Origin of the sequence: Enterococcus sp. DIV0755f, assembly GCF_051713725.1 — a bacterium.
Lineage (GTDB): Bacteria > Bacillota > Bacilli > Lactobacillales > Enterococcaceae > Enterococcus_D > Enterococcus_D casseliflavus.
The window spans coordinates 2636085-2751427 of sequence record NZ_JBIOQL010000001.1; the positions used below are offsets into that span (position 1 = coordinate 2636085).

Genomic DNA, 115343 nt, shown 5'->3' on the forward strand with positions numbered 1-115343 from the left:
TCGTTAGGAACGACTTTTTCTTGATCGATCAATGGATGACGTGCTTGCTTAAAAAAGACATGGTTGTCTTGATTGATCGCTGGTACGATTGCCTTCATCTCTTTTCCAAAACGAGCCTTGGCATTCATGAAATCCATGATCCCGATCACATACGCATTATGGAGAATCTCTCTTTGATATGGGGCTAACTCTGCTGACAATTCTGCTAGAATACGTGTAATTTCATCCCGTTCCGCAATTTGATGCTGGCGCAAACGGTTATTTTGTTCCACTACTTGTTTCGGTTCGATAAACAAGGTTTGACCAGAGGAACTTTGGTCGTGGACTACCCCGCCGAAAACACCTCGGTACTCTTGTTTGACTGGAATCACATAACGCTCATTTCGCATGGTTACGATCGTATCACTTAGATACTTTGCATTGCCACCTCGGACGATGCCATCCAATGTCTCGCGAATCGTCCGTTCTGCTCGTCGGATCGATTGGCGAATTCCACGTAGTGCTGGAGAGGCATCATCTGTGACTCGGCCATCCTCATCGATAGCTTCTTTCAAGCGTCGATTCAAGGTTGGCAAAGACACCAACTGTTCTTCCCAGTGATACAAGCGGGAAAATTCAATCTCGCTTTCAGACAAATCAGCAAAAAAGCGTTTCAATTCCTGCGTAGTTGATAAGACACGGGCAACTTGTGCCAACTCAATGCCGTTTAAATCGGCGCCAATTTCGATCCGTTTCATTTGGGGACGAATATTCTCAATCTTTGGTACAGGGATTCCGCCTCTTAAACGTTGGATCTTGATCGCGTCTTCTGTTTCTGCTAGCCAAGAGGAAATGACTTGCGCATCACTTGATGGCGCAAGCTTTGCTAAGGCTTCTTTTCCTTGGGCTGTTACAATATACTGACCGATTTGACTCTTTACTTGTTCAAATCCTAAAACATCAAGGATCTTAGTATTCATTCTTTTCTCACCTGCTTTGTTTTAACTTTTTGTTCCTAAGAAAAAGGCAGAATGGCTCTGCAACCATCTGCCTGCTTTTTACCCAATCACATCTGTGATCCACAATCGATAGAAGTAATCTGAGAGAATCGGCGACCGATCAACGATGAAATTCGCAGTTCCGCTCGTTTCAAACAGATTTTGAATCGTGGCAAACGGGATCATTGAGAGAATCATGAAAAACATGTACAAATTGATATACATCAAGATAACATTCAAAACACCCGCAACTGCCCAGTCATAACCACCTAAAAAACTTAGGCGTTTGTAACGCAAACTGTCTGCAAAAATCACCACTAGTTTTGTGATCAGCCATCCAGCAAAGAGCACCATCACAAAAGCGATGGCTGCATAATAGGCTTTGTCTAAATCTAAAGCCAGTTCCATATCGTAGTATTTTAACTTTGAGTCCGCCGTTACTGACATATAAGGAACATAGAGCTCAATTTTCTTCGCAATTTCTTGGTAATTTGCTACTGCAAAGAAAAAAGAGATCAAATAGCCCAAAACTGAGACCAATTGTAAACTGGTTCCGCGCCGTGCGCCGCCGTAAAAGGCTGCCAACAACAAAACCAAGACAAATAATCCAATCATTTAGGTATCCTTTCTACGCCGCACTACCCATGGGCTGTCTTTTCTTGAATTTTTCGTTTCCTTTGTTCATTTAAGATCTGTTGTGCTTCCACATGATTATGGATCTCCACATCACTGCGACCTGTCTCATCGAGAACTTTCCGTGCTTCGGATTCAATCGCTTCGATCCGCTTAATGCGATTCTCAAGCTCCGTTGCTTTAATGGCTTGTCCTCGCAGCTCGTCCACCTTTTTTTGTAGGACCAAAAGCTGTTCTTGTTTTTTCAGCTGGTCGGAAACAGCGTTGATCGCTAATAAGATCGACGCTTGTTCTTGATCGGTTTGTGGCGATAATTGCATGATCTCAAGCAGTTGGTCATTGACCAATCTTGTCACCATATCCATGTGTTCTTTGCTTTCGCGTCCAATAATCGTGTAACTTTGATTCGCGATAACTGCTTTATAACGTTTCTTTTGCTCCGTCATAGGAATATTTCCTCCCATTGCTTACATTCTGTTCTATTCTATCACTTATTGAACATGTGTCGCAAACTCTTAACTATTATACGTGATTTTCTTATGAATTTCCATGCCAATCGTTTGTTTGCTGATCGTCTTAGTAAAAAAGAATAAGAAGTATGGTAAAATCTTAAAGTATCCTTTTGTCTACCTAAAAAAAGACAAAAAATCAGGAGGAATCAAATGAGTACGATCGTTATCAAAGTACCAACTTCAACTATCCAAAAGATGCAGCAATTTTACCAACGAGATTTGCTAGCTAAGAAAGTTCCTTATACAGTGTTTGTCGCCAAAAAAGGGCCAACGACGATCACTGCTTATACGTCAGGAAAAGTCATGTTCCAAGGAGCGACTGCTGAAAAAGAAGCTTCCTTATGGGGCGATACGGCAAGTGCTGTACCAGATAAGAAAAAAGCGACTGTTTCATCCACTGCGTTGCCAGCAGGATTTAGCGAAAAAAGCGTCGTCGGCAGTGACGAGGTCGGTAATGGCAGTTATTTCGGTCCTTTGGTGGTCTGTGCCGTCTATGCAAAAAAAGAGCAATTACCACAGCTGAAAGCTTTAGGAGTCAAGGACTCAAAAATGCTGACAGATCCAGAGATCCGTAAGATGGCGCCGAAAATCAAAGAATTGGTTCCTTACCAATTGCTCACCGTCACGCCCAGCAAATACAACGAGATCCAACCAAAATACAACACAGTCCGAATGAAAGTTGCTTTGCATAATCAAGCCATTCGTTTGCTTTTGCAAAAGATTGCTCCTGAGACACCAGATGCCATTTTGATCGATCAGTTCACGAGCGAAAAAAATTATCGCACCTATTTAAAGTCGGAACAAGTAGCGGTCACTGAAAAGCTCTATTTTGCGACGAAAGGTGAACAATATCATTTAGCAGTAGCGGCAGCCTCTATTTTATGTCGTACAGTCTTTTTGGATGAATTAGATGCAGCCTCTAAAGAAGTCGGTTTGCGCTTGCCTTCTGGCGCCCACGCAGCTGCTGATCAAGTTGCAGCAAAATTACTGCAGCAAGGTGGCATAGCACTATTAGGCCAATATGCCAAACTGCATTTTGCGAATACCGAAAAAGCACAGAAACTTGCCAAGCTGTGAGTTCTCGTATTTTCAAAAAAACTGCCGCTACTTCTGAATAAAGGAAGCAGCGGCAGTTTTTGTCCTCAGTACCAGTTGAATGCTGGGAATCAAAGCCCTAAGCCAGCTGCTTCGATTCCCATCGTGATCAACCCAGCCAAATAATTTTCTGAAAACCGATCGGAAAAGTGTAATTTTGGCAAGACGCCATATTGAAACACTGCTGCCAGCTGCTTTTCCAAAAAGGAGCGCGACACGAGCGCCTGCCATTCAGAGGGCAAAAACAAAATGACTTGATGCGGGTCCGTCACTGCCACGATCGCTTGAAGAGTGGCAGTCACTTGTTCTGGGGTCGCCTCTGTTGCCAAAGGGTAAGAAGCCGTGTAGAGATGCGGCAAATGCTTGATTTCGCCACTTAAATGGTTGGCTCCTTTAAAGAGCTGTTGGTCGATGACCAGTCCCGCACCTGGCGGATAATTTTTCGGAAAATAAATGCCAGCCACGATTTTTTTCTCTTCTTTGAAATGAAATACCGCAGCATTCACGTCATTCTCAATAAGCGTTTTTACAGCGATCTCCTTTTCAATCAATTCCCCTAGCGCCATGTCCTTAAATGCTGGAGCATCCATGATCTTCAGTCTTCCAGCAATTTCCACACCAGGAATTCCCACGACTGCCAAGCTGATTTTCGGGTATTCCTGTTTTATCTGACGAATCACTTGCAAGAACTGCGGCAATCGGCCCTCTGCTGACTGCTCATGATGCAAAATGTTCCCGACGAGATCGACGACTGAAAAACGAATCACGATCTGCTGGTCTTCTTCGATAAACTGAATGATCAACAACAGTGTCCGTTGCGCATTGTACTGGTAAGCCGCAGCTTGACGTCCTCCCGTTCGTTGCGGTTGATCCGTCGTCAAAAGCAACTGCTTTTCAATCAATTCAGGAAGCAGCTTGTTGATCGTTACCACGCTTAATTGAGAGGCATCTGCCAGTTGGCGCTTGGTCATAGGCGCTTGCTGCTGTTTTAGCAAATCCAGCAATACTGCCTGATTATGTAATTTAATGGTCGTTGGCTGATAAGCTTTCATTTTTCTCCCCCTCAACGCTCCTATTTTAACAGATAAAAAGCTGGGAATATACCTTTATTAATTTTGTTAACAAAGGTATAATAGAAGCAACTTATTAAACAAAGTTTACTAAGTTCAAAAAAAAACGATCTATATTGCTTATTAAAGGAGTTGTCGATAATGAAAATTGAACACATCGCACTATATGTCAATGATTTGGAAAAAATGAGGACATTTTATGAAACCTACTTTCAGGCGGTCAGCAACACAAAATACCATAATCCGAAAACAGGCTTTCAGTCCTATTTTTTGACCTTTGATTCTGGAAGTCGGTTAGAATTAACGACCAAGAAATTTTTAAGCCCTCGTATCAGCGAAAGCTTAGGCTACACTCACCTTGCGATTGCAGTTGGTGATCAAGCTGACGTCGATCGATACGCTCAACGGTTTGTTGAAGATGGCTACCCTCTTTTAAATGGTCCTCGTACAACAGGCGATGGCTATTATGAAGCAGTTGTCCAAGACCCCGAAGGCAATTTGATTGAATTAACCACCGACGATTTACCGTCTTAGAAAGGATTTTGCAATGAAAGAAGACTTTGATTATCAAGCGATGTTGGCTGGTCAATTGTATCAAGCTGCTGGCATTCTCCCTGAGAATGGTTCAGCGGAGGGAAAAAAACGTGCCCAGGAAATCAACCACTTACCAGTCGATGACCGAGAACGAATCATCGCCAAAGAAAAAGCACTCTTTGGCAAATTTGGGCAGCATTGCTTTGTCCAACCACCCCTTTATGTTGATTATGGTCGCCATGTTGAGATTGGTGATCACTTTTATGCCAATATGGATTGCATTTTTTTAGATGTCAATAAGATTCTGATTGGTGATCATGTGATGGTGGGACCACGGGTCAGCTTCTATACCGCCGGTCATCCAATCGATTCTGTGGTCCGCAGTCAAGATTTGGAATTTGGCCTACCGATCACCGTCGAAGATTACGTTTGGATCGGGGGCAATAGTACGATTTTACCAGGTGTCACGATCGGCAAACATGCCATCGTCGCTGCTGGTTCCGTCGTCACAAAAGATGTGCCGCCGAATACGATCGTCGGTGGCAATCCAGCCCGTGTGATCCGTGAGATTCAGCCGGCTGACAAAGAACATTGGGAAACTGCCGCCCAGCTCTATCATCAAAAACGAGCAGACTGGCAGAAGCAGCAAAAATAACGAAACAAAAGGAGACGCCATGATTTTTACAGACTATCACGTCCATAGTGATTACAGCGATGATTCTTGGTATTTGATGGAAGATGTAGTCAAAGACGCCATTAAACTAGGCTTAGCAGAAATCTGCTTTACCGATCATGTGGATTATGGAGTCAAAGAAGACTGGCAAGCGACGGATACGTACCTCGTCGGGGCCAATAAAGTTGTAAAAAATGTCTACTACGACTTGTATTTTAACGAACTGGCACGCTTAAAAGAAACATACAGTGACCAAATCAAGCTAAAAACTGGGCTGGAATTTGGGATACAAATGCACACGATCCCACAATTTACCCGTCTTTATCATTCGCATCCCTTTGACTTCATTTTACTTTCCGTTCATCAGGTAGACGATCAAGAATTTTGGACTGGAGAATTTCAAAAAGGACGCAGCCAACAGGAATGCTACGAGCGCTATTATGATGAAATGTATCAACTAGTCACGACATATAAAGAGTATTCCGTCTTAGCCCATATGGATTTGATTCGTCGTTATTTAGATAAAGAGAAGGACGCTTTTGAACAAACGAAAGAACAAATCGCAGAGATCTTGAAAGTCGTGATCAAAAATGGCAAAGGCATTGAACTGAATACCTCTTCCCACCGTTACGGAATCAACGGGTATACGCCATCGATCGAGATCCTCAAGCTTTATCGTGACTTGGGGGGAAGCGTGATAACCATCGGCAGCGACAGTCATAAACCAGAGCACCTCGGGTTTCAAATCAAAGAGGGACAAGATCTTTTACGGTCATTAGGATTTACTAAGCTCTGTACGTTTGAACAGATGCAGCCGATTTTTCATCGTTTTGCTTAACCTGCACAAAAGCTCCGTCTTTTGCAAAAATCATCCCCTCGTCTTTCGTTATGAACCTAAGTATTTTAAACAAAAAAAAGAACGACCGCAGATTAAAGCGGTCGTTCTTTTTTTAGACATTAGTTCGTCCAAGCAGCAACTTCTTCTGGGTGATTGGCTACCCAATCTTTGGCTGCATCTTCGGCTGACGTTCCGTCATTGATTGCTAACATGACTTCTTCCATGTCTTCTTGTGTCCAGTTGAAACGATCAAGTACTTCGTAGACTTCTGGCATATCATCTGCTAATCCTTGGCGTACAACAGTGTTGATGCTTTCTGCTTCACCCATTGTTCCTTCTGGATCATCCAGATATTTCAGATCATATTTCGCAAACATCCAATGTGGAGACCAGCCAGTAATAACGATCTCATCTTGGTTCTTGATGGCTTGGCCTAATGCCACTGTCATCGCTCCTGAAGAAGAGGTAGCGACATTCCAATCGGAAAGGTTGTCATACGTTGCAACCGTATTTTCCGCTGCATTTACGACACCAGCGCCTGGTTCGATACCAGTGATGGTTTTTCCAGCTTCGTCAGAAAGGTCTGCGATGGAATCTACATCCATATAACTTGGTACAACGATCCCCAGTTTTGCCCCCTCTAAGTTAGGACCTAAGTTTTCAACTTGGTCTTGGTACTGTTCATACTGGGATTGATGCGTAGATGGCAGCCAAGCAGCAACCATCCCGTCAACTTCCCCTTTTGCCACCGATTCCCACATGATGGCATTATCCAAAGGCGTCGTATTGACTTCGTAGCCCATTTGCGACAAAACTTCTGCCACCACATGGGTAGATGCAACTTCCGTATCCCATTCGACATACGCCAAGTTCACCGTGCCTTTGCTGTCAGAAACATTTCCAAAGGCAAACGATGCGCCAATCAAAGCAACGACTGCCGCTGCAGCAATCCCGCCAAAAAGACGTTTTTGTTTGCGACTTGTCTTGCTGGCTGCTTTTTGATGTGCCGAACGATTCAAATTCTGGGTAAAGCGATCCATGATGATCGCCAAAATAACTAAGGATACCCCACTGACAAATCCGTTACCGACTTGTGCTCGTTGCAAGGCGGACAAGACGCCGCGCCCTAACCCAGGAGCACCGATCATTGACGCGATCACGACCATTGATAATGCCAGCATCGTGGTTTGGTTGACCCCAGCCAAAATAGTGCTTTTGGCTAGTGGCAATTCTAATTTGATCAGTTTTTGCCAGCCAGTCCCACCGAAGGAATCAGAGGCTTCCACCAATTCACGAGAAATTTGGCGAATCCCTAAGTTCGTCATCCGAACGGTTGGTGGTAGAGCAAAGATCACTGAGGCGAAGACCCCAGGAACCATCCCGATCCCAAAGAAAGCAACCGCAGGAATCAAATAAACGAAACCAGGCATCGTTTGCATAAAGTCTAAGATCGGCGTCACGATACTTTGCGCTTTTTCGCTTTTCGCCATTAAGATCCCTAGTGGAATCCCAATGATGATCGAAACCAAACTCGACAACAAGACCAACGTCACGGTGTTCATCAAGTCTGTCCATAACCCTTGGTTATAGATGAACAGCAACCCGACAAAAGTAAAAGCTGGCAAGCCGAATTTTTTGCGTGAAACGAAAAAGGCAGCAGCCGTCAATAAGACGATCATTAATAACGGTGGTACAAACAGTAATACATTTGTAATAGCGTCCATGATAAATTGTCCGAAAGACTGTAAGGCTGAAAACAATCCACTGAAAGTTCCTGTTAGCCAATCAGTAAAGTTTTCGACCCAATCAGCCACCGGAATCGTATGTTGTAAGAAATTATCCATTTGTCACTACCCCTTCCTCTGCTTGAGCGGCTGAATCAGTCTCAGCCAATGCTTCAATCACACTTCCGCGGATCACGACTCCGATCAAGCGATCGTTTTCTACCACGGCTAAAGGTGTAGGCGAATCATAGATCAAATTGAAGATATCCGTTACCAGCATATCTTTATCGATCTTTTTAACATTTTTATCAATAACTTCCTTCAAGGTCAGATTGTTTTTCCGTGCCTCACGAGCAGACTCGGCTGTCAGGCTTCCTTTTAGGTGACGACGTTTGTCGACGGCTAACAGCATGCTGACTTCTTCTTTCCGCATCCGGTTCAATGCTACGCTTGGTCCATCGATCTCGATGTTCGTCGTCAATGCTGGGACCATGATGTTTTGCGCAGTCAAGACTTTGGAACGATCGACATCTTCCACGAAATCACGCACGTATTGGTTGGCAGGATTCGTCAAAATATCTTCTCCTGTACCGATCTGCATGATCTGACCATCTTTCATTAAAGCGATCCGGTCACCGATCCGCAAGGCCTCGTTCAAATCATGGGTGATAAAGATAATCGTTTTTTGAACATTGGCTTGCAATTCTAAAAGTTCATCTTGCATTTCACGGCGAATCAGCGGATCTAATGCTGAAAAGGCCTCATCCATCAAGAGGATCTCTGGATCATTGGCTAACGCACGGGCAAGTCCCACACGCTGTTGCATCCCTCCAGACAGCTGGTCAGGGTATTGGTCTTTAAAAGAAAGCAATCCTGAGTTTTCTAACGCTTTTTCCGCTTTCGCTGTTCGTTCTTCTTTCGAGACCCCACGGACTTCTAGTCCGTATTCTGTGTTCTCTAAAATTGTCCGATGAGGGAAAAGGCCAAAGCTTTGGAAAACCATGTTGATTTTGTGACGGCGAACTTCTCGTAGTTCCTCTTTACTCATTTTGGCAACATCCACGCCATCTATGTAAATATCTCCGCCAGACGGCTCGATCAATCGATTTAATAGTCGAATCAATGTTGACTTCCCGCTTCCAGAAAGGCCCATGATGACGAAAATCTCGCCTTCGTTGACTTCAAAGTTCACATCATAGACCCCAACGGTGGCACCCGTTTTTTCTAAAATCTCGTTTTTGCTGCGTTGTTCTTTGACCATGGCAAGAGCTTGCTGCTTTTTCTTACCGAAGATTTTGGTTAAGTGTTCCACTTTAACTTTACTCAAATGATTAATACTCCTTTTTCTGAAAAATTTCACGAAAGTGACCATACTATCTTAACAAGATGTGGTCACTTTGTCAAAAAAAATTTCCCCATGCTTTTTCTTTTGCAAAAAAAGCATGGGAATCAGGAAAAAGAATTACGCTGAATGGTCCGTTGGATAGAAGAAATTGGTCATGCGCTGCAACGCCAATTCATTCCCGACAAAATAAATCGTATTGCCTGCACTGAATTTCGCATAAGGTCCCGGTGACAACAACAATTCTTCGGTTGTTTGGATCGCGATGATCGTCGCCCCTGTTGCCTGCCAAACATTCAATTCGTTGATACTTTTTTCCAAATGCTGCGCCTGTTCCGTCAGCTGAAGCTCAAAGGGCACAAACGGACTCATGTGGTGTACCTTTTTGGTTTGCTGCACTAGCGTGTTCAACAAGTCAGAAAAATTATCCAGCTCTTGCTGCTGCCGCTCCACACTGTCTAAAATATCTTGTCTAATTTCTTGGATCGACTGCACATCTTGGTATTGTTCCACAAAGGCCTGTGCTTTTTCCTTTGAAGCAATATAGGCGCCGCTGCCATGACGGACGTCCATGATTTCTAAATCAACTAATACATTGATCGCTTTGCGGGCTGTTTCAGGAGAGACATTGAAATTGCTGGCTAATGTTGAGCGTGCATGGATCTTTTGCCCAACTTGGTAGCGATTTTCAACGATTCGTTCCGCGATCGCTACGGCAATCTGCTGATAACGAGGCAAAGCGACCTTCTTTTTATCTTGAAACTTATTCGTCATGATGAACTTCCTTTACTTTTTTTTCATCATAACAAGAAACATTGTTGGTGGCAACTATTCACTGGTTCGCGAATTTTTGATCAAGCGGGCACGAATGATCGCTGTTTCTTGCTGTATCTGCTGCTGTATATCTTGCAGCAGTGTTTCATTTGTCTCATCAAGATCAATCAAAGTATAGGCAACTCCGGCTTTTCTCTCACTCGCCAAATTATCGATATCCACGCCTGCTTCAGAAATGATCCGCAATAATGGGGCAAAAGCACCAGGCTTGTCGTGATAAAACAGCGCTAAGCGATACGGTGCCAAAAAAGGCAACTCTGCATGGGGGAAATTGACCGATTCTTGAATCGTCCCAGCGCGTAAATAGGCATGCATGCGATCAAAAACTACGTGGTCCCCCTTTTCCAAGGCATTGGTAGTACTGCCGCCGATATGCGGATAACACAACACTTTCGGTTGTCCGATCAAGCCCGCACTAGGAAAATCAGTGATGTATTGTTTGAGCTGATTTTTGGCTAATGCTTCTAAGACGGCTGCTTCTTCCACGATTTCCCCGCGACCAAAATTCATCAACACTGCATTTTTTTTCATCTGCTGAATCGTTTGTCGATTCAGCATGCCTTTGGTCTCTTGACTTAAAGGGAGCAAGACCACCACAAAATCTGATTCGGTCAACAGCATTTGCAGGTCACTGACTTGCTCGTAATCGTGTGCTGCTTTCTTCGTTCGGGCATAGCCCAAAACCTCCATCCCTAGCTGATGACAGGCTTTTGCCACCCGTTCACCGATCTCTCCTAACCCTAAAATACCGATGGTTTTTCCAGCTAATTCTTCGCCAATCACTTCTTTTCGCCGTTCTTCAGCTACCTTCAACACCTCTTCTGCTTCAATTTGACCGGACGCTAGTTCTTCTTGTAAATCGGCTACCGTCTGGATCGCTTTGAATAAGGGGCGAACGCTGAGAAATAAATTGGATAGCACCAACTCTTTGACTGCATTGGCATTGACACCAGGACTATTGAAAACTACTGTGCCATTTTGAGTACACCGTGCCAAATCGATCGTATTGGTGCCTGTTCCTGAGCGAGCGATCACAGCTAATTCTGGAGTGATCAATTCGTTAGGAACCGTTGAACTGCGCACAAACAGCGCCTCTGGGGCCGCTTGATTTTTTAACGAGTATCCTTTTTTGATTGCTCGCTTAGCTATCGTTTCGGTCATCTTATCTAACTGATAAATCGTCTCCATAAAGCAGACCTCCTTTTGTCTTTAGTGCGTATTAGTCAAATAGTACAAAAAAGTGCGGTAAAATGATAGCAATACGCAAGAGAGGATGATTTCTATGCACCTATCGATCACAAATTTTCCAGATGAACAGCCGATCGTTGGCAAAGACTCGCAGCTTCAAGACACAACTTTAGGAGACTATGTCGAAATTGGCGAAGCCAATCACATTGATCATTCTTCCATCGGCAATTATACCTATACGGGGCAATATTGCTTTATTCAGAACAGCCAATTAGGACGTTTTATCAGTATCGCAGCTATGGTCCGCATCGGCCCTACCAATCATCCCTATGAACGCCCTAGTCAGCATCTTTTTGCCTATAATGGCGAAGGCTATGGATTTGCGCCAAAGGACGAGTCCTTCTTAGAAAAACGCAAAGCAAAAACGACCGTCATTGGCAATGATGTCTGGATCGGCCACGGTGCCGTGATCCAATCTGGTTTGACCGTCGGTGATGGTGCCGTGATCGCCTCAAACGCAGTCGTAACCAAAGATGTGCCGCCTTATGCGATCGTCGGCGGGGTTCCAGCAAAAGTGATCAAATACCGCTTTGATCCAGAAGCGATCACTGCTTTGCAAGAAATCGCTTGGTGGAATTGGAATCGTGCAGAATTAAAAGCACGCTATTTAGACTTTCGCCTCCCAATCAAAGATTTTGTAGCAAAATACACCCGTTGATTATGCACTTTTTCCGCTTAGTACGAGGAATGAATGATAACACATCACAGTCATTCATTCTTCGAAAGTCTTTGCCCGGATGATTTTTTAGAAATAAATAAAAAACACAAAATATCTATTGTATCGAGGAATTCCTGTGCTAAAATGGAGAAATCAAATGAAGTTTTTCACGAACTTTTAAAGGAGTGTTCTATTTGTCCATTTTAGACTATCGTCCATTGAATCTATACACCAATTATCGCGAAGCTGCTGAGACGTTTCCTGACACCCCCATCATCCATGATGAAGTGTTGCCAGCATTTCCTGAGCTTGGCTATCGTAGTACCTACCGTTCGAGCCATGAAATGATTTTAAAGCGTGCTTATCAACTTGCCTCACTTGGCGTGCAAGCAGGAGATAAAATCATTCTGTATAAATCTTCAAAATTCGATACGTATTTGTTAGCAACGGCTGCTTCTTACCTTGGTGCCGTTCCTGCTATGATCTCCTATCATTTTCCTGCTGAAACCATCGAAGTGTTTGTGGATCGCTTAGAAGATCCTTACATCTTATTTGATGAAGAAACCGAAGGCCGCGTCGCACAAGTGAAAAATAGCAGTACTGACAAACAGATCGCTGTTCGCCATTTGCTGCAGCAGCCAGCGGAACCAGTGGAACAAACTGAATTACCGGTGGATCAAATTTCCTATATGACCCATACTTCTGGAACGACGGGTATTCCAAAATTGATTTGTCATTCAGCAAACTCCATGGGCTGGCGGACAAAATGGCAAAAAACGATCTTCACCAAGATCGATCGCACCAAAGCTGACTCTGATTTAATTGCGTTCCATATTTCACCGGTGCACTCCCGCTTCAATATCGGTATCTCCTCCCTGATGGCGATGGGCTTCCCGATGATGCCATTAGCCAATGCCAACGGTGCTCATGTCGTAGGCATGTTAAAAGAATACCCACCGATCGCTTTGGAAACTCATCCAAACAATTTTGTCCAATGGAGCTTTGTGGCAAAAGAACAACCAGATGCTTTCGCCAATATTCGTTACTATCACTCAACCTTTGATGCCATCAACAATCAAACAATGGCGACTTTTTTAAATACTTCAGCAACAAAAGAAGCACTCTTTTTACAAGTCTATGGCCAAAGTGAATGCGGGCCAATGATCCTAAAAGCACATACCTTAGAAAGCATCGCTACCAACGATGCCCGTGATATGGGTGTCGGTCTGGAGGACTTAACGAGAGCACGGATCGCCGATGCCGAGGGCAACGAGCTGCCAGCCAATACCGATGGGCACATCCATTTCCTTTCAAAAGGACGCGCGTTGACCTATTATAAAGAAGATCAGCGTTTTGCTGACAATGTCTATGGCGCTTGGTGGGACAGTGGTGATTACGGCATGATGGATGATCAGGGACATCTTTACTTAAAAGACCGTCAAGTGGACTTGATCAAAAATATTGAAAGCAATCTTGCCTTGGAAGACCTTTTGCTGGATCATTTAGACTTCCTTGCCGAAGTCGTGATCGTTCGCGACAAAGAAAACTCACCGCAACCAATCATTGCTTTAGCACCAAATCGTCAAATGGATTGGGATGCTTGGTGGAAAATGGTGGAAGATCTCCCTCACCTCAATCAGCCAATTTTACGCGACTACGAAGATATCCCACGAACAGCAACCATGAAAGTCCAACGACTACAAATTGAAAAAGAATTCAAAAATGTAGAATAACGCAAAAGAAATGGCCAGCAGATTTCCCTGCTGGCCATTTCTTTTATTTTTACTGTTTTTTCTTTGCTGATGTTATTCTTTCGCTGATCGTTTTCTTGAGTAGATACATTCTTTAGGTTGCCCATACTGACTTAGCTTTGTTTCTGCTAGCGTGATGCCAAAGCCCTTTCCATCAGGTACCAGCAGCTTGCCTTCATGCAAAGTTGCAGGCTGTGTAATGACATCATCATAAAAGTAACGATCAGAAGCGGAAAGATCCCCAGGAAAATGGAAAATATCTTGACTCGCAAATTGCAAATTCATGGCTCGTCCCACACCAGACTCAAACATGCCGCCTAACCAAACGAGTAGTCCATGGGTTTGACATCGATCAAGGATTCGCAAGGCTTCGGTGATCCCACCGACACGGGGGATTTTCAGGTTGATCGCACGGCAGCTGTCCAGGGCTGCGACGGTATCGACGTCTTCTGCCGTTCGAATATCTTCATCCAAACATAGAGGCGTCTTCATCTGCCGCTGTAGCTGACTGTGCCCCACCAGATCTCGTACCTTAAGTGGTTGCTCGATCATCACCAAGCCTAAGTCATCAAGTGCCAAAATGCGTTCTGGCTCACTCTGATAGGCTCCGTTTGCATCTGCCATCAAAAGCAATTCTGGAAAGGCTTGTCGAATCGCTCGCAAGGGTACCAGATCTTGCCCAGGCTTGATTTTTAATTTGATTCGTTGATACCCTTGGGCGACATAATCGGCAACAAGAGCCACTAGTTTTTCGACAGAGTCTTGTATGCCAAGACTAACGCCAACAGCGACACTCGGTCGGGTTGCGGTATAAAGCTCTTTCACACTTTGATGCGTTTGCTTGCCATATAGATCCCAAATCGCTGTTTCCAAAGCCGATTTTGCCATGTAGTTTCCTTGGACCGTTTGAAACAGTTGACAAACTTCTTGCGGATGCTCGATCTCTTGGTCAATCAATAATGGGATCAGTGCTGTTTCAATCACTTGTCGAGCAGAAAAGAGGGTTTCTTCAATGTAATCTGGCTGCTCAAAAGCGACCAATTCACCGATGCCCATCGTTTTATCCTCTGTCGTCACCAAATAAAGATCAAAAGCTTTTTCTGTTAATTGTCCATAACTTGTCACAAAGGGTTGTTTGAGGGGCAAGCGACAGGCGATGCGTTCAATTTTTTCAATCTTCATTGCGTTCTCTCCTTGTCAATCAGCTGACTGTGGCCCCGATCCTTTTACAAACCATTGATCGATTTCATGACGAACCTGTGTCGGCTGTTCTAAATGGATACAATGTCCAGCATTAGCAACGACTTTGATGGTCATCTCTGGTTGCAGCTGCTTCATTTGGTGGGCGATTTTACGAAACTTTACATCTTTTTCCCCCGCTAAATAAAGAATTTCACAAGCTAGCTGCGGAAGTGCCGACCAACAGCTTGGCTGTTTGCCAGTACCACCGTAAACCAAGCTTACTGCCAAGCCAAATTTGTTTTGCTGCAAGCGTCCTTGCCGTACAGCAGCCTGCTGCGCTAAAGGTAGCTCCTTTTGACTAGCAAACAACGGCAGTTCTTGCCAGTAATCGACAAAATCGACCAAAGGCTCCCTTAGTAAGCGCAACGCTAAGCGACGATCGTGCCGCTGACGAGCGAGTCGTTCTGCTGGATCAGCTAACCCGGGTGAACCACTCTCAAGCAAAAGATGGGTCACTGCCGTTGGTTCCATGACCGCCCAGACAAGTGCGATTCGCGCCCCCATCGAGTAGCCATACAGGCCATAACGTTCAATCCCTAACTTCGCTAGAAGGTGTGCGAGATCCTCCACCAGTAAAGGAAGTTCATAACGCATGGGATGGACATAAATCGATGAGCGTCCATGTCCAATCAAATCGATTGCCAATACATTGTAAGAACCTTCCTCTGCAAAAACCGGTCGAAAGCTTTCCGAAGAACCCGTGAAGCCATGCAATGCCACAAGGGTTGGTAAGGATGATCGATACGGCTGCAGCCACTGATAAAAATAACTGACGCCATTTATCGTGTCCTTCATTGCTGCGCTCCTGCCTCGCTAAACTGCTGTTGGAGTGCTTGCCAAGTGTTGACCGGATCTTTTTGCTCACCCTTCACTTCGATTATTTGAAAGCGCGGCTGTTGACTTGTTTCCGCTAAAATCGTTTGAAACTCTAGCAAAGAGGTCGGTGTGTGCCAATCTGCCTCATATAAGGCCGCCACTTTTTGAAACTCAAGATCTAACGGAGTACCAAAGAGCGGGACAAAGTCGTTTGGTTCTAAGGTATTTTGTGACAGAAAGGAAAAGATCCCACCACCGTTATTATTCAGTAAAATGATCGTTACTGGCAATTGATACTGGCGCAGTAGTTGTAGGCCGTTCATATCATGGTACAACGCTAAATCACCAATCAACAAGTAGGTAGGCTTTTGACTGGCGGAAGCAATCCCAGCCACGGTCGAGACAAGGCCGTCGATCCCATTGACGCCCCGGTTTCCATACACGCGATAAGTGGAGGTAGTTTTGCTGCCGTAGCGATCAAAAAAACGGATCGCATTGCTGTTTGCCAAAAGAATTTGCGCTTCTTCAGGCAAACATTGTTGGAGCATGCGCACAGCGCTGCTCTCATCCCATTGTTGCAACTGGGGACTTGCAGCAATCACCTGATCTGCCCGCGCTTGAAGTGCTTGCCATTGTTGTTGCCACGCCGTATGTTTGACGATCGGCAACTGGGTGATGGCCGCCACGAAAGTGCTGATCGCTGCTTCGATCAAATAGTTTGCCCGATGCAGCTGGTCTTGCCACTGCCCTGATGGATCAACAAAGAGCCACGTCGTCGTATCGGCTGCTTTGTTCAACCATAATAGGACATTTTTGGTGACTGGTAAGCGACCAAAACGCACGACCACTTCTGGTTGGAAGGCAGAAGTCAATTGCGGGAAAACAAGATCGGCTTGACTGATAAATGTTCCTACTTTGGTACCGGCTGTCGCCAGATTGGTCAATGGATCGCCGACGATCGGCCAGCCTAATTTCTCCGAAAAAGCCAGCAACTGCTGCGCTTCTTCGATCGTAAGGCTTTCTCCAGCAATCAGAATACCTTTTTTCTCAAAGTAAGGGGCTAGCTGGGTGATCATCTCTGCTGACAGCTCTTGTTGTGGTGCCAGATAGCTCACGTCTTGCTGCATACTGCATTGGCGACTAAAGTCAGGCAACAGCGGCTCCCGTAATGGAAAGTTGATTTGGACAGGGCCTTTCGGCTGTTTTTGCGCTTCGATCGTGCAAGTTGCAGCTTGCCAAAAACTATAACGCAACAAAGCAGGATCGTTTTCTGGCACCGTCATCTCTACCATCTTTTTGACATGAGAGGCATACAAATTCTGTTGATCCATTGCCTGTGGCGCCCCAACGCCCCGCAGTTCTGGTGGGCGATCAGCCGTTAAGACGATCAGTGGCAAGTTGGTAGCTTCTGCTTCACAAACAGCTGGATAATAATTGGCTGCTGCAGTTCCAGAGGTACACAGTAAGATCGTCGGCTGGAGATCAACTTTGGACATCCCTAAAGCAAAAAAAGCAGCCGAACGTTCATCGACAGCCACCGTACAGGTGATCTCAGGATCACGATGCAATAGTAGCGCCAATGGCGTGGAGCGTGAACCGGGACTAATGACTGCTCGCTTCGCACCCGCTGCTTTTAGTCCTTGGATCGCCGCTAGTAAATAGTCTGTCATGACTGTCTGGTTATTCATCTCCTAAGATCCCTCTCCTCATCGGTTGAAATTTTAACCGTGTTTCTTGACGTTCGGATTCCGCATCTGAATCGGCAACGATCCCACAGCCCGCATACAGCATTGCTTGATTGCCGCTAAAGAATCCTGAGCGGATCGCCACAGCAAACTCGCCAATATCTTCTTGAATACCCAACCAACCGATCGGTCCACCGTACATCCCTCTGCTGGCTGGTTCATGGGTACGAATCCATGAGACGGCTGCTTCTTTCGGTTCTCCCCCCAATGCTGGGGTCGGGTGTAGTTTTTGTACGGCGGTCAGAAAGTTGACTCCTGCCTTTCTTTGCCCTGCTAAAGGAACAAACAAATGCTGAATGTCACGATTTTTGATCACGGAACGGGCTTCTGATTGAAAGCCGTCAGCTAACAAAGTGGCCAATGCCGTTTCTAAGCGATCGACAACTACTTGATGTTCATGGGTATTTTTTGCGTCCGCTAAGAGGGCTTGTGCCAGTGCCTCATCTTCTTCTTTGGTTTTGCCTCTTGGTGCGGAACCTGCGATACTTACCGTTTCAAACTGATCGACAGTCGCTTTTAGCAAGCGTTCTGGCGTCGCACCAGCAAAAACATGGCCCCCATGTTCGATGGCAAAAAGATAGGTATTCGGCTGCTGTTGCGCCAACCGTTGCAACACCGCAGCACTAATGATCGACTGCTTCGTTTCTACCTTCATTCGTCTTGCCAGAACCACTTTTTTCAACGGTGTTTCAGTTGAGCGAATGGCTGCCACTGTCTCTTCGACCGCTTGCAGCCATTGGGGCACATCTAGTTCCTCTTGTGCCTGAAAAGCAGGCGTTTCTGCTACAAGACTCTTGTCCGAATTGGCCTGCAACCAGCTTGCGACTTTTTCCTGTAAGGCAGCGACTTTTTGTTGTCGTTGTTCCTCGGAAGAAGCGGCTACTGTATAAACGACGCCACACTGATCTCCAGTTTTGCTGACCAGTATTTCTGGCAACGCAAAGAGACCAGCACCTAGCTCAGCCCAATCCTGACTGACTTCTGCCTGTTCATCAAAAGCAAAGCCGCCAACTAACTGCGCCTGAAAAGGTGCCTCTGGTTGATAGTGGGCTTGCTTTAAAAGAGAGCGGACTTCTGAAAAGTCTGCAAGTTTGGGTTGCGAAAAAGTGGCTAACCAACCCAACCCTACCATACTAGTCGTTTCATCAGGAGTACGCCAGAAATAGCGTTCCCCTCGATATTCTTGTGCCGCTGCATAAAGAGCCAGTAAGTCACACCTTTCTATAGGTTGATACTCACTCAAATAGGTTTTCCCGGCAGCGATCGCTGCCTCATAATTACTTGTTGATTTGCTGTTCAATGTAGTTCACTCTTTCTTCACTCAGCAATAGCCTTTTTATAACTTTACCGCTTGCTGTGCGCGGCATTTCTCGCACGTGATAAAAACGGCGCGGAAATTTATAGTGGGCGATCTGCCCTTCTAACGTATCCAATAAAGCTTGGAAGTGGATCGGTTGATTTAACGTTAAATAAGCCGCGACAGATTGTCCCCACTCCTCGTCTGGTTCCCCCACCACAGCTGCCTCTTTGACCGCTGGATGCTGCAACAAGGCTTGCTCCACTTCTGCGGGATAGATGTTTTCTCCACCAGATATGATCAGTTCGCTTGCACGACTGACTACATACAAAAAGCCCTCTTGATCAAGATAACCTAGATCTCCTGTGGCAAACCAGCCCTCTTGGTCCCACTGCTGTGGACTGCGATCGTTCAAGTAACGAGTCGTGATCGCCGGTCCTTGCAGTTGGATCTCTCCGATCGGCTGGGTATTTTCAGCAGTCTGGTGGTCTGCCATTTTCCCATCAGTCGCAATTCGTAAATGAACACCTTGCAGGGGAACCCCAGAGGCGCCGATTTTTTCAGAAGCTTTTTCTGGCGGCAATGCCACCACTTGTGAACAGGTTTCTGTCATCCCATAGGATTGAATCACAGAAAGCTGATTTTGCTGGCATTTTTCCAATACACTTTTGGCAATCGGACCGCCGCCTAGCAGGATATAACGCAACGAATCAAAGCCTTGTTGGGGCACCAAGGGCAGCAAATCTGTCAACATTTTTGCCACCAAAGAAACGATCGTCCCTTTCCCTGCTTCAAGGTCTTTTGCCATTTCTCCAACATCAAAGCGCTCATACAAACGAACACTCATCCCAAGTCGCAAGGACCGTAAGAGAATTGATAACCCACTGATATGATACAGCGGAACTGCACAAAGCCAACAATCCTCGCTAGTGATGGCTAAGTTTTTTTGAGTCGCTTCGGCACTTGCTAGATGATTCCCAAAGGTTTGAGGCACACCCTTGGGATTGCCAGTCGTACCAGAGGTATACATAATTGAAGCCACTTGCTCTGCTTGATAGATTGCTTCATTAGGAACAAACGAAGGAACAACAGAACCGATAAAAGCCTCCGCCTGTTTGATCGCTTGTCCAAAGGTCAAGCTGCGAACATCCGAAACCGCAGCCTGATCCGCCGTGATCACCCAGTCGCAGTGGGCATCTTGCAATTGGAAGGAGATTTCAGCGGCTGTCAATCGCGTATTCAGCAGCTGGACTTCGATCCCCAACTCCCATAACGCAAGGATCGTAAAGACCATTTCAGGGGAGTTATTGCTAAAAAGAGCTACCCGGTTTGGCTGATCAACGAATTGGGCTTGATAATAAGCAGCGTAAGCATAAACCTCTTTTTGCAAGGCAGCAAACGACCAGCTTTTTTCATGCCAATAAAAAGCTGGTCGTTCTGGATGAAGTTGTGCTTGCCTTTGCAGCCAACTCCCAGTCATTATGGGAATTTAGGGAATTGGTCGAAGTCTGGTTGACGTTTTTCTTTAAACGCGTCACGACCTTCTTTGGCTTCATCCATCGTGTAATACAATAAGGTCGCATCGCCAGCTAATTGCTGAATGCCAGCTAATCCGTCCGTATCGGCGTTCATTGATGCTTTGATCATGCGTAACGCCAACGGGCTCTTTTGCAGCATCGTTTCTGCCCATTCCATCGTTTCATCTTCTACTCGATCAAGAGGAACGACTGTATTGATCCAGTTCATCGCCAATGCTTCTTCGGCGGTATATTGTTTTGTCATGAACCAAACTTCCTTGGCTTTTTTATGACCGATCGTCCGTGCAAGATAGCCCGAACCATAGCCACCATCAAAACTACCGACATTTGGTCCTGTTTGACCAAATTTAGCGTTATCAGCGGCGATCGTTAAATCACAAACCAATTGTAAAACATTTCCGCCACCGATCGACCAGCCTTTGACCATGGCGATCACCGGTTTTGGTAACGTGCGAATCAAGCGCTGCAGATCCAATACATTTAAGCGAGGAACCTGATCTTCCCCAACATAGCCACCGTGACCACGGACTTTTTGGTCTCCGCCTGAACAAAAGGCTTTATCGCCGGCGCCTGTCAAGATAATCACGCCGATGCCTGGTTCATCGCGACTGATCGAAAATGCATCAATCATTTCAAACACCGTTTTTGGTGTAAACGCATTGTGGACTTCTGGGCGGTTAATCGTGATTTTCGCCACTTTTCCATGTTGTTCAAACAAAATTTCATCGTACTCTTTTAAGGTTTTCCATTCTCTCATTACTTGTTCCTCCTCAATTCACATAGCTCTATTATACACATATCTAGTCGCTTTTCGTTAGAAATTGCTTTGGTTAAGGGAATTTCTTAAGACTTCTCCCCCTGTTGCCGACTTTCTGAGATCTTCGGCTATTTCTACCAAAACTCGTGCTATAATCATGATAACTTTCTTAGAAAAAGGAGCAAAAAATGAATTTACTGGAAGCCTTAGAAATCGAAGTAGAAGCAGCAACAGCCGATTTTGTTCGTTTACGGATGCCGATCAAAGCGCAGCACAAACAGCCTTTTGGTCTCGTTCACGGTGGCATTAACGGTGTTTTGATCGAGACCGCCTGCAGCATCGGTGCCAATCAAGCTTTGGCTCAAGAAGAAGCCTTTGCCGCCGGCGTTGACCTGCAAGTCAACCATCTAGCCGCCGCCCAAGAAGGAACCCTGATTGTAGAAGCTAGTCCTGATCGTATCGGCGCTCGTATCCAAACTTGGCAAGCCACTATTTGGTTAGCTAGCGGGTTAAAAACTGCCGTTGGGCGCTGCACCTTAACGACTGTGCGCAAATAATCCTTTACGCTCCTGCATTGTGCTCACGGGAGCGTTTTTTGGTCTGTTTTGAAGAAAGAGGTCACCAGTCAACGCCTTATTAAAGATATTCTTTCATTATAAAGATATTGAGAATGTGAGCGCGGTTTTTTCGAAAGGTACGTTGTTTTTTTACAGAATAGGGGTCTTTCGTTATAATGTAGCTAAGAAAGCGAGGCTTATTATGAAAAATAACCGATTGATCCACTTTTTAGGCGGCAAAACAAGCTATTATGTCTTAGGACTGATTATCTTGTCGGCAGTTGCTGTCTTTTTGCTAAATCAGATTTCTTTTTTATTTACACCCTTTTCAGCCATTCTTACAGCTATTATCCCACCCTTTTTATTTGGGCTGATCCTATACTATCTGTTTAATCCGGTGGTCGATAAAATGGAAACGAAAAAAATTCCCCGCAGTGCTTCGATTGCTGGGATCTATCTGTTGATTCTTTTGTTGATCGTCTTTGCTGGTTTCCAGCTTTATCCGATTTTGGAGCAGCAAACCACCGATCTGATCAATAGCTTACCAAGTTTGGTCAGTGACTTTGAGAAAAACGCGACCGCCTTTTTAGAAAATACCCCATTTCAAGATGAGATGGCACAAATTACAGACACACTACAAAATATCACCAGTAATATCATGAGTTTTATTGGAGATTATTGGCAAACTGGTGCCGCTGGGCTCAGCAGTTTGTTTTCAACCATTTCGACCTTGTTCATTGCTTTGTTTACTGGACCGATCATTGCCTTTTTCTTATTGCGTAACCCAAACAAGTTTTATTTTTCGGTCCTCTCATTAGTGCCACCACGTTTTCGCAAAGACTTTAATGAAATCGTCAAGATCTCTGACTTACAAGTCGGTGCCTTTTTGAAAGGACAAATCATTTCATCCCTGATTTTAGGGGCGATCTATTGGGTCGTTTTCCTCTTGATCGACCTAGAGTATGCCAGTATTCTGGCGATCGCCGCTGGTCTGCTTTGCATCATCCCCTATATTGGACCTTTTATCGTCTTTTTCCCGGGGCTTTTCATTGCCGCACAAGACTCCACCGGGATGTTGGTTAAGTTTTTGATTGCTTGGTTTGCTGTACAGCTGCTTCATGGCGATTTAGTCGTGCCCCGTGTGATGGGTGACCGATTGAAAATCCATCCTATTACGATTCTGGTTGTTTTATTGGTGATGGGTGATTTGATGGGGATCGTTGGGGTGATTTTCGGAATCCCGATTTATTGTCTGCTAAAAGTTCTTGTCGTTTACGTGTTCCGCAAATTCAAGCAGCGCTACAACCGCTATTACGGTCAAGACGGCAAATACTTCCACAGTGCCTTCACTAGCAAAGATTACCTAGGTGACGAAGACAAAGACACCAAGAAAAAAGCCTAAAAAACTGCCGCGAATCGTTGGTTCGCGGCAGTTTTTTTCTATTTTATTTCATCTCATGTTCCAAAAAGAAATGATAGAGCGCCCCTAATAAATTGGCGTCATTTTGAAATTTGCAGGCTTGGATTTCCGGCTTCGTCAAGGTCTGCTGCAAAATCGGTAAACTAGCCAGCAGTTGCTGATACTGACGGTCGATTTCTTCCACCACGATCGCTTGGGCACTGATGCCACCACCAATCACGAAGCGCTCTAAGTCAATCACGGCTTGAACATTGAGTATGACACACGCGATTTCTCGGCAATACGCTGTAAACAGTGCCCAGACCTGTGGCTCTTTTTGATTGATAGCGTCAAAAACTGCTTCACCATCCGCAAGATCAGCTAAGCCTAGCAGTTGGGCGCTGCGACGGATCATGGCGACCGCTGAACCGCTAAAACCTGCCAATTGCTGCAGGGTCAATCCCTGATTATTTGGTTGCTCAGCGTTTTCTGGAGCATCGCTTCTCTTAGTGGCATTTAGTAGAAAACTTAATTCCCCTGCTTGAAAATGTGCACCTTGGATCAGTTTTCCTTCAACGATCACACCACCACCCAAACCAGTACCTAAGGTTATGGCAGCCCCATTTTGAATCCCTTTAAGGTTTCCTAGCCACCATTCAGCTAATGCGGCTGCCTTGCCATCGTTGGTCACAGCCAGCGGCACTTGGTACTTTGCCAGCAGCTGTTTTAAGGAGACTCCATCTAAAAAAGGCAATGCCCCGCCAAACGAGATCGTCCCTGTCTCTGGGTTGACTTTTCCTGGAGTACTAACAGCAATGCCCCGAATGCTCCCATGAACGTCTTCAACGATCGTTTCAATCCCTGTCAGAAATTCCGTAAGATTTTTCGGCGTATCCATCCGTCCTCGTGTCAGAATATTCCCCGAGCGATCAATGACAGCCGATTTGATTTTCGTGCCGCCGATGTCGATGCTTAAATAGTTTTTATTCACTGAATCCCACCCTCTGCTTCTACTGCCCATCGCAGGACGGTTTTGGCTTTATCTGGTGAAACTTTTCGCGGATCAGACAAATAGATTTCTCGATGCTGGAACGTGTCCATCGTTGGACGGATCACTAACTGTTCTTGTTTTAACAGCTCCTTCATTTTCGCAAAGGTTTCCGCTTCAGTGTCAAAAGAGCCTGTATGCATCGCTTGCAGGCACAATCCTTCTTCATAGCGCTCAAAGATGAGCTTTTCTAGATTTGGATTGTCTTTCTTCTCTTTGACTGCCAAGAGCTGTTCTTGAAACAGTGTTTCCGTGACTGGTTCTGGTTGGCGAATCATGATTTTGTAGATCAATTCTTCTTTGTTGACGGCACCGTCTGGCTTTGTCAGAGAGGTCCACACACCTTCTAAAGGAAAGACCGTGTATTCAAAGGGTTCATTGCCAAAAGCCCCTTTTTTTAACCCCATCCTGAGTGAATAGGAAATCGTATATAAAGCGGCGATCTCTTCGCTGAATTCAGGTCGATTCGGATTGCCGCTGCCGCTCAAACTGATAAATTGATACGTTGGCACCTCGATCACTGTTGGTTTTTTGGGAAGATAGAGCTCTTTTTCTAGTTTGCGCCATTCATACTTCATAAGGACCCTCCTCGATTTGCTTTTCTTTATTTTACCATGAAAAAGAAGGACCATTGCAAAAACAGTTATCCCTTCAACTGCAAAGGGACAACTGTTTTTTTCTTATAGGGATAATGTAGCTACTTGCTGTTTTCCCAACTGCTCGTCTTATGCGGCTTCTTGTTCTTCTTTCAGCAATTTTGTGTCATAAAACTTCGCAAATGGAAAATAGATCAAGAAAGAAACAACTGCACAAACAATGGCAACGACGCCTGCACGCCAGTCTCCACCGGTGCCAATAAAGCCACCAAGTCCAACGGGTGTTGGGAAAGGAATATTGGCGATCATGGGACGAATCAATTCCATCCTTGTGGCAAAATACGCGATCGTGGCGGATGCCATCGGTGCTAACAAGAAAGGAATTGCTAAATAAGGATTATAGATGATCGGCACGCCGAAAATGATCGGTTCATTGATATTGAAAATCGACGGGACGATGGCAGCTCTCCCTAATACTTTCATCTGTTTCGATTTAGCAATGTAGATCATAAATAAGGTAAAACCAAGGGTTGCTCCCGAACCACCTAATGTCACGTACCCGTTGGTAAATTGGCCTGCTAATGGGAAACTCGCCCCTTCAACATTGGCAGCTAAATTAGCTAACATGATCGGGGTGATCAGTGGACTAATGATATTGAATCCATGAATCCCTACCAACCACAAGGCATGCGCGAGGAAATAAATCACCATGATTCCCAACCAGCTATTTGTAAGGTGGGTAACAAACCCGAACGGAATTGCTACTAGTTGAAAAATATCCGTCCCTAAAACAACTAAAACACCATTGATGGTCAGAACCACGACTGCCACCACAAAGGCTGGTATCAGTGCCGTAAAACTACGAGCCACACCTTCAGGCACTTCTTCAGGCATTTTGATGACCCAGTTGTTTTTTACACAGAGACGATACAGCTGAACGGCAACGACCGCCATCACGATCCCAGTGAAAATACCAACAGTTCCTAAACGTGCGACCCCATCGGCACCAATCAACCAACCATTGATCAGCCCTTCTTCCACATCATTCATCTGTGTCATTTTTCCGCCGTCAAAAACAAGCTGAGGAATCGACATCAATGTAGCAAAAACACCTAACAACGCCCCATTGATCGGCGTCAGGTCGAGATTCTCCTCGACTTGAATGATCTTGGAATACTCATAGCCCAGAACGATACAAAAATATAATGCCAATAACCCCATGGTCGTACTATTTGCTAACATATACAAATCACTGAAATTCAAAAAAGTCGCTTCAAAAAAGTCAGCTAAAAACGGAAACGTGATCGGTAAAATGTTGAATACTAAAAACATTGAGCCTACGATCGTAAAAGGAATCGACGCCATTCCTGCCGCCATGATGCTACGAACGATTTTGTATTGGGAAATCTTTCCCATCGGACCCATTACTGCTTTTTCCAAAAGTTGAAATAGTTTATTGTTCGATTCTGTCAAATCAATCACCCTTTCTTTCTATCTCTTCAAATTCGCGAATCCATTGCCAATGTCGGTCTTTATTGCGAAAAATTTTCTTCAGTTTTCTGATACCACTCCATGCAAAGACACCACTTATCCAGAGAACTATGCGAACATACTCGATACTTTGCGAGGTGAAATAGGGGAAAATAACTTCTGTCACGCCAAAAAAAGTCAATAAAAAAAGAATGGCCATTGTCCCCATTTGAAGGCGTAAATACCAAGTTGTAAAAAAGAGTTGCTTGGAAACGATGGTTGCGTGGTGTCCATATAAGCGGATAAACTCACTGATCGCTCCCATTGAAAACAGCAACAGGCTCAGTGGAACCACACGCAGCCATTGCCCTGCCAAAGAAGCAGCCAACAGCCAATATAGGTTAAAAAAGAAAAAGAATGCGACTAAATACCGCAATAGCAACAGCCGTTGAAAATAGAGATTTTTCTTCGTCAGTTTTTGCGACGCATCTCTTTGAGCAACTTTTGCTTGCTTACTCGCCATCTGCATTCCTGCATTGGATCGCTTCTTCAAGGCTACTCATTTTTTGATAAATCCCTAGCATTTCTAGTGCTACTTCTCTGAGGGTCATGGTTGTCATCAAATGATCTTGTGCATGGATCAACAAGATATCGCAGGTAAATGAAGTCCCTGAAGCATATTCTTGCAGCATTTTTGACTGGATGCGGTGGGCTTTGACTAATGAATCATTGGCTATGTCCAACAACTCTTGCGCTTCTTGACAACTGCTGTTTCGCATCTGTTCAAAGGCTTGATGAATCATCGTGCGGGCATCACCGCTTGCTAAAATAAGTTCAAAGGATATTTCTTGAATTTTTTCACTATCCATAGCCTACCTCCATTTATTTCGCACTTTTTTCTAATGCAATGCTTTCTTTGACTAGCTGTGCTAATTTCTCGATCCCGATCGGTATCGGAATATATGCTTGCGGGGGAATATTCACGATTGGTTTGCCGTATTTATCGGCGCTTTTCTTTAAATTGGCAAAATGCATTTTCGTTTGCGGGCTAACTAAATATAAATCATACTCATCCTTAGCGATCGTAGCGATCCCCTCTGAAGCAGAGATGGCATCGATCCTCACTGACCAGCCTTCTGTGGTTAAAAAGCTTGTTCCTTTTTTAGCGATCAACGATGAAGACATGCCTGCTGCACAAATTATCAATACTTTTTTCATTTCACTTCCTCCTTCTATGAAACGCTTCCATTTTGGTGTATCTATTCCTTTCTTCTACCCTCCTTCATGCTATAAAAAATCCTTGAGAACGATTCACTACCTGCTGATTCTTACAGGTAGTAATCCTTCTTCACATAAATAGTATTACATATCGAGTACTTTGTAAATGCAATAAAACTCTATTAGTGATATAAAACATTAATTTCTTTCTGCTTCTATCGTGTCATAGTAGAATAATTTTGTGGAGGGGATTTCATGTTTAAAGATCGTTTAAGACAGTTGCGGAAAACGCGATCTGGTTTAACACAAGCAAAAATGGCAAAATATTTAGGAATCGCCAAAACAACCTATGCTTCGTATGAGCAAGGCAATCGGATGCCCGATATTGAGATCCAAAAAGAACTTGCTGATTACTTCAATGTCAGTCTCGATTATTTGCATGGACGTCCGAATGATTTGGAAGCCCTCTCTATGAAACAGATTCGTGTGGCTTCGAGAATCAATGAGGACTTTACTGAATATCAACTATCTGAAATCATTACCTTTATCGAATTTATAAAAAACCGCCCAGAGTAAACGGTACTATTCTGCCTTTTTTCTCTGGCTAACTTGTGGTGCTGCTTCATTACCTAAAGAAAAAACTGCTGTCAATGTCTCACAAGGAAACATTGACAGCAGCTGAAGAGCCTCGGCTCTTTTTTTATTGTCTTACAGCCTCATTAGCGGCAAAGCGTTTTGAAAAATGTTGTTCTAATCGCTTTTGCCCGGCTTCAATCAAAATACACAACAGCCAATAGATGATGGCAACTAGCACATACATGGACATGTAATCAAAGGTTCGTCCGCCAACGATCTTAGCTTTTTGAAAAATATCAGGAATCGTGATCATTGCTGCCAAGGAGGTTCCTTTCAGCAAATCCATTGCCACATTACTCAATGCCGGTACAGAAATACGAAAGGCTTGTGGCAAAATAATCAGACGCATCGTTTTCGTAAAGGATAACCCTAACGCATAGGCAGCATCAAATTGCCCACGATCCACACCAGCAATTGATCCTCGGTAGATTTCCCCGATAAATGCGCTGCTGGTCAATGTAAAACAGATGATCGCAGCACTAAGCGCCGACAATTGATAAGGCAAGCCAAAATACAGTAGGAATAACAAGACCAACGCTGGGACGCCTCTTAGAAATGAGAGGTAGCCCCGCACGAACCCTCTAATGAATGGATTTTCCAACATCCCTAAGAAGGTGAGCATGATCCCTAATACGTTGCCACCTAGAAACGAAACGACAGCAATGCCGACCGTATAGGACAAGCCCGACAGCAAATAGGGCAATGACTCCCACATCAACGGCAAATCAAGGGTTGGAATATACATTAGTCTGTTTCAACCGTTTGAATCGCTTGATCAGATTTTACTGAAATATCGGTTTGAAAATACGTTTCCGCAAGTTCTTTTAAACGGCCGTCTTCTTTCATTTCTGCTAAAACAGCATCCACTTTTTCCTGCAATGCTTGATGATCTTTCACAAATAAGAAGCCCGTTTCATTCGGATTAAAGTAGACATCTTCTAAAGTTTTAACAGGGATATCTGGCAAAGCAGCAACCGCCATTTTTTGCAAATAGTAATCATTCAAGATCACATCCGTTCGACCATTCGCAACATCTGTCAAATACTGATCATTCGTTGCGTTGTCGTAAGTCACTAATTCTGCCCCATAGGATTCGGCTAAGCGCATGTAGCTGGTATTCGGTTCACCAGCAGCTTTTTTGCCATCCAAATCTTCTAAAGAAGCAATCCCAGAGTCATCACTTTTACGCACGATCATACTATCGAACGAGTATTTAATAGGCGTTGAGAGACTGAATTTTTCCGCCCGTTCATCTGTCAAACCAAAATCGTTGGCAGCAAAATCGGCTTCTCCACGTGTTAAAGAAGAAACTTGTCCATCGACATTGTACTCTTTAAATGTGATCTCTACGCCTAATCGTTTGGCGACTTCTTTTGCCACATCGACATCATAGCCCACTAATTCATTTTCATCGTTATAGTAAGACGATGGATACAAGGTTCCCGAAGTAGCAACAACCAATGTTTTGGCTTCTTCTACCTTACTTAGACTGGTGTCTTCTTCCGTTGGTTTGCTGCAGGCACTTAACAGGACCCCCGCAAATAAACCTAAAAAGCCAACCATTGCAACGATTTTCCCTTTTCTAACTTGTTTCATAATATCCTCCTCTTAGTTTCCTTGTTTTGGCAACAGAAATCGTTGCTGTGTTTCAAATAAATAGCCGACTTGGAAAAGTAGGTCTTCTCTGCCTTTAGACGCCATAAATTGGACCCCTAGCGGCAACCCTTCCTCGCTAAGAGCAGTTGGCAAGCTGATGGCTGGCTGCCCCGTTAAATTGGCTAATTGAGTGTAAGGTGTCAGAGCATAGCTCTTGGCAAACATTTCTTCGATCAACTCACCCGCAGCACTTTTTCCAAGCGATTCGATCTCATGCAGTCTTTGGCGAATGCTATCGCTTTGTAAGTCTTCCTCGATCAAAGGGGCTGGAAAAGCCGTCGTCGGGGTCAAAAAGAGATCATAGGTTGAAAAGACTTCTTCCATTTTTTCTGCCAGCTGATCCCACCACTGCAAGGCAAGGACGTAATCGGCGGCAGGCAGTTTTTTGCCATATTGGTAAAGTGCCCAGGTCATCAATTCCATCTCTTCCCGTCTGACCGGTACTTGACGAGCAGCATCGATCTCAGCAAACATCGCAGCTGTTTCGCCGCCATTCATGGCGTAATAGGTGGTCATCATTTGCTGACCATCCACTGGATAGCCCACTTCAACGACTTCATGCCCCTGCTTTTCTAAAAATGCGGCTGCACTTCGGACTGCTTGGATGGCAGTTTCAGACACTTGGCCACCGGTCGGCGATGCGGTAGTAAAAGCAACCTTCAACCGCGGTTTTTGACTCGCTTGCTGATGATGCCATTCTACTTGTGGTGCCTGATAAGGGGCAGTCGGCTGTGACGTCCGCAACGCATAAAACAACTGTTCCGTATCACGCATGGAAAGCGTCAACGCAAAGTTGATAGAAGCGCCTTGCCAGCTGCGCCATTCACTAGGACCCACTGGCATCGTGCCACGGGTTGGCTTCAAACCGATCAATCCGCTAAAGGATGCTGGAATGCGGATCGATCCGCCGCCATCACTGGCACCCGCAATCGGAAACATCCCCGAAGCCACTGCCGCTGCCGCACCACCACTGGAACCACCAGCTGAATAGGCAGGATTCCACGGATTACGTGTAGGCCCATACAATGTTGGATCAGTGATATTTTTGAATCCAAATTCTGGTGCATTGGTTTGCCCTAACGGCACAAAGCCTGCCTCTTCTAAACGAGAGACAAAATGTGCCGTGCGGCTGGCTCGTGCTTTAGCAAACAGTTTGGCTCCTGACGTTGCTGGCCACCCTGCTTTGGTTTGGCCGAGTATTTTTAACGGCATGGGTTGTCCCCCAAAAACCGTTTTTTGAAGATGCTGCTCGTAATGCTGGATCGCTGCTTGCGGATCAAATGTTACAAGCGCATTCAAAAGCGGATTTTGTTGATTGACTTTTTCTTCGATCATCGCCACCCGCTCTGCAAAACTGATTTTTCCTTGCCGCAATTGTTCCGCCCAATAGGTCGCATCTTGCATGCTTGCCCCTCCTTTTTCTCAAACCCTCAAACAATTATCTATGCTGTAACACACGAAAAAATCTTCTTTATATAGACTACAATATACCAAACACTAGGAAATCTTTCAACAAAAATAGAACAGTTTTTAAACCTGTATTATATCGTTATCAAACATTCCCATATTTTTTACTACCAGCTGTCGACCAACGCTTCTTCTTAGCTGCCCGAATCATTACCTAACAAAAACGGCACATCGCCAAACGATGTGCCGTTTTGATTTACTTGTATTTTTCTTCCAGCTTGCTCATCCAAAGACCTAACCAAGCCCCCAAGACAAACAAGATAATTCCGATGACAGCCGTTACCCAAGTAAAGCCGCTATAGTTTGCCACCGGAGGAATCACGATCAATATCGTTGAGGCAATAACGATCCCTAAAATGAAGTGATAGACTTTTGAATGATAATGGGTCAATAGCCACTCCATCAATTTCGAAAACAGCAGCATCACTGCCAAGCCGCCAATGGCGATCGGTAGAAAGACCCCCATGATGTCAAAGCTCTTAAAGCCTTTCAACATCGGATCATAAAGTCCCAAAACGAGCAAAAGGTTTGAAGGACTCAAGCCAGGAACCAAAACACCTAACGCGATCAGACCGCCGGCGATCACAAAACCTATGAAATTGGCAGGGATCGTTCCTAAGATATCACCCATAAAATAGAGGAACAAGAAGCCGATGACCATACTGCCGAAGAACCAAAGCAGGTCGCCGGTTGTCCGTTTGCTTTTCAAGGTCGATTCTTTAGCAAGTGCTGGTAACGTCCCAATAATTGCCCCCGCAAAGCCCCACAAAACGATGATTTGATAGTTTTGCAGCAGCCACTCTAATGGCTTTGATAAAAGCCCGATCCCTACGATTCCCCCGATCCCTACTGGCAGGAAAAAGAGGAGATTCTCTTTAAAATTCTTCGTCAGATGTGCCATAAAGCGCAGCATCCGCTCATAAATGCCTAAGATGGCTGCCAATACGCCACCTGAAACACCAGGCAAGATAAAGCCCAAGGCAATCACCACGCCTTTAAGAAAACGTGACAAAATACTTTCGTTTCTCTGTTTTTCCATTTACAATTGCTCTCCTTAGCGATGGTTTTCACCAATCGTTCTTTTTTCATCAATCCCTTTAACTATACTTGATTGCCAAAAAAATGGAAAGTAATTTCTAATTCCTCATACAAAGGCAGAATTCAAAGTTCTTTCAGCATCAAGAAATCCGTCTGCTCATCATCCCCCATAAAAAAGGAGTGACTGCCAACTCTTTCAAAGCCCATCGTATGATAAAAAGCCAACGCATTGTCGTTAAATTCCCAAACGCCTAACCAGATCGACTTTTTCTGCAGCTCTTTAGCGGTCTCTTGGGCAAACAGCAGCAGTGTTTTGCCATAGCCTCTGCGCTTATGTTCTTTTTTGATATAGATTCGTTCAATTTCCAACCCCTCTGGGGCGATTGCTTCCGTTTGCGCCTCACCCCAGTTAAGTTTGATATATCCTACGGTTTGATCATTTTCTTGTAAAAAATAAAACGCCGACTGCGGATTTTCTAACTCTCGGGTCAGTTTCGGCAGATTATAGGCTTCTTCTAGATAGATACGAGTATTTTCCTCCGTATTGAAAGGAGCAAATGTATCGTAATAGGTGGATACGCTGATTTCTCCCAATTCTTCTAAATCTGCCAAAGTACATCGTTTGATAGCCATCAAAACGCCTCCTCATTTTTTCAAGCTATTCTATCACATCTCCATCATCCCTTGCAAAAGCAAAAAGGACAGACAGCTTTCCCCACTGTCCGTCCTTTCATAGATTACTTTTTTATAACCAAGAGCCAGAAAACTGATGGATCACCATCGTACTCGGATCTTCCTCGACCTCACCAGTGATATAGCTTTTTGGTGAAAACGTCATTTGCGGGAAGATTTCTACGCCCTTAACGGTTTGTCGTTGATTATTCAATTCTAATCCGTGGTTTTGCAACAGTTCCGTCACTCGGATCACATTGGTGACGACATCTTCCGTTTTTTCTGCCCGGACAAATTTTCGGTCATCGTAATCGTGGTACCATTCTTCCATAAAGGGATGATGCGGCACCGCTCCAATGATCCCAGTAGAAATCTTGGTTTCGATCTCAAAGCCCATAAATGCCTCCAGTGTCAAAAGCTCATCTAAAGGTTTGACCACCTCGATATCGGTATCCATATAAATACCGCCTTCTGTCACTAATGCATACAGACGAACCACATCTGACACAAAGGCCCATTCTTCTTGGTCATAGGCCTCTTTTAGATAAGGACCGAATTTTGAAAGGTCGATCGTTGATTCATCCCAACGTTTGATCTCATAATCCGGACAATATTTTTTCCAGGTATCCATGTATTTCTTTTCTTGTTCACCTAATGGATTGCCGCCAAACCAGCAATAATGAATAATTTTTGGAATCATCAATCTCTCTCCTTTAGTTTATTGGTCTCTTTTAAGTGTAGCTGATTTTGCAATTGTTTCAAAATCATATACACTTTTTTCAGCGAAAGCAGTTGCTCCTGCTCCTGGGCATGATCAGAAAAATCCATTAAAAAAAGCACCAGAATCAGCGATTCTAGCGCCTTTTTGAGGGATTACTTATAAATAGCGATTGTCCCGTAAAACGGCTTTTTTAATATCTGCCACCGTTTGCGTCCCCGCAAGCTGCATGACCATCTCCAATTCTTTTTTGAAGAAATCAAAGACTTGTTGAACACCGGTAGCACCACCTAGAGCCAACCCATAGATCACTGGGCGGCCGATCGCCACTAGATCTGCTCCGCAAGCAATCGCTTTAAAGACATGCTGTCCTCGCCGTACCCCGCTATCAAAGACGATCGGCGCCCGACCTGCCACTGCTTCAGCCACGATCTGTAAGGAATCAAAGGAAGCTGGACCACCATCCAATTGGCGTCCCCCGTGATTTGAGACCCAAATCCCTTGTGCACCTGCCCCTAATGCTCGTTCCACATCTTCTTCTGATTGCACCCCTTTGACATAAACCGGCAAATCAGATTCTTTGGCGATAAAAGCGACATCCTGAGGACTTAATTTTTGTTTTGAGGAGCCGTAAACGGCATCCATCGTTTGTCCGATCCCTGATTGATAAGCCTGAACGATCGGCATTGCCAACGGAAAGGTGAAGCCATTGCGGCGATCCGTTTCTCGATTGCCCCCAACAGTTGCATCTGCGGTCAAAACGATCGCTTTGGCGCCATTGCGTTTTGCCATCGCCAAGATGTCTTTGTTAATACCATCGTCTTTGCTCATATAAAACTGGAACCACTGCGGCGCTTCTTGACCACCAGCTGCTCGGATTTCTTCCAACGTACAAGAGGCATACGAACTCGCCGTATAGATCGTGCCAAAACGTGAAACCCCTTTGGCTGACGCTTGTTCTGCCGCAACATTTGCTAAGCCGTGGGCGGCAACAGGCGCCATAATGATTGGCGCTGACAACGTATCACCGCCAAAGGACAACGTTGTGTCCGGTAATTCAATGTCCTTTAAGACATGAGGAATGATCAATTTGTGATTGAAGGCGCGTTCATTTTCTTGATAGGTAAAAATATCCCCCGCACCACTGCTGATATAGCCATACCCACCTTTAGGAATCACTTCCTCTGCCGCGATCTCCAAATCGCGCATATTGATAAAATCGATTGCTCCTTCTGCGGTACTTGCTTGATAGATTTTTTCCATGCCTTTCCCTACTCTCCAATAAGATAACGTTTACATTTTTATCCTACGCCTGATTGCAGGATCACGCAACTCATTCGCTCACTCCTACTCAACACGCTGCTTTTACTTTTCAACTTAAGACAGCCATCCATTTGAGCTGGCTGAATTATTTTTATGTTCGTGAGAAATATTCTGCCAACAACAACGGCTGAATCGTTGGATATGTCCAGTTGGCAGGCGGCTCTGCCATTACATAGATTGCTTCGATCTCTGAGGTCAATTCATCCTGCAAGTCCGTGATCTGGGCTTCGAACACCAAGCCGTAATCGGTCTCCCCGTCTTTTTCTACCCCATAGATAAATAACGGCTCTAGGGTAAAGTGCTTAGCGCCTGTTTCTTCTTTTAATTCACGGGCGGCACACTCTGTGATGCTTTCTCCTAGTTCTCGCTTGCCTCCAGGGATCTCCAATGTGTCTCGTTCTTTGTGTTTGACATAGACGAACTTTTCTTGGTACTTGCTGATGATCACGGCAAAAACTAGCTGCTCTTCTGCAATCTTTTCAAGCTCGAATATCGTTACGTTACTCATTTTCCTCATTCCTTTCAAAAAAGCAGACATGCTTCTAAAATAAACAGTCGTTAAATCAAAAAAAGTGCTGATCCCTTATGGAAAGGGTCAGCACTTGCAACTTATTACTCTTCTTCTTCCGCCATGAATGTGTTGAAGACTTCTTCAATCATATCCCATTCTGCTTCTGTTTCGATCTGTTCTAATTCACCTTCAGAACCGTCTTCGTTTTCAATATAAGCGTACGCTTGTAATTCAACGTCTTCTTCTTCTGGTACGCCTGCTGGATAAAGCAAGACGTAGTTGCGGCCGAATTCTTCCGTACCGTCAACCGTTAATAGAATTTCGTATAAGGTTTCATTTCCTTGATCATCGATTAAAGTAATGTGTTCATGTCCTTCATGATCGTGATCGTGGTTATGATCGTGTGTATGTTCTGACATTTATTTTCCTCTTTTCTGTAAATTAAAACAGCTGTTTCCCAGCACCATCTAAATAATTCTGCAAAATCATGACTGCTGCTAATTTATCAATCACTTTTTTTCGTTTGGCACGCGATGTATTCGCCTGTTCTACCAGCATTCGTTCTGCTTGAACGGTCGTCAGACGTTCGTCTTGGTAAACGACCGGCAAACCGAATTGCTGTTCGATCGCTGCGCCGTAAGCCATAGAAGCTTCCGCTCTAGGTCCGATCGTATTATTCATATTTTTAGGTAGTCCTACCACAAAACGTGAGACTTCATATTCTTTCACCAATTCAGCAAGTCGATCATAACCGAAATTGCCTTCATCTTCATTGATGCGAATGATCTCGATCCCTTGTGCTGTCCAGCCCATTGGGTCACTGACCGCCACGCCGACTGTCCGCGAACCAACATCCAATCCCATGATTCTCATTATAGGTTGATCCCGTGATTGCCTAAATAATAACGGATCAGAACTTCCATGATCTCATCCCGTTCGTGACGACGAATCAAATTCCGGGCATCCCGATAACGAGGAATGTAAGCCGGGTCGCCAGAAAGGAGATAACCGACGATTTGATTGATCGGATTGTATCCTTTTTCCTCTAATGCTCGGTAGACGATAGCTAATGTTTCGCTGACTTCTTTTTTACGGCTATCATCAAAATCAAAGCGAACTGTTTCATCTGTAAAACCCATTTCACGACACCTCTCTTTTGTATAGATTTTAGCATATGTTCCTACTATATTGTACTAAACGTTTGATAAAACTACAAACATATGCTTAGATTTTCTCCATTATAACAAAGGTTTATGATGTTTTTATGAACTTTCTTAAAAAAAGCTAGAAAGCGCGATAGACATACTGGTTTTCTGGTGCTTCAATCGTCTTCTCTTGGTCTGCTACCACCATCGGCAAGTCCCGTTTGAAGGGTTGATAGTACTTCGATTGGATCGTCCCTTCCACATGAAGCCACTGGTTATTTTCTGCCGTTGTTTGTTGCGGTAATTCCACTCGCAAGCCAAAAACGCCTGAATCAGCCACACAATGGATAATGCCAAAACGAAACAAAAAGATTTCATTGGCATCATCTTGATCTGCATGGTACACAAATCCATCATAGGTGATTTTCTTGCCAATAAATTCGCTCGGGTACGTATAGATCAACTCCATGACTTCCAAGTAATTTTCTTCCGTTACCGCAATTGTCTCATCTTTGGCGTAACGTGCCAATGCTGCATCCATCTGAGTGTCGTAATCTTCTTTGTTAAAATAAAGACTTGTATCGGGTTTCAGATATTGGGTCGTCATTTCTGGATCCCCCACAGATTCTTCACTTAGGGGGAAATTAAACCCTTTTGCTTCAACGATCGTCGTATCCAAGCTAACGGTGGGGAAAAAGAGACCCACGATGATCGGTAAGGCTAATAGAAAATACGCAATCACTCGTTGGTGTTTTTTCTCCAATCCATGCTGATGCTCATCGTCATGATGATGCTCAGGCTCTTGTTTGACCCAAAAATACATCTGGACCAAAGCCAATAATAAAGAAATGATCATGGATAAGATAGCGAGATAGCGATAATGAATGTTGATAAACTGATTGAGTTTGCCCGTCACTTGCAAGTACATCATCAATTCAAAATAGCCTGATAAGATCAAAAAACGAACCATTCTTTACACCACCCATGCATAAATTGAAACGACGATTGCGACTAATCCAACTAAAGAAGCGATAAAACGCCCCGAAAAGTACCGCTTCATCATCAACAGGTTTTTAATATCTACCATTGGACCAAAAACCAGGAAACCGACGACTGGTCCAGTGCCGAATAAACTCAACAACGAAGAGCCGATAAAGGCATCTGCTTCGGAACATAGGGATAACGTTAGTGCCAACAACAGCATGACGAAGACCGCTAACAGCTTCGTGGAGCCTAATGTCAGCATCAAACCAGTTGGCAGATAGGTCTGCATCGCTGAGGCGATCAACGCACCAATGATCAAATAACGCCCAGTATCGAAAAACTCATCCAAACTATGCTGCAGCAAATGACGAATCTGCCGAAGGAGCGGATGACTGCTCTTTTCCGTTTGATGGTGGGCGTGATCATGCCCCTGATGGTGTGGGTGAGCTGCCTGCTCATTCCCGCCACTTAATTGATTGGCAAGCCGTGTTTTTAAGATCTCTTGTTTGTTAAAATACGCCAGCCAGATCCCCACGACCATTGCGACCAATAAGCTGCCCAGTACACGCAAAAAAGCGAACTTCGCGGAATTTCCAAAGGCAATGAATGTAGAAAAAATCACGATTGGATTGATGATCGGTGCAGTCAGCATAAAGGCAAACGCCGTATACACTGGCACCTCTTTTTTTACGAACTGATTAACGATCGGTACGATCCCACATTCGCAGGAAGGAAAAAAGACCCCCAGACCACAACCAACTGTGATCGATGCCAATTTGTTTTTTGGTAAGAGTCTCGTGACTCTTTCTGGCGTCAAGAAGACTTGTAAGGCACCTGAGATCAAGCAGCCCAATAGGACAAACGGCAAGGCTTCAATGACGATAGATAAAAAAATAACACTCATTTGCAGGACAGAATTCGGTAATGCCTGAAACATAACTTTAACCTTCTTTATCAATAAATTCGAAACGCTGGAATTACTATACGTTTTTTCCTTTTTTTATACAACGTTTTTTTTAAAGCAGCCTATTTTTTTAATCGTTGCTTTAGATTTCCCTTATCTTTGAATCCTTCTTACTCACCTAAGCGATCAGCTGCTAGCAGATATTTTGACTTTTCCTCAAGAACAGCGTACATTTTCCATGGAGGAATGACTTATGCAAAAAAATCAACCGATCCAAGAGCAGCTCGCCCAACAACCGTTGACACTACTCTATCTCTCTCAACCGAATTGCAGTATTTGTGTTGCGGACAAACCACGCATCCAAAAACTGGCACAAACCCAGCAACTCCCCCTATTTACCATCAACACGCTGGCAGAGCCAGAAGCAGCCAGTTTATTTTCGGTCTTGACGGTTCCCGTCGTCCTCTTGTTCGCGAATGGGAAAGAAGTGCATCGTGAAGCCCGCATCATCGATTTCACACGTTTGACTCAACAAATCTTGCGGTATCAAGAAGCGCTCACAAGCGTTGAAGAGCAAGATTCCTACGAATCACTTTTTGACCAGTTAGACGAGTAAGTTCAGTGGTGAAAAAGCAAAAAACAGCTGTCAGATCGTTGTATATACTACGATCTGGCAGCTGTTTTGTTGGTTCCTATTTATATGATGCGATTATTCGCTTAGTGATGGTTCTTCTACTGGTTCTTCATGGGACAAGACGTTGCCTGAATGCAAGAAATAAATCAATGTTTGCAATTCATTGGTTAAGTCAACGTTTTGAATCAGCACGCCTTTTGGTGCAGTGATCCGTGCAGGTGTAAAGTTCAAGATTCCTTTAATGCCAGCTTTCACAAGCTCGTTCACTAAATCTTGTGAATGTTGTGCGGGAACCGTCAAAATAGCCACATCGATCTGCTGGATCTTCACTTGTTCCTTCATGTCATCCATTGGATAGACCGGCACACCATCTACGATTCGACCAACTAGATCTTCGTTGACATCAAATGCGGCACTGATCCGAATGCTGTTGCTTTGGTGAAATTTGTATTTCAACAAGGCGCTCCCCAAGTTTCCGACACCGACTAAAGCTACATTCGTCATGTGGTCTTCGTTCAATGTCTTCGCAAAGAACTGCATCAAGCTTTCAACGTCATAGCCATAGCCGCGTTTTCCTAATTCACCAAAGTAGGAAAAGTCGCGGCGGATCGTCGCACTATCAACTTGAACAGCTTCACTTAGTTCGGTCGAAGAAACTTTTAATTTGCCAGCTTGGTGCAAAATACGCAAGTAACGATAATATAAAGGCAATCGCTTCGCTGTTGCCTTTGGAATTTGATGATCTTTCAAAGAATACTCCCCCATTGTGAAAAATTCACTTGTGATGAAGCTATCATAACAAATACATTGTTCAAAAATCAATTTGAATGCTCATAATTTGAAATATAAATTTTATAATGGTAAAATCAAACTTTTTCCCAATCGCCGTTTCCCCTAAAATATGATAGACTTGTAGTATTGCAACCTTGATACAGACAAGTTTCTTAAAGATAGGAATGACATACACATGATTTTATTACAAGCCAACCAAATCGCCCGTCTTTTCGGAGCCGAGGTTTTATTTGAAAATATCCAATTAGAAATTGCCAGCAATTCCCGAATCGCGCTTGTTGGGCGCAACGGTGCTGGTAAATCAACGCTACTGAAAATTATTGCTGGACTCGAAAGTCCTGATAAAGGAACGATCGCTAAAAACAAGACCGCTACGATGGGCTACTTAGCTCAAGATACCGGACTTGCTAGTCAGGCCACTGTTTGGGAAGAAATGCTGGGCGCTTTTGCAACGGTTCGACAGATGGAGCAGCGCATGCGTAGCTTAGAGATCGCCATCTCCGAAGCAGATCCTGCTGCTGACTCTGGCAATCTCCTGAAAGAATACGACCAATTGCAGCATGAATTTGCAGAAAAAAACGGCTATGGCTATGAAAATGAGATTCGCTCCGTCTTGCACGGTTTTCAGTTTGATCCTTCTTTTTACACGCAAGCAATCAATACCCTTTCTGGTGGTCAAAAAACCCGCTTGGCATTAGCAAAAATGCTGCTGCAAAAACCTGATATCTTGATTCTGGATGAACCGACCAACCATTTAGATATCGAAACGTTATCTTGGTTAGAAAACTATCTGCAAGGATATGCCGGTGCATTGCTGATCGTTTCCCATGACCGTTACTTCTTAGACAAAGTCGTCAACGAAGTCTACGAACTGAGTCGCCAAAAAATGCGCCACTACAAAGGCAATTACAGCCGCTATTTGACCCTGAAAGCGGAGCAACTGCAAAGTGAATGGAAAGCCTTTGAGAAGCAGCAAGAAGAAATCAATAAACTGGAAGACTTTGTTGCCCGCAACCTTGTCCGTGCGTCTACCACCAAACGCGCGCAAAGTCGCCGTAAGCAATTAGAGAAAATGGATCGGCTGGATCGCCCGCAAGGAGATGAAAAATCCGCCCACTTCCTTTTTTCCATTGAAAAGCCTTCAGGAAATGTTGTGATGCAAGTAGAAAATGCCGCTATCGGTTATTCTGAAGAAGAAGTCTTATCGGCGCCCATCGACTTAGATGTTCGGCGCAAAGATGCGATCGCTTTAGTGGGACCGAATGGGATCGGCAAATCAACCTTACTGAAATCGCTGATTCATAAAATCCCCTTTATTCAAGGAAAGGTCCATTTTGGCGCCAATGTCTCAATCGGGTACTATGACCAAACCCAATCCGATCTGCACTCAACCAAAACGATCCTCCATGAGCTTTGGGATGACCACAGTACCACACCTGAAGTCGAGATTCGCAATATATTAGGCAGCTTCTTATTTTCGGGAGAAGATGTTGAAAAGCCGATCACGCTGTTAAGCGGTGGCGAAAAAGCCCGTGTCGCTTTGGCAAAATTAGCCATGGACCATGACAATTTCTTGATTTTGGATGAGCCAACCAACCATTTAGACATCGACAGCAAAGAAGTCTTAGAAAATGCGCTGATCGATTATGAAGGCACTTTGTTCTTCGTATCTCATGACCGCTACTTTATCAATCGAATCGCCACCAAGGTCGTGGAACTGTCTGAAAACGGCAGCAAGCTCTATCTAGGCGATTACGATTATTATTTAGAAAAGAAACAAGAAGAAGCTGAGATCGCAGCAATGTTGGAAACAAAAACAACCGAAACCACCCTCTCAGCAGGCAAGCAAAACTTTGTCCAAAGCAAAGAACAGCAAAAAGCCGTTAGAACCTTACAGCGAAAAGTCGCCCAAATCGAAGAAGAGCTTGCCACGATAGAAGAAACGATCCAACAACTGGAGCAAGACATGACCGCACCAGATGCGTTGAATGATCATGTTAAATTGACCGCGTTGAATCAAGCACTAGAACAAGCCCGCACTGAACAAGAAGCCCTATTAGAAGCATGGGAAAATACTAGCTTAGAACTAGAAGCATTTGACAGTTGATCGAGGAATCAGTCTGTAGGCCGATGACAAGCGCCCCCTCCTTTGTTTTACTTAAAAGAACAGGATGAATACGTACGATTCGTAAAACAAGGAGGGAAAAATGCAAAAACAGACAGATGTTTATCGAAAGCGTCGGCCAATGGTTGTTTTGGCAGGATTGGTGTTGATTTGGATAGGGTTCAATCGAATCTCTCATCACGTGTTGTACGGAGAGTTGTCCGAACACGTGCATACCGTCGTTGCCTATGATGAGAGTTATGACGACGAATATGTTTATTCTCAGGCTATCTTTAGTGATGACATCAATGCTTATTTATGGGAAATGGACATCACGACACCGATTTTCTTGCAGACGAACGAAGATTGGGCCGATAGATCCTATGGCAATGACGGCAGCCAAACCTTAGCAGAAAACGGCTGTGCGATTGCTTCTCTTGCGATGGTTCAATCCTATCTTGAAGGCTATCCCATTTCGCCACTAGAAGTCCTTGATTGGGCAGGAGATCATTATTACGTTGACGGCCAAGGAACGGACTGGCGGATTTTTTCTGACTTTGCCGATGCAAACGGCTACAACTATTATGATCTCGGCACAGATCTAGCCAGCGTTGAAGCTTACTTGCAACAAAATCATCCCGTCATCGTTTCTGTGACTCCAGGGGAATTTACAGATGGCGGCCATATTATGGTCTTAGGTGGAATGATGGACGATCAAGTGTTTGTCTTAGATCCCAATGATGATCCAGAAAAATCCCATTACGCTATCTATTACACACTAGATGAAATCGCTAATCAAAGCTTACGCTTTTGGACCTTCAGCTGATTGATCAAAAAAAGTCCCCTTTCGGGGCTTTTTTCTTTGTCGTGGCGTAGGCAGCAACTGGATCTTACTTTTTTAATAAAAAAACCATTCTTTCTCCCCTTAGGAATCCGCTTTCTATTATAATGGAAGAAAGAAAGGTGTGAAGTCTATGAAAATCGGTATCCCAAAAGAAATCAAGAACAATGAAAATCGTGTGGCATTGCCGCCCTCGGGAGTCTATGAGTTAGTCCAAGACGGACACGAAGTCTTCGTTGAACAAGGCGCTGGTGCAGGATCAACCTTTTCTGATCAAGCGTATCAGGAAGTCGGCGCTACGATTACTACCGTTGAAGAGGTTTGGGCCTCTGAATTGGTTATGAAAGTCAAAGAACCTTTACCAGAAGAATACCCCTTTTTACATGAGGGACTGGTTTTATTCACCTATTTCCACGTAGCCGCCAATCAACAGCTTGCTCAAGCATTGATCGACAGCAAAGTGATCGCTGTTGCTTATGAAAACGTCCAGCTGGCGAACGGCACCCTGCCTCTGCTATCGCCTATGAGTGAGATCGCTGGAAGAATGTCTGTTCAAATCGGCGCACAATTTCTCGAAAAAATATATGGCGGAAAAGGGATCTTGCTTTCAGGTGTTCCCGGCGTCCGCCAAGGTCGGGTAACGATCATTGGTGGTGGCGTTGCCGGTGAGAATGCCGCGAGAGTCGCTGTAGGTCTAGGCGCACAAGTGACGATTTTAGACGTTTCGATCCCACGCTTACAAGAGCTGGATCGACAGTTTTCTGGTCAAGTTCAAACCTTGTATTCCAATCGCTTGAATATCGAACGAACGATCCAATCCGCAGACTTGGTGGTAGGAGCCGTCTTATTGCCAGGACAAAAAGCCCCGTGCTTAGTGACCCGCGACATGGTGAAACAGATGCCTGAAAAATCCGTGATCGTCGATATTGCCATTGACCAAGGCGGAATTTTTGAGACCGAAGACAAAGTCACTACCCACGACGAGCCAACCTATATCCGGGAAGAAGTTATTCACTATGCAGTCGCGAATATGCCAGGTGCTGTGCCGCAAACGGCAACCATCGCATTGAGCATTGCCACCTTACCGTATGCCCAGCAGCTAGCGAACGATCCTTTAGCAGCGTTGCGAGAAAATCAGGCACTTGCCAAAGGGGTCATCGCCTATAAGGGCGCATTTACTTCAAAAGAAGCCGCTCACGATCTGTCATTGCCTTTTACCGATCTATCGGAATTGATTTGAGTCACTCTCCCACAATAAAACCAGCAGCCGCACAAGTAATTCGCGGCTGCTGTTTTGCTTTCTATGAGAATTTCCTTTTTTGGGTAGCATGGGCTTTGGAAGTATGCTATATTCATACTTAAAAAAATTCGACCTAGACAGGAGGAACACTGTGCTTACTCAACAACAAATCCAAGCATTTCCCAAAGTAGAACTTCACTGCCACCTCGACGGTTCCATTCGTCCAGAAACATTGATCGCCATCGCCAATCAGCAAGAACTACCGATCGAGCAAGACATAGAAGCTGTGAAAGCACAGATGCAAGCCCCCAAAGATTGTCATGACCTGAGGGATTATCTTCGCTGCTTTGATTTCGTTCGGCCGTACTTGCAAACACAAGAAGCGTTAGCAGCTGCCGCCTATGACGTGATGGAACAAGCCGCTCAAGATGGGGTCGCTTATATTGAGATCCGCTTTGCTCCCAGCTTATCGATGGACAAAGGACTCACTTGCAGCCAGACCATCCAGGCCGTGATCGAAGGCATCGCACGAGCAGAAGAACGCTACCCAATCAAAGGCAATGTTTTGGTCATTGGGATGCGTCAAGAAGACCTACCAGCTATTACGGCGATTTTTGATGAAGCGATCGCTCTTACCGATGAAAAAGTCGTCGGCATTGATCTGGCAGGTCCAGAAGAAGACGGGTACGTCCCTGATTTAGCTGCCAGCTATCAAGTGTTCCTCAAGAACCAAAGTGTCCAGCTGACCTTACATGCAGGCGAATGCGGCTGTGTGCAAAACATTTATCAAGCCATCGAAAGCGGTGCGCAACGGATTGGCCACGGCATCGCCTTAAAAGGAGATCACACTGCCCAAGCGTTTGTTCGAGAACAAAATCGCTGTATCGAAGGCTGTCCTACCAGCAATGTTCATACGCGTGCGATTCCCACATACTCGGCATACCCATTAAGAGAATGGCTGGAGGCCAAGATCCCTTTTTGTTTGAACACCGATAACCGAACGGTCTCAAACACGACATTGACCAATGAATACCTGCAAATGGCTCATCATTGCGACATGTCCGAATCAGAGATGCGCTTCTTAAACGAAACTGCCGCTCAGCATTCCTTTGCGGAAGCTTCCGACAAAGCGGTACTCTTGAAAAAAATTCAAGAATGGCAATTCTAATAAACATGGACGCTAGTGATCCCCACTGGCGTCCATGTTTTATTTCCAAAACGTTCATCTTTCTTTCCTTCACGCAAAGAAGAGCCGATCGATCCGTGTTAACCCCAAGGCATCGATTTCTAAAAGAGCTCTTTCGTAAATTTCTGTATTCGTTAAAGCCGCACTCTCGTGGGCATCGATCCCAATAATACAAGAGCAGCCGACTTCCTTGGCGATCTTCCAAAATTCAGGATGCGGATAGCCACCGTTCGTATAGCCTGCCAAATTATACTCCAACGGCAGCTGATACTCTTTGGCTTTTTCACATAGGCGGTAGGCAACTTCTTCACAATGAGAATCGAAGGTTTTATAGCCCCGCATGAACACATCTGGGTGTGCCATATAAGCAAAAATTTCTGATTCAATTCCCTGTAAAGAAACACGGAGATAATCTTTGATCGCTTTTACCGAATCCCCAGGTGTATGGTCGTAATAGTGATTGCTTTCGATTTCAGGAAAGTGATTGCCAAAAATCAAATAGTCGATCGACAGCCTTTCTTTCTCTGCAACTAGCCAAGGGATCATTGTTTCAAAATATTCACACTCTAATCCTAATTTCACATCGATTTGTCCTTGGTACTTTTCCTGTAAGCTTTTCACCGATGAAACGTAATCTTCCAATTGCGCAACATCCATCCGCATGGGGGAGACATACCCATCCTCAAAGGGCCAGGGACAATGATCAGCGAAGCCAATTTCCTTAAAGCCAGCTTGGATGGCTTTGATCACATAGTCTTCATCAGAATCCCGTGCATGTTTGCATCGAGTTGTGTGGGTATGATAGTTTGCTTTCCACATGGTTATTCACTCCTTCTTATTACATTTAGGTTAATTTGTTTTTGTGATCGCATTTTAGGTACACTCTTCTTGAGGCGCTATCCTTCAAGCCGTTCGCTATTTTACAGAATCCTTTGTAAGCGGAACCATTTTTTTCGAAAAATAGTACTAGCTATCAACACCTATCACTTAGCAACTTCCTCATTCTGGATTTATTCCAGTCCATTTCATTATAGAATTGCGGCTATCCCAAGACAATCAAAAGAAAACTGCAATCGGTTGCTTCTTTTTCCATCACTTCCATTGAGTCGTTTCTCTTGGGACAAATGAATTTTTCAACAGGACGTGTCTTGGTGCGGTTTTGTCTCCTTGTACCTCTTGAAAAAGTAGCTGGGTCGTCCAATCCACCATCTCCTCTAAAGGTCGTGCGATGGACGAAAGCAAAGGGCTAGTACAAAGACAAACATTGGTGTTTTCATAACCAATAACCTGAATCGCTTCACCAATCTTTTTATCCAGTGAATGAAGGGAACGTAAAGCGCAGGCTGCCAAAAAATCGCTTGCCGCAAAAATGCCATCGATAGAAGGCCATTGATGAAAAAGTTGATCAAAGGATGTTTGCGTGACATTTACAAAATCGAGTACGACCTCGTGAACATGGATCTCTGGGTATTGGTCCATCACTTGATAAAAACCAGCCGATTTTTCTTGAACGGAATGTAATGTCTTCGGCCCATTAATGAAGAGGATCTCGCGACAACGATTTTGGATTAAGATCTGTGCTGCCAACTGTCCACCTGAGGTATTATCCGCAGAAACGGAGGATACTTCATCGCTAAGGACTCTACCCACACTCACTAGAGGTAATTTGAGAACCTTTTGCAACAACGGACCTTGCGTACAAAGGTTGGTACATAAAATTACCCCATCAATATTATTTGCGAGAAACAAGTTCAAAAAATAGGTTTCTCTTTCAGGATTCCCTTGTGTGGTACCAATCATCAAACTATAACCTTTCTCAATCAGTTGCGACTCGATTCGGGTAATAAATTGATTATAAAAATCATTTTTCAAATCATAGATCAGCAAGCCTATCATCTTTGAGGAATTGTAATAAAAGGACCGTGCTAATTCATTTGGTACATAATCAAGTGCTTGAATTGCTTCTAGCACAATCTGCTTTGTTTCTTCATTGACATATTTTCTGTTATTGATCACTCGTGAGACGGTGGTCACAGATACATTGGCAAGTTTTGCCACGTCTTGCATGTTTGCCATTGGTTCCTCCTTTCGCTCTTTTACATGTCTCGTAAATATTAAATCCTTTTCCATTTGATCCATTATCCGAATGCAACGATCTAAAATGCTTTCTTTTTATTCTATAATAACAAATCTTACCTCATATTTTTTATTTTTATGAAAATAAAAAAGTTGTTTAGATGATATCTCATCATAAACAACTTTTCTATGCTAGATAAAATTTGCATTCAATGCCAGTGTTTTTTAAGAAAACAAGAAAACTACTCCCGTGTTCTCTTACACAATCATCTACACAAACCCCCAGCTAATTTTTTAAATCTAAGCCTTCAATCAACGCCACCGCACGATCGATCCCAGCATCTTTTGTTTCTTCTAGCACCACGTAACAGTATGGCTTGTGTTTGATCAGAAGCTGTAAAATTTCTGGATACCGTATTTGTCCCTCACCTAACGGGACAGGGATCACTTCTTCTCCCGAGAGTTGAAAATCCTTTAGGTGCAAGCAGACGATTTTCTCTCCGAAAAGAGTAAATGCTTCTTCTACCAATGCGACTTGATCAGCAGCCGTTTTTGCGGTGATCAAATTCGTTGGATCATAAATGATCCCTAAATAATCAGAAGGAACACGTTCAATCAGCTCGGCGATGCGCTGATTCGAATACAGCGGATGATTCAGTCCGGCTTCGATCCCTACCATGATTTGATATTTTTCTCCCACTCGAACGAGTCGCTGGATCACATGGATCAAGTCTTCAAAAACCTCATCTGAAAAATTCTCTTCACTATATCCCAGTGCGGCAATGACTGAGCCTGTTTCTGAAGCCACCATGCTGGCACCAAAATAACGGGCATGGAATAAATAGCGCTCAAATTTCTGTAAGATTTTTTCTCGTTCCTCTGGTTCGGGATGAATCAAGTTACTATAACAACTTAACAAAGCGATTTGAACGCCTTGTTCTTGGAATTCATTCTTGAAGAAGGTCCCCATACCTGGATTCATCTTTTCAGGAGCACTTAGATCTGGAAAAGACGCATTCAAGGCAAACTGAACGTTTTTTATTTTCTTTGCACCTACCGCTTGTGCTAACTGCTTTGGTGTATATTCTCCTGAAAGGTCATGCCCTCGGATGGCTAAATGAATCATCTGACTCCTCGCTTTCTACTATTTTTTCCCATTCAATAATCAAATTTTCATAAGGTTCTAGCCTATGGTTCCCCCGCGCCAGCGCTTCACCTGATAAGCGTTCGAAACCGGGTAGATGTAAGGTAAAATCAGCTGTCGTCAGCCCTAAGTTACTGATCCAGAGTTGGACATGGGTCGCTGACTCTCGGCGATACTTCATCACACCTTCCGAACATTTGATCAACTGGCGCTCTGATTCATAAGGGAAAAGTTCTTTGCGACAAAACGACTGCCATATCAAACTGTCTGGTAAATTGCTAGGTAGCGCACCTAAATAGATGATCTCTCCTTGAGCCAGTTGTTTCTTAGCTAGTAGCGTTTGGTCATTCCCACGTCCGATCGTTTCCCAATCTTCTGGGCAGTGAAAAACTGTGACCAAATGATCCAAAGGTTCTTTTAGGCCGTCATAGGTTAGCTGATAAGTCAGTCCTTTCACCGTAAACTGCTGGATTTGGTCAAACCCGAGCCATTCTCCTAAACGATCTAAGCCATTCGTCGCTGGCCACGCCAGCTCTTTTGTCCGATCCCCCGTCATCGGGCCTAAAATCAGCTTGCCTCCTGCTTCAGTAAAGGCGGCAAATTTTTTCAACAAGGTAGGACTGATCCAACGAACAAATGGGGCAAGAACAACATCATACTCTTCTAACGGACTATTTTCTTGAATGATTTCTACACGAATTCCTTGCCGAATCAGACTGCTGTAAAATTCGGTAAACAGGCTGCGATAATCATAAACACCCCCATGATCGATCGTGTAAAAACGTTTCGAGTAATCCGAGTAGATAATGGCTATTTTTGCCGATACATACTTCGTTTCCGCTAAAAGTGGTGCGATCTGTTGTCTTAGTTCGCCAATCCGAACTACCTCTTCATACCCACGATCTGGCTCTCCCCAAGCAGTTAACACGGCACTATGGGGTTGCTCCACACCATAGCGATGTCCACGAAAATGCCAAAAGCAGAAGGATTTCAAATTACCAGCATAGCCAATGAACGCTTCACTTGTGACAAACCCATGAGGACGAGGTGCCGCATAATTTTCAATATGACCTGCATTGGCAGTACAAGTTTCTAACAATAACATTTCCTTGTTGCGCGGTTTGACATTCCGCCAACGATCCAAGTTCATCGTATACGCTGGATAGTTGTCTGCCGGTGCATACGTATCAAAACCAGCAATATCTAAATCAGCAAATAGCTCATCATTTTGCAAGTTAAACCCAAAAGCGGAGTTATGGGTAATGGGTAACGCGGTCTCCATTCGGATAAAATGACAAAGATCATGCGCAAACTCATTCAACGTATCAGTGGTAAAGCGGCGAAAGGCATTCATCAAGGAAGAATTATGCAAAAATGGGGTTGTTAGCGGCAAGACGACATCCTCAAATGCGTCATACCACTCACTCCACACCTTCGTTCCCCAACACTCATTGAGGTTAGTCACGGATTGATAGCTGTCTTTTAAATACGTATGCCAACGCGTTTGACACGTCGTACAGTAACATAGATCGACATGACATTTAAACTCATTGTCCAATTGCAACATAACGACATTTTCATGTTTTTCGGCAATCTCAGCGATTTTTCTCGTCAAACGATAGGCATAACGGCGAAAGTCCTCGTTGTTGGTACAGACATGCTGTCTTGAGCCGTGATGCATCTTCGTTCCATCTTGGTTAGTGACCAATGCTTCTGGGTACTGTTTTGTAAACCAGCGGGGTGGGGTCGGAGTTGGAATACATAAGCAAACATCGATGCCATTTGCTTGGTACTGTTCTAGCGCACGTTCCAACAACGAAAAATCATATTCTCCAGGTTGAGGCTCCAAGTCGCGCCACATGAATTCCCCAATTCTAGCAAAATTCATGCCCAACGTTTTCATCGTGTGACTATCACTTTGCATGATTTCTTCCGACCAGACTTCTGGATACATGCAGGCGCCGTAATAAATATCAGGAAACAGTGGTTGCTCATGGAAAAACGCCTGTAGACGAATCGCTACATAGCGAGCGATCATATGCGCCCCGAGCTTTGAAAAGTGGGTATCATCTGCAAGACCTGCAGGATAATTGGGGTGCTCATTCGGTGCTAACCAAACAAAGAGTGCTTTGGAAGCTTCTAGTCCTAATGTGTCATAATAATGATAGGTATAGCGATTTAAATCAAACGAAACTACTTCTTCCGTTCGACTAAGTTCTCTTAAGACAGGTAAAAATGCTGACAACGTATGCGCCAATCGTCCCTCTTCTCCTACCCGCCGTTCAACAGGTGTACACAGGATCGGGATTCCTGCTTTTTCTTTGATTTGACGGATCATGTCTGTCAAATGAGCAATGTACGCCTCCATCGTGACATGATTTTTCTCTTTTTGGTCATTATGTCCAAATTGCAGTAGGACGACTGTATTCGGTTCGACTTCTTGCAGGAGTTGCTCAAACAACCCTTCTTCGATAAACGAACGAGTCGTACTGCCGTTTTTTGCAAAATTGCGTACGTTTACTTCTGGGGGTAGATAGCTTGGTAAGGCTTGTCCCCAGCCCATCATTGGCTGTTGATCAAGGGGATAATCCGCCATGGTTGAATCTCCGCCTAGAACGATTTTCATTTCTTTTCTTCCTCCATCTATTTACTATCAGATTTCCAACAGCGTTGACAAGTCCGCTGGTTTTCTTGCTGAACTTAAGCTGTATTAGAAATCGCTTTCTTTTCTATTATACAAAACATTGGCTGACGAAAACATAGAAAAATCAGAGCAAAAGCTGCGAAAATACGAGCTTTTTCGCAGCAACCAACAGTGATCAGCTCTGACCTTTTCGATATTGTCCTGGGGTCATTCCCGTGCACTTTTTAAATAAACGATTGAAGTAACTGGGATTATACCCAAGGTTTTCTGCGATTTCATTGATTTGATGATCGGTTTCTAGCAACTGCCGTTTCGCTTCTACGATGCGAACGTTGGTTAAATAATCAATAAAGTTGACCTGCTTGGCACGCTTGAACTCCTTACTCAAAAAGATTGGGTCTACTTCGAAACGATCCGCAACATATTCTAACGAAATTTGTTCATTGCGAAAATCAGATTGGATGTACTCCGCTACTTTTTGGATCATTTCACTATAAGAATTAGCGACATTTTCTTGCCAGAGGATGGAGACGGGCTTTAAGAAATGATGGTACAAAAAGGCTTGAATCTGATTGATGTCCAAAAGTCGTTCGATTCGTTCTAAAACAACCGTTTTCGATACATAATCCGTTCGTGAGACACCATTTTCATTTAAAAGGTAATCGACTTGATCGTACAGTCGATTGACCACATAGATCACCGCAGCCTGTTGATTGTTTTCTGCCACGACCTGTTCCAAAAACCGCTGGGCACTTCGTTGCAATTCTACATGATAGCCACTTTTCAGCGCTGTTAAAATCAAATTTTCTTGCGAAAGAGAATACTTCGGCAGCGGGCGCATTTTCTCTCCTTGAAGCACTTGATTTTCGGGAATCAACCGTTGCAGATGGATTTGCTTTTTGAGACGTTGGGCAACTTCAGGCAACTTGCGAATCTCAGTTTCTTGTTGCGAACTAACGATGGTGACATAACGGCAGACGATCAAATTGATTTGCTTGGTGACCATCGTGAAGTAATCTGTCAGTTGCTGCTCTTGATTGACCACAAAAACCAAAATCCGCCCTTCATTTGACGAAACGATGGTTGATTCTGGGAAAAACATGGCTGTGACATCCGTTATAATGTTTTCTAGCGCAAACAAAATGTGGGTTTCATCTTGTGAATTTGCTTGATTGCTTAATAGATCATTGAGTTGGAAATAAAACAGGCGATACCCTTGGTCACTTAAGCGCCAGTTTTTTTGCTGCAGTAATTGTTGCGATTCTTCCTCTGACAAATAGCCATAATACCCTTCCATCAAATGTTGGATCACTTGCCGCTTCAGCGAATCTTGAAAGCGTTCCGCCTGATTTTGTAGCAATCCTTTTTCCCGACTTAATTGTTGCCAACGGTCCACCAAAAACTCCAGATCGTTTTCTTTTTTCCATTGGGTATTACCAAAGAGCTGATCCATCGTTTTTTCAAAAGGTTGGTATTGTTTTTTTGCCAAAAAGAGACTCATGACTGTCACACAAGCAATAAAAAGAATACTTACGACGATCAGCACTCTAGCCAAATGAGTGACTGGCTCGGTAATCAATGCTAAGGGAACGACGGTATAAAATGTCCATATTTGGTTGAGTCGCGTACTGTTTACGGCGATCATGCTATAATCATTGCCATTGATCGATTCGACCCAGGTTCCTTGATGCTCCTCACTCAGCGGTTGGATAACATTCGCTAAGTTCTGATCGCCAATAAAACGAAAACTCTCATGATTAAAGGAAATCGCTGCGAGTCCATTTTCAATTTGGGTATCATAAAAATACTTTAACAATGATTGCTCGTCGATCGTTGCAACTAAAAAAATTTTAGGCTGATCTTCGCCTTGGCTATCAATGTTTTGTACAAAAATCAATTCATCCTCTTCTTCAATGATCTTCCACTGATACTGCCTACCATTATCGATCCGATAGCGTTCAAATGCTGTTTTGGTTTGCTCGAGCGTTAATTCATACGTGCCGCCACTTTCAATCCCAAAGGGCGCCTCTCCGAGCGAATAAATACCGATTCGATTGACATAATTGGAGCTATTGGTTAAGTAAAACAATTCTTCCGACAGCTGGATCAACGTCTGATAATTCGTCGTTTCCAATAAATCTTCTTGGTAGCGCCTTTGAAACGATTGCCCCCAAACGCTTAAAGTCACTTCCAGCTGCGAGAACTGTTGGTTGATGTTACTAACGATTCCTTCGACTTGGCGATTGTTTAGTTCTTGATACGATCGTTGTAATGGTCCGATCAAATAGGCATGCAAAAAGATTGCAACGGCTAATAGCGGCACGACGATCCATAGACTGGCTAGCTGCAGTTTTCGATGAAAACCGCCTGTTTTAAAGTACTTCATTCCCAAACACCCTTGTAATAGATTTTATGTAACAAATTGTCATGCGAAAAAACGCATGACAACCTATCCACAACTATTGAAGTGTATCATCCTTTGACGGATCCAATCAGCATTCCTTTGGCAAAATGTTTTTGCAAAAACGGATAGAAGATCAAAATTGGTAAAGTCGCCACAATGATGACTGCAAATTTGATTCCTTGTTCAGGCGGCACATAGTTGGGGTCCATACTTGCTAACGCATTGGCACCACTGGAGGCCATCGTGATCTGTCTTAACAATAACTGAATCGGCCATTTTGCTGAATCGTTGATATAGAGCAATCCACTCATGAAGTCGTTCCAGATACCAACGGCGTAAAAAAGGGTGAAGGTCGCGATCACTGGTTTTGATAAAGGCAAAATGATTTTCCATAAGATCCCTAGTTCCGTACAGCCGTCCATCTTGGCGGATTCTTCCAATTCGATCGGCATTTCTTGGAAAAAGTTTTTGATGATCATCAAGTTGAACGGATTGATCGCGATTGGCAAAATCAATGCCCAATAAGAATTGATCAGTCCTAAATTTTTCACCACGATAAACGTTGGGATCATTCCACCTGAAAAGAGCATTGCAAAAATCACGAGATTCAACAAAGTGTTCCGTCCTTTTAGGTGCTTGCGTGATAAAGGATAGGCAAAGGTGAAGGTACAGAAAAGCTGCACCAGCGTGCCAACGATGGTAACGCCGACCGTTACAAGCAAACTACGGATAAAGGTGTTGGTTGAAAAAATAAAGCGATAGGAGTCGAGACTGATCTCATTTGGCCATAAGAAAAACGAACGTGTGGTCAATTCTAACTCCGTAGCAAACGAACCTGCGATCACATAAATAAAAGGAATCACCATGAATAACCCAATCAATGCCAAAAATAGCGCATTAAAAATGTCAAATATTTTCCCTGCCTTCGTATTGTGTAAAGTATCCATCTTTTTCCTCCTTAGTATAAGCCGCTTTCGCCAAAGCGTTTCGCTAATTTATTGGTACAAAGCACGAGGATGATCCCAACGATCGATTTAAATAATCCGACGGCTGTTGAGTAACTGTAAGCGCCATTGGTGATCCCCATCATATACACATACGTATCAAAAACATCTGCTACTGTTCGGTTCAACTGATTGGTCATCAAGAAAATCTGATCAAACCCCGTAGACAAAATCGACCCGATCCGCATGATCAGCATAATGATGATCGTCGAACGAATCGCAGGCAAAGTGATGTGCCACACACGACGGAAACGTCCTGCACCATCCATGATCGCGGCTTCGTATTGTTCCTGATCTACACTTGATAAGGCAGCTAAATAAATAATAGTCCCCCAACCGATCTCTTTCCAAATCGATTGCATTACGATCATGGGGCGGAACCATTGCGGGTCTGAGAGAAAGTCGATTTCAACGCCTGTCAACGAAGCGATAAATTGAGTGATCGCTCCATGATCGATGTTGAATAAGATATGCCAAAGACTAACGACGATCGTCCATGAAAGAAAATGTGGTACATAGACGAAGGTTTGAATGGTCCGCTGAAACAGCTTGTTGCGCAATTCATTCAGTAACAGTGCCAAAAAGATGGGTGCTGGAAACGAAAAGAAGATGTTTAAAAAGGCAATCATCAACGTGTTCCACAAGATCCGAAAGAAATCAGGATTATTGAAGAAATCCATAAAATTTTGTGTTCCGACCCATGGACTATCTGCGATTCCTAAAAAGGGCACATAATCTTTGAAAGCAATGATCAACCCATACATCGGTGCATAACGAAATACTGCAAAATAGATGATCCCGGGAATCGTCAAAATATAGAGCCATTTATTTTGTTTAAAATGGTTGAGAAAACTCCCCCATTGCTCTTTCGTTTTCGGCACTTTTTTTATTGTTGTTTCCATTCATTCTCCTCCTCTAACTCCGCTCCGATCAGTGCTAAACAACAAATCGTATTTAGACCCCACTGTGCCAGCACATTGGTCGATACCCACGGCATTTCTTTTATTTTTTTCCACGTTGTCGCTGCTTCAATGGTCGCTTCGATCGGCAATGGAACACCCGATTTGTCATTATCAAGCAATAACTGCCAAGCCCTTTGACTGATTGCTTGATCGTTACGCACTCGCCCAGCAAAGGCCATCATCGTCGACGCAAACATTGGCCAGGCAAAATGAGGTTCCGTCAGTACCCCGTTTGATTCTTCTGCTTTTCTCTCAGGACTCAAGCTATAAAACCAGCCAAACTCCCCTAACATCTCTGTCCACTCGGGGTCTTCCAGCACTTGAGCAAGTTCTAACCAAACTTGCGGCGCCCCAAAGGAGATGACCATGTGATAGCCGCCAAAATTCCCAGTTCCCATATAAGATAAGGTTTTGTCTTGTGGATCAAATAACACTGTAGGACCAGACAATAGGCGCTGGGGCATGGCTTTGATGCAGGTGATGCCCGTGCGAATTTTTTCAAGGTAAACAGGATCATTCGTCCGTTCCCACTGGGTAAACCAGTTCGAGACTAGCGCAGCCCAATCTGGTCCGATGCGAATCGGTATCCGCTTCGTTTCTCGTTCATAAAACTCGCGCATCGGTGGTAACGCATCAAAAGCATAGGTTTCATTGTCTTTGACTTGTTCCATAATCTCCCCAATGCGTTCATCCGCTGTCAAATAGTAGTAGTAGCGATGGAGACCCGCCATTGAAATTCGAACTTCTTTTGCTTGGCAGCCCCAATGAACGACATTATGCCGTGACCCTAATCCTTTGTATTCACCAGCATGATACTGATCGACTTCTGAAGTATGTCTCGTCATGCTTTCAGCCAGATAGTAGACGCTTGGATCACCAGTCCGTAAGAAATCTAGCCAAAGCCACATGTTAGGGACCAATTCAGTGTTTTGCCAAGCGTACCCACCAAGATCGTAGCGCCATTGGTGTCGAAACTGATCATAGGTATGCATGACATCACCATAGTTCCAATAGCCATACCAACTTCTTTGTTGGACTTCTGCTAAATAGAATTGACGCATCTCAGCCAATTGTTGCTCCAGCAACTGTTTCGTTTTCGTTGATTCATCTGGTAAACTGATCCTGCCAAAAACCTTCGTCTCTTGATAACGCTCTGGCAATGAAACGATCTGGGCAGGTTCTTGGTTTTCTTGAGCTAAGCCCAGCAACACTTCTTCTGACGGGGCTTCTTCATATAGATCCAACCAACAACGCGTCGTATTTGCTACGCCAACTGCCGTCGAACGAATCTCTTCCATTCCTTCGTATCCGCTAAGCATATGATCCCGTTTGGAATAGTGCTGAAAATCCATTGGCTTGGCATTCGGTGACCACTGCCACATCGTGATTTGGGTTTCTTTTTGGGTGATGCCTGTCACCTCGATCGCAGATGGTGCTTTTTCCCAAAATTTCTCCATGCTGCAAGCAACGCCGCCGGTTTCTCCCCCAGCGTAAAAGGTACCTGAATAATGCTCGCCATCCCCAATGGGCAACCAACAGTACCCAGCTTCGGTCTGTTTTTCTAATTCAAATGACCGATGATTGATTTGATTGACCCGAAAATTGTCCCAAATAGCATTTTCCACCGCATGAGACAGCATCTGCTCGTCCGCTGAGGTCAATGAAACGAGCTGTCCACTGGCTTGTTGTTGATAGGGAATGTTTTGCTGATAGTGTCGCCGTGAAAGTAACAATTGTGCCGCTTCATGATACACAGCATCTGCAATAAATTTGACTTGTCGATTCCAATTTTCACCTGTCAACGCATAATCAAATGCTATCCCCATGCCTTCATAAGCAAGTGGTTTGATGATAATGACCGTATGAATGATTTCCAATTTGCTGATTTGGCGAAAGATGCGGAACCGTAAAATAAACTCTTGCACCACTTCTTGATTGATCTCAATGACGCCCGATACTTTGATAACGGCTTTTTCTGAACCATTTTCTTCCAACATCAAGTCCGTTACTTTGGACTGCACCTTTTTGTTTTGGTATTGCAGGATTGCGTGAAGATCTCGCAATTTTTTCTGCCCCTTGACCGCTACCCAGTCCAAAACATTTTTCCCTTCTCCATGTTTCGGGAAGAAGCCTTTGATCGTACCGTTGTCAAAATAAATACCGTTGTAAGCTTCCCTAGCAATCGCCTGTTTCTTCTGGACACGCTGTTTTCTTTGAAAAAGTAACTGCGTCGTTTCTGCCACCAGACCACTGTGTCCTGTCCATTTCACACTGCCATCTGGCCAGTAAGCCAGTACTTTCGTTTGCAGCGGCTCCTCCCCCAGCAAAAACAGTTCCTCCCTTAGAACCTCAGGTTGTAAAGCTCCTTTTTCCCATGGATACCCAAAACTCAGCCCACGTTTTCCCTTAGGTTTATTTTTGAGCCATTTCAATGCCATGTTCGATTTCCTCCTCTTCCCTCTCTGCAGGTTGAACTGCATCGTTTTGTTGCTTTAGCTTTTGTTCATTTTCATCAAATAATTTCAAGTAAATCCCCATTGTGCCAATGATCCACATCCCAATACTTAAAAATGGAAGGAGACCGGGGAGAAAAAAGCTGATCGTACTACAAATCCCAAACCAAAGGACGCCTAAAAAGGTGCCAATAGGTTGAAAAAAAAGAAAGCGTAGCGAAGCGCCTAGGTACTTCTTCGTTGGGAGCACATAATATTCGTACATGCTAAGCAATGTATTGATCACAGCGATCGCGACGCATTGGCTAACGATCAATAGGATCAAGCCTGTTTGAGTCAATGCCGCTAAAAATCCTTGCTGGATCACCACCATGGGGCACAAATAAAAGAGAATGATCGGTAAGCCCAAGCGATTCGATCGCCAAAAGTTCCTGCGGTAATACCCAAAGAACGTTTGAAAAAAAGGCGGCGATTCCTGTTTAAGGGTTTTCTTTGCTACGTGGAATCCTGCTTGTACGCTAGGCGCCAGTCCAAAGATGATCCCACCTACTAGTGCACCTATAATAACGGTTACATTTATCAGCAAACAATAAAAGACAAAATCTGCTGCTTGATATGCTTTCTGCCAGTTCATCACCGTTCCTCCTCTAAGGAATATACCTTCAAGTCTTTATAGCGGGCCTTCATTGGCGCCATTTGCCGAAATCCGATCGCTCCTTTAGTTAATACGGGACCAAACTGTTCCTCATCAAGGTACCTTAACACCAACAAGTCGTTGATCCAAAAGGAAATCGTTGCACCTACCTTATCGATTCTTAGGTGATAAAACCCTCGGGCATCTGCTACACTCGGAAGTGGATCTGCGCCTTGGGCGACCAGATGAAACCCATGGCTTTTGCGCAAATTACACGTTTCAAACGCCCGTTCCTCCTCATACTTTCTTCGAAAATAAGAAAGGTGGTAAGCATTGATCCCTCCAGAATGATACTCGGGATATGCCCCGGTTCGTTTGGGTACTCCAGAATCGAAGATCGAGCCACCCTTGCGATTGGTTGCTGCAAAAAAGAGCATACATAAGCCTGGTTCAGCCAGTGGTTGAAACTGCCAGGTGATTCGTAGGTCCGCTGGAAATTGTTGAGGCAGCCATAAAACAAAATGTGGTTGTTTGTTTGATTCTTCAGAATACGTATTCGCCAGAATCATCCCGTCTTGGAAAGTAATTTTGGGCTCTCCTTCAGCAATAAAGTGTTGAATATCTGCTGCTTGATTCAGCGGATTTTCATAGATCAATTTCGCTAACATTTCTTCTTCTCCTTTTATGCGTATATGAGCTACTTTTCTCTTTTCATAGTAAACTTGACCTACATTTCTAACAATTGACTTTTTTTGAATTCCTTGATATCAAGCGTTAGATTAGGGTTTCCACTTGTTTTTTTCCATTTTTTCTTTTCTGATTTCTTACTACCTGTCTCGTCTCACCTAAATAGTACTCCATTTTATTAGCTGAATAATTAGCTGAAAAAAATTATTGAAAAAGAAAAAGGTTGAGAGCAAGATCCACTCAACCTTCTTCGACTGTCGTTATTGTGCTTGATGAAGGGCATTCGTTTCTTCCATCAGCTGCGTGCCTCCTTGATTCTTCCAAAGTTCGATCGCAGCTTCCCAACCCGCTTCATCGATTTGTCCTGCAATAAATTGAACCCGCGCATCACTAATGATCTGATCAAGCTGTGCCCCTTTTGTTACATACGTATCTGTATTATAGGAGGCTGCTGGGTTAAAGACAGCGTGCTCTAAATCAGCTTCCATCAATGACAATCGTTTTTCATAGCTTTCAGTAGCCGCTTCTGTATCAGGCTTAGCAATATAGTACAGGGTATCTTCCGTTACATTCATCCCAATTTGTGAGTACCCTTTGACCGCATTGGCTAACGCTTCAGCTTCTGATCCTTCTAGTGCGACGGACATTCCATCCACTACTTCAAAATTGATTCCTTCGATTCCGTTGTTCAGCAATACCTGTGCTTCTTTATCATTTAATTTATCAAGGAACGTCAACACCTCTTTTAGATGTTCCTCTGTCTGGACACTCGACTTAGGAATCGCCAAGAAACCAGAATAGCCATCTGTCGGTAACGCATTCATCGTACCGCTATTATCTTTTAAATTCCCTGTAAAGACGACGAGGTCTTCTTCTCCAGCTTGCAATAATTTATTACTGATTTGTGCTGCTCGTGAATACGTATCAATAATGATCCCACCACGTCCATTGATAAACGGCTCATCCCATTTATCTGCTGCCATGGTTGCAAAATCACGATTGACATAGCCTTGTTCCACCATATCTTTAACAAATTGCATTGATTCTAGGTATTCTGGTTGCATAAAGGATGGCTCTAAAGTGCCGTCTATTTCTTTCCAAGCATTTCCTGCCCCAAACCAAGTAGCTAACACATCGTAAGGACTATTTGAATTGATCGAGCCAGGCCATTGGGGAATAATCAAACCAAACGTATCATTTTCACCATTCCCATCGGGATCGTTCTCAGTAAATGCTTTGGCAACCTCATAGAGATCATCGATCGTTTCTGGTACATCTAAGTTTAAGTTTTCTAACCAATCTTTTCGGATGATCACCGCCGTCCGCATCGCATCACGTTTCCGATAAATTCCGTACACTTTGCCATTCACAGAAGAATTACGCAAAACATCCTCGTTAGATTGAGAGAGATTAGGATAATCAGCTAAATAGTCGGTCAAATCCCAAAAAGCGCCATTTTCTGCTGACTTGATAAATCCTCCTGATTTTCCTTGAATGACCATCACTTCTGGAATATCATCTGAAGCTAACGTAATATTCATTTTATCCTCGTAGGATGTATTGGGTGCCCACGTAATATCAATGTTTTTGCCAGTGTACGCTTCTAATTGCTTCAAAATCTCGTTGTCACTTGCAGGTGGTTCAGTTTCAATGTACGGCGATAAAATCGAAATCGTATCATAATCTGTTGTGGAACCTGCTTCCTCCTTCCCACATGCCGACAAAAAAGCGACTGATAGTAACCCCAAACCAAGAATCGTACTTAATTTTTTCACTACTTTTCCTCCTTAGATTTTGTTGTTGAGCCCGATTAAATAAACCGCTTTCAATACCAAAAGCATAACGAAAAGCAGGATTTCCAGCAATTGACATTTTTTGTTAATCGTTGATATATGGCTGGGTAGGGGTTTGTTGACAACGATCTGCTGAGTCTTCCCTTTCCAAAAAAAGTAAGAACATCTGAAGCACTGGCTCTTGGCTTAAAATCTTCGCTCTCTTTTCTCTATCCGTCTCTAATTTCATGCTATGCTTCTAAATAGATGGATAGGTCTTTCTTACTCAAGTAGCACATTCTCTTAAGAAGCTACTTGTGACCAAACCATTTAGGCTGTAAATTTTTCAAATTAAAAAAGACCAATTTCTTGGTCCTTTACAAACTGATTTCAATCTTATTTTTACTCTGATAGTGTTTGCCATCGATCAATACCGTAATGCCTACGCCCTTGCCAAAATGTTCTCCTGATCGATCATACCAGACAGAAATAAAATCACCTTTCATCGGCAAATCCTCAAAAGAAAAATACTCAAGCGTCGTATCTTTAATAGGGTCGATCGTCAGTAGTCCCTCATCAGAAAGATGAATACCACAATATCCACGAATGAATAAATCACTGAAAGCAGAATGATTGTAATCTTTTCCACGTTCATAGCCACCTTTTCCTATGGGCCAGTTCTGGTCTTTTAAAATTTTTCTGGAAAGCCATTCTCCTGTATCTGGATCAATATTTTCATCAAGCCAATTGACCTTTGTCCCATCTGCTTTGTTTCGATAAAAACTATTCGCATAGGTCAGCAATTCTCGTGAAATGTCTGTTGCTTTAAGTGAACTATTTTTGTTTTGCCGTGAGGCTATCATTGCATCGATCGTTTGGGTTGTGGCAAACGGCCAAGATGGTCCATTCCAAAGGCACTCATGATTTTTCTCACTGGGTAAGTTATAACACAGATGATCTCTGGCTGCTGTAGTCAGACCATACTCACCGTGAAAACACATGGGATCACTCAAATAGCGCCAAGCCCTCGCATGAGTATCTTCGGCAATACCAAAGAGCCAAGGGAGATAGCCAATCAATTCTTTTACATTGTGTTGCTTTGGTATTTGTTTAAAATCAAATGTTGCAATTTGCGCATCTTTATCCTCTAAGGGAATCACTTTAAAAAATTCTTCTTCAGAATCCCATAAATACTTTATTATATTTTGTTTTAAAAGTGACGCTTTATTTCGATAGTCTTTAGCAAGTGAAGAATCACCTGCTTGCTCGGCAAAATAGGCAATTCCTAAGGCATTGGCATACATGTAACTATTTAATGTTGGCCTCAATCCGCTACCACTAATAGAACACTCCATGGCATCCCGGTCATCATTTGACCAAAACAAACCATAACGAGTCAGATGATGCGTTTCGATCTCTTGATAAAAGGTTACCAAATGAGGTAATAACTGAACACCATACTCAGCATCTGACCAAAGAATCGCATAATTTTTGATCGCATCAATGATCCAAGACGAATAGGCATACTGATTTCCACTGCCTTTAAACCAAAAATCAACATATTCGTGAATGAGTTCGCGACCACATTTTAACCAACGAGCTTCGGAAAGATGATGTCCAACAGCACAATTGATGGAATTGTATGGTCCTGACCAACGAACGGGTGGTAAAAACTCAGTTATGATCGTTCCCTCTGGTGTGGCTTTCAGATGCTTCCGAAATACCCACCATCGAAAATAATATGCTTCTTCAAATAATGGTTGATTACATGTAAATACTGGGACGTTTTGCATCATCCAGGTTTCTGCGTCAGCATTTGATATACATTGAGAATAAAGTTCTTCATCATTGTGATTAAATGTATCAATATATTTCTTTATAAGATTTTCCCTCATTGTGCCCCTCTCTTTTCCTACTTAGCGATGTACGTTCTCGTTGTCTCTCTACTACCGCTCATACACATCATTTTGATCCAAGGTCGGCGCTAACGCAGTGACGATCGTTTCCACCATCTTTAAGTTCTCAACTCCTGCAATCTTGCCGAACTCGTCGGCATGGATGGAAAGATTTTTTAATGTTAGATTGCGGATCGGTTCTGCTGGGCTGGCCTCGATGAAAAAAGCACGCACGCTTTGTTGTCCTGTTTTGGTGGCTTGCACGTTTTCAATGGTAATGTCGCAGACCTTTGCTGGACCTACTGGAATAGCTGGTTGTACCATCAATTTGTGCCAATAGTCGGGAATCTCTTCCTCATAATCAGCTGGCAGTTCTGGATAACTATAATCTGGGTACCAATTTGTTTGTAAGAGAAAAGGAAAGCCAACATCCTTCATCGTTAAATCCGAAGCAGTGACCTTGCGTATAAATCCACCTCGATTGTTGGCGGATTTGATCCGAAACCCTGCGCCAGTTTGCTCAAAGACAACTTTTTGGATTTTGATCTCTTCGATCCCACCCGAAGTTTCACTACCAATGGCAATTCCTGAACCATACCCTAACTGACAGTCTTTGATCGTGATTTTCCGACAGCTTCTTTGCTGGGCTAAGGCTTCTGCCCCACGTCCCGCCTTGATCGAGATATTGTCATCGTTGCAGGAAATGTAGGCATTTTGAATCGTGACTTCTTCACAGGAATCAATATCGATGCCATCAGTACTAGGCCCTTTTCCATTGTCTATCGTGATGCCGTCGATCAATATGTGGTGAGAATACGTGATTTGGGTATTCCAAAAACCCGACTGTACCGACGAAATATCTTTGATGGTTACTTTCTGACTTTCATAAACAAGGATATTTCGTGGGCGCTTGCAATCATAATCTGCTGCCCAGCGTAAGCCTTTTTTTGCGTAATCTGCCATCATCCCGCTGGCTTCATCTGTTCCCCAAAACGTTTGCCACCATATTTCTCCACGACCATCAAGTTTTCCTTTTCCAGAGATCATGACATTTTCTGCGTGAAAAACATTGATCATCGCTGCAGGCCACTTCATATTGATCCCTGCGACCCGATTATCTACTTCGGGATAATCGGCCAGTTCTTGACTACCATACAGAATCGTATCCTCTGAGACAATCAAATGCACATTGCTTTTTAAAAACAATGCGCCGATTTGATAGGCGCCGGGTGGTGTAATCACTGTTCCCTGCACAGTTGATGCTTGGTCAATTTCTCGTTGCAATAATTGCGTGATGTCTTCCATTCTTGCTTGCCTCCTACGTTTTTGTTTTAAGCTTTTGATAGGTTTGTCGATACAAATGATTGTTAAAATTGCGCATCGCCAACCTTTTTTCATCTATCATTTCGTTGGATAGAACTGAGTGCTTCTTACTGGCGCTGTCCATCAAGTAAAGCGTTCCTCTTGGCACATCTCGTTGTCTTTTCCCATGTGCTTTCTGGCGTCCTTTTCCCTACATTCTTTACTATAGTCCCCTTAGCGGGAAAAGAAAGTCCTTTTTGATTTCTGGGGATCGTCTTTTTTTGCATCGTCCTTTCTTGTTAGAAAAATGCGCCTTTTTGTCTACAAAAGCAAAAAGGCGCAACCTGTCAAGGGAGGAAATAAGGTGCTTAACTAACTGTTTCTCATTGGGAGAACCAACGCAGATCATTTTCAAAAGCTTGTTCTACGTGAGTTTCTTTTGTCCCACCATGGATAGTTCGACTGTTTCTTGGCAACTTATTGCGTCACTTATGGTCGCTCGATCAATGATCGCTGCCTCTTTAAAGCTGACCTCCTGACACTGTTCAAAAATCATTTTCTTTTGCCCTTTAGCTGATTCAAAGGCAACTGACTCAAAAGCAACGCGTTGTATCGGTGAAACCTGCTGTGCTTGTTCATCGACAAACCCTTTTAGCTCGACCAAAGGGTTCTGCCCTACGATACGGGTATTCTTGACCAAAATATCCGAAATGATCGGTAACTGTTGGGCTGCCTGACCATCGGCATTGTAAGCAACAGGATGAGCCATGAAACGATCCAACAGGCAATCGGTGATCGTCACTTGACGAATATAGCCACCACGATCATTCTGCGCTTTCAATTCTAGCCCATAAAGCGTATTGGTCAGTTGACAATCTCGAAAAGTGATATTTTCGACACCACCAGATTGCTCACTACCAATCGCGATGCCATGTCCTCCTCGAATAGCCAAATCAAACAACCGAATATTTTTCGCTGGTCTATTGATCTGATTTCCTTCTGGATTTTTGCCAGATTTGATTGCGATACAATCATCACCCGTATCAAAAACGGTGTCAAAAATCAGCAAGTTTTGCGAAGAATCAGGATCCCAACCATCGCCATTGTCGATGCCTTTGGACTGAATATTCACCCCATGGGTCACAACGGTGTCACAGTAAATCATATGGATAGTCCAGCATGGTGGATCAATCAACGTCAACTCTGTCAAATGGATGTTTTTGGCCTGCATCATACAGATCAAACGTCCCCTTACTCGTCTTCCAGGTTTTCCATCAGAAACATATTCTGGATACTGTTCACGGTCTGCATAAGAGTTTCGCATCGCCAGTCCTAATGGATTCCCGCCACCAATGATCGTTCCTTTGCCACAAAGACGGACATTTTCACAAACGATACGCCCTCGATCGCCTTGATCGATATACCCAATGTTGATCAATGAACGGAAGCAAAACAATTCCCAGCCTTCATAACGGCTTAATGGTAAGCCCTCTTGATTCACGCTTCCTAAATACTCGTGAGGGGCAACCCGATACGTTTCTATGTCGAGGCTTGCTTGCAATGTGCCATCTACCTGAAAAATCATATTGCTTTTTAGCTCCAACGCACCAGAAAGGATCACCGCCCCTGTTGGGATCCAGACAGTGCCATTGCTAGGGCAATCGTTGATCGCTTGCTGGAGAATGGCGGTACTATCTTCTTTGCCTGCGCTATCAGCATGGTAGGGTGCTTGCGTAACGTCTAACACAACACTTTTTTTCTTTGTACGAAAGGTCGTCGTGACTGCGGTATTTGTAAGCAGGCACCCCTGATGATCGAGGCAGATGATCGTTACTTGATACGTTTGATCGGCAGATAAGTTTGTCAACGTCCAATGCGTCTTGTTTGTTGGTCTGGTTTGGATCAAATCGTTGTCTAAAAACAATTGATAACCAAAAATAGCTTGAGCGTGTAGCGGCTTCTCCCAAATAAGGGTCGCTTGATGAGCGCCGATCGTACTTGGTACGACATGAAAATCAATTACTTGAAATGGTTGCATCGGTTTGTCCTTTCTTCAACGAATTCATTCAATAGAAAAAAGATATTCCAAAACAGCGAATATCTTTTTCCACACTTATTTAAGACCAGTCGTGCTGATGCCTTCAACAATGTATTTTTGGAAAATAAAGAAGATGATCAACACAGGCAGCAAGGAGACGACAGACATCGCGAACATCGCTCCCCAATTGGAGGTGCTGCTAGCATCTAGGAACTGCTTTAAGGCAATCGATACCGTGTAGTTTTGCGGACGTGTAAGGTACAGCATCGGTCCGATCAGTTCTTCCCATTTCCAATAGAAAGAGAAGATCGCAGCGTTTGCCAAGGAAGGCTTCATCAACGGTAGAATCACGCGGAAGAAAATACCGACCCGTCCACAGCCGTCCATTTTTGCTGCTTCATCTAAATCTGTCGGGATCGCAGAGACGAATTGAACCATCATGAAAATAAAGAAAGCTTGTCCGAAGTATGAAGGAACGGTTACCGGACGAATCGAGTTAAGCCAGCCTAATTGATTAAACCAAAGATACTGAGGCACCATGATGATCTCTTGCGGCAGCATCATCGTGACCAAGATACAAGCAAACCAAAAGCCTTTTCCTTTGAAAGGAATTCGACCAAATCCATAAGAAATGACAGCCGAAGAACAGACCGCCCCTACCATTGAAATCAACGCGATTTGCAACGAGTTGAAAATATAGCGAATGAAGGGAATCCCTGCGATCCCTTCAAACCCCTTGGTAAAATTTTCTAACGTCCAGTTTCGGGGGATCAACTCCGTTGCCGTTCGAAAAATGTCACTACTAGGTTTAAAGGCACTAAACAGCAGCCAGAAAATCGGATAAAGCATCAGTAATGCAGCAACTAAGATCACGGCATCAAAGAAATAATTTTGTTTTTGTTCACGCATCAATCAAACCTCCTCGTTTTCTTTAAACACCCAAAATTTCGATGTTGCGAACAACAGAATCGTAATCAACCCAACGATGACCAGTAAAATCCACGCTAAGGCTGAAGCATAGCCCATTTTGAAATCGGTAAAGGCTCGTTGATACATGTACAAGGAATAGACTAACGTGCCGTTACGAGGTGAACCCGTCCCATTCGAAATGATAAACGCAGGTGTAAACGTCAAAAAGGCCATGATCGTTTGATAGATCAGATTGAAAAAGATGATTGGCGTCAGGACTGGAACCGTGATATTGAAAAACTGTCTGATTTTTCCTGCCCCATCAATTTCTGCCGCTTCGTAATAATCTTTCGGAATATTTTTCAAACCGGATAAGAAAATCAACATCGACGAGCCAAATTGCCACGCTGCTAATAAAATCAAGGTCATCAACGCTAAGCCAGGACTTTTAAAGAAGTAGATCGGGTCTAAGCCGATCGCCGCTAGCACGCCATTGATCAACCCTGAATCGCCAAAAAGATTCCGCCACATGATCGAGACCGCCACGCTCCCACCTAAAATCGAAGGGATATAAAATAATACCCGATAAGCGCCGCTTAATTTCGATGGGCGGTTGATCAGCATCGCCACTGCTAATGCGACGATCAGCCGTAAAGGGACTGCCAACACAACATATTTCAGCGTAACAGTCAGTGACTGAACAAACTTGGGATCATTCGTAAAAATCGTCTTAAAGTTATTCCAGCCAACAAATTGCGCCTCTGTCAATAAATCATAGTCATGAAAAGACATAAAAAGAGAAATCCCCATCGGGACGATAATAAAAGCAAAAAAGCCAATGATGAAGGGTGAGATAAATAAGTAGCCTGTAACCATATTCTGTTTTGATTCTGGTAATCGATTAAACCAGCTTTTGAGTTTCCCAGGCTCTTTTGCCGTGGGTGATTTTGATTGTAGTTCCATAATTTTCACTTCCTACCTCCTATAGTTGATTACGCTTACAAGTTGATTTTAACGAAGTGCTTCTTAAGAATGAATAGAAAAAAAAGCACAGAAATGTGAAAAACTAGAGGACCTATATTTTTTGCCTCCATTGTTTCTCCTAAAAAAACGCCTTTACTGAAAAAGTCAGTAAAGGCGCCACAGCTATGCTTATTGATAGTTTTCTGCAAAAATTTCTTCGCAGCGTTGCGTAAAGGCATCATAAGTTTCTTCTGGTGTCATGGTGCCATAAGTGATCTCTGCGTACAGCTCTTTAAAGTACGTGTTGATTTCAGCAAACCCAATTGGTGGGATTGGGGATGGATCACCGACGATGTCTGCAATATCATCTAAGAAATCAGAGGACTCTTGTTCTTCTGGTGTCATGTCGGCATATAGCAATTCTTTGATGGCATCATTGGAAGGAATCCCCCGCTCAGTACCGATGATCTTATTGGCTTCTTCACTATTCACTAAAAAGTCAACAAACTTCGCAGCTGCTTCTTTTGATTCAGAAGCATTCGCGATCGAATAAAAGAACCCTGGTCGATACGCCATCGCCCCGTTTTCTGAGTCGAATGGACGAGCCAAGTTGATTTCGACATCTTCTGCGGCGGAGGCTTTATAGGTCAAGTATTGATTGGACCAAGTCATCATATAGGCTGCTTTTCCTTGTGAAAACGGATATTGATCCATACTGTTGGCATTGCTAGTCACTTCTGCGGTTGGCATTGCTTTGGCTTCCGTAAGGTCCGCGATAGCCCCCATAAATTCAACCCAGTTTTCTTTGGAAAAACCGATCTCTGGTTTGCCGTCTGCATCGTATTGGTATAGATCTTCGCCTTTAGTACGTAAAAAGTATTGCAAAATCGTACTGTTGTCATTGTTATCATTCCAACCATAATCACCGGTTGCTTCAGCGATCGCTGCCGTACTTTCTACAAGGTCATCGAAGGTATAATTGCTAAAGTCGATCCCAGTGCCCCCTTGTTCTACCAATGATGGATTGTAGAGCATCGCCATCGTATTGACAGAAGTTGGTATGCCAAAAACTTTTCCATCTAACTCGCCAGTTGCTAAAATCGATTCTTTGATATCATCGGTTTGAATCTCATTGCCGATAAATTCCGACATATCTGCTAATTGATTTTTCGTTCCATATTGCGCAATGTACTGCACATCCATCTGGATCACATCAGGTAATTCTCCAGAAGCCGCTTTTGTTGCTAGTTTTTTCCAATGGTCATCCCAAGAACCATATTCATATTCAACTTTGATGTCAGGATTTTGTTTCTCAAATTCTTTGATCGATTCGATATACTTCTCGTGTCTGACTTCTGAGCCCCACCAGGTAAAGGAAATCGTCGTTTTCCCATCTGCATCAGCTTCTGAGCTTCCGCTACTATTGCCGTTGTTGCCACAAGCTGCTAAGGTCGCACCAAGAAACAACAAGCTCGCTGCTTTTAAAAAAGTTTTCTTCATTCTTCTACACTCCTTTTTTGTTTGCGCTTACAATGTGATTGTAATGGAAATCCTCGTTAATAAAAATGAAAAAACAAGAGCAAATATGTGAAAAACTAGACTGTCGTTTTCGCTGAAGGCTAAGCCTTCACGGGCAATAGCTAGAAAAAAATAGAAAAACAGATGAAAAATGTAAAAAAACAGACATGCTCTATTTTTTCCAATATACTATGCTATACTAGCGTTGAAAAGGCTTACTTTTCAAAAAACAAGGTAGGTGGAAACAATAAAAAAAATACAAACCGGACTGTTTCGTCTTTTTACGGTAACAGCTTATTTTGCTAAATTAAACCTTTTATGGCTTTTCTTTACCCTTTTAGGGTTGGGGATTTTTGGCTTCGGTCCTGCCACCGCTGTCACGATCAAATGTTTACATGATTTTCGTAAAACTGGTCATGACTATTCAGCTGTTGCCTTCTGGCAAGCCTACAAGCAAGCCTTTCGCACCTTTTCCCTTTTTGGCATTGGACTATTAAGTACAGTACTTTTGTTGTTGTTTAACTTACGGATTACTCATTTTTTCCCGACTGAAATGGCTTGGCTGCGCCCTGTCTATTTGCTTTTAACGATTCTCCTCCTTTACACTGCATTCATCAGCTTTATGACCTATGCCAAAGCCGAACAACACGCTTGGAAACAGACCTTGTACGTCAGTATCTTTCTAGTCTTTCGCTACCCACTGCAAGGCCTTGCCTTGTTGTTTACCTGGTATTTATTGTTTCTCTTATTGACTGCCAAAACCTCCTTGTTACTCGTCTTTGGACTAGTGATTTTCTTGTTTTTCGCTGAATTTTTTCATGGTCAGATGATTGAAAAAACCAAACAATTGCAAGCAAAGCGAGGCAGTGTCCATGAAGTCCCAGAAGCTGATCAATCACTTTAAAAAGCAGCCTTTTGAGCGACAGTTACATTTTGTCTTTTTTGCGACGGTGGCAATTATCGTCTCATTGGCTCTTCTCCTGACCTTAGTTTGGCGACAAGTCTACATGGCGCAGCTGAAAGAAGCCGCGTATAAAGATGTCTCGATCATTTCAACAAATATCGCCAAACGTTTAACTGCCGTCGAAACCCTCTCTTTTCGCATTATTGATAGTGCACCGATCCAAAATGGCCTACAAAGGATCTTGGCACAAGATTCCTTGCAATCCTTAGAGGCGATCGACCAAAAGAATGCCTTAAGTGCAGAAATCAACGCCCTCGTACGCAATGAATCAACGATTCAAAACGTCTATCTCTTTACCCCAACGAACGAAAACATGATCAACTTTCTAGCCGAGACCGACCATATCTTTAATGGCCAAACCATCAAAGATATGATCGAGACTTTGCCCGATAAGCCTGCCAAAGGGAGTTGGTTTTTTGCAAAGGACCTTTCTCAAGGTGTCTACCTGCGAAAAATCTATTCAACAGCCGATCTTTCTTTAACCTATATTGGTACGGTGATATTTCTAGTCAATACGTCCTTCTTTCGTAACGAGATCGAAAGTCTTCCTATTGTCTCTGAACAAAACCAATTTTTCATGGCGTATCAGAACCAATTTTATAGTACCACAAATGACGAGCAAACCCTCGCTGCGGATCAAAATACCTTGCAGCAAAAAATGGGAACCTTCCAGCGATCGATCGGCTCCATGACGTTTGATAATCGCAAGTACTACTATGCAATGGATCGGAAGGCGATGCCGAATATGACCTTCATTTATTTACTGCCTGAAAACCAAGTCTTAGCGGATCTTTATAAACTACAAGGCCTTTCCATCGCTGTGAGTTTGCCTTTTTTATGTTTGATTATTGTTGTGATTCGGAAAATAAGCAATCAGCTGACCCGTCCTTTAGCTGACTTGGCTTCGCAAATGGCCGTTCTGCGGAAAACGAAAAAACTGGCCTCTTTAAAGACCCTCGCTGTCCCAGAAAATAGTCAAGAAGAGATCATGGTCCTTTACGAAAGCTACAATACGATGATCGATGAATTAAATGCCTTGATCAAGGACAATTATGAAATGCGTATTTTGTCCCAAGAAATCGAATTTAAGGGATTGCAAGCGCAATTAGATCCACATTTTCTCTACAATACGTTAGACTCGATCAACTGGATCGCCATTGAAAATCAGCAGTGGCAGATCTCAGAGATGGTCACCTCCCTTGCCTATTTGTTTCGTAAAAAAATCGATACCAAGTCTGACTTCACGACGCTGCAAGATGAGTTAGATATCGTGCATGCCTATATCAATATTCAAAACGTTCGCTTCGGGAAACGGATCGAGTATATCGAAGTAATTTTGGTGAATGACCTGTCCTTTAAGATTCCTAAGTTACTGATTCAACCATTGATTGAAAATGTCTTTAAATATGCTGTCAATGATATGAAGGAGACGTGTCGCCTCGTCCTTACAATTGAACAACAAGCAACCTTTCTCCAAGTCAGTGTCTCTGACAATGGTCCTGGTTTTAAAGCCAACTTCTCGATTGAAAAAGAAGGCGGCATCGGATTGACCAATATTCAAAAACGATTGCAACTGCATTATGGTGATCAAGCGTCGTTAGCCATCGTCTCCTCGATTCCCTTCAAAAAGACGACGGTGCGCTTTGTGATTCCCTTAAAAGGAGTGAGTGAAACATGAAAAATATCCTCGTTGTTGACGATGAACCCTTGATAGCAAATGGTGTGGCTAACCTCGTTGCTTCTTTTGATTTCCCATTAGTGGTCAAAGGAATTTACACAGACAGTGAAGAAGCCTTGGCATTTTGTCAGCAAAACACCATCGACATCGTGATTACCGACATCAATATGCCTAAAGTCAACGGACTTGCCTTGATCAAAAAATTAAAAGCCATCAATCCTGCGATTCAAATCATTATTTTGACAGGCTTTGGCAGCTTCTCCTTTGCCAAAGAAGCGATGGCTTTAGGGGTCAAATTTTTCCTTGAAAAACCTGTTTTTCCGAGCAAGCTTTCAGAAGCGTTGGCTGAGACGATCGAACGCTCTGAACGTCGCCAAATGGAATCTACCCTCTATTTAAAACAACAAATTGAACAATACATCAATAGCTGCGGAGAAGAACCGCTGCCTGAATCGTTCGTTTTTCCATTTTGTATGTACTTATTTGATTCGAAATTCTATCACGCCATCGCTAAGCGGATCGAAAGCTATGAGAACCATCACGAGTTGGTGATCGGTCATCAAAACAAAGTTGGCTATATCCTGAACTTCAGTACGGAAAATACCTTTAATCTCTTTTTTAAAACGAAGGTACAGGCTGCGCATCTAGGAAAAGGGATCGCCATCAATTGCTGGGTCGAAACTCCCGAAAAATTTTTACTCAGTTATCATTTAGGCAAGCGGAACTTGGATAAGGAGTTTTATTTTGATACCTTTGAAGTCATCCAAGAAGCCCAAATCTCACAAGAAAATGTCTATGAAAATAGTCTCTATATGGAATACCGTGAAAAACTTTTGGCATTGATCGACAAAGGCGAACTGACTTTAGCCCAAGTTCTTACGGAAAACTTTTTTTCTACCTGTCGCATGGAGCTTTACCCTGTCCAACTATTGCGGCTGCAGGTCAACGATTTGTTATCGGCAATTTTTGAAAACCATCGCATCAAAAAAGACATTTACTTTGATGACTATTCCCCAAAGATCATGCTCTTGAATAATTGGCACGAACTCCAGTTTATGCTGCTTCACTGTATCGATTTGATGCGGGGCAGCTTAGATGATAGCGAGAACATGCAGCTGTCCCAAAAAGTCAACCTGATCATCGAAGAATATTATGACCATGAAGCATTGTCATTGAAATGGATCGCAGCCCATCTTTTGTACTTAAATCCTGAATACTTAGGAAAAACCTATTACAAAGAAACCGGGATTCGCTTCAATCAAAAATTAGCCGAATACCGCATCCAAAAAGCACAAGAACTGCTGAAGAAAAACTACAAAGTATACGAAGTGGCAGCGATGACGGGCTTTAGCAATGCGCCTGAATATTTTGTTCAAACGTTCAAAAAGATTACTGGTATGACACCAAAGAAATTTTTGAAGCAACAAGAAAAAGCCCTTCTCTCTTAACGTTTCTTCTATAACGAAAGCATTGTTTTGCTATTTCAACAAAAGAGGTAGTCCGCTCACGAATGTGAGCGAACTACCTCTTTGACTAACCAGTGATTGATGTCAAACAACTGATGCGACCGTGTTCGTTTTAAGGAATGAGCATTTTTGTCTAGCTTACAGCGTAAAGACTTCCTTTAACTCCTGTGTCACTGGCGAATCATCAGGATTTGTTTCCATGAGTTCTGCCATGTAATGCCACCATTTTTGGTTGATCTCGGTTGCCGCTAACTGCTGCCAGCGGGTTTCATCTTCAATCTCAAGGTAGCCAAACAACGCAAGGGTTTCTGGATCTAAGAAAATCTGGTAGCTTTTCGCCCCGTGTGCTATGAGCTGCTCTTTTAGTTCTGGCCATAGTTCGCGATGCCGTTTTTCATATTCTGCTTCATAACCAGGATGTAGCTTCATCCGAATCGCTTTTTTGATCATCTTTGTCTGCTCCTCTCTTCATTGCCTAAGGTGTTTAACTTAACAAAATGAAACCAATAGTTCAGTAAATGCTAAGACTGTCAGTGATTGCCCATAAGGCATCGCCGTAATCGCAATGTTTTTGTAGTACTCCAAGTCTTCTCCCATTCCAGTACCGATGGAAACATTTTGGACTTCTCCATCTTCTGCGACTTGTTCGATCAAACCAGCTAACGCTTTATAGGCAACATCTTCCCAAACTTTGTCAATGTAACGCTTATGAACGGCTTTTAAAATCCCATAGGCAAAACCAGCCGTCGCAGAAGCCTCCACATACGAGCTAGGATCATCTAACAAGGTGTGCCACAAACCACTTTCATCTTGCATTTCTTGCAAGGCAGCTAGTTGGTCTAAGAGGGTATTGATCAAGAAGCCTCGTAACGCATCTCCTTCTTGCAAGTCGAGAATGTCAATGATCTCAGGAATCGCAATGGTGATCCAGCAGTTGCCTCTAGCCCAAAGCGCTTGCGCATAATTGTGGCGTTCTTCAAAGGTCCAGCCGTGGAACCAAAGCCCAGTTTTTTTATCCACTAAGTATTTGATATGGATCATAAATTGTTGTTTTGCTTCTTCGATATAAGCCGGACGATTCAGCAACATGCCAATTTTCGCCAAAGGCAAAGCGGTCATCATCAAGGTATCGTCCCAAAGCTGGTTGCGATTTTCTGGTCCATAGGTTGCATGCTGCAGACCATTTTCATCGGTTCGCGGCATATCATGCATGACCCATTCCGCCCATTGTTCAAGGTAAGGCAAGTAACGAGAATCTCTGGTGTCTTCATAAAGATACGCCATTGCTAAAAGCGGCGCCATCGTGTTGACATTTTTAGGGGGCGCGCCTTCTAACATCCGCTGCTCAAACCATTCTTCCACAACTTGGAGCGCTTTAGGATTTTTGGTGATTTGGTAGTTTTTATAAATGCCATATAGTCCCACCCCTTGCGGCCAGTTCCAAATCCCCCAGCTTTTATCATCAACGATCAAGCCGTCAAAGTCTAATAGAAATTCACCATTGTCATCCTTGATCGTCGTTAAATTTTCGATCATGCGATCAATTTTTTCTTCCACGACACGTTTTTCCACAAATAACTGTTCTAAAATCACCATTGGGTTCATCCTCTCATTTCTCTTTGATAGATTAATCGTAACACGCTTACATTTACACAAAAATAGCAGTTATTGACACTTTACTATCTATTCTTGTATGATAAAATCAAACGAGTACGAAAGGAGCCAATCATGGAGAATCAAAGTGCGGATACGATGATCAACGATCGCTTTGAGGCCTTTCATATCAAAGACATCGTAGAAGAAAACAATACCCTTTATCATTACCATAGTTTTTATGAGATTCACTGTACCTTAAAAGGATCAGCGGTCTTCTTTATCGATGGCGGAGAATTCCCTCTAGAACCTGGTACGATCATCTTGATTCCTCCGAATGTCTTGCATCGAATCGTCCATCAAACTTCTGATTTTTTCGAGCGAACCTACCTGTATATCAATCCTAGTTATCTCGCTGCCCTCTCCACTACCCAAACAGATCTCACTGCCTGTTTTCGTAGCAACGGCGGCATCAACAGTCGTATTTTATCGATCGATGCCGACCAACTAGACCAGCTATTGCGACCTTTGCGCAAAAAAACGGATAGCAATTATGGCACCGACTTACTTTATCAAAATCATTTGATCGCGTTTTTGATTTCCATCAATACGATTGCCTATCAGGAAAAAGAACCGCTGTTTTTATCCGACTCACTCTATAAAAATAAAGACATTTTGGCTGCCATTACCTATATCAATCAGCATTTGACCGCTGATCTCTCCTTAGAGACCGTCGCCAAAGCCCTTTTCATGAGCCCATACTCGCTTTCAAGGACCTTCAAAAAAGAAACTGGCGTCGCCTTTCATGCTTATGTCGTAAAGAAACGACTCTTAAAGAGCAAAGAAATTTTACGTAAAACCAGAAGCGCCGCCGCCACCTTCGAAGCTTGCGGCTTCAACTCCTATACCCATTTTTTACGCTGCTTCAAACAAGAATTTCAGCTGACACCAAAAGAATTTTTACAAGAAGAAGCCCAAAATCAGTTTGTCCGTTTTGCGCATTTTGTAGGGAAAAAATAGCAAGCCGTTGCAAAGCGTCCACCATTGGCTCGTGAAAAAAGAGTTGCTGCTTCCCTTTCCTGATGTTAGATGACACAATACAAAAAGAATGACACGAGGAAATGTGTCATTCTTTTTGTATGCTATAAAACTTCCCCATTTGAAGCGATCACTTTTTTATACCACTCAAAGGATTTTTTCTTGGTTCGTTTCAAGGTGCCGTTGCCTTGATCGTCTCGATCCACATAGATAAAGCCATAGCGTTTACTCATTTGACCGGTACTGGCTGCTACAAGATCAATACATCCCCAAGTAGTATAACCAAGTAGTTCCACGCCATCGATCGTCACTGCATCTTTGAAGGCTTGAATATGTTTTTTTAAATAGTTGATCCGATAATCGTCTGCGACAAACCCGTTCTCATCAGGGGTATCGATCGCCCCTAACCCATTTTCTACGATAAACAACGGTTTTTGATAGCGATCATACAATTGATTCAATGAATTTCTCAGTCCTAACGGATCAATCTGCCACCCCCACTCAGTCGATGGTAGATGTTCATTTTTAATTGATGGAAAGAGATTCCCGGTCGCTTGCGCATAGTCTTCTGGATGGGCACTGACCGTTCGCGAACAGTAATAAGAAAAACTGACAAAATCAACAGGAGAAGCCGCTAAAATCGCCTCGTCTTCAGGTGTCATTTTGATCGTTAAGCCTTCTCGCTCAAATTTTTTCAAGGCATAATTGGGGTATTTACCTCGGGCTTGCACATCGATAAAGAAATAGCCTTCGCGATCACGATTGATTGCTTCTTGGTAATCTTCAGGTCGGCAAGTATAAGGATAATGACTGCCGCCAGCCAGCATACAGCCGACTTGATTGGTCGGATCGATCTCATGAGCTTTTTTGGTTGCTAAGGCACTGGCGACTAACTGATGATGCGCTGCTTGGTATTTGATTTCTTGACGATTGTCCCCTTCTTTAAAGACGATCCCGCCACCTACAAAGGGCTGATGCAGCAAAATATTGATTTCATTGATCGTCAGCCAATATTTGACCAACCCGCGATAGCGTTGGAAGACGGTTTCCGCATAAGTCACATAGAAATCAATGAGTCGGCGATTTTTCCAGCCACCAAATTCCTTGATCAAATGCAGCGGAACATCGAAGTGGGCAATCGTGACTAATGGCTCGATTTGATGTTTTCTCAATTCTTTGAAGATTTTCTCATAAAAAAGCAGTCCTTCTTCGTTGGGCGCTTCGTCATTGCCATTCGGAAAAATCCGTGACCAAGAAAGTGACATCCGATACACGTTAAAACCCATTTCGGCAAAAAGGGCAATATCTTCCATATAATGGTGGTACATATCAATGGCCGTTTGGGCTGGATAAAAAGAATCTTCCTGCCATTCCAACATTTCCAGTTCACCAGCAGCAACCTTTGCGCGATCAGGACCAGTTGGTAAGAGGTCGACATTTGATAAGCCACGTCCTCCTGCTAATACGCCTCCTTCTGCTTGATTGGCAGCCGTTGCACCACCCCATAAAAAATCATCTGATAATCCCATGTTATTTCCTCCTAAACTTTGACTACAAGTACTTCCTCTTCTTTAGCTACCAAACCTTCCTTCACAAGTTCGACTGCGGTATATTGTGGTGTATTGGTAACGATGATCGGTACTTGTGTGACATATCCTGCAGCTTTTATCTGCTGTACATCGAACGTCAGCAGTCGCTGTCCTTTTGTAACTTTTTGCTCTGCTTCTACTAACGCATCAAAATACTGACCATTTAGTTCCACTGTGTCTAAACCGACATGGATCAACAATTCAATTCCCGTGTCTGAAACCAAGCCAATCGCGTGTTTGGTAGGAAAAACAGCAGCGACTTTCCCATCAAAAGGCGCAATGACTTCACCGATGGGTTCATCGACCGCAAATCCTTTTCCGAGTGCTTCAGAAGCAAATGCGTCATCTTTGACTTGATTCAGTGGCATCACGGTTCCTGGTACAGGATTGATCAATAGGGTATCTTCTAAGACTACTGCTTTCATATCTGGAACATCAATTGTCACTTTTGTTTCATATTTGAAACTTAAGACATAGGTAACGACCGCACTCACCACAGCTGCAATCACCAATGCGATAATGATATTCCAAAAATAGCGCATCGTATCATCACCGATATATAGTAAGACTGCTGGGAGACCAGACGAACCGGTCGCAAAGCGATGCGTATTGGTCAAGCCAGCATACAAACCACCAGAAGCCCCACCGATCATTGCCGCAACTAACGGATATTTTTTTGGCAAATTGATTCCATATAAAGCGGGTTCAGTAATCCCCATGTAGGCAGTGATCGCCCCTGATACCGCCAACTGCTTAGTCTTTTTCTCTTTCGTACGCAATGCGACAACTGCTACTGCGGTTGCTTGAGCAATGTTTGAGACCAATGCCCCTGGACCAAAAATACTGTCATACCCAAGTTCTGCCATTTGCATCACCCCTAAAGGAGCAATCCCATTGTGCAAACCAAACATCACCATGATTGGTAAAAAGCCCCCAATCAAAACCGCTGGAACCCAGCTAGCATGGACACTTAAGAAGGTAAAGAAAGTTGCCAAATAGCCCCCCAAGATACTACCGATCGGTCCAAATAGCGAGAAGGCTAATGTACCCATTATCAAGAATGTTAGCATTGGAACAAAAACCAGTTCTACTGATTTTGGAATCACTTTGTTCAAAAACTTTTCGACATACGATTGGAAAAAAATCACGATCAGGATCGGAATAACTGATCCCGTATAGTTTGCTAATGTAAAAGGAATAACCCCAAAAAAGTGAACGGGTTCGCCTGCTGTGACCAAGGCACCCCAATTAGGATGCATCATCATAGCAGCCACTGAAGCCGCTAAAATTGGATTGCATCGCAATTTTTGTGCCACAGTGAAGGCCAGGATCATTGGTAAGAAGAAGAAAACACCATCTGCAAAAAGATTCAGCATGTAATAGGTTTGCGAATCAGCGGTGATCACATCAAAGACGATCAACAAAGCCAAAACTGCCTTAACCATTCCAGCACCGGACAATGCCGGAATAATTGGTTGAAACGTTCCTGCCACAAAATCGATCACTGCAGCTGCCGGTCCTTTTTTCTCCCCAGGATCTGACGTCCCTGATGATTGAAGCGAAACCAATTTTGTGACTTCTTCATAGACATCTTTGACATGGGTTCCAATCACGACTTGATGTACCCCTGCATTATTGATGTATTTGGCAACCCCATCGAGTGCCTCTAGTTCTCCTTCATCTATACGCTTTTCATCTTTGACTTTAAAGCGTAATCGTGTTTGACAATGATAGGCATCCGTGATATTTTCTTGTCCCCCCAGATACTGGACGATTTTTTTTGCCAATGATTGATAATTTTCACTCATACATTCCACCCCTAGATAAATTTCAAAGAAAATCTATGTTGTATGTGCTCACCGGTAAAACATACTGTTCTTTCTGCCAGCAATGTACCATTTTTAGAGAGCGGTTCCAATACATTTTCCTAAAGTCGAAATGGATTTCACCTTTTCATTAAATACCGCTCTTTTTTCGAAATTTATTCCACGAAAAGCCCCCGCATTGCCTTGACGAAGCCAGGAGAAACAATGGTATAATTTACTCTATGAATGCGACACTTTTGAATTGTGGCAATCAAAAACAATCGATGAGCGCACGCCATAGAATAATCATGTAAAAAAAGGCGGCACAATACTCTCTTAAAATTACTGGAACTACAGCTTCTTTCCCCCAAACCGTTGAAGCACCTCATAATGGAACAACGATTCAGCATAGCCTGTTACGAACGGCGATGCTGCGTTGGATTTATAAAAAACAGGCGAAGGGAACGAAGAAACATGACAAACGCGAAACAAGCAATACCCCCAAAAACGATTTTCTTTCATGAAGAAGCTTTTCAAAAAACAGATCAAACGATCATTCGCTGGTTAGGAAACTCCGGTATTCTTCTAAACAGCCGTGGTACATGTATCATGGTCGATCCGGTCTTAGAAGGATTTGACCTGCCGTTACTGATCGATCTGCCAATCAAACCGGCGGCAGTCCCTCACTTAGATGCGGTATTGATCACCCATTCAGATAATGATCACTACGGCATTCCGACGATTGAAAAATTAGTCCCGGTTACCGATAGCTTCCATGGACCCAAATATGTTACCGAACTTATGCAAGAGCACTTTCAAGTTGCTGCCCAAGGTCACGAAATCTATGATTCATTCACCGTTAAAAATTTGGAGATTTCTTTAACAAAAGCGTATCACCTTTGGCAAAATGAGACGACAAAATTTGACCGTGTCTTCCAAATTGAGGACTATTGCGGCTTTTGGATCGATACTCCGGATGGTTCCTTGTGGATTCCTGGCGATTCTCGTCTTTTACCAGAACAATTAGAGATGCCTCAACCAGATGCGATCTTGTTTGACTTTAACGACAACGCTTGGCATATCGGCTTTGAGAACGCCGTGAAACTGGCAAATACCTATCCGCATGCTGAATTGATCCTCTCCCACTGGGGAACAGTGGATGCCCCGCATATCGATGCCTTTAATGGGGATCCTGAAGCTTTGTACGATCGGATCGTCAATCCAAAACGGATTCGTCTTGTCGCTGCCGGTGAGCCAATCGAATTGAAATCAACCACTCCTAACAATGTACAATAGGGAAAAAGGACCACACCATATTCGGTGCGGTCCTTTTATTCTTCTGCCATCTCTTTAAACGTCGTTTTTCGGCTCGTCTCTAAAAAACGAGCATTGGTGATTTTCATTTGGATATTTTCCTGATAATCGAGGGAAAAAATCTTAGCAAACAAAACTGTCAAAAGGAACTGAATCGATTCTTCTGTGGAAAAATTTCCAATTTTGGAATACAGTTTTTCTCGGCTAGCAATCGTCAAGACGATCGTCGAATAGTCCCGCAAATAGTTCTCTCCACCACTCGTAATACTGATAATCGGCACACCATTTTTCAACAATGTTTTCACATTTTTCATAGGATACGTTTCTGAATTATTACCAGAATAAGAGATCAGAATGGCACAATCCTGTGGGGTCAGCGTATTAGAAATCAAGCCAGATTCATCCGCATCTGCAAGAAAGGCTTTTTTATGGATCGTGTTTAAGTTGCGTTTAAACAGCTGTCCGAAATAAGAATTTGGACTACGCCCATAGATGACGATGGTTTGAGCGCCATTGATGAGCCTCGCAGCTTGATTCAGGTCTTTTACGGTCATAAGTGCCGCTGTTTCTTTAATCGTTTGCATACGCAAGTTCGCCAAGTTTTCAATGATTTCTAATGTGTCTGCAGCTTCATCAAAAGGAATGTTCACATCGATTGCTGCTGACCCATTATCAAAATGAGCCAATTCGTGCATGAAGGCATATACAAATTCTTTCCAACCAGAAAAGCCAAAATATTTTGCAAAACGGACCAGCGTCGGCTTGGAAGTATGGGTCAGTTTTGCGATTTCTTCCATGCTATACTCACTAACTTTTTCTCGATTGCTTAATAAAAAGTCACCGATCGTTCGTCTCGCATCATTTTGTTTAAACGCTGCTTCTTCAATTTTTTGAAAAAGATACATCTGGTTCTCCCCTCTGATTGACGCCTGCAGTTTGTCTAGTACGCTCAACTCATCATTGTTTCTTTTTATTATAAGCGATGAGAAGGATGAAATGAAGATGGAAAAACGAGGATCAAGCTAGCTTTCGCCTATCCTCGTTCAAAATACAGAAAGTATTTATTTCCCAAAAAAGCTAGGACACCAATCAAGCACAACAAGCCCCCTGATAAGATCATCTGCATCCCTGCTGTTTCATTGCCACTGACTAGTATCAGCAAGCGTGAAGCGTAAGGTGGTAACGTGACTCCTAAATTGTAAGCAACGATCGAGACGATCGTGCCAAACTTAGCTTCCGCTTCACCACCAGTCGTCAGCAAGTGGGTGAAAAAAGGCATGATGCTGCGAAAGGCAAAGCCTAGTAGTAAAGAACAACCCAAGAGCAGCCCCACCGTCTGCAAGGGATAGGTCAAATAGATGCTGCTTCCTGCAAGCAATGCCGCAATGGGCAGCAACCAGCGATGTAGGCGTCTATATATCAAGCCAAAGGCATTGCCGGCGATAAATGCCCCCGTCGCAATGGCGGCGATCATGTTACTGCCATCGGTCGCATCACCAATTCCTTTTTCCAACAACAACGGGGTGATCTGCAGATTGTAGTTGATAAACAAGACAACGATCAGAAACAAGAGCACCCCCAAAACAAATGACTTTTGTTTCCGTTCTTTTGAAACCGTGACGTTCGCTATCAGAGCCGCATCGGTGGTCGCTTTTGTTTCATTGGGAATAAACACCTGAACAAAAAAGAGACTGATCAAGGCAAAGCCATAAACGAAGAAAGAGATCTCCCAACTGATCTTCACTAGCTGCCCTACCAGCAAAGTCATAAAGATACCACCTAAACCACCGACGGCACTTTCTAACCCAAGGGCCTTGGCTTTCTTTTGCGGCTCATTTTGAAACAACAAACTAATCATTTGAATCGCCAAACGATTGAATAAGCCGATCCCAAAGCCAAGAATCGCGCGCGAAAGAAACAAGACGGGAAAGCTCCCCTGATACCATGCCGGCAGCGTGCCAAAAACTGCCACAATGACCAAGCCGGTGACCATCGTGTATTTTTTGCCGATCCTTTTTTCGATCATGCTAGTAGTAAAAATCCCCAGCAAAAGAAACAATGACGGAATCGTGGTCAGTAACCCGACGTAGACCGCATCTACTTCTGGAAAGCTTGCCGCAATCGCTGGAACATTGGCAGAAATCGCCGGTGCCGAATAGACGACCATTGCCACCGACAACAGTGCCAGCAACTTCATTGAAAAAAATTTCATAGTTCCCCCTTTTCTTTTTACAAAATACTTTTTTTGTTTCTCTGAGTTCAACCAGATAAGACACCAAAGCAATCTTTTCCTACCTCTTTATTATTTGCTGGATCGCCAGCATTTGACCAATGCTTCCTACGCTGAGAATTTATGCTTGAAAAGCATTGGTCTTCTGCATTTGCTGCAGATCGTCACCGATAGTCTGCGAAAAAACCTTGCAGTCTGTTTTTCTGCAAGGTTTCCTTCGATCATTCATTTTTTATCAATCCTATCAGCTACACAAGACACCCTAAGAGAACTTATTTCTGCAGCTGTTCTATGATATCTTTCGTAATTGCCTCAGCAGTGATACCAAGTTCGGATAAAACGTCCGCTGCTCGGTAATTATCATAAAATTTCTTTTCTAAGCCATAGTTTTTGACGGCAATCTCACGATCACCAAGATAGCTGGCAATCATTTGTCCATAGCCGCCCTCTCGTATGCCGTCTTCCAACGTGACAACGAGTTTATGCGCTCGTGCCACAGCATCCAGCAATTCTTTGTCGACCCCTGAAATAAACTTAGGATTGATCACCGTTGGGGTAATTCCATGTTGCATTTTCAATTGTTCTGCGATCTCTTCCGCTAGCGCATAAAAGTTTCCGACACCGACGATGGCTACCTGCGTGCCAGCTTGAGTCACCTCATTTTTTTGATCGCTGTAGTCAGTAGAGGCTGCTCGTACCGTTTCGTTGACAGGTCCAACCGGTACCCGGATCGCAACTGGAGCGTTGGTTTGTTCCAGCGACCAATCCAACATTGCTAGATATTCTTCTTTAGAGGTTGGCGCAAGATAAACAAGGTTAGGAATATGTGCCAAAAAGGGGATATCAAAAATTCCCAAATGGCTCTCGTCATTCATTCCATGAATCGATGCACCGTATACCAGAATCGTTCCAGGCAGATGATTTAAGGCCAAATCATGGGAAATTTGATCAAAACTACGTTGCATAAAGGTAGAAAAAACGGCCCAGACAGGTTTCGCTCCATTTTTTGCTAACCCAGCAACCATCGATACCGCATGTTCTTCTGCAATACCCACATCTACAAATTGTTTACCTGCTTTTTCTCGTTGTTCTGGAGAAAAAAGCAGCATCGGTGTACCAGCATTTACTGCCACAACTTTAGGATCTGTCGCCATTTTTTCTAATAAATAATCCGTCGTTAAGCTGTTGTAGGTTACTTGATTGCCGCCAGCAGAAATATATTCGCCTGTTTCTAAATGAAAGGGACCACCTGCATGAAACTTTTCACGATTTTCTTCCGCAAACTTGAAGCCTTTGCCTTTGATCGTATGAATGTGTAATAAAACAGGATGATCAATGTCTTTCACTTTTTCAAATAAAGCGATCAAGGCAGCGAGGTCATTTCCTTCATCTAAATAGTGGTACTCAAAACCAATCGCTTTGAACAGATTGTCTGCTGCTTGCCCCTTGGTTTCCCGCAATGCCCGCAAATTCTGGTACATCCCCCCATGGTTTTCCGCGATCGATTGGTCATTGTCGTTGAGGATCACGATGGTATTGGTGCCTAATTCCACAATATTGTTCAAGCCTTCAAACGCTAAGCCACCTGATAGAGAACCATCGCCAATCACGGCAACGACGTTATACGTTTCATTTTTTAGGTCACGGGCTTTCGCCACACCATTTGCCAACGAAACTGAGGTGGAGGTATGACCGACCGTAAAGAGATCGTACTCGCTTTCTTTCGGATTCGTGTAACCAGAAACCGCATCATACTGAGCAGCATCAAGAAAGGCATGGGCGCGTCCCGTCAACATTTTATGGATATAGGTCTGATGAGACACATCAAAAATCAGCTTATCGGTGGGAGAATCAAAGACTTTATGCAACGCGATCGTCATCTCAACCATCCCCAGATTGGGGCCATTGTGCCCCCCATGGTGACTGATTTTTTCCAATAAAGCAGTTCGTGCTTCTACTACCAGTTCTTGAAGTTGCCCACTGGTCAATTCTTTTAACTCTTTGGGGCTTTTGATTTTTTCTAATAACATGTACATACCTCCTGTAGAAATGTTTGAATGGTTCGTGTGTTTACTCACAAGGAAAAAGACACGAAGTCGAAATGAGTAGATCGTTCTCTGGAATGAAAAAAGCGGCAATCGGAGCTAGGCGCTCTTTTTTAAATTCCTGTCAAACCAAGAAATAGCAAGTTATCCTAAAGGGAAATCATGATTTTTCTGAGTTTCAACAATCGCTGCTCATTTCTTCTATCTAAAAAGATACCACCTAGAGTTGACTTTAGGTCAAGTAGTTCTTGAAACATTTTGAACAAAACGAGGTTGATTTTTCCTAATTATTGAAACAATTGCAGGTTTATTCTCTATAAATTTTCTTTTCTAATACATATTCCTAGAGATTCATTTGATATGTCATAGTAAATTATAAAAAACTGCCATTAAACAGGATCCATTCCCTGCTTAATGGCAGTTTGTTTATTTCCGATACATCTTCAATTCCAAGAACAAATCATTATAGATGCCCAGATACTCAGCACCTAAGTTTTCATAGACTTCGAGGTGTTCCATTAATTCATCGGATGGATAGAATTGTTCGTCTTCGGTGATCTCGTCAGGCAGTAATGCCATGGCTTCTTGGTTAGGTGTGGAATAGCCGATGTATTCTGCGTTTTGTGCAGCGTTCTCGGGTTCTAGCATAAAGTTCAAGAAGGCGTAAGCACCGGCTTCGTTTTGTGAGGTCTTAGGAATGACCATATTATCAAACCACAGGTTGGAACCTTCCGAAGGGATCACGTAATGAATGTGCTCGTTTTCGTACATCATGTCGGCTGCTTCCCCAGAAAATGTGACCGCAACCGATGCTTCTTCATTTGCCATGTACATCTTGATTTCATCTGCGACGATGGCTTTGATGTTTGGGGTCATGGTCCGTAGCTTATTGAATGCCTCTTGCAGCTGATCATCGTCTTTGCTGTTAAGAGAATAGCCTAAGCTGTCCAAACCTAATCCCATCACTTCACGCGCGCCATCGATCAGCATGATGCTATTTGCTAATTCGGGTTTCCAAAGATCGTCCCATTGGGTGATCTCACCTTCATCAAAGAATTTATCGTTATAGACGATCCCCAGTGTTCCCCAGAAATAAGGGATGGAATATTGATTGCCTGGATCAAAACTCAAGTCCAAAAAGCGAGGGTCGATATTGTCTAGCCCTTTGATTTTACTGTGATCCAATGGTTTTAAAAGATTTTGTTCCATCATTTTCTCAATCATGTATTCACTCGGTATGGCGATGTCATAGGACGTACCGCCTTGTTGGATCTTCGTGAACATCGCTTCATTTGAGTCAAAGGTTTCATAGTTGACTTTGTAGCCTGTCTCTTCTTCAAACTTACTGATCAAATCAGGGTCGATGTAGTCGCCCCAGTTGTAGATGTTGACGACCTCAGCGCCTGCCATACCAGAGGAGCGTTCCAATTCACGGACACCAAAGAGCAAGATCAGGACGATCGCAACAATACCGATAATCAGAGATTGTAGTCGTTTCATCGCAGATTTGCCACCTCCACACGGCGATTTTTACGTAATTTCTTCGCGCCGTTTTCTTTACTGATAAAGTAATAGCCTACCACCAGGATCATGGAGAATAAGAAGACAAGTGTACTTAATGCATTGATTTCTAAACTGATTCCTTGACGTGCTCTAGAATAGATCTCTACCGATAAGGTACTAAAGCCATTGCCTGTCACAAAGAATGTCACGGCAAAATCATCGAGTGAATAAGTAAAGGCCATGAAATAGCCGGCGATGATGCCCGGTGTCAAGAAAGGCAAAATGATATTTTTAATGACTTGAAAATTATTCGCGCCTAAATCACGGGCAGCATCGATCATTGAATCGTTCATCTCTTGCAGTTTCGGTAAGACCATCAAGACCACGATCGGGATACTAAAGGCGATATGCGAAAGCAATACGCTGAAAAAGCCTAAGCTAAACCCACGGAACAAGTTGCCGATCATCGTAAAGAAAATCAAGAAGCTGGCACCAATGATGACATCTGGTGAAACCAACAAAATATTATTCAAACTCAACAATGCCGTTCTCGTTCGACGTTTGCGGGTATAGTAGATGCCCATCGCACCAAATGTGCCGATGATCGTTGCCAGTAATGCTGATAAAAATGCCAGCATAAAGGTGTTCAACACGATGATCATCAAGCGGGTATCTTGAAAGACGGATTGGTAATGTTCAAAAGTGAAACCCGTAAAAGCATTCATGGTGCCTCCTTCATTGAAGGAATAGAAAATCAAATAAAAGATCGGCACGTACAAAAGAATAAAGACGACGATTAGATAAAGATTCGACCAGCGAAATTTTTTCATTTACGTTGCCCTCCTTTTTTCTTTTCTCCCGTAAACAGCATCACGAGGAACATAGCGATGATCAAAATGACGCCGATGGTCGAACCCATGCCCCAGTTTTGGGTAACGAGAAAGTGCTGCTCGATCGCCGTACCAAGCGTGATCACGCGATTGCCCCCAATCAAACGGGTCAACATGAAGAGGGAGAGCGACGGAATGAAGACGGCTTGGACGCCGCTTTTCACACCGTTTAACGACAGAGGGAAAATCACTCGTCGGAACGTATCATAGCTGTTTGCCCCTAAATCGCGGCTGGCACTGATCAAAGAGGGATTCATTTCTTCTAAGGCATTAAAAATCGGCATGATCATAAAGGGCAGTTCGATATAGACGGCAACCGTCAAAAAGCTAAAGTCGGTAAACAAAATCTGCTTTGGTCCAACACCCATGATTTCTAGGAAGTTGTTGACACTGCCATGAATGCCGAAGATCCCAATAAACGCATAGGCTTTTAACAATAAGTTGACCCACGTTGGTAAGATGATCAACAGCAGCCACAAATCTTTGTGACGCAGCTTAGTTAAGAAATAGGCTGTCGGGTAGCTGATCACTAAGGTAATCACGGTGATCAAAAAGGCATACCAAACCGAGTTTAAGGTCATGATCAAATATTTGCCAGAACCTAAGTAGCTTTGATAATTGACCAGCGAAAAGTTGCCGTTCATATCAAAAAAGGATTGGTAGATGATCAATAAGACTGGTGCAATAACAAATAGCAATAACCAAAAGACATAGGGTATCGCATAAAAACGACGCATTTTCGTCATTAGCTTTCCCTCCTAATCTTCGTAGCTCTCTAAACGAGCATCAAAATCTTCTTCGGACTCATTGAAACGCATGACGTGGATGTCTTCTGGTTCAAAGGAAAGCCCGATCTTGCTTCCTTCAGTGGCTTTTCTTGTAGAGTGAACCATCCATTCGTTGCCTTGTTCATCGTAACAAATGATTTCGTAATGCACGCCTCGGAACAATTGCGTGTCTACTTCAACGACCAGCTTGCCTTTTTCCGCCGTCGTCAAATTCAAATCTTCTGGACGGATCACGATCTCAACAGCTTCATTCGGCCGCATCCCGCCATCGACACATTCAAATTGCTTGCCGACAAACTCCACTAAGTTGTCTTCGATCATCGTACCTGTGACGATGTTGCTTTCACCGACAAAATCCGCCACGAAATGGTTGATTGGTTCATCGTAAATATCCACTGGTGTGCCGCTTTGGACGATCTTCCCTTTGTTCATAACGAAAATCTCATCACTCATCGCCAACGCTTCTTCTTGGTCATGGGTGACAAAAATAAAGGTGATGCCTAGTCGCTGCTGCAATTCCCGCAGCTCGTATTGCATGTCGGTTCGCAATTTCAAATCCAATGCGGACAAGGGTTCATCAAGAAGCAATACTTTGGGCTCATTGACGATCGCTCGTGCGATTGCGACCCGTTGGCGTTGACCTCCAGACATTTCGCTGATTTCACGATTCTCATAACCAGGAAGTTGTACTAGCCGCAACGCTTCTAAGACTTTTTTATTCACTTCATCTTTTGGTAATTTTTTGATTCGCAGACCAAATGCCACATTTTCAAAAACGTTCATATGTGGGAATAAGGCGTAATCTTGAAAGACAGTATTCACTTGCCGTTGATTGGCAGGAACGTCATTGATTCTTTGTCCATCAAAATAAACGTCGCCTTCTGTTGCGTCCGAAAAACCCGCAATGATGCGTAAGATGGTTGTTTTTCCACAACCTGAAGGACCTAACAATGTATAAAAGCGACCTTCTTCAATATCAAAACTCACTTTTTTCAAAACTGTTTCATCATCATCAAATCGCTTCACCACATTGTTGAATGAAATTATTGTTTTTCCCACACTCTTTCCTCCTGTACTATAAATAAGAATCTGTCACGACTACAAGCACACGGCTTTTTTTGCCCGCAATATTTTTTAATTGATGCGGCTCAGTCGCCTGATAATAAATCGATTGGCCTTTACGAGCCTTGTACTGCGTTTCTCCTAGTGTCAACGCCACACTGCCCTCTAAGACATAGATAAATGTTTCTGCTAACGATGGTTCAAAGGTCTTGTATTCGCCCGCTTTATCAAAAGTCAGCAAGACTGGCTCCATTTCATTTTCATTGGAATCGGGAATCAGCCACTTCAATTCATAGCCATTTTCTTCATCATAATAAAGCGTGCTGTCTTCTTCGCGATAAACCACTTGATGCTGCGCATTTTCTTCTCGGAAAAATTCCTCTGGTGTCACGCCTAAAACTTCTAAGATCGTAAAAAAAGTTTCCATAGAAGGCGAACTCAAATCACGCTCCAACTGTGAGATATAGCCTTTCGTCAAATCGGTCCGCTCGCCTAATTCTTCTTGGGTCAAATTCTTTTGAACGCGCAAATTGCGCAGCTTCTCGCCAATCTCCATGTTCATTCCCCCTTTGATTGACACAACTTCAAATAAAAAAGTTTGCTATAAGTAAACTTCATGTTTAATTTCACTTTTTCTAGTATACAAATAATTGCAAAAAACACAAGCCTTTTTTCTTCATTTTTTTGAAATCTTTTCTCTCTGATCAAAAAAGGGAGTGACGCTAAACGCTTGTGTTATAAAGGAAACGATTGGTGGTCCCGGCATTTTCGCTTTTTAAAGGTTTAAAAGAACAACTTCTATTTTAACGAAGAAAAGGTAGATTTAATAATGATCTGTTTTTGCTGATTTTTTGATAAGAAGACCTGCCTTTTCTTGCTTCACTGGTTAAAAAAATAAAACTTATGGTATTATGAGTACAAACCATCAAAGGAGTGTCTGAAATGACGAATTTCTCTACCTTTCGTGTCATGAATGAACCAAATTTTACTGCTTCACTCACAACTGCAACTCTTGACGAGCTGCCAGCAGGCGATGTGCTTGTCCGTGTTGATTACTCAGATGTCAATTACAAAGATGCCTTGGCAGCAAAAGAAAATGGCGGCGTGATCCGCACGTATCCGATGACGCCGGGAATCGATTTAGCAGGGGAAGTCGTGGACAGTCAGTCTGCTGATTTTGCCCCAGGCGACCAAGTTTTAGTGACAGGTTATGGCTTAGGGGTTTCTCACCCAGGCGGTTACAGTCAATTTCAACGGGTCCCAGCCGAGTGGCTCGTGAAACGTTCTGCTGGTTTTTCAGCAAAAGACAGTATGACCTATGGCACTGCTGGGTTCACAGCAGCTTTAGCGGTGCAAGAATTAGAACAGCTGCACTTAGCAAAAGACGCTGCTATTTTGGTGACAGGCGCTAGCGGTGGCGTCGGCAGTGTCAGCATTGCTTTATTGAAAAAACTGGGCTATACAAATATAGTGGCGCTATCTCGGAAAACCGATGCGCAATGGTTGTTGGACCTAGGCGCAGCGAAAATCGTCAGTCCTGATGACGTGGTACCAGAAAAGGTCAAACCATTAGCAAAACAAACGTTTGCAGCGGTCATCGATACAGTTGGCGGTCCATTGCTTGCGGCAGTGCTTCCGCAAATCGCTTATGGGGGCGGTGCCTTCTTATGCGGCAATGCTGGTGGAATCAAAATCGAAACGACTGTCTTACCATTTATTTTGCGTGGGATTCGCGTAATTGGGATCGATTCGGTCAATGTTTCCCATGAGATCCGCACGGCATTATGGGAGAAATTAGCGGGTGAGTGGAATGTGATCGATCAGCTTTACACGAAAGCCATCACTTTGGAAGACTTGCCAGAAACATTGGCAGCTTTATTAGCTGGTACGCACCAAGGACGGACGATCGTTGAGGTGTCACAAGCGCAATGAGAATTTTGATTACGGCTGGCGGTACTTCTGAAAAAATCGATGATGTCCGTGCAATCACGAATCATTCCACGGGCTCACTTGGTCAAGCCATTGCCAAGGAATGGCTGCAATACCCTGAGGTGGCCATCGATTACGTTACGACGAAAACTGCCAAACAACCGCCGACCGATCCACGCGTTACCTGTCATTTCATTGAAGGGACCACGGACTTGTTGACGCAGTTGACCGATTTATTGACGACCCATTCGTATGCTGCTGTGATCCACAGTATGGCAGTCAGTGATTTCACCCCTGCTGCTCATTTTTCAGAAGCAGCGTTTTATGAAGCAATCAACGATGCCCTACCAGCTTATGACAACCAGGTCACTCCGGCATTGATGGCACACGTGCTCTCACAATCTGAATCAACGGCAGGCAAAGTTTCTTCCAATACTGATCATTTGTTTTTAGTGTTGAAGAAAACCCCAAAAGTGATCCAAACCATCAAAGCATTACAGCCGACAACCTTATTAGTCGGATTCAAATTATTAGTAGACGTAGCGGAAGTCGAGTTGTTTGCGGTCGCACGAAAAAGTCTGCTAGCTAGCCAAGCGGATTATGTGTTGGCCAACGACTTGACGCAAATTTCTGGAAACCAGCATGTCGGACACCTTTTGACACAAGAAGGACAAATCGGGACTGGCCGCACAAAAGCTGAGATCGCAACCTTGATCGTTGACACATTACGCAATGACCTGCGTGCTTAGCTAGATGTTTTTTAGAAAAGGAGAAAGAAACATGAAACAAAAACACGTTCTGCTTGGCGTCAGCGGCAGTATCTCTGCATACAAAGCAGCCGACCTAACCAATGAATTAACCAAAAAGGGCTATGCAGTGGATGTCTTAATGACTCAAAACAGCACACAATTTATTACGCCTTTGACGTTACAGTCATTATCCAAACGCCCGATCCATGTCGATGTTATGCAAGAACGTCAACCAGATCGGATCAATCATATTGAACTAGCCAAACAAGCCGATCTTTTCTTGCTCGCCCCAGCCAGTGCCAACAGTATTGGCAAGCTGGCGCATGGGATAGCCGATGATTTGATCTCAACAGTTGCCTTAGCGTTGCCGTTATCCGTTCCCCGCTTGATTGCACCAGCCATGAATACCGTCATGTACGAAAACCCGATTGTTCAAAGAAATTTGGGGATTTTGAAAGAAGTCGGCTTCCAAGAGATTGAACCCCGTGAAGCGTTACTGGCTTGCGGTGATTTCGGCAGAGGCGCATTAGCAGCAACAGAAACGATTCTCGAAAAAGCATTGACTGCTTTGGAAGTACGGAGTGTCTAACAATGAAAAAAATATCAACTTTTGAACTTGTCTTAACAGCTTTCTTTTTGGGAATCTTGATTCTTTTAGCATCGGTTCCCTTTCTTGGGTTTATTCCCTTAGGACCAATCAATGCGACAACGATGCATATTCCTGTGATCATCGCTTCCATTGTATTAGGCCCTCGGATCGGCGGCTTTTTAGGCGGCGCCTTTGGGATCATCAGTATGGTGCGTTCGACCTGGATCATCACCCCGCTTTCTTTTGTCTTCTCCCCTTTCGTACCGATTTATGGGAGTGATCAAGGAAGCTGGAAAGCGATCCTCGTAGCGTTGATTCCTCGTATTTTGATTGGTGTCGTTCCTTACTTTGTTTATAAAGGCTGTCAAAAAATCTGGAAAAACAAACAGCAAAGTCTTTCGTTACTGATTGCTGGTGTTGCTGGAGGCTTGACGAATACGATCCTGGTAATGAACCTGATCTACTTCTTGTTCCAGCAAGAATATGCGGAGGTTGTGGGGAAAGCCGGCAATGCTGTCTATGCAGCGATTTTGGGTGTAATCTTCGCCCAAGGTGTACCTGAAGCCATTGTAGCGGGAATCGCCACGATGGCAGTTGGAACCGTCCTTTTGCGCTTAGTCATGAACCGCAAAAAAAATCGTATCTAAAAAAATAGCGACCGCCCAAAGTTAGCTTTTTGGCTAACTTAGGCGGTCGCTTCCCTTTTGAGTGTCTTATAAACTTTGTGTCACTTGGAGTGCCTCGACAAGCTCTTGATACTGCTCTTGAGTCAAATACTCTTCATAAAAGGTCAGATAATCATCGATATCTGCTTGGGTCAAATAAGGCAGCTCTTGCTTGATTTGCAGCAGCAGTTCTTCAAACTCCTCATCCGTCAGCATATAAGAAGACCAATCATCGGCTTCATCATAGCTATCCCAGTACTCATCATCATAATCATTTTCATCCCCATCGTCATAGCTGTCATCCCAACCATAATCATAGGGAGAAAACAATTCTTCTGGGTCAATCAATTCTTCCGCTGTAGGGATTGCAACAGCAGTATCACTTTTCTTCCCTGTAAAAGTCACCGTGGCTCCGATAGTGGTTTGCAGCTCATCCGCTTGCACGAAGTGAAAAGCCATTTTCTGCTGATTTGTTTTCGTATTGATGGTCATGGTTAAGTCAAACTGCTCGACTTCTTCCAACATCGTTTCTAATTCGGCGACTTGCTTTTGATCGGCGCCGTGTTCTTGGGCATAATCTGCATAATCTGCCAATTCTTCTTTGGTAAACGTGTGACTGATCGTATCTCCATCTCTTTTGAAAGCATCCGGTTCAAAGGTTTTCAAATAGTCTGCAAATGTCTCATTATGAAAAAGACTGTTCATGGTAAAGAGGTTTTCAGGCTCTTTTTCTGCTTCGGTTGTCCCCTCGCCGTCCTCTGCAAAAGTTCCTTCGCCAAAGTAAGAATCTAAGGTTTCTTGATCGATGCGCAGGTATTTGCCTTCATATTCCGCAGCGTCTGGTTTTGTCCCATAACTGTCACTACCAAATGCGCTGATATACCCTTGCAGTGTTTCATAGATTTCAGCTGACACATACGCTTCTTGTTTTTCTGGATCGACGATCAGCTTGATCGGCAGCTCCTGCCCCCCAAAAGCGACTGCCAGATTGAGTAAAATCGCTTTGGTTTCTTTGTCCTGGACGAAGTCCCCTTTAAATGACGAACCGACTAACTGTGACATCAACATGGAGGCATACCTATCGGCTTCTCGACCGTATTCGCTGCTGCTGCCCATCTCAAAGGTATCGATCGTCGCTTGGAATTCACCAGCATTCGCTGCTTGCTGATTCGTCAACTGTTCGGCAAACTGTTCTTGCGGTAATTTCGTACAACCGCCGAAAAGAAAGGCGAACCCAACAAACAAAATGACGCGTCCCCACTTTTTCATCCTGCTCACTCCTTTTCGTTTATTGTACCGAAGACTGAGAAAGCTTACAAACCTAAGCTCTTTTTTATCAGCTCTCATAAAAAAAAGACTGCCCTTCAGGACAATCTTTTTGCTATTCTATTCTTCGCCGATGATTCGGACTTCTGTTTCTAAGGTGACATCAAAGGTTTCTTTGATGACTTGTTGGATATGAGCGATCAGTTCAACGTAATCCGTTGCAGTGGCTTGATCGACATTCACGATAAAGCCCGCATGTTTTTCCGAAATTTGGGCTCCGCCCCATTTCAATCCTTGTAAGCCTGCATCTTGGATCAGCTTGCCGGTAAAATGACCGACTGGACGTTTAAAGACACTCCCACAAGAGGGGTATTCTAGCGGTTGCTTCAATTGCCGCAATTCTGTCAGTTCATCCATCCGCTTTTTGATTTGCTCTTGATCGCCTTTTGCTAGATCAAAGCGACTGCTTAAAATGATCATCTTTTGCTCTTGTAATTTGCTATGACGATAAGCAAATTCCATTTCTTCCTTGGTATAAGTCACGATTTGACCATTAGCCAGCAAAACGTCGCAGGACGCAAAGACATCTTGGATTTCGCCATCATAGGCGCCAGCATTCATAAAGACGGCACCGCCGACACTGCCAGGAATCCCGCAGGCAAATTCAAAACCAGTCAACGATTCATGCAAAGCGACATAGGTGGTATCGATCAACTTTGCTCCAGCATCGACGATCAAAGAAGTGCCGTCCACCACGATTTGGTTCATTTCTGATAGCATGATCACCACGCCACGAATACCACCATCACGGACGATCAAGTTGCTGGCATTTCCTAAGACGATCCAAGGAATCGCTTGTTCTCGGCAATAATCAAGCAGCTGTTTGGCTTCATCTGCTGTTTTGGGAAAAGCCAAAATGTCTGCCGGTCCACCAGTTTTTGTATACGTATAGTTCAATAAGGGTTCATCTTTTAATAAGGCAATTTCAGGGAATTGCGCAATCATCAAGTCTTTATTCACGAGAAGGTTTCCTTTCACAATAAACATCTCACTTATTTTAGCATGTTCAAGGAAAAGTTGCTACCTCTGGTGAATCAAAGAAAAGCTTAATGGTCGAATGACCCATAAGCGCCTCTTTGCGAATGACCTGATTAATAAAGAGTAAGCTTCAAAAAAAGTGTTTTGTTATTTCAGATAATCGTTCTTTCATCTCCGTAGTGACTTTATCGACTACTTCTAAGTTGCTGCGATGCAAGAAGTCCACACTGCAAATATGCTGACAAAGAATCGTCCCTTGAACTTTACTTTATTGTGTTTCGGTAACTGTTTGAAACGCATTCGATCGAGCAAATTTTTCTTCTACATATTTTTTTGAGCTACTGAGTGGCATCACTAAGATGGTATTGAAACTCTTGTTATAATAATCATTACTAACCACTACACACGGTCTTTTTTTGCCATTTCATTTCCTTTGGTGGGATTTAAGTCAATAAAAGAATATCTCCTTGCCTTACCATTCAATGTTCTCCTCACCTAAATCTTTTTCAAAAAACATCTCACCTGTGTCAAATTTTCCCATTTCTTCTATGATCGCTAATTCTTGTTTCTAAAAATCTTCAAAAGAAGGTGCTGCTTTTTCGCCTCTTACCTTGATCTCACCTTCTGGGGTAAATTCAAAAATTACCCAGTGATTCTCTTTTAAGCCTAGTATTTGCCGCACACTTTTTGGAATAGTTATTTGATTTTTCGAAGTCATTTTCGCTGAAACTTGCGCTTTGATCGTCATGAAACTGCCCCCTTTTCAAAATGACTGTATCATAAAATGGAAGTAAACGTAAGGAGCCATCGTTCCTTTTCCGTACTACAAACGAATTTTCTCTAGCATCCAAATTTAATCCTCATTCTTCCTCCTTGTTTTCCTCATTCCGCTCACTTGCTTTGCGCTTCTGGCTTTTTTAGGTAAAATGGGAGGCGTAGTGGAAAATAAGGAGGAGTCTCAATGAAATTTATTTCTTGGAATGTGAATGGTTTACGGGCCATCGTTAAAAAAAATTTTTCTGAAGTGTTTGAAGCCCTCGATGCTGATTTCTTTTGCTTACAAGAAACAAAGCTGCAAGAAGGTCAGATCGAATTGGATTTACCAGGCTATCATCAATACTGGAATTATGCGGAGAAGAAAGGCTATTCCGGCACAGCAATTTTCGCAAAAGAACCTGCACTATCGGTCCGTTATGGATTAGGAATCGAAGAACATGATACGGAAGGTCGCGTCATCACGCTGGAGTATCCTGAATTTTTCTTGATTACTTGCTACACACCGAATTCCCAAAATGAATTGCGCCGCTTGGATTATCGCATGACTTGGGAAGATGCCTTTTTGGCTTACTTGACTGAATTGAAACAACAAAAGCCAGTGATTCTCTGCGGTGATTTGAATGTTGCCCATAAAAATATCGACATCAAAAATTGGAAAACCAATCAAAAAAGTGCTGGGTTTACACCTGAAGAACGGGAAAAGTTTTCGACTCTTTTGGCTGCTGGCTTTACCGATACGTTCCGCTATTTCTATCCAGATGCAGAAGGTATTTATTCTTGGTGGAGCTACCGTTTCAACGCTCGCAAAAACAATGCTGGCTGGCGCATCGATTACTTTGTCGTTTCGGATGACTTAAATGAGCGCTTGCTAGACGCCAAGATCCATACAGATATCATTGGCAGTGACCATTGTCCGGTGGAACTGGATCTCAACTAACCGTAAGAAAACTTCAGTTTTTCTTAACGTTTGTTCGCTTTTCATTCTTTGATTTTGTGCTAGAATGGCAATGAGGTGAGTCTGATGAATTTTATCGCAATGGACTTTGAAACAGCAAATTATCAAAAGCATAGTGCCTGTTCCCTTGCACTAGTCATGGTACAAGATAGCAAAATCGTGGGCGAATATTACACATTAATCCAACCGGAAACGGAATTTTTTTGGAAAAACATTCAAATTCATGGCATCCGTCCAGAAGATGTACAAGAAGCGCCTAAGTTTCCTGACGTATGGAAACAAATCCAACAATATTATCAACTGAACAGTTTGATCGTTGCGCATAACGCTGGTTTTGATACTGGAGTTTTGGCGGGATGTCTTGATTATTATGGGTTGTCACAACCAAATTATCTTTCCTTATGCACGGTGCGAACGAGCCGCAAGCTGTATCCAGAATTTACGAACCACAAATTAAACACGGTTTGTGAGCAATTACAGATTCCTTTACTAAACCACCATGATGCACTAGAAGATAGTCGGGCATGTGCCCAAATCTTATTGCGTCAAGAAGAAGAATTTGGTATCGATCCATTAAAAAAATTGGTTTTAGTCAAATAAATAAGAACGTGCGTCCTAAAGTCAGCATTGCGCTAGCCTTTAGGACGCACGTTTTCATTTAAGGAAGGATTCATTTTAAGTCAGATCGATCCAATAATGACAGATTATAGCGCCATCTTCAGGATCAATGACTTTTTCTGTCAATTTACCACCGTTGTTTTCAATGACTTTGGCGGAGGCGCGATTGGCTTCTTCACAGGTTACTAACACGTTGTTCAAGCCAAATTGTTTGGCCTTTACCAATGACTGTGCCAACATTGCCGAGCCGATGCCTTGCTTTCGATGGTCTGGGTGCACTGAATACCCGATGTGTCCGCCAATTTGGCGCAAATACGCATTAAGTGTCAGACGCAGATTCAAGAGACCGACCACTTTTTGATCTTGGATAGCCAGATAGGTACGGGCGGGAACGAATCCTTCTGGTACCGTTTCTGCTGTTTTAAAATCCACCAATCCCTCTAGCCAGTCTTTGGCTGTCGGACTTTCTACAAGTCCTGCCCCACCATGGATGACTTCTTGATTCTTCTCGAAGGCTTGCCGATACGCTTCGATTTGATCGCAGTCTGCGATCGTCGGTTCCCGAAACTCCATTTCCTTCACTCCTTTTTTATGATTCAAAAAGACGTGCCATCATCAAGACGTCAACTTTTTGCCCCTCGCGGGTTTGCACCGCTTCTTTCATACAGCCTTCTGTTAAAAAACCAAATTTTTGATACAGATGGATCGCCCGTAAATTTCTCGCTTGAACGGTCAACTCGATGCGGGTCAATTCGCCAACTTCTACTACCCAGTCCAGTAATTCTTCAATCAGGAGCGAACCTAAGCCTAAGCCCCAATAGTCTTTTAAAATCGAGATACCGATCTCCCCGACATGGGCTAATTGCCACTCTTCATGGCCTTTGACTGATGCCATGGCGATCAATTGTTCTTGATCAAATGCCAACAACAGCAAATAGTCGTCCCGTTCATAGATAGCGTCCAGCTGTTCTGCCAATAGGGCTTCTGGCAACGCCAAGCCGCTTTCGTCCATCAAGAGAAAATCCGTTTCTTCTCCTAGCTGTTGACTGACTGCTAACACAGCTTTGGCATCAGCACCCGTGGCTTCTTTGATCTGTAATTGGATCTCACTCATGGGCTGCCTGCCATTTTGTTGTGATCCGTTGCAAAAAGGCGGTTGCTTTGGTGCCATATGCATGACATTTCACAAGGCGTTTTTGTTCATCTGTATCATCTTTTTCCAAAATCAGTTCTAAATAATCCTCTGGCAGGGAGGCTTCTAAGAGATTGCCCCATTCGATCACACACAAGCCATCCCCTTCGAAATAATCATCCAGTCCTAAATCTTCTGCACCGTATTCCACCCGATAGACATCCATATGATACAGCGGTAGCCGCCCATTGGTATATTCACGAATGATCGTATAGGTCGGACTTTTGATCAGTTGCTCGATTTCTAGCCCCAAGGCGATGCCTTTCGTCAAGGTTGTTTTGCCAGCACCTAAATCGCCCGTCAATACCAGATTATCCCCTGGCTCGGCTGCCTCTCCAATGATTTTTGCAAATGCTGCGGTTGCTTCTAAGTCGTTAATGGTAAACATAGTCCCCATCCTTTGATCAATCTAATTTACTAGTTGCTAGTATAGCTTGTTTTTCAAGGAATTGTAAAGAAGGAGCTTAGGGAAAATTTCCCGACGATCACTGGATCGTTGCTTTTGCGCACACTTCCTCCTTTGCTGCCCTCAACTTTCCAAGAGCAAAACAAAAAACTGACCCTCAAGGGATCAGTTTTTCATAAGTGCAGCGATTGGCTGCTTATTTTTCCATTAGTGTTTGTGCCGCAGTAATGATTGATAATTTGTAGACATCTTCTTCATTTGAACCACGAGACAAATCAGAGATTGGTTTGTTCAATCCTTGTAAGATTGGTCCAATCGCTTCAAAGTTACCGAAACGTTGGGCGATCTTGTAACCAATGTTTCCTGATTGTAAATCTGGGAAAACAAAGACGGTTGCTTTACCTGCTACTTCAGATTCAGGAGCTTTCAATTGCGCAACTGCTGAGATATACGCAGCATCGAATTGCAATTCTCCATCGATTTGGTATTCTGGTGCCAATTCTTTGGCGATTTTTGTTGCTTCAACAACTTTATCTACTTCTGGTGCTTTCGCAGACCCTTTCGTTGAGAAGCTTAACATAGCAACTTTTGGATCGATTTCAAATAATTCAGCGGTTTTCGCTGAGTCAACAGCGATTTCTGCCAATTCTTGTGCAGTTGGGTTTACATTGATGGCACAGTCTGAGAACAAGTATTTTTCTTGGTCACGACCACGAACCATTAAGAAAGCACCACTTGTACGGCTAATGCCTGGTTTTGTTTTGATGATTTGTAAAGCGGGTCTTACTGTATCACCCGTAGAATGGATCGCTCCTGAAACCATTCCTTCAGTAATGCCCATGTAAGTCAACATTGTACCGAAATAGTTGACATCTTTTAAGATTTCTTCTGCTTGTTCTTTGGTTGCTTTGCCGTTGCGGCGTTCCACAAAAGCTTCAACCATTTCATCCCAACGATCATAATTTTCAGGATCTAAAATTTCAAAGTTTGATACGTTGATTCCGCGAGCTTCCGCTGCTTTTTCGATTTCAACCGGGTTACCGATCAAAACAGGTTCAATTAATTCTTCTGAACGTAAACGGCTAGCAGCACCTAGGATACGAGGATCTGTTGCTTCAGGAAAAACGATTTTGATATGACGACGCACGATTTTAAATTTTAAACTTTCGAATAATTCCACGGGTAAAGACCTCCAGTTTTTTTATACCCTTCCATTGTACAATAATTGCGAAAAAAAGAACAGATAAAAATCCTGTATTAGTCGATTATTTTAAATATCGTTACCTTTTTCACAAGTTTACTCATTCTAAATAACACAGTTTTACAACTGTGTTATTTTTTCTGGCAACGCCCAGGAAATCGGTTCTTCCCCTAACGCCAGCAATGCTTGATTGATCTTAGAAAAAGGCTTCGAACCAAAGAATCCTCGATGCGCTGATAACGGACTTGGATGAGGCGCTGTTATAATAATATGTTTGCTAGTATCTAGCAAAGCGGCTTTCTTTTGGGCGGGTTTGCCCCAAAGCACAAAAATGACCGGTTCTTCTCGTTGATTCAATTTTTCGATGATCGTATCAGTCAGCTGCTCCCAGCCATGCCCGTGATGTGAATAGGCTTGCCCTTCACGTACTGTCAACACGGTATTCAACAATAAGACCCCTTGTTGCGCCCAAGGTACGAGATAACCGTGGGACACAGGTGGAATCCCTAAGTCATCAGCTAATTCTTTGTAAATATTCCGCAACGAAGGCGGTATTTTGACCCCCGGCTGTACGGAAAACGACAGTCCGTGGGCTTGGTGAGGGCCATGATAAGGATCTTGACCTAAGATGACAACTTTTACGTCATGGTATGGTGTCAGTTTTAAGGCTTCATAAATATGATCCATTGCTGGATGGATCGTTTGCTGGGCATATTCTTGTTTCAAGAAAGTCCGCAGTTGTTGGTAGTACGGCTGCTCAAATGATTCCTGCAATTGTTCTTGCCAATCATTGTCCAATAGTCGTTTCATGGCGAATCTCCTTTGTTTTCTTCTAGGATAACAAATCCCTCCCCTTAGAAACAAGAATTACTCTTCGAAAGAAAAAAAATGCGCGATTTATGGTACACTATTTGTAGAAACGATTAAGAAAGGACGCTGACAATGATCAAATTAATTGCTTCTGATATGGATGGTACGCTTTTAAATGCTAGTATGCAGATTTCAGAAGAAAATATCCAAGCAATCAAATATGCCCAATCCAAAGGAATCGAATTTATGGTCGCAACTGGCCGTAACCGCAAAGAGGCTTTGCCGCCGCTGCAAGAAGCCGGGATCGACTGTGCAATGATCACCTTGAATGGTGCCCAAGTCTACGACGAAGCGGGTAATTCATTATTTACTGTGCCGATCAGCCATGATCAAACTCGTTCGTTGATCGACCTACTCAAAGAAAACGACATCTATTTTGAGATCTCCACGAGCAACGGGATCTATTCGGAAAGCCAAACACGTCGGATCGAAAATTTTGCGATCCACACGGCAGAAGCAATGCCCCATTTAACCCATAAGATGGCGATTGCTATGACAGCAGCCCGTTTGGAATTTTTACCGATCAATTATGTCGATGATTTCAGTGAGTTGTTTTCGATCGAAGAATTAGAATTTTTGAAAGTGATCTGCTTCCATCAAGATGGTGCGCGGGTATTGGGTCCTATCACGAAAATCATCGATGGGTACGGCGATCTAGTGGTGACTTCTTCTGGACAAAACAATATTGAGATCAACCACCGAAACGCGCAAAAAGGAATCGCAGTGGCGCATGTCGCTAAGGATCGGATGATCTCACTGGAGGAAGTGATGACGATCGGTGACAACTTAAATGACGTAAGTATGCTGCAACTGGCAGGCGTTAGTTTTGCAATGGGAAATGGCGAGTTAGAGGTAAAAGAAGCCGCGAAGTATTTGACGGACACCAATATTGAGTCTGGTGTCGGCAAAGCGATCGTTCGGGCAATTGATGAAAATCTTTAAATCACGCAGCTTTTTGGGGATACATGAGGAGGCGTAAGTATGTCAGAATTTTTCATCCAAGACAGACAACTTAGCAGAGTCACACGCACCATTGTCAAAGATGAAACAGGCAAATCACTGTTTTTAATGGTGGGCCGTTGGGGAACTAAGGGCGATGCTCTTTCCCTTTACCGCTTGAATGGGCAAATGGTTGCTAGTATCAAACAAATCAGTTTTACTTTTGGTACGCGCTTTGAGATCTACAAAGACTTTGAGAAAGTCGGTACACTGCAGAAAATCTTTAACTGGCCGGGTGATTTCTACTATATCCAGCAGCTTCACTGGGCGGTCCACGGCGATATCTACAATCATCGCTATGGGATCCATCATTTCAATAAAAAGATCATGGAAATGGATAAGGCGACCTTATTGACGGGGGATTATTATGTACTGGATGTCGTTGATGATCGGGATGCACCGGTCTGCATCTGTATCGCTGCCGTCATGGATTACTGGCTGTACAATCGGCAACGCAAGAAAGACCATCCTCTTGAGCTTCGACTAACAAATGGAACCAGCTGAAAAATCAGCTGGTTCTTTTTTGCATATGGTCGTATAGGTGGCCACTGATCTCTCTTTGGGCCACGACTTCAAAGCCATGCTTTTCATAGAGCCGCTTCGCATGGGGATTTGCTCGGTCAACACTCAAGCCGATCACCTCATAGCCATCTCTAGAAGCAATTTTCGGCAACGCTTCTAATAAGGCTGAGCCGACACCTTTGCCGCGAAATTTCTCAGCCACACAGATGGTATCTAAGTACCATTCATTTGGTAAGGTTTCTTCATCGATAAACAGCTTCATGTCTTTACTCAAACCGTACTGTTCCAGCACTTTATCTAGAGGCTGATCGATCGTCGCCTCTTCTTTGTCTGGGTATCCAAAGGCGACCCCAGCAACCTCCCCGTCGATCTCATTGACCAACGCACGGCGAAAGCCGTAACGATAGTCGGGTTCTAGCATGGCATCTGCCAAGATCTCTAAGGTCTTTGCTTCACCGATCTCTTTGACAAACGGCAATTCCATATCCTTTAAAATGACTAAAACGAGTTCAGCCATGACAAAGCGATCTTCTTTTTTTGCAAATCTTATCACGTTTTCTCCTCCTTACTTCTATACATAGAATAACAATTCTCTCAAGAAAAACCAAGTTGAATCGACAAAGGATCCACACAAAGTTTTCCTTATTTATTCATGCAATTCCAACGGCAAGCCGTCTGGATCTTGGAAAAAGGTCATTTTCTTATTCGTAAAGGTATCGAAACGAATCGGTTCACACGCAATTCCTTTGGCGGCTAACTTTGCCACGACTGCTTCAATATTTTCCACCGCAAATGCCAAATGCCGCAAGCCAGCTGCTTCGGGGAAACTTGGTCTTGCTGGTGGGTTTTCCACCACAAACAGTTCTATTTCTGATTCCCCAAAGCGCAGGTCGATTTTTACATCTTTCTTTTCTGGGCGCGCATGTTCACGAATCACTTCAAAGCCTAATTTCTCTACATAAAATTCTTTGGTCTGCTGGTAATCACTGGCGATGATCGCCACATGATGCATTTTTGAAAACATTATTGCCACTCCTTTGTATTGGACTCCTCTCTCAGTGTAAAGCCTTTGGCTGCATTTTACTAGAAAAGACTGCCGAAGTTCTCCTCTTTTCATAAATGGTTTCTGTTATACTAGAAAGCGGAAGGTGATGAAAAAAATGAAACTACTTTATATTTCAATCTCTGGAAATACCCGTGCATTCGTCAACCGCTTGTTGGCCTATGCGGATCAGCAAGACACTCCGAGTACTTGGGAAGCCAAAGAAATTCATGACAACAGTGTGTTTGAACAAGAAGACGAACCTTATGTGGTTTTTGTCCCTACCTATTTAGAAGGTGGAAATGGCGTCGATAACGGCGATCAGGAGATTCTCACAGAAACCATGCGGGAATACATTGACTATGAAAACAACGCAGCTCTTTGCTTAGGCGTGATCGGCAGTGGCAACAAAAACTTCAATTATCAATATTGCTTGACCGCAATGCAATATGCGGAGCAATTTTCGATCCCGTTCTTAGCGGATTTCGAGCTGCGAGGAACGACCCAAGATATTGAACGGATCTATGCTTGTTTGAAAGAAATTGATCCTGCCCACAGCAACACTTAACTTTAGCCAGCATTCATTAGCCATTAGGAGGACTTTTGCATATGGAACCACAAACGATGGTCATTTTGATCATACTCGCCAGCATTCTCATCTTGACCGCACTAGATATCTGGAATCGATACAAAGTACGCCGTTACGTTCGGCTTGCTTGGGGAAAGCTTCCCCGTCAGCCCCGCTTTGATAAAGAAGCGAGTTTGAAAAAGGCTTGGCTGACTGAGAAGAAGTTTCACGATTTTGATAGCGAGGTCGATGACATCACTTGGTATGACTTGGATGGCTTTTCGTTGTTTGAGTCCATTAATCTGACGTTTTCCAGTGTTGGTTCAGAAGCATTGTACCAGCAATTACGCAATTTTCGCTTCAAGACGGACAAACAGCTGACCAAATTGATCGACTTTTTTGCTGCTGACAGTGCCGCACGCGAACAATCCCAATATACGTTTGCTCGTTTAGGAAAACAAGATGATAATTTTTCGAAAGCCTACTTGGCCAATGAAGCTGCGCAATCGATCGGCTCTCTGCCGTTCTTTGTCTTTTTAGGTGTGCTGCCGTTAATCGGCATCTTGCTGCTCCTGCTGGGGTTTGTCCAAGGCATCCTGTTGACGTTGGTTAGTGTCGTTTTCAATACGATCTATTACTCCATCAAAAAAGCCAAGCTGGAAACAGAACTGAACAGCATGCGCTATTTGGTTCAAACGATTGCCTGTGGCAGTCAGATCGCTAAAATCAACACGCCCCTCCAAGATGAGATCAAACAATCCTTGGCACCATTAAAAAAGATCACTCGTTTCGCCTTTTCGTTTCGTGCCAAAAACGGCAGCGAAGGAGACATGTTGTTTGAATACATCAATATCATTTTTATGCTGCCGTTTATTTCCTATCAAACGGTCACTACTACCCTGGCAAAGCACCAACAAGCAGCCATCGATCTGTGGAATTTGGTGGGAAAATTGGAAGTCGCAGCCGCCATTTTAAATTTTCGCACGTATATGCCCATCACTTGCCTACCGACCTTCCAAACAAGCGGAGGTGTACAAGCAACGGGTACGTATCACCCGCTTCTAAGTGAAGCAGTCATGAATGATGTTGCTTGGACCCACAATACCCTCGTGACTGGCTCCAATGCCTCGGGCAAATCGACGTATGTCAAAAGCATCGCCATCAATTGCATCTTGGCACAAACGATCCAGACAGCAGTTGCCGAAACCTTTACGATGGTTCCCGGTCACGTCATTACCTCGATGGCTGTCGAAGATGATTTATTTGAAGGCGACAGCTATTTCGTAGCAGAGATCAAATCCATCAAACGCCTGCTAGACACCGTTGCCACAAACCAGCGCTGCTATTGTTTTGTTGATGAGATTTTAAAAGGAACCAATACGGTGGAACGGATCGCTGCTTCTGCCAGCATCATCCATTGGCTGCGAGCCTACCCATCATTGGCATTTGTCGCCACTCATGATATTGAGCTGACTGAAATATTGAAAAATGACTGCTGCAACATTCATTTTTCTGAACAAGTCACGGAAGATGACGGCATCTCCTTTGATTACAAGGTCAAATCCGGTCCTGCCTTGAGCCGCAATGCAATCGCCCTCTTAAAAGTCATGGGCTACCCTGAAACGATCGTTCAAGACGCCTATGCCGCCGCCAATGATTTTGATCAAAACCGTAAATGGCAGGATTTATAACTTCATACAAACAAAAGCGCCTTATCCTGTGACTAACACTGGGATAAGGCGCTTTTTTACGTTTCAGTTAGTCAAACAAACCAGTCGTTAAACTGTATTGCTCTCCTTGTAACACATCGTATTGGATCAAATTGTAGGCATCATAGATTTCTTGGGCTTCTTGATCCAATGCAAGGGTCGTCTGCCATTGCCCGCCTTGATAGTATTGACCCATTTCAAAAGCTGGCAGCTCATCTTGCAAGGCCAATAACAACTGGTAAAACCCGCTCGTTGGTTGGTCACTGGCTTCTAATAGGTTCGGCGCAAAGTAAAAGGGACTTGTTACAGGTACATCTTCTGGGGCAAAATTTCCTTGCGAATCGACCATCAAAAACTCCGTTTCATGCAGGGCAGCCGTTTCATTTTGCTCCTTGATCTCATCGGCATAAATGCCTGGTAAATGATCCCCCCAAAAGACGACCAGCGTTCGCCGATCCAGCTGCTCTAATTCAGCTACAAAGTTTTTCAACGCTGTACTGCTGTAGGAGATATCCTGCAGGTAGTTTTCCAAAGAAGCCATATTGCCCGGACCGCTTGCTTGGTAATTCAAGGTATCGTATTTACCAGCATACGGCATATGGGTCTGCATCGTCACTAAATGGACAAATTGCGGTTGCTGATCGTTTTCCAACAATGCCAGCACTTCTTTGTAGGCCGCCTCATCAGAAATATAAGGATTATTTTCGATTTTGTCGGTATAGGTCATCGTCTCTTGATCGATAAACTGTTCAAACCCCATCACGCCATAGACATCCTTGCGTTTGTACATCGATGTATCGTAAGGATGGATCGCCGTTGCCGTATACCCGGACTGTTCCAAGAAAGAAACCAAGGATGGCAGTTGCGTCAATTTCGGCACCAGCATCGTGTAAGGCGTCGTCATTTGCGGATTCAATAGGCCCATGGCAAAACCAGTCAACGCTTCAAACTCGATGTTTGCCGTACCGCCTCCATAATTTTGCGAAAGCATTTTTCCACTGATGGTTTGATCGGCGACGTGGTAATAGTCTTTCAACGGATCGCCGGTGATCGACAAGCCATTTAAATGGCTCGGGTCGGAAAAGCTCTCGCTCATCACATAGACGATATTTGGTGCTTCACTTTCACGGTCTTGATTTTTCTCCGCAGCCTGTGCATTGTAGGTGTCCGCAATCGCTTGGATCGCTTCTTTTGAATACCCCTCAGGCTTCGTCATGGCATCTACCCGCAGGTTGTACAAAAACCCACCGATAAATCCCGTATTGTAGTAGTTCATTTTTTGTGAATACGGAATCCAGAGCGCCGTCTGATTGTAGGCTTTGCGTAAAAGGTTGTTGCTGTCATTGAAGTGAGAAACATAGACTAAGCCCAGCGAGCATACGACCAGCACCGCTCCTCGCATCACTTGCAAACGCAGGTTTAATTTGCGGCTGCGATAGATACTCCAGCCGATCGCCCCGATCGCCGCCAGAGCGAAGAGGATGGCTACGAAAAAGGCGCCATTGCCGATCATGGTTCGTAGAAGGTCGAATTGAGTGACCATCTTTAAATCATCGGGATAGATTGGTTCTTGGCGATAGACCATCTTTGTGTGGTTGGCATATCCTAAGATTCCGATGACGACACTATAAAAGACGCCTCCGATCAGTACCGAACCTGCCAAGCTGGAAAACACCCCATACACCAGCAGTAGCACCCCACAAGCCAAGAAAAACTTTGCTGTATGCCACGAAAAGGCAAATTTCAGAGCTAATTCAACGGAAAGATTGTTTTGACACCATTGCAAATATAAATTACTGAAAATGATCAACAGGACGATGGCGATGCCTTTTAATGCGATCTTCAGATAAGGATGGCTATTTATTTTCACGAAGGAACATTCCTCCTTTTCTACACATTCTAGGTACCCTCGTATTTTATGCTTTCGAGGCAAGAAAGTAAAGCCGAGGTAAGAAGCTTTTGTTATTTTTAAAGAAAGCAAGCCTCATAAAAAAAGAGTCTAAGGTTTCTTGCCCCCTAGACTCTTCTTTCTATCCGAATGGAACTCAATCATTGGTTTCGTTTATTTCCAAAAATCATCAAAAATCGTGACTGGCAAGTGGCGTTTGTGTTGCGTTTTGTTCCACCAGTTTTCAATGGTTTGTTGGGCTTCAGCCGAAATTTCCTTGCCTTCTAAATAGTCATCGATGTCGTTGTAGGTCACTCCTAAAGCTGCTTCATCTGCCACTAAAGGTTTGCCATCTTCCAAGTCCGCAGTTGGGACTTTTGTATACAACGCTTCTGGCGCGCCTAAGTATTGCAAGAGTTGACGGCCTTGGCGTTTATTCAAACGAAATAGTGGTAAAATATCGGCTCCGCCATCCCCATACTTCGTAAAGAAGCCGGTGATGTTTTCCGCAGCATGATCTGTTCCCAGAACAGCCCCTGCTTTTTCACCCGCAATGGCATATTGCGTGATCATCCGTTGACGGGCTTTGATATTGCCTTTGTTAAAGTCGGAAACCGCTAACCCTGCTTCTTCCACCGCTTGTACTTGCGCATCGACGGCGGCTTTGATGTTTACCCGCAGCTCAATGTCTGGTTGGATAAACGCTAGCGCTTTTTTGGCATCTTCTTCGTCTGCTTGTTCCCCATAAGGTAAGCGTACCCCTATGAACTGATAGTTAGGATTCCCAGTTTCGCTGCGCATTTCCTCCATCGTCAATTGCGCAAGCCGTCCAGCTAACGTCGAATCTTGTCCACCACTGATCCCCAAGACAAACGTATGCAAGAACGGATTCTTTTGCAGATACGCCTTTAAAAAATCAATACTCTTACGAACTTCTTCTTTCGGGTCGATGGTCGGTAAGACTCCTAATTCTTTGATAATTTCTTGTTGCATGGTCATAGAAACGCCTCCTCTTATTTTTTGAAGCAGCTGACTGATCCTAGGACCAGCGCAGTTGCGGATTACAAAATCGCGCCATTGGTTTGTTTGCGTACTTTTTCAATCGTGCGCATTTTATGATCCCAGCATTCTTGCGAAAGATCGACTGGGTATTTCTGTGGATTCAAGTCACGTTTGTACTCGTCCCAAAGGGAATCCAAGCAATTCGTCGCATAGGCTTTGATGTGTTCTAAGTCAGGCACTTGATACACTTGCTGGCCATCTACAAAGATGTCTTGCAATAATGGTCGCGCATCAAAGTTCGTCACTGTTTTATTGATAAAGGTATGAACAGGATGGAACATGAACAGTTCGTCTTCTGCTTGTGGATTTTCTTCCCATAGCGTGACATAATCGCCTTCTGACTTGCCGTCAGATTTACGGGTGATCCGCCAAACTTGTTTTTTCCCAGGGGTCGAAACCTTTTCAGCATTGCTGGATAATTTGATGGTGTCGATCATTTCTCCCTGCTCATTTTCGATGGCCACCAGTTTATAAACCGCGCCTAATGCCGGTTGATCGTAAGCGGTGATCAGCTTGGTGCCGACACCCCACACATCGATTTTCGCCTTTTGCATTTTCAAGCTTAGAATCGTATTTTCGTCTAGATCATTGGAAGCATAGACTTTGGCTTCCGTGAATCCCGCTTCATCCAGCTGTTCACGGACTTTTTTCGAGATATACGCCATATCGCCGCTGTCGATCCGCACACCTAAGAAATTGATCTTATCCCCCATCTCTTTGGCCACACGAATCGCATTCGGCACACCTAAGCGCAATGTATCATAGGTATCGACTAAGAATACGCAATCTTTGTGGGTTTGGGCATACGCCATAAATGCATCATAGTCATTGCCGTAGGATTGCACGAGGGAATGGGCGTGGGTTCCGCTGGCTGGGATGCCAAAAATCTTCCCTGCCCGCACATTACTCGTCGCATCTGCTCCGCCAATATAAGCCGCTCGGGTCCCCCAAATGGCTGCATCCAATTCTTGTGCCCGCCGTGAACCAAATTCCAACAAGGGATCCGTGCCGATCACGGATTTGATGCGGGCCGCTTTCGTGGCGATCAGTGTTTGGAAATTGACCATATTCAGTAACGCCGTTTCGATCAACTGTGCTTGTGCCAACGGCCCTTCTACTTGAATGATCGGTTCATTGTTGAAGACTAAATCGCCTTCTAACGCAGAACGAACGGTACAAGCAAACTTGAACTCCTTTAGATACTCTAAAAAGGCTTCTGGGTAGCCGCCGATTTCTCGCAAGTAGGCAATATCCGTTTCTGAAAAGGATAAATCGTTCAAATAGTCGATCAATCGTTCCAGACCGGCAAAGATCGCATAGCCGTTTTCAAAAGGCATGTCACGGAAATAGCATTCAAACACCGCATTACGATCGGCTCTGCCTAACTCCCAATAGGTTTGCATCATGTTGATTTGGTAGAGATCGGTGTGCAGCGTCAAGCTGTCATCTTTAAATAATTTCTGCATGTTCTTACTCCCTCTAGCTTACTTCTTCTCATTATAGCAAAAAAAACACAAAAGACAGAAAATCTTGTTTTTTTCAAAAAAAAGTTGGGTTTTTGCTCGTACAAGGCAATCCATCTGAGAACAAATTGCTCAAAAGCATGGGTCAGCCTCCTACTTATTGGCGCATCATTCCTGCGCGCGTATAAGGTCGCCCTTTTGTTCAACGTTTGATTGCTCTTGCAACGTGCATGTCCCAACTTCTTTCAACTACTATTCTTTCACAGGCAATTGAACAAGAATGACATCTTTCCTCGGTTTAGAAAAGGTGATGCCTCTTGCTTCCATTTCTTTACGAATATTAACATTGACGGTCACGTCTTTGCGATCGACCTTCAGCAAACGATGAATCGCTATGTCAACTTCTTCCCGACTGATTTTCTTTTTATTGTTGATCAATACTAAAGAAATCGTATCAAAACTATCCACATAGAGAATCTGCGTCCGATCAAGCGAGTACAATTTATAGTATTTGATCGCTATTTTGTCGAATAGATACTTGGAGATGTTCGGGTAAAAAGTTTCCATATTTAGATTTTGGTTTACTGGGGTTTCAATCAACTTCATGCACAACATCCTCTCTCGAAACTAATTCTGTTAAAATAAAGCGGCCAACACCGCCGTCTTCCGCGCGCTCAATGGTTCGATCACAAACTGCTTTGATCGCTGGGCTGGCATTTGCTACAGCCAAAGAAACATCCACCGCTTCAAACATCGCAAGGTCATTTTCACCATCACCGATCCCGTAGCTTTTGGCAGCGGGAAAAGCTTCTAAAAAGGAACGGATCGCGGCACCTTTGGTCGCCAATGGATCAACGATCTCCAGTGTTTGGACAAAGGATTGAAAAATCGCAGCCGTTTCTGATTGGATCATCGCCCGCAGCCGTTCTCTTTTTTCGTCTGACGCTTCCATCAGTTCGATTTTGATGACCTTTATCTCTGGATGTTCCTTCATAAACTGCAGCACGTCGTCTTTATGAAGACATTCGTTGTAGAAGAACTCGTATTTGTAGTCAGCGATGATTTGTCCTCGCTCCCCTAACTCCGCGAGTAACTGCTTGCGGCTTTCTTGAAACTGCGCTTCATACAAATGCGCTTGTGGGGAAATGATGCCATGGTCAGTATGTAAGAAATAAAAAACCTCTTCTTTTTCTAAGATACCAATCACTTGCGCCAATGTCTTATAGGGCAAGGTATGCGTCAAAACAGGCGCTTCTCCTTTTAACATCAGACCAGCGCCGTTTCCAAAAATCACATCGCAGGAAAGGCCTTCTTCCGCCATCATATCTTGAACAAGCTCAAATCCTCGCCCTGTGACAAACACAAAGTGATCCCCTTGGGCTTGCAAACAACGGATGGCTTCTTTATTGATCTCATGAATCGGGTGCCCCATTTCTTGGAACGTCCCATCAATATCAGAAAAAACTATTTGCATCTTATCTTCCTTTCTTTGTTATAATTATAGCACATTTTAAAAAACGCAAAAAAATTTTCTTGACTTTGTCGTTACGTCAACCTTTAGGATACAGGTGTAAGGAGGGAAAAGCCGATGGAATATACGATCAGTGCCTTAGCTAAACTGTCAGGAGTCAGCAGCCGTACCCTGCGGTATTATGATCAGATCAAGTTGTTACAACCGCAACGCACCAACTCAGCTGGTTACCGTATCTATGGGAGACAGGAAGTCGATCGCCTACAGCAGATTTTATATTTTAAGTCTTTTGGGCTGTCATTAGAAACGATCCGCGGAATCTTGGATGAGCCACAAGAATCGATCCAAACAGTCTTGTTGCAGCATTACCAACAGCTTTTACAAGAGCGAGCAGCCCTGGACAGTCTTTTGACCACCTTAGCGCAAACAATTGATTATTATGAAGGAGAAAAGACGATGACCGATCAAGAGAAATTCCGTTATTTTAAGGAACAAAAAATTCGTGAAAACGAAGCGAACTACGGTGCCGAATTACGAGAAGCCTATGGTGAGGAAATCATCGAACAAAGCAACCAAAAGTGGCAGCAGATGACCCAAGTCGATTATCAAGCACTGACCGACAACGAAAACCGCTTATTGCAGCTGATAAAAGAGCTATTGACTGAAAAGGAAGGGAAACGAATCCCTTCTGACAAAGCCCAAATGGCTTTTGCTGCGCATCAAGCATGGCTTAAACAAGCAGCGCCCTTTTACTCAGCAGAATATCACCGATCTTTAGGGGAAATGTACGTTCAAGACGAGCGTTTTACCGCCTATTACGATCAAAAAGCAGGCGTCGGCAGCGCGCAGCTGTTGAAACAGATCATTGACCATTACACCAAATCCCATTAAAAAAACGATGTGCAAGCACTGCCCGCTCAGGGGCACTGTTTGCGCATCGTTTCGTCTGTAGCTATCGTTTGATGAACTCATAGGGCATGCGATAGTTGCCGCTTTTTTCCATTACCGCCAATTGGACGGCAGTCTCCCCGCAAGCTTGCAAGTGATGATCGATCGTTGAAAGCTGCAGCAGCTCGCTGATGTATAGATTGTCCCGTCCAATCACGAGCCATTCTCCCGGCGCCTGCGACTGGATCCCAGCAGCAACATGATCCCCATTGGTGAAAATCGCTTCGACTCCTTTATCTGCAAAATAAGCAGCCGCTTCTTTGCCATCTTCTTCCGTCAAACAATCCCAAAAAATCAAGTCTTCGGAAAAGGTCGAAAAATAGTCATGAGCCAAACGGACCGTGATTTTTGAATTGCTGCTGAGCTTGCGGCTACGTCCCAATGTCACGCCGATTTTCTGGATGCCTTGTTCCTTAAAATACGTGAAGACCTCCTTGATCGATTCCTCTCGATCGATATAGGTGCAGCCGTCAGTCAAATACGAGATATTTTCACAAAAGACGATGCGTCCGTAAGAACGATAAGGCAATAAGGTTTCGATCGGATTCGCCCGCGAAGTAATGATCAAAGCATCAAAGCTTTTCGCCGCAAATTCTTGCAAATACGCTTCCTCTACTTGCGGATCATAGTTCGTGGCTAAAAGCGTCACCTTATAGCCACGAGCAAACGCTGCTGTCGTGATGCCGCTCAACAATCGATCAAAATAGGGATGATTGACAAACGGCAGGATCACGCCGATATTTTTGGTTTTGCCGACACTTAATGCCCGTGCCGTGTAATTCGGAATATAGTTGACCTCTTCCATGACAGCCAGGATCTTACGACGCTTTTCTTCACTGACATAAGGATTGTTATTAATGACTCGTGAAACCGTTGAGACCGAATAACCGGTCAAGCGTGCAATATCCCGAATGTTTGCCATGACTCACTGCTCCTTAAACGAATAATTGTTCTTTCATATAGTCTATCACACTTAACCCACATGTATAAAATTCATAGTAATCGTTGTGATGGATAAATCCGATGCGCTGAGACCCGAAGTGTTCATCACACGTCAAGTGACTGATCTCATCCACAGGAATTTCTACTAACCGTTCTTGAAAGAACCCTTTTGGCTTCGTCAATACCAGTTGTTGTCCATCAAATGCCAACGTCACATAACAACATTCCGCACCATTTTTCTTCATGTATGTATTCATGTTTCCATCCCGCCTTCCTTTTTATAAATCAAGCATACTGTATGAAACGCGTCTCAGAGCAAGTCATTTGTTTCACTTTTTGACAAAAACCGATCGCCCTTCATGTGAATCACTTCGCATATTTTGCTTTTGTTGGTACAATAAAAAGAGAACAGTGCGAAAAAAAAGCGCTATTTTTTAAGGAGGACCGCAAAGTGACATTAGAAGAAGCTTTTTTATTAGACACCTTGCGTTGCCGCTTCAAATTTTTAAGAGAAGAACGCGGATTGAGCCCAAAAGAAGTATGCCAGCATCTCGATGTGTCTTACCCCGATTACACCTTATACGAAGCAGGCGATCGCTTACCCGATGTATTGACGCTGCTACACGCAGCTTCCCTCTATAATGTTTCTGTCGATTACTTATTAGGACAGACAGAACGACC

At 43.6% G+C, this 115343-nt stretch carries 112 protein-coding genes (2 of these 112 cut by a window edge); 31 read left to right on the plus strand and 81 right to left on the minus strand.

From position 1 onward, the window contains the following. The 3 genes from IGI73_RS12135 to zapA all read right to left on the minus strand — a co-directional run. Window positions 1-959, minus strand: the start of a protein-coding gene (locus IGI73_RS12135) for an endonuclease MutS2 (RefSeq protein ID WP_074933413.1). 1405 nt of this gene lie to the left of the window's left edge; 959 of the gene's 2364 nt are visible here — the first part of the coding sequence; its start codon is at window positions 957-959; the stop codon falls past the left edge of the window. 78 nt (window positions 960-1037) lie between these two features. Beyond that, on the minus strand, window positions 1038-1592 hold the full coding sequence (locus IGI73_RS12140) for a CvpA family protein (protein ID WP_010749817.1): 555 nt from the start codon (window positions 1590-1592) through the stop codon (window positions 1038-1040). Window positions 1593-1615: 23 nt separating this feature from the next. After that, complete coding sequence (gene zapA / locus IGI73_RS12145) at window positions 1616-2056, minus strand: cell division protein ZapA (RefSeq protein ID WP_005228634.1); 441 nt, start codon at window positions 2054-2056, stop codon at window positions 1616-1618. 216 nt (window positions 2057-2272) lie between these two features. Between zapA and rnhC the strand changes: the two genes are divergently transcribed. Continuing rightward, window positions 2273-3199: a ribonuclease HIII gene (rnhC, locus tag IGI73_RS12150; protein ID WP_005228632.1), complete on the plus strand. Its 927-nt coding sequence runs from the start codon at window positions 2273-2275 to the stop codon at window positions 3197-3199. Window positions 3200-3288: 89 nt separating this feature from the next. On the opposite strand, the gene IGI73_RS12155 is transcribed toward rnhC, so the two are convergent. Continuing rightward, entirely contained in the window at window positions 3289-4269 is a 981-nt protein-coding gene (locus tag IGI73_RS12155) for an ROK family protein (RefSeq protein WP_438759232.1), read from the minus strand. A gap of 159 nt (window positions 4270-4428) precedes the next feature. On the opposite strand from IGI73_RS12155, the gene IGI73_RS12160 reads away from it, so the two are divergent. From IGI73_RS12160 to IGI73_RS12170, 3 genes are read left to right on the plus strand one after another with little or no spacing between them, the layout of a single operon-like run. Continuing rightward, window positions 4429-4821, plus strand: a complete 393-nt coding sequence (locus IGI73_RS12160; RefSeq protein WP_010749819.1) for a VOC family protein — start codon at window positions 4429-4431, stop codon at window positions 4819-4821. 13 nt (window positions 4822-4834) lie between these two features. After that, entirely contained in the window at window positions 4835-5476 is a 642-nt protein-coding gene (locus IGI73_RS12165; RefSeq protein ID WP_016608797.1) for a sugar O-acetyltransferase, read from the plus strand. Between the two features lie 19 nt (window positions 5477-5495). Then, the gene (locus IGI73_RS12170) at window positions 5496-6332 is read left to right on the plus strand and encodes a histidinol-phosphatase HisJ family protein (protein ID WP_005228616.1); all 837 of its coding nucleotides are present in this window, start codon (window positions 5496-5498) and stop codon (window positions 6330-6332) included. Between the two features lie 119 nt (window positions 6333-6451). Here the strand turns inward: IGI73_RS12170 and IGI73_RS12175 are convergent, their stop codons facing one another. The 4 genes from IGI73_RS12175 to IGI73_RS12190 all read right to left on the minus strand — a co-directional run bounded on the left by IGI73_RS12175 (window position 6452) and on the right by IGI73_RS12190 (window position 11420). Next, the gene (locus IGI73_RS12175) at window positions 6452-8176 is read right to left on the minus strand and encodes an ABC transporter permease/substrate binding protein (RefSeq protein WP_005228611.1); all 1725 of its coding nucleotides are present in this window, start codon (window positions 8174-8176) and stop codon (window positions 6452-6454) included. After that, window positions 8169-9383: a quaternary amine ABC transporter ATP-binding protein gene (locus IGI73_RS12180; RefSeq protein WP_005228609.1), complete on the minus strand. Its 1215-nt coding sequence runs from the start codon at window positions 9381-9383 to the stop codon at window positions 8169-8171. Before IGI73_RS12180 ends, IGI73_RS12175 begins: the two co-directional genes overlap by 8 nt. Window positions 9384-9518: 135 nt before the next feature. Beyond that, window positions 9519-10172 carry a GntR family transcriptional regulator gene (locus IGI73_RS12185; protein WP_005228608.1) on the minus strand — a complete coding sequence of 218 codons (654 nt, stop codon included), beginning with the start codon at window positions 10170-10172 and terminating at the stop codon, window positions 9519-9521. A 54-nt stretch (window positions 10173-10226) separates the two neighbouring features. Next, a complete protein-coding gene (locus tag IGI73_RS12190) occupies window positions 10227-11420 on the minus strand; it encodes an NAD(P)-dependent oxidoreductase (protein ID WP_438759233.1) in 1194 nt (397 codons plus the stop codon). A 94-nt stretch (window positions 11421-11514) separates the two neighbouring features. On the opposite strand from IGI73_RS12190, the gene IGI73_RS12195 reads away from it, so the two are divergent. Then, a complete protein-coding gene (locus tag IGI73_RS12195) occupies window positions 11515-12138 on the plus strand; it encodes a DapH/DapD/GlmU-related protein (protein WP_428206602.1) in 624 nt (207 codons plus the stop codon). Between the two features lie 194 nt (window positions 12139-12332). Then, window positions 12333-13871: an AMP-binding protein gene (locus IGI73_RS12200; protein WP_087627859.1), complete on the plus strand. Its 1539-nt coding sequence runs from the start codon at window positions 12333-12335 to the stop codon at window positions 13869-13871. A gap of 72 nt (window positions 13872-13943) precedes the next feature. Here IGI73_RS12200 and menC read toward each other — a convergent pair whose 3' ends face one another. From menC to menB, 6 genes are read right to left on the minus strand one after another with little or no spacing between them, the layout of a single operon-like run. Next, complete coding sequence (gene menC, locus IGI73_RS12205) at window positions 13944-15071, minus strand: o-succinylbenzoate synthase (protein WP_015510202.1); 1128 nt, start codon at window positions 15069-15071, stop codon at window positions 13944-13946. 15 nt (window positions 15072-15086) lie between these two features. Beyond that, window positions 15087-15926 carry a 2-succinyl-6-hydroxy-2,4-cyclohexadiene-1-carboxylate synthase gene (gene menH / locus IGI73_RS12210; RefSeq protein WP_074535516.1) on the minus strand — a complete coding sequence of 280 codons (840 nt, stop codon included), beginning with the start codon at window positions 15924-15926 and terminating at the stop codon, window positions 15087-15089. Further along, window positions 15923-17635, minus strand: coding sequence for a 2-succinyl-5-enolpyruvyl-6-hydroxy-3-cyclohexene-1-carboxylic-acid synthase (gene menD, locus IGI73_RS12215; RefSeq protein ID WP_428206604.1), 1713 nt, complete (start codon window positions 17633-17635; stop codon window positions 15923-15925). The genes menH and menD overlap by 4 nt, the downstream gene beginning before the upstream one ends. Continuing rightward, window positions 17628-18992 (minus strand): isochorismate synthase, encoded by a 1365-nt coding sequence (locus tag IGI73_RS12220; protein ID WP_428206605.1) that lies wholly within the window; start codon window positions 18990-18992, stop codon window positions 17628-17630. Before IGI73_RS12220 ends, menD begins: the two co-directional genes overlap by 8 nt. Then, window positions 18970-20469 carry an o-succinylbenzoate--CoA ligase gene (menE, locus tag IGI73_RS12225; RefSeq protein ID WP_428206606.1) on the minus strand — a complete coding sequence of 500 codons (1500 nt, stop codon included), beginning with the start codon at window positions 20467-20469 and terminating at the stop codon, window positions 18970-18972. Before menE ends, IGI73_RS12220 begins: the two co-directional genes overlap by 23 nt. Beyond that, window positions 20469-21284: a 1,4-dihydroxy-2-naphthoyl-CoA synthase gene (menB, locus tag IGI73_RS12230; protein ID WP_005228595.1), complete on the minus strand. Its 816-nt coding sequence runs from the start codon at window positions 21282-21284 to the stop codon at window positions 20469-20471. The genes menE and menB overlap by 1 nt, the downstream gene beginning before the upstream one ends. A 188-nt stretch (window positions 21285-21472) precedes the next feature. Here menB and IGI73_RS12235 point away from each other — a divergent pair, with 188 nt between their 5' ends. Beyond that, entirely contained in the window at window positions 21473-21841 is a 369-nt protein-coding gene (locus IGI73_RS12235) for a PaaI family thioesterase (protein ID WP_005228593.1), read from the plus strand. Between the two features lie 202 nt (window positions 21842-22043). Then, window positions 22044-23243 (plus strand): AI-2E family transporter, encoded by a 1200-nt coding sequence (locus IGI73_RS12240; protein ID WP_428206607.1) that lies wholly within the window; start codon window positions 22044-22046, stop codon window positions 23241-23243. Window positions 23244-23286: 43 nt separating this feature from the next. On the opposite strand, the gene IGI73_RS12245 is transcribed toward IGI73_RS12240, so the two are convergent. From IGI73_RS12245 to IGI73_RS12270, 6 genes are all read right to left on the minus strand, one after another. Continuing rightward, on the minus strand, window positions 23287-24231 hold the full coding sequence (locus IGI73_RS12245) for an ROK family protein (RefSeq protein WP_074535512.1): 945 nt from the start codon (window positions 24229-24231) through the stop codon (window positions 23287-23289). Then, a complete protein-coding gene (locus IGI73_RS12250; RefSeq protein WP_005228587.1) occupies window positions 24228-24866 on the minus strand; it encodes a GyrI-like domain-containing protein in 639 nt (212 codons plus the stop codon). The genes IGI73_RS12245 and IGI73_RS12250 overlap by 4 nt, the downstream gene beginning before the upstream one ends. 147 nt (window positions 24867-25013) lie before the next feature. Further along, entirely contained in the window at window positions 25014-26366 is a 1353-nt protein-coding gene (gene celB, locus IGI73_RS12255) for a PTS cellobiose transporter subunit IIC (protein ID WP_428206608.1), read from the minus strand. Next, window positions 26359-26877 (minus strand): hypothetical protein, encoded by a 519-nt coding sequence (locus tag IGI73_RS12260; RefSeq protein WP_034858949.1) that lies wholly within the window; start codon window positions 26875-26877, stop codon window positions 26359-26361. Before IGI73_RS12260 ends, celB begins: the two co-directional genes overlap by 8 nt. Beyond that, window positions 26867-27223 carry a PTS lactose/cellobiose transporter subunit IIA gene (locus IGI73_RS12265; protein ID WP_016608816.1) on the minus strand — a complete coding sequence of 119 codons (357 nt, stop codon included), beginning with the start codon at window positions 27221-27223 and terminating at the stop codon, window positions 26867-26869. The genes IGI73_RS12260 and IGI73_RS12265 overlap by 11 nt, the downstream gene beginning before the upstream one ends. Window positions 27224-27236: 13 nt before the next feature. Beyond that, a complete protein-coding gene (locus IGI73_RS12270) occupies window positions 27237-27572 on the minus strand; it encodes a PTS cellobiose transporter subunit IIB (RefSeq protein WP_010749837.1) in 336 nt (111 codons plus the stop codon). A 255-nt stretch (window positions 27573-27827) separates the two neighbouring features. Between IGI73_RS12270 and IGI73_RS12275 the strand changes: the two genes are divergently transcribed. Continuing rightward, the gene (locus IGI73_RS12275) at window positions 27828-28148 is read left to right on the plus strand and encodes a helix-turn-helix domain-containing protein (RefSeq protein ID WP_005228576.1); all 321 of its coding nucleotides are present in this window, start codon (window positions 27828-27830) and stop codon (window positions 28146-28148) included. Window positions 28149-28272: 124 nt separating this feature from the next. On the opposite strand, the gene IGI73_RS12280 is transcribed toward IGI73_RS12275, so the two are convergent. The 13 genes from IGI73_RS12280 to IGI73_RS12340 all read right to left on the minus strand — a co-directional run bounded on the left by IGI73_RS12280 (window position 28273) and on the right by IGI73_RS12340 (window position 38659). Then, a complete protein-coding gene (locus IGI73_RS12280) occupies window positions 28273-28953 on the minus strand; it encodes an amino acid ABC transporter permease (RefSeq protein WP_015510210.1) in 681 nt (226 codons plus the stop codon). Further along, window positions 28953-29804, minus strand: coding sequence for a transporter substrate-binding domain-containing protein (locus IGI73_RS12285; RefSeq protein WP_438759234.1), 852 nt, complete (start codon window positions 29802-29804; stop codon window positions 28953-28955). The genes IGI73_RS12280 and IGI73_RS12285 overlap by 1 nt, the downstream gene beginning before the upstream one ends. 12 nt (window positions 29805-29816) lie before the next feature. Beyond that, window positions 29817-31268, minus strand: coding sequence for an amidase (locus IGI73_RS12290; protein WP_428206610.1), 1452 nt, complete (start codon window positions 31266-31268; stop codon window positions 29817-29819). A gap of 259 nt (window positions 31269-31527) precedes the next feature. Continuing rightward, window positions 31528-32370, minus strand: coding sequence for a DUF368 domain-containing protein (locus IGI73_RS12295; protein WP_015510213.1), 843 nt, complete (start codon window positions 32368-32370; stop codon window positions 31528-31530). Window positions 32371-32492: 122 nt separating this feature from the next. Beyond that, on the minus strand, window positions 32493-33002 hold the full coding sequence (locus IGI73_RS12300) for a GNAT family N-acetyltransferase (protein ID WP_015510214.1): 510 nt from the start codon (window positions 33000-33002) through the stop codon (window positions 32493-32495). A 112-nt stretch (window positions 33003-33114) separates the two neighbouring features. After that, the gene (locus IGI73_RS12305; RefSeq protein ID WP_010749841.1) at window positions 33115-33741 is read right to left on the minus strand and encodes a glycosyltransferase family 32 protein; all 627 of its coding nucleotides are present in this window, start codon (window positions 33739-33741) and stop codon (window positions 33115-33117) included. A gap of 177 nt (window positions 33742-33918) precedes the next feature. Beyond that, complete coding sequence (locus IGI73_RS12310; RefSeq protein WP_010749842.1) at window positions 33919-35022, minus strand: alpha-hydroxy-acid oxidizing protein; 1104 nt, start codon at window positions 35020-35022, stop codon at window positions 33919-33921. A gap of 151 nt (window positions 35023-35173) precedes the next feature. Beyond that, complete coding sequence (locus IGI73_RS12315) at window positions 35174-35590, minus strand: NUDIX hydrolase (RefSeq protein ID WP_074535507.1); 417 nt, start codon at window positions 35588-35590, stop codon at window positions 35174-35176. Window positions 35591-35694: 104 nt separating this feature from the next. Then, entirely contained in the window at window positions 35695-36012 is a 318-nt protein-coding gene (locus tag IGI73_RS12320; protein ID WP_005228559.1) for a DUF1292 domain-containing protein, read from the minus strand. Between the two features lie 22 nt (window positions 36013-36034). Then, window positions 36035-36466: a Holliday junction resolvase RuvX gene (gene ruvX, locus IGI73_RS12325; RefSeq protein ID WP_005234242.1), complete on the minus strand. Its 432-nt coding sequence runs from the start codon at window positions 36464-36466 to the stop codon at window positions 36035-36037. Continuing rightward, entirely contained in the window at window positions 36466-36732 is a 267-nt protein-coding gene (locus tag IGI73_RS12330; RefSeq protein WP_005228556.1) for an IreB family regulatory phosphoprotein, read from the minus strand. The genes ruvX and IGI73_RS12330 overlap by 1 nt, the downstream gene beginning before the upstream one ends. 145 nt (window positions 36733-36877) lie before the next feature. Beyond that, complete coding sequence (locus tag IGI73_RS12335; protein ID WP_428206612.1) at window positions 36878-37708, minus strand: TIGR03943 family putative permease subunit; 831 nt, start codon at window positions 37706-37708, stop codon at window positions 36878-36880. 3 nt (window positions 37709-37711) lie between these two features. After that, window positions 37712-38659, minus strand: coding sequence for a permease (locus tag IGI73_RS12340; RefSeq protein WP_016608821.1), 948 nt, complete (start codon window positions 38657-38659; stop codon window positions 37712-37714). A 220-nt stretch (window positions 38660-38879) separates the two neighbouring features. Between IGI73_RS12340 and IGI73_RS12345 the strand changes: the two genes are divergently transcribed. Continuing rightward, window positions 38880-39242 carry a thioredoxin family protein gene (locus IGI73_RS12345; protein WP_413118469.1) on the plus strand — a complete coding sequence of 121 codons (363 nt, stop codon included), beginning with the start codon at window positions 38880-38882 and terminating at the stop codon, window positions 39240-39242. A 93-nt stretch (window positions 39243-39335) separates the two neighbouring features. Here the strand turns inward: IGI73_RS12345 and IGI73_RS12350 are convergent, their stop codons facing one another. Beyond that, the gene (locus IGI73_RS12350) at window positions 39336-40010 is read right to left on the minus strand and encodes a redox-sensing transcriptional repressor Rex (RefSeq protein WP_005228549.1); all 675 of its coding nucleotides are present in this window, start codon (window positions 40008-40010) and stop codon (window positions 39336-39338) included. Between the two features lie 217 nt (window positions 40011-40227). Here IGI73_RS12350 and IGI73_RS12355 point away from each other — a divergent pair, with 217 nt between their 5' ends. From IGI73_RS12355 to add, 4 genes are all read left to right on the plus strand, one after another. Further along, window positions 40228-42159 carry an ABC-F family ATP-binding cassette domain-containing protein gene (locus IGI73_RS12355; protein ID WP_428206613.1) on the plus strand — a complete coding sequence of 644 codons (1932 nt, stop codon included), beginning with the start codon at window positions 40228-40230 and terminating at the stop codon, window positions 42157-42159. Window positions 42160-42259: 100 nt separating this feature from the next. Beyond that, window positions 42260-42982, plus strand: coding sequence for a C39 family peptidase (locus IGI73_RS12360; RefSeq protein WP_016608824.1), 723 nt, complete (start codon window positions 42260-42262; stop codon window positions 42980-42982). A gap of 148 nt (window positions 42983-43130) precedes the next feature. Beyond that, a complete protein-coding gene (gene ald, locus IGI73_RS12365; RefSeq protein ID WP_428206615.1) occupies window positions 43131-44237 on the plus strand; it encodes an alanine dehydrogenase in 1107 nt (368 codons plus the stop codon). A 151-nt stretch (window positions 44238-44388) separates the two neighbouring features. Then, window positions 44389-45405 carry an adenosine deaminase gene (add, locus tag IGI73_RS12370; protein ID WP_428206617.1) on the plus strand — a complete coding sequence of 339 codons (1017 nt, stop codon included), beginning with the start codon at window positions 44389-44391 and terminating at the stop codon, window positions 45403-45405. A 69-nt stretch (window positions 45406-45474) separates the two neighbouring features. Here the strand turns inward: add and IGI73_RS12375 are convergent, their stop codons facing one another. The 17 genes from IGI73_RS12375 to IGI73_RS12455 form a co-directional block, all read right to left on the minus strand. Further along, the gene (locus IGI73_RS12375; RefSeq protein ID WP_016608828.1) at window positions 45475-46242 is read right to left on the minus strand and encodes a histidinol-phosphatase; all 768 of its coding nucleotides are present in this window, start codon (window positions 46240-46242) and stop codon (window positions 45475-45477) included. Window positions 46243-46515: 273 nt separating this feature from the next. Further along, window positions 46516-47499, minus strand: a complete 984-nt coding sequence (locus tag IGI73_RS12380) for a LacI family DNA-binding transcriptional regulator (RefSeq protein WP_428206618.1) — start codon at window positions 47497-47499, stop codon at window positions 46516-46518. A gap of 286 nt (window positions 47500-47785) precedes the next feature. Continuing rightward, the gene (locus IGI73_RS12385; RefSeq protein ID WP_010749858.1) at window positions 47786-48625 is read right to left on the minus strand and encodes a sugar phosphate isomerase/epimerase family protein; all 840 of its coding nucleotides are present in this window, start codon (window positions 48623-48625) and stop codon (window positions 47786-47788) included. Beyond that, window positions 48597-51269 carry a beta-galactosidase gene (locus IGI73_RS12390; protein ID WP_428206619.1) on the minus strand — a complete coding sequence of 891 codons (2673 nt, stop codon included), beginning with the start codon at window positions 51267-51269 and terminating at the stop codon, window positions 48597-48599. The genes IGI73_RS12385 and IGI73_RS12390 overlap by 29 nt, the downstream gene beginning before the upstream one ends. Before the next feature lie 193 nt (window positions 51270-51462). Further along, on the minus strand, window positions 51463-53673 hold the full coding sequence (locus IGI73_RS12395) for a helix-turn-helix transcriptional regulator (protein WP_428206620.1): 2211 nt from the start codon (window positions 53671-53673) through the stop codon (window positions 51463-51465). Between the two features lie 86 nt (window positions 53674-53759). Next, on the minus strand, window positions 53760-54638 hold the full coding sequence (locus IGI73_RS12400) for a carbohydrate ABC transporter permease (RefSeq protein WP_005234200.1): 879 nt from the start codon (window positions 54636-54638) through the stop codon (window positions 53760-53762). Between the two features lie 11 nt (window positions 54639-54649). Beyond that, a complete protein-coding gene (locus IGI73_RS12405; RefSeq protein ID WP_428206621.1) occupies window positions 54650-55597 on the minus strand; it encodes an ABC transporter permease in 948 nt (315 codons plus the stop codon). After that, window positions 55582-58095 carry a hypothetical protein gene (locus tag IGI73_RS12410; protein ID WP_421758136.1) on the minus strand — a complete coding sequence of 838 codons (2514 nt, stop codon included), beginning with the start codon at window positions 58093-58095 and terminating at the stop codon, window positions 55582-55584. Before IGI73_RS12410 ends, IGI73_RS12405 begins: the two co-directional genes overlap by 16 nt. Continuing rightward, on the minus strand, window positions 58070-58744 hold the full coding sequence (locus tag IGI73_RS12415) for a YesL family protein (protein WP_016608833.1): 675 nt from the start codon (window positions 58742-58744) through the stop codon (window positions 58070-58072). Before IGI73_RS12415 ends, IGI73_RS12410 begins: the two co-directional genes overlap by 26 nt. Next, window positions 58744-59412, minus strand: a complete 669-nt coding sequence (locus IGI73_RS12420; RefSeq protein ID WP_016608835.1) for a DUF1961 family protein — start codon at window positions 59410-59412, stop codon at window positions 58744-58746. The genes IGI73_RS12415 and IGI73_RS12420 overlap by 1 nt, the downstream gene beginning before the upstream one ends. A 279-nt stretch (window positions 59413-59691) precedes the next feature. Beyond that, on the minus strand, window positions 59692-61206 hold the full coding sequence (locus tag IGI73_RS12425; protein WP_010749864.1) for an extracellular solute-binding protein: 1515 nt from the start codon (window positions 61204-61206) through the stop codon (window positions 59692-59694). Window positions 61207-61580: 374 nt separating this feature from the next. Beyond that, on the minus strand, window positions 61581-63098 hold the full coding sequence (locus IGI73_RS12430; RefSeq protein WP_336682220.1) for an MGH1-like glycoside hydrolase domain-containing protein: 1518 nt from the start codon (window positions 63096-63098) through the stop codon (window positions 61581-61583). Window positions 63099-63149: 51 nt separating this feature from the next. Beyond that, window positions 63150-64403: a glycoside hydrolase family 28 protein gene (locus tag IGI73_RS12435; protein ID WP_438759235.1), complete on the minus strand. Its 1254-nt coding sequence runs from the start codon at window positions 64401-64403 to the stop codon at window positions 63150-63152. Window positions 64404-64824: 421 nt separating this feature from the next. Then, window positions 64825-66438, minus strand: a complete 1614-nt coding sequence (locus IGI73_RS12440; RefSeq protein WP_428206623.1) for a glycosyl hydrolase family 28 protein — start codon at window positions 66436-66438, stop codon at window positions 64825-64827. A 75-nt stretch (window positions 66439-66513) separates the two neighbouring features. Next, window positions 66514-67347: a carbohydrate ABC transporter permease gene (locus IGI73_RS12445; protein WP_016608842.1), complete on the minus strand. Its 834-nt coding sequence runs from the start codon at window positions 67345-67347 to the stop codon at window positions 66514-66516. A gap of 3 nt (window positions 67348-67350) precedes the next feature. Further along, window positions 67351-68310: a carbohydrate ABC transporter permease gene (locus IGI73_RS12450; protein WP_016608843.1), complete on the minus strand. Its 960-nt coding sequence runs from the start codon at window positions 68308-68310 to the stop codon at window positions 67351-67353. A 189-nt stretch (window positions 68311-68499) separates the two neighbouring features. After that, the gene (locus IGI73_RS12455) at window positions 68500-69810 is read right to left on the minus strand and encodes an ABC transporter substrate-binding protein (protein WP_060791387.1); all 1311 of its coding nucleotides are present in this window, start codon (window positions 69808-69810) and stop codon (window positions 68500-68502) included. A gap of 256 nt (window positions 69811-70066) precedes the next feature. Here IGI73_RS12455 and IGI73_RS12460 point away from each other — a divergent pair, with 256 nt between their 5' ends. The 3 genes from IGI73_RS12460 to IGI73_RS12470 are packed head-to-tail and all read left to right on the plus strand — an operon-like array spanning window position 70067 to window position 73918. Further along, window positions 70067-70732 (plus strand): DUF624 domain-containing protein, encoded by a 666-nt coding sequence (locus tag IGI73_RS12460; RefSeq protein ID WP_428206624.1) that lies wholly within the window; start codon window positions 70067-70069, stop codon window positions 70730-70732. After that, complete coding sequence (locus IGI73_RS12465; RefSeq protein ID WP_438759236.1) at window positions 70701-72470, plus strand: sensor histidine kinase; 1770 nt, start codon at window positions 70701-70703, stop codon at window positions 72468-72470. The genes IGI73_RS12460 and IGI73_RS12465 overlap by 32 nt, the downstream gene beginning before the upstream one ends. After that, the gene (locus IGI73_RS12470) at window positions 72467-73918 is read left to right on the plus strand and encodes a response regulator (protein ID WP_005234181.1); all 1452 of its coding nucleotides are present in this window, start codon (window positions 72467-72469) and stop codon (window positions 73916-73918) included. Before IGI73_RS12465 ends, IGI73_RS12470 begins: the two co-directional genes overlap by 4 nt. Before the next feature lie 156 nt (window positions 73919-74074). Here IGI73_RS12470 and rhaM read toward each other — a convergent pair whose 3' ends face one another. Together rhaM and bglB are read right to left on the minus strand one after the other, a co-directional pair. Further along, window positions 74075-74386 (minus strand): L-rhamnose mutarotase, encoded by a 312-nt coding sequence (rhaM, locus tag IGI73_RS12475; RefSeq protein WP_060791390.1) that lies wholly within the window; start codon window positions 74384-74386, stop codon window positions 74075-74077. A gap of 39 nt (window positions 74387-74425) precedes the next feature. After that, the gene (gene bglB, locus IGI73_RS12480) at window positions 74426-75532 is read right to left on the minus strand and encodes a beta-galactosidase BglB (protein ID WP_428206626.1); all 1107 of its coding nucleotides are present in this window, start codon (window positions 75530-75532) and stop codon (window positions 74426-74428) included. Between the two features lie 132 nt (window positions 75533-75664). Here bglB and IGI73_RS12485 point away from each other — a divergent pair, with 132 nt between their 5' ends. Continuing rightward, window positions 75665-76549, plus strand: a complete 885-nt coding sequence (locus IGI73_RS12485) for a helix-turn-helix domain-containing protein (RefSeq protein ID WP_428206627.1) — start codon at window positions 75665-75667, stop codon at window positions 76547-76549. 122 nt (window positions 76550-76671) lie between these two features. Here the strand turns inward: IGI73_RS12485 and IGI73_RS12490 are convergent, their stop codons facing one another. Both IGI73_RS12490 and IGI73_RS12495 read right to left on the minus strand, forming a co-directional pair. Beyond that, window positions 76672-78096 carry a 6-phospho-beta-glucosidase gene (locus tag IGI73_RS12490; protein ID WP_428206628.1) on the minus strand — a complete coding sequence of 475 codons (1425 nt, stop codon included), beginning with the start codon at window positions 78094-78096 and terminating at the stop codon, window positions 76672-76674. Window positions 78097-78107: 11 nt separating this feature from the next. Further along, window positions 78108-79964: a beta-glucoside-specific PTS transporter subunit IIABC gene (locus IGI73_RS12495; RefSeq protein WP_071859226.1), complete on the minus strand. Its 1857-nt coding sequence runs from the start codon at window positions 79962-79964 to the stop codon at window positions 78108-78110. 471 nt (window positions 79965-80435) lie between these two features. On the opposite strand from IGI73_RS12495, the gene IGI73_RS12500 reads away from it, so the two are divergent. Then, entirely contained in the window at window positions 80436-81257 is an 822-nt protein-coding gene (locus IGI73_RS12500; protein ID WP_428206629.1) for an MBL fold metallo-hydrolase, read from the plus strand. Window positions 81258-81292: 35 nt separating this feature from the next. Here IGI73_RS12500 and IGI73_RS12505 read toward each other — a convergent pair whose 3' ends face one another. The 8 genes from IGI73_RS12505 to IGI73_RS12540 form a co-directional block, all read right to left on the minus strand. After that, the gene (locus IGI73_RS12505) at window positions 81293-82180 is read right to left on the minus strand and encodes a MurR/RpiR family transcriptional regulator (RefSeq protein WP_428206630.1); all 888 of its coding nucleotides are present in this window, start codon (window positions 82178-82180) and stop codon (window positions 81293-81295) included. Window positions 82181-82308: 128 nt separating this feature from the next. Further along, window positions 82309-83487, minus strand: coding sequence for an MFS transporter (locus IGI73_RS12510; protein WP_428206631.1), 1179 nt, complete (start codon window positions 83485-83487; stop codon window positions 82309-82311). 290 nt (window positions 83488-83777) lie between these two features. Next, complete coding sequence (locus tag IGI73_RS12515) at window positions 83778-85535, minus strand: 1-deoxy-D-xylulose-5-phosphate synthase (protein ID WP_428206632.1); 1758 nt, start codon at window positions 85533-85535, stop codon at window positions 83778-83780. Window positions 85536-85976: 441 nt separating this feature from the next. After that, a complete protein-coding gene (locus tag IGI73_RS12520; protein ID WP_010749877.1) occupies window positions 85977-87050 on the minus strand; it encodes an ABC transporter substrate-binding protein in 1074 nt (357 codons plus the stop codon). Then, a complete protein-coding gene (locus tag IGI73_RS12525; protein ID WP_005228535.1) occupies window positions 87047-87883 on the minus strand; it encodes an ABC transporter permease in 837 nt (278 codons plus the stop codon). Before IGI73_RS12525 ends, IGI73_RS12520 begins: the two co-directional genes overlap by 4 nt. Then, window positions 87880-88689, minus strand: a complete 810-nt coding sequence (locus tag IGI73_RS12530; protein WP_010749878.1) for an ABC transporter permease — start codon at window positions 88687-88689, stop codon at window positions 87880-87882. Before IGI73_RS12530 ends, IGI73_RS12525 begins: the two co-directional genes overlap by 4 nt. Window positions 88690-88701: 12 nt before the next feature. Further along, complete coding sequence (locus tag IGI73_RS12535) at window positions 88702-89790, minus strand: ABC transporter ATP-binding protein (RefSeq protein WP_005228533.1); 1089 nt, start codon at window positions 89788-89790, stop codon at window positions 88702-88704. Window positions 89791-89806: 16 nt separating this feature from the next. Next, complete coding sequence (locus IGI73_RS12540; RefSeq protein WP_005228532.1) at window positions 89807-90349, minus strand: helix-turn-helix domain-containing protein; 543 nt, start codon at window positions 90347-90349, stop codon at window positions 89807-89809. Between the two features lie 386 nt (window positions 90350-90735). Here IGI73_RS12540 and IGI73_RS12545 point away from each other — a divergent pair, with 386 nt between their 5' ends. From IGI73_RS12545 to IGI73_RS12560, 4 genes are read left to right on the plus strand one after another with little or no spacing between them, the layout of a single operon-like run. Further along, complete coding sequence (locus tag IGI73_RS12545; protein ID WP_159160769.1) at window positions 90736-91725, plus strand: acrylyl-CoA reductase family protein; 990 nt, start codon at window positions 90736-90738, stop codon at window positions 91723-91725. After that, the gene (coaB, locus tag IGI73_RS12550) at window positions 91722-92471 is read left to right on the plus strand and encodes a phosphopantothenate--cysteine ligase (RefSeq protein WP_266167209.1); all 750 of its coding nucleotides are present in this window, start codon (window positions 91722-91724) and stop codon (window positions 92469-92471) included. The genes IGI73_RS12545 and coaB overlap by 4 nt, the downstream gene beginning before the upstream one ends. A 31-nt stretch (window positions 92472-92502) precedes the next feature. Continuing rightward, the gene (coaC, locus tag IGI73_RS12555) at window positions 92503-93060 is read left to right on the plus strand and encodes a phosphopantothenoylcysteine decarboxylase (protein WP_005228528.1); all 558 of its coding nucleotides are present in this window, start codon (window positions 92503-92505) and stop codon (window positions 93058-93060) included. 2 nt (window positions 93061-93062) lie between these two features. Continuing rightward, entirely contained in the window at window positions 93063-93707 is a 645-nt protein-coding gene (locus IGI73_RS12560) for an ECF transporter S component (RefSeq protein ID WP_005228527.1), read from the plus strand. 66 nt (window positions 93708-93773) lie between these two features. Here IGI73_RS12560 and IGI73_RS12565 read toward each other — a convergent pair whose 3' ends face one another. From IGI73_RS12565 to IGI73_RS12580, 4 genes are all read right to left on the minus strand, one after another. Next, window positions 93774-94994 carry a hypothetical protein gene (locus IGI73_RS12565; protein WP_428206634.1) on the minus strand — a complete coding sequence of 407 codons (1221 nt, stop codon included), beginning with the start codon at window positions 94992-94994 and terminating at the stop codon, window positions 93774-93776. Between the two features lie 117 nt (window positions 94995-95111). Next, complete coding sequence (gene murB / locus IGI73_RS12570) at window positions 95112-95996, minus strand: UDP-N-acetylmuramate dehydrogenase (RefSeq protein ID WP_371875350.1); 885 nt, start codon at window positions 95994-95996, stop codon at window positions 95112-95114. 301 nt (window positions 95997-96297) lie between these two features. After that, entirely contained in the window at window positions 96298-96429 is a 132-nt protein-coding gene (locus IGI73_RS12575) for a hypothetical protein (RefSeq protein WP_005228524.1), read from the minus strand. Window positions 96430-96597: 168 nt separating this feature from the next. Then, window positions 96598-96777, minus strand: a complete 180-nt coding sequence (locus IGI73_RS12580) for an AbrB/MazE/SpoVT family DNA-binding domain-containing protein (RefSeq protein ID WP_428206635.1) — start codon at window positions 96775-96777, stop codon at window positions 96598-96600. 213 nt (window positions 96778-96990) lie between these two features. Between IGI73_RS12580 and IGI73_RS12585 the strand changes: the two genes are divergently transcribed. Beyond that, a complete protein-coding gene (locus tag IGI73_RS12585; RefSeq protein WP_005234144.1) occupies window positions 96991-97743 on the plus strand; it encodes an exodeoxyribonuclease III in 753 nt (250 codons plus the stop codon). A gap of 84 nt (window positions 97744-97827) precedes the next feature. After that, entirely contained in the window at window positions 97828-98361 is a 534-nt protein-coding gene (locus tag IGI73_RS12590) for a 3'-5' exonuclease (RefSeq protein ID WP_010749886.1), read from the plus strand. 75 nt (window positions 98362-98436) lie between these two features. Here IGI73_RS12590 and IGI73_RS12595 read toward each other — a convergent pair whose 3' ends face one another. The 5 genes from IGI73_RS12595 to IGI73_RS12615 form a co-directional block, all read right to left on the minus strand. Then, window positions 98437-98952, minus strand: a complete 516-nt coding sequence (locus tag IGI73_RS12595; RefSeq protein WP_010749887.1) for a GNAT family N-acetyltransferase — start codon at window positions 98950-98952, stop codon at window positions 98437-98439. A gap of 16 nt (window positions 98953-98968) precedes the next feature. Beyond that, entirely contained in the window at window positions 98969-99493 is a 525-nt protein-coding gene (locus IGI73_RS12600; RefSeq protein ID WP_010749888.1) for a GNAT family N-acetyltransferase, read from the minus strand. Further along, window positions 99486-99959 (minus strand): tRNA (adenosine(37)-N6)-threonylcarbamoyltransferase complex ATPase subunit type 1 TsaE, encoded by a 474-nt coding sequence (gene tsaE, locus IGI73_RS12605; RefSeq protein WP_428206636.1) that lies wholly within the window; start codon window positions 99957-99959, stop codon window positions 99486-99488. The genes IGI73_RS12600 and tsaE overlap by 8 nt, the downstream gene beginning before the upstream one ends. A gap of 214 nt (window positions 99960-100173) precedes the next feature. After that, window positions 100174-101157 (minus strand): phosphate acetyltransferase, encoded by a 984-nt coding sequence (pta, locus tag IGI73_RS12610; RefSeq protein WP_010749890.1) that lies wholly within the window; start codon window positions 101155-101157, stop codon window positions 100174-100176. 141 nt (window positions 101158-101298) lie between these two features. After that, entirely contained in the window at window positions 101299-101988 is a 690-nt protein-coding gene (locus IGI73_RS12615) for a uracil-DNA glycosylase (protein ID WP_015510245.1), read from the minus strand. A 132-nt stretch (window positions 101989-102120) separates the two neighbouring features. On the opposite strand from IGI73_RS12615, the gene IGI73_RS12620 reads away from it, so the two are divergent. Further along, the gene (locus IGI73_RS12620) at window positions 102121-102990 is read left to right on the plus strand and encodes a Cof-type HAD-IIB family hydrolase (protein WP_074535475.1); all 870 of its coding nucleotides are present in this window, start codon (window positions 102121-102123) and stop codon (window positions 102988-102990) included. A 39-nt stretch (window positions 102991-103029) separates the two neighbouring features. Continuing rightward, window positions 103030-103551, plus strand: coding sequence for an LURP-one-related/scramblase family protein (locus IGI73_RS12625; RefSeq protein WP_428206637.1), 522 nt, complete (start codon window positions 103030-103032; stop codon window positions 103549-103551). A gap of 4 nt (window positions 103552-103555) precedes the next feature. On the opposite strand, the gene IGI73_RS12630 is transcribed toward IGI73_RS12625, so the two are convergent. Further along, entirely contained in the window at window positions 103556-104122 is a 567-nt protein-coding gene (locus tag IGI73_RS12630) for a GNAT family N-acetyltransferase (protein ID WP_005228513.1), read from the minus strand. A 93-nt stretch (window positions 104123-104215) separates the two neighbouring features. Continuing rightward, a complete protein-coding gene (gene gloA2, locus IGI73_RS12635) occupies window positions 104216-104593 on the minus strand; it encodes an SMU1112c/YaeR family gloxylase I-like metalloprotein (RefSeq protein ID WP_005228512.1) in 378 nt (125 codons plus the stop codon). 136 nt (window positions 104594-104729) lie between these two features. Between gloA2 and nrdI the strand changes: the two genes are divergently transcribed. Continuing rightward, window positions 104730-105179, plus strand: a complete 450-nt coding sequence (gene nrdI, locus IGI73_RS12640; protein WP_081116096.1) for a class Ib ribonucleoside-diphosphate reductase assembly flavoprotein NrdI — start codon at window positions 104730-104732, stop codon at window positions 105177-105179. A 41-nt stretch (window positions 105180-105220) separates the two neighbouring features. Beyond that, window positions 105221-106870: a MutS-related protein gene (locus IGI73_RS12645; protein WP_438759237.1), complete on the plus strand. Its 1650-nt coding sequence runs from the start codon at window positions 105221-105223 to the stop codon at window positions 106868-106870. Between the two features lie 67 nt (window positions 106871-106937). Here IGI73_RS12645 and IGI73_RS12650 read toward each other — a convergent pair whose 3' ends face one another. The 5 genes from IGI73_RS12650 to IGI73_RS12670 all read right to left on the minus strand — a co-directional run bounded on the left by IGI73_RS12650 (window position 106938) and on the right by IGI73_RS12670 (window position 112775). Beyond that, window positions 106938-108758, minus strand: a complete 1821-nt coding sequence (locus IGI73_RS12650) for an LTA synthase family protein (RefSeq protein WP_438759238.1) — start codon at window positions 108756-108758, stop codon at window positions 106938-106940. Window positions 108759-108950: 192 nt separating this feature from the next. Then, window positions 108951-109775, minus strand: a complete 825-nt coding sequence (nadE, locus tag IGI73_RS12655) for an ammonia-dependent NAD(+) synthetase (RefSeq protein ID WP_010749896.1) — start codon at window positions 109773-109775, stop codon at window positions 108951-108953. Window positions 109776-109837: 62 nt separating this feature from the next. Then, window positions 109838-111304 carry a nicotinate phosphoribosyltransferase gene (locus tag IGI73_RS12660; RefSeq protein ID WP_005228507.1) on the minus strand — a complete coding sequence of 489 codons (1467 nt, stop codon included), beginning with the start codon at window positions 111302-111304 and terminating at the stop codon, window positions 109838-109840. A 249-nt stretch (window positions 111305-111553) separates the two neighbouring features. Further along, entirely contained in the window at window positions 111554-111907 is a 354-nt protein-coding gene (locus tag IGI73_RS12665; protein WP_428206639.1) for a DUF1827 family protein, read from the minus strand. Then, on the minus strand, window positions 111894-112775 hold the full coding sequence (locus IGI73_RS12670) for an HAD-IIB family hydrolase (protein WP_428206640.1): 882 nt from the start codon (window positions 112773-112775) through the stop codon (window positions 111894-111896). The genes IGI73_RS12665 and IGI73_RS12670 overlap by 14 nt, the downstream gene beginning before the upstream one ends. 114 nt (window positions 112776-112889) lie before the next feature. On the opposite strand from IGI73_RS12670, the gene IGI73_RS12675 reads away from it, so the two are divergent. Further along, window positions 112890-113663 (plus strand): MerR family transcriptional regulator, encoded by a 774-nt coding sequence (locus tag IGI73_RS12675; protein ID WP_438759239.1) that lies wholly within the window; start codon window positions 112890-112892, stop codon window positions 113661-113663. Window positions 113664-113724: 61 nt separating this feature from the next. On the opposite strand, the gene IGI73_RS12680 is transcribed toward IGI73_RS12675, so the two are convergent. Together IGI73_RS12680 and IGI73_RS12685 are read right to left on the minus strand one after the other, a co-directional pair. Then, window positions 113725-114642 carry a LacI family DNA-binding transcriptional regulator gene (locus IGI73_RS12680; protein ID WP_010749901.1) on the minus strand — a complete coding sequence of 306 codons (918 nt, stop codon included), beginning with the start codon at window positions 114640-114642 and terminating at the stop codon, window positions 113725-113727. Between the two features lie 13 nt (window positions 114643-114655). Beyond that, a complete protein-coding gene (locus tag IGI73_RS12685) occupies window positions 114656-114919 on the minus strand; it encodes a hypothetical protein (protein ID WP_005228502.1) in 264 nt (87 codons plus the stop codon). Between the two features lie 194 nt (window positions 114920-115113). Between IGI73_RS12685 and IGI73_RS12690 the strand changes: the two genes are divergently transcribed. Then, window positions 115114-115343 carry the 5' portion of a helix-turn-helix domain-containing protein gene (locus IGI73_RS12690; protein WP_005234115.1) on the plus strand. Its footprint extends 19 nt past the window's final position, so the window shows 230 of its 249 coding nt (coding positions 1-230); it begins with the start codon at window positions 115114-115116; its stop codon lies beyond the right edge, outside the window.

Bases quoted from the DNA above. Each gene is read 5' to 3' on its own strand.
- IGI73_RS12140 (WP_010749817.1), bottom strand. From the start codon at position 1,592: ATGATTGGATTATTTGTCTTGGTTTTGTTGTTGGCAGCCTTTTACGGC.
- zapA (WP_005228634.1), bottom strand. From the start codon at position 2,056: ATGACGGAGCAAAAGAAACGTTATAAAGCAGTTATCGCGAATCAAAGT.
- rnhC (WP_005228632.1), top strand. From the start codon at position 2,273: ATGAGTACGATCGTTATCAAAGTACCAACTTCAACTATCCAAAAGATG.
- IGI73_RS12155 (WP_438759232.1), bottom strand. From the start codon at position 4,269: ATGAAAGCTTATCAGCCAACGACCATTAAATTACATAATCAGGCAGTA.
- IGI73_RS12160 (WP_010749819.1), top strand. From the start codon at position 4,429: ATGAAAATTGAACACATCGCACTATATGTCAATGATTTGGAAAAAATG.
- IGI73_RS12165 (WP_016608797.1), top strand. From the start codon at position 4,835: ATGAAAGAAGACTTTGATTATCAAGCGATGTTGGCTGGTCAATTGTAT.
- IGI73_RS12170 (WP_005228616.1), top strand. From the start codon at position 5,496: ATGATTTTTACAGACTATCACGTCCATAGTGATTACAGCGATGATTCT.
- IGI73_RS12175 (WP_005228611.1), bottom strand. From the start codon at position 8,176: ATGGATAATTTCTTACAACATACGATTCCGGTGGCTGATTGGGTCGAA.
- IGI73_RS12185 (WP_005228608.1), bottom strand. From the start codon at position 10,172: ATGACGAATAAGTTTCAAGATAAAAAGAAGGTCGCTTTGCCTCGTTAT.
- IGI73_RS12190 (WP_438759233.1), bottom strand. From the start codon at position 11,420: ATGGAGACGATTTATCAGTTAGATAAGATGACCGAAACGATAGCTAAG.
- IGI73_RS12195 (WP_428206602.1), top strand. From the start codon at position 11,515: ATGCACCTATCGATCACAAATTTTCCAGATGAACAGCCGATCGTTGGC.
- menC (WP_015510202.1), bottom strand. From the start codon at position 15,071: ATGAAGATTGAAAAAATTGAACGCATCGCCTGTCGCTTGCCCCTCAAA.
- menH (WP_074535516.1), bottom strand. From the start codon at position 15,926: ATGAAGGACACGATAAATGGCGTCAGTTATTTTTATCAGTGGCTGCAG.
- menD (WP_428206604.1), bottom strand. From the start codon at position 17,635: ATGAATAACCAGACAGTCATGACAGACTATTTACTAGCGGCGATCCAA.
- menE (WP_428206606.1), bottom strand. From the start codon at position 20,469: ATGACTGGGAGTTGGCTGCAAAGGCAAGCACAACTTCATCCAGAACGA.
- menB (WP_005228595.1), bottom strand. From the start codon at position 21,284: ATGAGAGAATGGAAAACCTTAAAAGAGTACGATGAAATTTTGTTTGAA.
- IGI73_RS12235 (WP_005228593.1), top strand. From the start codon at position 21,473: ATGAATTTACTGGAAGCCTTAGAAATCGAAGTAGAAGCAGCAACAGCC.
- IGI73_RS12240 (WP_428206607.1), top strand. From the start codon at position 22,044: ATGAAAAATAACCGATTGATCCACTTTTTAGGCGGCAAAACAAGCTAT.
- IGI73_RS12250 (WP_005228587.1), bottom strand. From the start codon at position 24,866: ATGAAGTATGAATGGCGCAAACTAGAAAAAGAGCTCTATCTTCCCAAA.
- IGI73_RS12260 (WP_034858949.1), bottom strand. From the start codon at position 26,877: ATGGCGAGTAAGCAAGCAAAAGTTGCTCAAAGAGATGCGTCGCAAAAA.
- IGI73_RS12265 (WP_016608816.1), bottom strand. From the start codon at position 27,223: ATGGATAGTGAAAAAATTCAAGAAATATCCTTTGAACTTATTTTAGCA.
- IGI73_RS12270 (WP_010749837.1), bottom strand. From the start codon at position 27,572: ATGAAAAAAGTATTGATAATTTGTGCAGCAGGCATGTCTTCATCGTTG.
- IGI73_RS12275 (WP_005228576.1), top strand. From the start codon at position 27,828: ATGTTTAAAGATCGTTTAAGACAGTTGCGGAAAACGCGATCTGGTTTA.
- IGI73_RS12280 (WP_015510210.1), bottom strand. From the start codon at position 28,953: ATGTATATTCCAACCCTTGATTTGCCGTTGATGTGGGAGTCATTGCCC.
- IGI73_RS12285 (WP_438759234.1), bottom strand. From the start codon at position 29,804: ATGAAACAAGTTAGAAAAGGGAAAATCGTTGCAATGGTTGGCTTTTTA.
- IGI73_RS12290 (WP_428206610.1), bottom strand. From the start codon at position 31,268: ATGCAAGATGCGACCTATTGGGCGGAACAATTGCGGCAAGGAAAAATC.
- IGI73_RS12295 (WP_015510213.1), bottom strand. From the start codon at position 32,370: ATGGAAAAACAGAGAAACGAAAGTATTTTGTCACGTTTTCTTAAAGGC.
- IGI73_RS12300 (WP_015510214.1), bottom strand. From the start codon at position 33,002: ATGGCTATCAAACGATGTACTTTGGCAGATTTAGAAGAATTGGGAGAA.
- IGI73_RS12305 (WP_010749841.1), bottom strand. From the start codon at position 33,741: ATGATTCCAAAAATTATTCATTATTGCTGGTTTGGCGGCAATCCATTA.
- IGI73_RS12310 (WP_010749842.1), bottom strand. From the start codon at position 35,022: ATGGAAAAAATCTATCAAGCAAGTACCGCAGAAGGAGCAATCGATTTT.
- IGI73_RS12315 (WP_074535507.1), bottom strand. From the start codon at position 35,590: ATGAGTAACGTAACGATATTCGAGCTTGAAAAGATTGCAGAAGAGCAG.
- IGI73_RS12320 (WP_005228559.1), bottom strand. From the start codon at position 36,012: ATGTCAGAACATACACACGATCATAACCACGATCACGATCATGAAGGA.
- ruvX (WP_005234242.1), bottom strand. From the start codon at position 36,466: ATGAGAATCATGGGATTGGATGTTGGTTCGCGGACAGTCGGCGTGGCG.
- IGI73_RS12330 (WP_005228556.1), bottom strand. From the start codon at position 36,732: ATGGGTTTTACAGATGAAACAGTTCGCTTTGATTTTGATGATAGCCGT.
- IGI73_RS12335 (WP_428206612.1), bottom strand. From the start codon at position 37,708: ATGGTTCGTTTTTTGATCTTATCAGGCTATTTTGAATTGATGATGTAC.
- IGI73_RS12340 (WP_016608821.1), bottom strand. From the start codon at position 38,659: ATGTTTCAGGCATTACCGAATTCTGTCCTGCAAATGAGTGTTATTTTT.
- IGI73_RS12345 (WP_413118469.1), top strand. From the start codon at position 38,880: ATGCAAAAAAATCAACCGATCCAAGAGCAGCTCGCCCAACAACCGTTG.
- IGI73_RS12355 (WP_428206613.1), top strand. From the start codon at position 40,228: ATGATTTTATTACAAGCCAACCAAATCGCCCGTCTTTTCGGAGCCGAG.
- IGI73_RS12360 (WP_016608824.1), top strand. From the start codon at position 42,260: ATGCAAAAACAGACAGATGTTTATCGAAAGCGTCGGCCAATGGTTGTT.
- ald (WP_428206615.1), top strand. From the start codon at position 43,131: ATGAAAATCGGTATCCCAAAAGAAATCAAGAACAATGAAAATCGTGTG.
- IGI73_RS12375 (WP_016608828.1), bottom strand. From the start codon at position 46,242: ATGTGGAAAGCAAACTATCATACCCACACAACTCGATGCAAACATGCA.
- IGI73_RS12380 (WP_428206618.1), bottom strand. From the start codon at position 47,499: ATGGCAAACATGCAAGACGTGGCAAAACTTGCCAATGTATCTGTGACC.
- IGI73_RS12385 (WP_010749858.1), bottom strand. From the start codon at position 48,625: ATGATTCATTTAGCCATCCGAGGGCATGACCTTTCAGGAGAATATACA.
- IGI73_RS12390 (WP_428206619.1), bottom strand. From the start codon at position 51,269: ATGAAAATCGTTCTAGGCGGAGATTCAACCATGGCGGATTATCCCCTT.
- IGI73_RS12395 (WP_428206620.1), bottom strand. From the start codon at position 53,673: ATGAAGTACTTTAAAACAGGCGGTTTTCATCGAAAACTGCAGCTAGCC.
- IGI73_RS12400 (WP_005234200.1), bottom strand. From the start codon at position 54,638: ATGGATACTTTACACAATACGAAGGCAGGGAAAATATTTGACATTTTT.
- IGI73_RS12405 (WP_428206621.1), bottom strand. From the start codon at position 55,597: ATGGAAACAACAATAAAAAAAGTGCCGAAAACGAAAGAGCAATGGGGG.
- IGI73_RS12410 (WP_421758136.1), bottom strand. From the start codon at position 58,095: ATGGCATTGAAATGGCTCAAAAATAAACCTAAGGGAAAACGTGGGCTG.
- IGI73_RS12415 (WP_016608833.1), bottom strand. From the start codon at position 58,744: ATGAACTGGCAGAAAGCATATCAAGCAGCAGATTTTGTCTTTTATTGT.
- IGI73_RS12420 (WP_016608835.1), bottom strand. From the start codon at position 59,412: ATGTTAGCGAAATTGATCTATGAAAATCCGCTGAATCAAGCAGCAGAT.
- IGI73_RS12430 (WP_336682220.1), bottom strand. From the start codon at position 63,098: ATGAGGGAAAATCTTATAAAGAAATATATTGATACATTTAATCACAAT.
- IGI73_RS12435 (WP_438759235.1), bottom strand. From the start codon at position 64,403: ATGGAAGACATCACGCAATTATTGCAACGAGAAATTGACCAAGCATCA.
- IGI73_RS12440 (WP_428206623.1), bottom strand. From the start codon at position 66,438: ATGCAACCATTTCAAGTAATTGATTTTCATGTCGTACCAAGTACGATC.
- IGI73_RS12445 (WP_016608842.1), bottom strand. From the start codon at position 67,347: ATGCGTGAACAAAAACAAAATTATTTCTTTGATGCCGTGATCTTAGTT.
- IGI73_RS12450 (WP_016608843.1), bottom strand. From the start codon at position 68,310: ATGGAACTACAATCAAAATCACCCACGGCAAAAGAGCCTGGGAAACTC.
- IGI73_RS12455 (WP_060791387.1), bottom strand. From the start codon at position 69,810: ATGAAGAAAACTTTTTTAAAAGCAGCGAGCTTGTTGTTTCTTGGTGCG.
- IGI73_RS12465 (WP_438759236.1), top strand. From the start codon at position 70,701: ATGAAGTCCCAGAAGCTGATCAATCACTTTAAAAAGCAGCCTTTTGAG.
- IGI73_RS12470 (WP_005234181.1), top strand. From the start codon at position 72,467: ATGAAAAATATCCTCGTTGTTGACGATGAACCCTTGATAGCAAATGGT.
- rhaM (WP_060791390.1), bottom strand. From the start codon at position 74,386: ATGATCAAAAAAGCGATTCGGATGAAGCTACATCCTGGTTATGAAGCA.
- bglB (WP_428206626.1), bottom strand. From the start codon at position 75,532: ATGGTGATTTTAGAACAGTTATTTGTGGAAAAACGTGTCGTGGAAGAA.
- IGI73_RS12485 (WP_428206627.1), top strand. From the start codon at position 75,665: ATGGAGAATCAAAGTGCGGATACGATGATCAACGATCGCTTTGAGGCC.
- IGI73_RS12490 (WP_428206628.1), bottom strand. From the start codon at position 78,096: ATGGGATTATCAGATGATTTTTTATGGGGTGGTGCAACGGCTGCCAAT.
- IGI73_RS12495 (WP_071859226.1), bottom strand. From the start codon at position 79,964: ATGAGTGAAAATTATCAATCATTGGCAAAAAAAATCGTCCAGTATCTG.
- IGI73_RS12500 (WP_428206629.1), top strand. From the start codon at position 80,436: ATGACAAACGCGAAACAAGCAATACCCCCAAAAACGATTTTCTTTCAT.
- IGI73_RS12505 (WP_428206630.1), bottom strand. From the start codon at position 82,180: ATGTATCTTTTTCAAAAAATTGAAGAAGCAGCGTTTAAACAAAATGAT.
- IGI73_RS12510 (WP_428206631.1), bottom strand. From the start codon at position 83,487: ATGAAATTTTTTTCAATGAAGTTGCTGGCACTGTTGTCGGTGGCAATG.
- IGI73_RS12515 (WP_428206632.1), bottom strand. From the start codon at position 85,535: ATGTTATTAGAAAAAATCAAAAGCCCCAAAGAGTTAAAAGAATTGACC.
- IGI73_RS12520 (WP_010749877.1), bottom strand. From the start codon at position 87,050: ATGAAACGACTACAATCTCTGATTATCGGTATTGTTGCGATCGTCCTG.
- IGI73_RS12525 (WP_005228535.1), bottom strand. From the start codon at position 87,883: ATGAAAAAATTTCGCTGGTCGAATCTTTATCTAATCGTCGTCTTTATT.
- IGI73_RS12530 (WP_010749878.1), bottom strand. From the start codon at position 88,689: ATGACGAAAATGCGTCGTTTTTATGCGATACCCTATGTCTTTTGGTTA.
- IGI73_RS12540 (WP_005228532.1), bottom strand. From the start codon at position 90,349: ATGGAGATTGGCGAGAAGCTGCGCAATTTGCGCGTTCAAAAGAATTTG.
- IGI73_RS12545 (WP_159160769.1), top strand. From the start codon at position 90,736: ATGACGAATTTCTCTACCTTTCGTGTCATGAATGAACCAAATTTTACT.
- coaB (WP_266167209.1), top strand. From the start codon at position 91,722: ATGAGAATTTTGATTACGGCTGGCGGTACTTCTGAAAAAATCGATGAT.
- coaC (WP_005228528.1), top strand. From the start codon at position 92,503: ATGAAACAAAAACACGTTCTGCTTGGCGTCAGCGGCAGTATCTCTGCA.
- IGI73_RS12560 (WP_005228527.1), top strand. From the start codon at position 93,063: ATGAAAAAAATATCAACTTTTGAACTTGTCTTAACAGCTTTCTTTTTG.
- IGI73_RS12565 (WP_428206634.1), bottom strand. From the start codon at position 94,994: ATGAAAAAGTGGGGACGCGTCATTTTGTTTGTTGGGTTCGCCTTTCTT.
- murB (WP_371875350.1), bottom strand. From the start codon at position 95,996: ATGATTGCGCAATTCCCTGAAATTGCCTTATTAAAAGATGAACCCTTA.
- IGI73_RS12580 (WP_428206635.1), bottom strand. From the start codon at position 96,777: ATGACGATCAAAGCGCAAGTTTCAGCGAAAATGACTTCGAAAAATCAA.
- IGI73_RS12585 (WP_005234144.1), top strand. From the start codon at position 96,991: ATGAAATTTATTTCTTGGAATGTGAATGGTTTACGGGCCATCGTTAAA.
- IGI73_RS12590 (WP_010749886.1), top strand. From the start codon at position 97,828: ATGAATTTTATCGCAATGGACTTTGAAACAGCAAATTATCAAAAGCAT.
- IGI73_RS12595 (WP_010749887.1), bottom strand. From the start codon at position 98,952: ATGGAGTTTCGGGAACCGACGATCGCAGACTGCGATCAAATCGAAGCG.
- IGI73_RS12600 (WP_010749888.1), bottom strand. From the start codon at position 99,493: ATGAGTGAGATCCAATTACAGATCAAAGAAGCCACGGGTGCTGATGCC.
- tsaE (WP_428206636.1), bottom strand. From the start codon at position 99,959: ATGTTTACCATTAACGACTTAGAAGCAACCGCAGCATTTGCAAAAATC.
- IGI73_RS12615 (WP_015510245.1), bottom strand. From the start codon at position 101,988: ATGAAACGACTATTGGACAATGATTGGCAAGAACAATTGCAGGAATCA.
- IGI73_RS12620 (WP_074535475.1), top strand. From the start codon at position 102,121: ATGATCAAATTAATTGCTTCTGATATGGATGGTACGCTTTTAAATGCT.
- IGI73_RS12625 (WP_428206637.1), top strand. From the start codon at position 103,030: ATGTCAGAATTTTTCATCCAAGACAGACAACTTAGCAGAGTCACACGC.
- gloA2 (WP_005228512.1), bottom strand. From the start codon at position 104,593: ATGTTTTCAAAAATGCATCATGTGGCGATCATCGCCAGTGATTACCAG.
- nrdI (WP_081116096.1), top strand. From the start codon at position 104,730: ATGAAACTACTTTATATTTCAATCTCTGGAAATACCCGTGCATTCGTC.
- IGI73_RS12645 (WP_438759237.1), top strand. From the start codon at position 105,221: ATGGAACCACAAACGATGGTCATTTTGATCATACTCGCCAGCATTCTC.
- nadE (WP_010749896.1), bottom strand. From the start codon at position 109,775: ATGACCATGCAACAAGAAATTATCAAAGAATTAGGAGTCTTACCGACC.
- IGI73_RS12660 (WP_005228507.1), bottom strand. From the start codon at position 111,304: ATGCAGAAATTATTTAAAGATGACAGCTTGACGCTGCACACCGATCTC.
- IGI73_RS12665 (WP_428206639.1), bottom strand. From the start codon at position 111,907: ATGAAGTTGATTGAAACCCCAGTAAACCAAAATCTAAATATGGAAACT.
- IGI73_RS12670 (WP_428206640.1), bottom strand. From the start codon at position 112,775: ATGCAAATAGTTTTTTCTGATATTGATGGGACGTTCCAAGAAATGGGG.
- IGI73_RS12675 (WP_438759239.1), top strand. From the start codon at position 112,890: ATGGAATATACGATCAGTGCCTTAGCTAAACTGTCAGGAGTCAGCAGC.
- IGI73_RS12680 (WP_010749901.1), bottom strand. From the start codon at position 114,642: ATGGCAAACATTCGGGATATTGCACGCTTGACCGGTTATTCGGTCTCA.
- IGI73_RS12685 (WP_005228502.1), bottom strand. From the start codon at position 114,919: ATGAATACATACATGAAGAAAAATGGTGCGGAATGTTGTTATGTGACG.